This is a genomic window from Caballeronia fortuita (genome assembly GCF_001544835.2).
Lineage (GTDB): Bacteria > Pseudomonadota > Gammaproteobacteria > Burkholderiales > Burkholderiaceae > Caballeronia > Caballeronia fortuita.
In genome coordinates this window covers 283,375-366,041 of sequence record NZ_FCNX02000008.1, presented here as the reverse complement: position 1 = coordinate 366,041, position 82,667 = coordinate 283,375, and the positions used below count along the sequence as shown (strand labels likewise).

The 82,667-nt window shown below is 64.6% G+C and carries 76 protein-coding genes; 36 read left to right on the top strand and 40 right to left on the bottom strand.

What is annotated here, in order from left to right; translation table 11 throughout:
• Nucleotides 1–187 precede the first annotated feature (187 nt).
• The 4 genes from kdpE to AWB77_RS17870 are packed head-to-tail and all read right to left on the bottom strand — an operon-like array spanning nt 188 to nt 3,099.
• Entirely contained in the window at nt 188–886 is a 699-nt protein-coding gene (gene kdpE / locus AWB77_RS17885; protein WP_061135756.1) for a two-component system response regulator KdpE, read from the bottom strand.
• A gap of 31 nt (nt 887–917) precedes the next feature.
• Nucleotides 918–1,892, bottom strand: coding sequence for a quinone oxidoreductase family protein (locus AWB77_RS17880; protein WP_061135755.1), 975 nt, complete (start codon nt 1,890–1,892; stop codon nt 918–920).
• Nucleotides 1,893–1,916: 24 nt separating this feature from the next.
• Entirely contained in the window at nt 1,917–2,306 is a 390-nt protein-coding gene (locus tag AWB77_RS17875; protein ID WP_061135754.1) for a methylglyoxal synthase, read from the bottom strand.
• 13 nt (nt 2,307–2,319) lie between these two features.
• Entirely contained in the window at nt 2,320–3,099 is a 780-nt protein-coding gene (locus tag AWB77_RS17870) for an SDR family oxidoreductase (RefSeq protein WP_061135753.1), read from the bottom strand.
• Nucleotides 3,100–3,308: 209 nt separating this feature from the next.
• Between AWB77_RS17870 and upp the strand changes: the two genes are divergently transcribed.
• The 9 genes from upp (at nt 3,309) to rng (ending at nt 11,417) form a co-directional block, all read left to right on the top strand.
• Complete coding sequence (gene upp / locus AWB77_RS17865) at nt 3,309–3,962, top strand: uracil phosphoribosyltransferase (RefSeq protein ID WP_061135752.1); 654 nt, start codon at nt 3,309–3,311, stop codon at nt 3,960–3,962.
• Between the two features lie 320 nt (nt 3,963–4,282).
• The gene (locus AWB77_RS17860; RefSeq protein ID WP_061135751.1) at nt 4,283–5,011 is read left to right on the top strand and encodes a YebC/PmpR family DNA-binding transcriptional regulator; all 729 of its coding nucleotides are present in this window, start codon (nt 4,283–4,285) and stop codon (nt 5,009–5,011) included.
• Between the two features lie 257 nt (nt 5,012–5,268).
• Nucleotides 5,269–6,570: a phosphoribosylamine--glycine ligase gene (gene purD / locus AWB77_RS17855; RefSeq protein WP_061135750.1), complete on the top strand. Its 1,302-nt coding sequence runs from the start codon at nt 5,269–5,271 to the stop codon at nt 6,568–6,570.
• A 133-nt stretch (nt 6,571–6,703) separates the two neighbouring features.
• Entirely contained in the window at nt 6,704–7,663 is a 960-nt protein-coding gene (hemF, locus tag AWB77_RS17850) for an oxygen-dependent coproporphyrinogen oxidase (protein WP_061135749.1), read from the top strand.
• Nucleotides 7,654–8,331, top strand: a complete 678-nt coding sequence (locus AWB77_RS17845) for a nicotinate-nucleotide adenylyltransferase (protein ID WP_061135748.1) — start codon at nt 7,654–7,656, stop codon at nt 8,329–8,331. The genes hemF and AWB77_RS17845 overlap by 10 nt, the downstream gene beginning before the upstream one ends.
• A 2-nt stretch (nt 8,332–8,333) precedes the next feature.
• Nucleotides 8,334–8,786: a ribosome silencing factor gene (rsfS, locus tag AWB77_RS17840; RefSeq protein ID WP_061135747.1), complete on the top strand. Its 453-nt coding sequence runs from the start codon at nt 8,334–8,336 to the stop codon at nt 8,784–8,786.
• Between the two features lie 14 nt (nt 8,787–8,800).
• Complete coding sequence (gene rlmH / locus AWB77_RS17835; protein WP_061135746.1) at nt 8,801–9,271, top strand: 23S rRNA (pseudouridine(1915)-N(3))-methyltransferase RlmH; 471 nt, start codon at nt 8,801–8,803, stop codon at nt 9,269–9,271.
• 54 nt (nt 9,272–9,325) lie between these two features.
• A complete protein-coding gene (locus AWB77_RS17830) occupies nt 9,326–9,940 on the top strand; it encodes a Maf family protein (RefSeq protein WP_061135794.1) in 615 nt (204 codons plus the stop codon).
• A gap of 7 nt (nt 9,941–9,947) precedes the next feature.
• Nucleotides 9,948–11,417, top strand: a complete 1,470-nt coding sequence (rng, locus tag AWB77_RS17825) for a ribonuclease G (RefSeq protein ID WP_061135745.1) — start codon at nt 9,948–9,950, stop codon at nt 11,415–11,417.
• A gap of 40 nt (nt 11,418–11,457) precedes the next feature.
• Here the strand turns inward: rng and AWB77_RS17820 are convergent, their stop codons facing one another.
• The 4 genes from AWB77_RS17820 to AWB77_RS17805 form a co-directional block, all read right to left on the bottom strand.
• A complete protein-coding gene (locus AWB77_RS17820; RefSeq protein WP_061135744.1) occupies nt 11,458–12,762 on the bottom strand; it encodes a CotH kinase family protein in 1,305 nt (434 codons plus the stop codon).
• Nucleotides 12,763–12,860: 98 nt separating this feature from the next.
• Nucleotides 12,861–14,579, bottom strand: coding sequence for a lipid A export permease/ATP-binding protein MsbA (gene msbA / locus AWB77_RS17815; protein WP_374728700.1), 1,719 nt, complete (start codon nt 14,577–14,579; stop codon nt 12,861–12,863).
• 190 nt (nt 14,580–14,769) lie between these two features.
• Nucleotides 14,770–16,116, bottom strand: coding sequence for an O-antigen ligase family protein (locus tag AWB77_RS17810; RefSeq protein ID WP_063936515.1), 1,347 nt, complete (start codon nt 16,114–16,116; stop codon nt 14,770–14,772).
• Nucleotides 16,113–17,249 (bottom strand): glycosyltransferase family 9 protein, encoded by a 1,137-nt coding sequence (locus AWB77_RS17805; protein WP_061135742.1) that lies wholly within the window; start codon nt 17,247–17,249, stop codon nt 16,113–16,115. Before AWB77_RS17805 ends, AWB77_RS17810 begins: the two co-directional genes overlap by 4 nt.
• Before the next feature lie 345 nt (nt 17,250–17,594).
• Between AWB77_RS17805 and AWB77_RS17800 the strand changes: the two genes are divergently transcribed.
• Nucleotides 17,595–18,356 carry a glycosyltransferase family 2 protein gene (locus AWB77_RS17800; protein ID WP_061135741.1) on the top strand — a complete coding sequence of 254 codons (762 nt, stop codon included), beginning with the start codon at nt 17,595–17,597 and terminating at the stop codon, nt 18,354–18,356.
• Nucleotides 18,357–18,363: 7 nt separating this feature from the next.
• On the opposite strand, the gene AWB77_RS17795 is transcribed toward AWB77_RS17800, so the two are convergent.
• Together AWB77_RS17795 and dnaE are read right to left on the bottom strand one after the other, a co-directional pair.
• Nucleotides 18,364–19,428: a glycosyltransferase family 4 protein gene (locus tag AWB77_RS17795; RefSeq protein WP_061135740.1), complete on the bottom strand. Its 1,065-nt coding sequence runs from the start codon at nt 19,426–19,428 to the stop codon at nt 18,364–18,366.
• Nucleotides 19,428–22,955 carry a DNA polymerase III subunit alpha gene (dnaE, locus tag AWB77_RS17790; RefSeq protein WP_061135739.1) on the bottom strand — a complete coding sequence of 1,176 codons (3,528 nt, stop codon included), beginning with the start codon at nt 22,953–22,955 and terminating at the stop codon, nt 19,428–19,430. Before dnaE ends, AWB77_RS17795 begins: the two co-directional genes overlap by 1 nt.
• Nucleotides 22,956–23,167: 212 nt before the next feature.
• Here dnaE and AWB77_RS17785 point away from each other — a divergent pair, with 212 nt between their 5' ends.
• A complete protein-coding gene (locus tag AWB77_RS17785) occupies nt 23,168–24,031 on the top strand; it encodes a sulfurtransferase (RefSeq protein WP_061135793.1) in 864 nt (287 codons plus the stop codon).
• Nucleotides 24,031–24,912: a tRNA glutamyl-Q(34) synthetase GluQRS gene (gene gluQRS, locus AWB77_RS17780; RefSeq protein ID WP_061135738.1), complete on the top strand. Its 882-nt coding sequence runs from the start codon at nt 24,031–24,033 to the stop codon at nt 24,910–24,912. The genes AWB77_RS17785 and gluQRS overlap by 1 nt, the downstream gene beginning before the upstream one ends.
• A 39-nt stretch (nt 24,913–24,951) precedes the next feature.
• Here the strand turns inward: gluQRS and AWB77_RS17775 are convergent, their stop codons facing one another.
• The 4 genes from AWB77_RS17775 to purT all read right to left on the bottom strand — a co-directional run bounded on the left by AWB77_RS17775 (nt 24,952) and on the right by purT (nt 28,713).
• Entirely contained in the window at nt 24,952–26,445 is a 1,494-nt protein-coding gene (locus AWB77_RS17775) for a DEAD/DEAH box helicase (protein ID WP_061135737.1), read from the bottom strand.
• A 440-nt stretch (nt 26,446–26,885) separates the two neighbouring features.
• A complete protein-coding gene (locus tag AWB77_RS17765) occupies nt 26,886–27,242 on the bottom strand; it encodes an MliC family protein (protein WP_061135735.1) in 357 nt (118 codons plus the stop codon).
• Nucleotides 27,243–27,279: 37 nt separating this feature from the next.
• Entirely contained in the window at nt 27,280–27,435 is a 156-nt protein-coding gene (locus AWB77_RS35845) for a DUF6726 family protein (protein ID WP_341844981.1), read from the bottom strand.
• A gap of 45 nt (nt 27,436–27,480) precedes the next feature.
• Complete coding sequence (gene purT, locus AWB77_RS17760) at nt 27,481–28,713, bottom strand: formate-dependent phosphoribosylglycinamide formyltransferase (protein ID WP_061135734.1); 1,233 nt, start codon at nt 28,711–28,713, stop codon at nt 27,481–27,483.
• A gap of 264 nt (nt 28,714–28,977) precedes the next feature.
• Here purT and AWB77_RS17755 point away from each other — a divergent pair, with 264 nt between their 5' ends.
• Both AWB77_RS17755 and AWB77_RS37560 read left to right on the top strand, forming a co-directional pair.
• Complete coding sequence (locus AWB77_RS17755; protein ID WP_061135733.1) at nt 28,978–29,562, top strand: META domain-containing protein; 585 nt, start codon at nt 28,978–28,980, stop codon at nt 29,560–29,562.
• A 150-nt stretch (nt 29,563–29,712) separates the two neighbouring features.
• Nucleotides 29,713–33,231 (top strand): DNA translocase FtsK, encoded by a 3,519-nt coding sequence (locus AWB77_RS37560; protein WP_445343885.1) that lies wholly within the window; start codon nt 29,713–29,715, stop codon nt 33,229–33,231.
• Nucleotides 33,232–33,270: 39 nt separating this feature from the next.
• Here the strand turns inward: AWB77_RS37560 and AWB77_RS17745 are convergent, their stop codons facing one another.
• From AWB77_RS17745 to AWB77_RS17735, 3 genes are all read right to left on the bottom strand, one after another.
• Nucleotides 33,271–34,314 (bottom strand): CorA family divalent cation transporter, encoded by a 1,044-nt coding sequence (locus tag AWB77_RS17745; RefSeq protein ID WP_244158564.1) that lies wholly within the window; start codon nt 34,312–34,314, stop codon nt 33,271–33,273.
• Between the two features lie 85 nt (nt 34,315–34,399).
• Nucleotides 34,400–34,963, bottom strand: a complete 564-nt coding sequence (locus tag AWB77_RS17740) for an antimicrobial peptide resistance and lipid A acylation PagP (protein ID WP_061135730.1) — start codon at nt 34,961–34,963, stop codon at nt 34,400–34,402.
• A gap of 68 nt (nt 34,964–35,031) precedes the next feature.
• A complete protein-coding gene (locus AWB77_RS17735) occupies nt 35,032–36,357 on the bottom strand; it encodes a lactonase family protein (protein ID WP_061135729.1) in 1,326 nt (441 codons plus the stop codon).
• Between the two features lie 190 nt (nt 36,358–36,547).
• On the opposite strand from AWB77_RS17735, the gene AWB77_RS34455 reads away from it, so the two are divergent.
• A complete protein-coding gene (locus AWB77_RS34455) occupies nt 36,548–36,700 on the top strand; it encodes a DUF3096 domain-containing protein (protein ID WP_074168899.1) in 153 nt (50 codons plus the stop codon).
• Nucleotides 36,701–36,835: 135 nt separating this feature from the next.
• Here AWB77_RS34455 and AWB77_RS17730 read toward each other — a convergent pair whose 3' ends face one another.
• A complete protein-coding gene (locus AWB77_RS17730) occupies nt 36,836–37,084 on the bottom strand; it encodes a hypothetical protein (RefSeq protein ID WP_061135728.1) in 249 nt (82 codons plus the stop codon).
• A 395-nt stretch (nt 37,085–37,479) separates the two neighbouring features.
• Here AWB77_RS17730 and AWB77_RS17725 point away from each other — a divergent pair, with 395 nt between their 5' ends.
• Together AWB77_RS17725 and AWB77_RS17720 are read left to right on the top strand one after the other, a co-directional pair.
• Nucleotides 37,480–39,354 carry a glycoside hydrolase family 15 protein gene (locus AWB77_RS17725; protein ID WP_061135727.1) on the top strand — a complete coding sequence of 625 codons (1,875 nt, stop codon included), beginning with the start codon at nt 37,480–37,482 and terminating at the stop codon, nt 39,352–39,354.
• Nucleotides 39,355–39,699: 345 nt separating this feature from the next.
• The gene (locus tag AWB77_RS17720) at nt 39,700–40,971 is read left to right on the top strand and encodes a polyhydroxyalkanoate depolymerase (RefSeq protein WP_061135726.1); all 1,272 of its coding nucleotides are present in this window, start codon (nt 39,700–39,702) and stop codon (nt 40,969–40,971) included.
• 111 nt (nt 40,972–41,082) lie between these two features.
• On the opposite strand, the gene AWB77_RS17715 is transcribed toward AWB77_RS17720, so the two are convergent.
• Nucleotides 41,083–41,715, bottom strand: coding sequence for a TetR/AcrR family transcriptional regulator (locus AWB77_RS17715; RefSeq protein ID WP_061135725.1), 633 nt, complete (start codon nt 41,713–41,715; stop codon nt 41,083–41,085).
• A gap of 367 nt (nt 41,716–42,082) precedes the next feature.
• Here AWB77_RS17715 and rsxB point away from each other — a divergent pair, with 367 nt between their 5' ends.
• The 3 genes from rsxB (at nt 42,083) to AWB77_RS17700 (ending at nt 44,066) form a co-directional block, all read left to right on the top strand.
• Entirely contained in the window at nt 42,083–42,919 is an 837-nt protein-coding gene (gene rsxB / locus AWB77_RS17710; protein ID WP_061135724.1) for an electron transport complex subunit RsxB, read from the top strand.
• On the top strand, nt 42,916–43,560 hold the full coding sequence (gene nth / locus AWB77_RS17705; protein WP_061135723.1) for an endonuclease III: 645 nt from the start codon (nt 42,916–42,918) through the stop codon (nt 43,558–43,560). The genes rsxB and nth overlap by 4 nt, the downstream gene beginning before the upstream one ends.
• 74 nt (nt 43,561–43,634) lie before the next feature.
• Nucleotides 43,635–44,066, top strand: a complete 432-nt coding sequence (locus AWB77_RS17700) for a DUF1841 family protein (RefSeq protein WP_061135722.1) — start codon at nt 43,635–43,637, stop codon at nt 44,064–44,066.
• An 89-nt stretch (nt 44,067–44,155) separates the two neighbouring features.
• Here the strand turns inward: AWB77_RS17700 and AWB77_RS17695 are convergent, their stop codons facing one another.
• Nucleotides 44,156–44,536: a c-type cytochrome gene (locus tag AWB77_RS17695; RefSeq protein ID WP_061135721.1), complete on the bottom strand. Its 381-nt coding sequence runs from the start codon at nt 44,534–44,536 to the stop codon at nt 44,156–44,158.
• Nucleotides 44,537–44,578: 42 nt separating this feature from the next.
• Nucleotides 44,579–44,944: a c-type cytochrome gene (locus AWB77_RS17690; RefSeq protein WP_008350687.1), complete on the bottom strand. Its 366-nt coding sequence runs from the start codon at nt 44,942–44,944 to the stop codon at nt 44,579–44,581.
• Nucleotides 44,945–45,341: 397 nt separating this feature from the next.
• On the opposite strand from AWB77_RS17690, the gene AWB77_RS17685 reads away from it, so the two are divergent.
• The 7 genes from AWB77_RS17685 to AWB77_RS17655 all read left to right on the top strand — a co-directional run bounded on the left by AWB77_RS17685 (nt 45,342) and on the right by AWB77_RS17655 (nt 51,277).
• Nucleotides 45,342–46,184: an AAA family ATPase gene (locus AWB77_RS17685; protein ID WP_061135720.1), complete on the top strand. Its 843-nt coding sequence runs from the start codon at nt 45,342–45,344 to the stop codon at nt 46,182–46,184.
• A 4-nt stretch (nt 46,185–46,188) separates the two neighbouring features.
• Nucleotides 46,189–46,779, top strand: coding sequence for a GNAT family N-acetyltransferase (locus tag AWB77_RS17680; protein ID WP_061135719.1), 591 nt, complete (start codon nt 46,189–46,191; stop codon nt 46,777–46,779).
• Between the two features lie 20 nt (nt 46,780–46,799).
• Nucleotides 46,800–47,975, top strand: coding sequence for a vWA domain-containing protein (locus tag AWB77_RS17675; RefSeq protein ID WP_061135718.1), 1,176 nt, complete (start codon nt 46,800–46,802; stop codon nt 47,973–47,975).
• Nucleotides 47,976–47,990: 15 nt separating this feature from the next.
• Nucleotides 47,991–49,187, top strand: a complete 1,197-nt coding sequence (locus AWB77_RS17670; protein WP_061135717.1) for a benzoate/H(+) symporter BenE family transporter — start codon at nt 47,991–47,993, stop codon at nt 49,185–49,187.
• 70 nt (nt 49,188–49,257) lie between these two features.
• Nucleotides 49,258–49,506 (top strand): energy transducer TonB, encoded by a 249-nt coding sequence (locus tag AWB77_RS17665; protein WP_061135792.1) that lies wholly within the window; start codon nt 49,258–49,260, stop codon nt 49,504–49,506.
• Nucleotides 49,507–49,718: 212 nt separating this feature from the next.
• On the top strand, nt 49,719–50,672 hold the full coding sequence (tal, locus tag AWB77_RS17660; RefSeq protein WP_061135716.1) for a transaldolase: 954 nt from the start codon (nt 49,719–49,721) through the stop codon (nt 50,670–50,672).
• Between the two features lie 176 nt (nt 50,673–50,848).
• On the top strand, nt 50,849–51,277 hold the full coding sequence (locus AWB77_RS17655) for a VOC family protein (RefSeq protein ID WP_061135715.1): 429 nt from the start codon (nt 50,849–50,851) through the stop codon (nt 51,275–51,277).
• A gap of 27 nt (nt 51,278–51,304) precedes the next feature.
• Here AWB77_RS17655 and AWB77_RS17650 read toward each other — a convergent pair whose 3' ends face one another.
• The 6 genes from AWB77_RS17650 to AWB77_RS17625 form a co-directional block, all read right to left on the bottom strand.
• On the bottom strand, nt 51,305–52,405 hold the full coding sequence (locus tag AWB77_RS17650) for an FUSC family protein (RefSeq protein ID WP_061135714.1): 1,101 nt from the start codon (nt 52,403–52,405) through the stop codon (nt 51,305–51,307).
• A 140-nt stretch (nt 52,406–52,545) separates the two neighbouring features.
• Nucleotides 52,546–54,096, bottom strand: a complete 1,551-nt coding sequence (mctP, locus tag AWB77_RS17645; RefSeq protein WP_061135791.1) for a monocarboxylate uptake permease MctP — start codon at nt 54,094–54,096, stop codon at nt 52,546–52,548.
• Nucleotides 54,096–54,344, bottom strand: a complete 249-nt coding sequence (locus AWB77_RS17640) for a DUF3311 domain-containing protein (protein WP_061135713.1) — start codon at nt 54,342–54,344, stop codon at nt 54,096–54,098. Before AWB77_RS17640 ends, mctP begins: the two co-directional genes overlap by 1 nt.
• 223 nt (nt 54,345–54,567) lie before the next feature.
• Nucleotides 54,568–55,461: a class I SAM-dependent methyltransferase gene (locus AWB77_RS17635; protein WP_061135712.1), complete on the bottom strand. Its 894-nt coding sequence runs from the start codon at nt 55,459–55,461 to the stop codon at nt 54,568–54,570.
• Nucleotides 55,458–55,940, bottom strand: a complete 483-nt coding sequence (locus AWB77_RS17630; protein ID WP_061135711.1) for a DNA-deoxyinosine glycosylase — start codon at nt 55,938–55,940, stop codon at nt 55,458–55,460. Before AWB77_RS17630 ends, AWB77_RS17635 begins: the two co-directional genes overlap by 4 nt.
• Entirely contained in the window at nt 55,937–56,581 is a 645-nt protein-coding gene (locus AWB77_RS17625; RefSeq protein WP_061135710.1) for a chorismate--pyruvate lyase family protein, read from the bottom strand. Before AWB77_RS17625 ends, AWB77_RS17630 begins: the two co-directional genes overlap by 4 nt.
• A gap of 136 nt (nt 56,582–56,717) precedes the next feature.
• On the opposite strand from AWB77_RS17625, the gene AWB77_RS17620 reads away from it, so the two are divergent.
• Nucleotides 56,718–56,975 carry a hypothetical protein gene (locus AWB77_RS17620; protein WP_061135709.1) on the top strand — a complete coding sequence of 86 codons (258 nt, stop codon included), beginning with the start codon at nt 56,718–56,720 and terminating at the stop codon, nt 56,973–56,975.
• Between the two features lie 55 nt (nt 56,976–57,030).
• On the opposite strand, the gene htpG is transcribed toward AWB77_RS17620, so the two are convergent.
• On the bottom strand, nt 57,031–58,935 hold the full coding sequence (gene htpG / locus AWB77_RS17615; protein ID WP_061135708.1) for a molecular chaperone HtpG: 1,905 nt from the start codon (nt 58,933–58,935) through the stop codon (nt 57,031–57,033).
• Nucleotides 58,936–59,071: 136 nt separating this feature from the next.
• On the opposite strand from htpG, the gene AWB77_RS17610 reads away from it, so the two are divergent.
• Complete coding sequence (locus tag AWB77_RS17610) at nt 59,072–59,608, top strand: hypothetical protein (RefSeq protein ID WP_061135707.1); 537 nt, start codon at nt 59,072–59,074, stop codon at nt 59,606–59,608.
• On the opposite strand, the gene AWB77_RS17605 is transcribed toward AWB77_RS17610, so the two are convergent.
• A complete protein-coding gene (locus tag AWB77_RS17605) occupies nt 59,605–61,071 on the bottom strand; it encodes an aminotransferase-like domain-containing protein (RefSeq protein WP_061135706.1) in 1,467 nt (488 codons plus the stop codon). The genes AWB77_RS17610 and AWB77_RS17605 overlap by 4 nt on opposite strands.
• 180 nt (nt 61,072–61,251) lie before the next feature.
• Between AWB77_RS17605 and AWB77_RS17600 the strand changes: the two genes are divergently transcribed.
• The 6 genes from AWB77_RS17600 (at nt 61,252) to AWB77_RS17575 (ending at nt 68,570) form a co-directional block, all read left to right on the top strand.
• Nucleotides 61,252–62,052: a VOC family protein gene (locus tag AWB77_RS17600; RefSeq protein ID WP_061135705.1), complete on the top strand. Its 801-nt coding sequence runs from the start codon at nt 61,252–61,254 to the stop codon at nt 62,050–62,052.
• A 13-nt stretch (nt 62,053–62,065) separates the two neighbouring features.
• Nucleotides 62,066–63,007, top strand: coding sequence for a DMT family transporter (locus tag AWB77_RS17595; protein ID WP_061135704.1), 942 nt, complete (start codon nt 62,066–62,068; stop codon nt 63,005–63,007).
• A 73-nt stretch (nt 63,008–63,080) separates the two neighbouring features.
• Entirely contained in the window at nt 63,081–64,277 is a 1,197-nt protein-coding gene (locus AWB77_RS17590; protein WP_061135703.1) for an aminotransferase-like domain-containing protein, read from the top strand.
• Between the two features lie 33 nt (nt 64,278–64,310).
• Entirely contained in the window at nt 64,311–64,772 is a 462-nt protein-coding gene (locus AWB77_RS17585) for a RidA family protein (RefSeq protein WP_061135702.1), read from the top strand.
• 31 nt (nt 64,773–64,803) lie between these two features.
• Nucleotides 64,804–65,703, top strand: a complete 900-nt coding sequence (locus tag AWB77_RS17580) for a PhzF family protein (protein WP_061135701.1) — start codon at nt 64,804–64,806, stop codon at nt 65,701–65,703.
• A gap of 422 nt (nt 65,704–66,125) precedes the next feature.
• On the top strand, nt 66,126–68,570 hold the full coding sequence (locus AWB77_RS17575; RefSeq protein ID WP_061135700.1) for a bifunctional diguanylate cyclase/phosphodiesterase: 2,445 nt from the start codon (nt 66,126–66,128) through the stop codon (nt 68,568–68,570).
• A gap of 49 nt (nt 68,571–68,619) precedes the next feature.
• Here AWB77_RS17575 and AWB77_RS17570 read toward each other — a convergent pair whose 3' ends face one another.
• The 7 genes from AWB77_RS17570 to AWB77_RS17540 all read right to left on the bottom strand — a co-directional run bounded on the left by AWB77_RS17570 (nt 68,620) and on the right by AWB77_RS17540 (nt 77,317).
• Nucleotides 68,620–69,078: a CopD family protein gene (locus tag AWB77_RS17570; RefSeq protein ID WP_061135699.1), complete on the bottom strand. Its 459-nt coding sequence runs from the start codon at nt 69,076–69,078 to the stop codon at nt 68,620–68,622.
• Between the two features lie 212 nt (nt 69,079–69,290).
• Entirely contained in the window at nt 69,291–69,614 is a 324-nt protein-coding gene (locus tag AWB77_RS17565; protein ID WP_061135698.1) for a helix-turn-helix domain-containing protein, read from the bottom strand.
• Nucleotides 69,601–69,975 (bottom strand): type II toxin-antitoxin system RelE/ParE family toxin, encoded by a 375-nt coding sequence (locus AWB77_RS17560; RefSeq protein WP_061135697.1) that lies wholly within the window; start codon nt 69,973–69,975, stop codon nt 69,601–69,603. Before AWB77_RS17560 ends, AWB77_RS17565 begins: the two co-directional genes overlap by 14 nt.
• A gap of 236 nt (nt 69,976–70,211) precedes the next feature.
• Complete coding sequence (gene parC / locus AWB77_RS17555) at nt 70,212–72,530, bottom strand: DNA topoisomerase IV subunit A (RefSeq protein ID WP_061135696.1); 2,319 nt, start codon at nt 72,528–72,530, stop codon at nt 70,212–70,214.
• 26 nt (nt 72,531–72,556) lie between these two features.
• Nucleotides 72,557–74,536, bottom strand: coding sequence for a DNA topoisomerase IV subunit B (locus AWB77_RS17550; RefSeq protein ID WP_061135790.1), 1,980 nt, complete (start codon nt 74,534–74,536; stop codon nt 72,557–72,559).
• Nucleotides 74,537–74,819: 283 nt separating this feature from the next.
• Entirely contained in the window at nt 74,820–76,754 is a 1,935-nt protein-coding gene (locus AWB77_RS17545; RefSeq protein ID WP_061135695.1) for an ATP-binding cassette domain-containing protein, read from the bottom strand.
• 152 nt (nt 76,755–76,906) lie between these two features.
• Nucleotides 76,907–77,317 carry a DUF4399 domain-containing protein gene (locus tag AWB77_RS17540; RefSeq protein ID WP_061135789.1) on the bottom strand — a complete coding sequence of 137 codons (411 nt, stop codon included), beginning with the start codon at nt 77,315–77,317 and terminating at the stop codon, nt 76,907–76,909.
• A gap of 216 nt (nt 77,318–77,533) precedes the next feature.
• Between AWB77_RS17540 and AWB77_RS17535 the strand changes: the two genes are divergently transcribed.
• Nucleotides 77,534–77,716 (top strand): rubredoxin, encoded by a 183-nt coding sequence (locus tag AWB77_RS17535; protein ID WP_061135788.1) that lies wholly within the window; start codon nt 77,534–77,536, stop codon nt 77,714–77,716.
• A 43-nt stretch (nt 77,717–77,759) separates the two neighbouring features.
• Here the strand turns inward: AWB77_RS17535 and AWB77_RS17530 are convergent, their stop codons facing one another.
• The 4 genes from AWB77_RS17530 to AWB77_RS17515 form a co-directional block, all read right to left on the bottom strand.
• Nucleotides 77,760–78,506 (bottom strand): class I SAM-dependent methyltransferase, encoded by a 747-nt coding sequence (locus tag AWB77_RS17530; RefSeq protein WP_061135694.1) that lies wholly within the window; start codon nt 78,504–78,506, stop codon nt 77,760–77,762.
• Nucleotides 78,506–79,303 (bottom strand): bestrophin-like domain, encoded by a 798-nt coding sequence (locus AWB77_RS17525; RefSeq protein ID WP_061135693.1) that lies wholly within the window; start codon nt 79,301–79,303, stop codon nt 78,506–78,508. The genes AWB77_RS17530 and AWB77_RS17525 overlap by 1 nt, the downstream gene beginning before the upstream one ends.
• A 142-nt stretch (nt 79,304–79,445) precedes the next feature.
• Entirely contained in the window at nt 79,446–80,843 is a 1,398-nt protein-coding gene (locus AWB77_RS17520) for an NAD(P)(+) transhydrogenase (Re/Si-specific) subunit beta (protein WP_061135692.1), read from the bottom strand.
• 10 nt (nt 80,844–80,853) lie between these two features.
• A complete protein-coding gene (locus AWB77_RS17515; RefSeq protein WP_061135787.1) occupies nt 80,854–82,413 on the bottom strand; it encodes a Re/Si-specific NAD(P)(+) transhydrogenase subunit alpha in 1,560 nt (519 codons plus the stop codon).
• Nucleotides 82,414–82,667: the final 254 nt, after the last annotated feature.

The window sequence follows — 82,667 nt, the reverse complement described above, 5'->3', positions numbered from 1 at the left end:
CGGGCCTGAAAAGCTGCTTTCTTTGCCTACTTTCTTTGCAGCAGCAAAGAAAGTAGGTGCCGCCCCGCACAGGGGCAGTGCTAGTAGACCAACACGAATACGGGATCCGGCGAAAGCCGCCGCGGACAACAAAGGCATACCCGAAAAACGCGCCATCGACAAACGATCACAAGCCCGACGCCATCCGTCACGCCGCACCGACGAGCCTGTAACCGACGCCCGTCTCCGTCACGATATGCTCCGGCTGCGCGGGATCGCGCTCCAGCTTCTGCCGCAGATGCGCCATGTAGATGCGCAGATAATGCGGGCTTTCGACATGCGACGGTCCCCACACTTCCACGAGCAATTGCCGATGCGTAAGCACGCGCCCCGCATGCCGCACGAGCGTCGATAGCAGCCGGTACTCGATCGGCGTCAGATGCACGCCCTCGCCGCGCTTCGCGACTCGGCGCAGCGCGAGATCGACGGTCACGTCGCCGAACGTCACGACCGGCGTCTCGCTCGCGGATGCCTGATTGCGACGCCGCAGATGCGCGCGAATCCGCGCCATCAGTTCGGACACGCCGAAGGGCTTCGTGAGGTAGTCGTCGGCGCCGGCATCGAGCGCGGCCACCTTCTCGTCCTCCTGCGTGCGCGCCGACAGCACGATGATCGGCAGTTCGGTCCAGCCGCGCAGTTCACGGATCACGTCGATGCCGTCGGTATCGGGCAAGCCGAGATCCACGATCACGAGATCGGGCTTGCGCGTCGCGGCTTCGACCAGCCCCTTCTGCCCCGTTTCCGCTTCGTGCACCGTCATGCCCTGCGCCTCGAGCGACACGCGCACAAAACGGCGAATCTGCTTGTCGTCCTCGATCAGGACGACGCTGAAGGACGGCTCGTTCATAGGGTCGCCGTCCGTGCGGGTTGTCGTCGTTTCAAGGTAGGAGAATGGTCGATCCAGTGGTCTTGCGCGCTTCGAGCTCTTCGTGCGCGCGGGCCGCATCGGCGAGCGGATGACGCTGGCGCACGTTCGTCTTCACCTTGCCGGATGAAACGACATCGAACAATTCCGCCGCCATCGTGTCGAGATCGCTGCGTTTGGCGATGTAGCTGAAGAGCGTCGGCCGCGTGAAGTAGAGCGAACCGCGTCCGGCAAGCTCGGACGAATCGAGCGGCGGCAACGGGCCCGACGAATTGCCGAAGCTCACGAAAAGCCCGAGCGGCGCAAGGCAATCGAGCGACGCGATATACGTGTCCCGGCCGATCGAATCGTAGACGACCGGCACGCCCGCGCCGTTCGTGATCTCGCGCACGCGCTGCGTGAAGTTCTCGCGCGTGTACACGATCGGGTAGTCGCAGCCGTGCGCCTTCGCGAGCTCGGCTTTCTCGTCCGATCCGACCGTGCCGATGACCGTCGCGCCGAGCGCCTTCGCCCACTGGCACGCGAGCATGCCGACGCCGCCCGCCGCCGCGTGGATCAGCACCGTGTCGCCCGCCTTCACGCGATAAGTCCGGCGCAAGAGGTATTGCGCGGTCAGTCCTTGCAGCATGATCGACGCGGCGTCTTCGTAGCCGATCGCATCGGGCAGCTTCACGACGTATTCCGCCGACATCACGCGCTCCTGCGCATAGGCGCCCGGCGGCCGCGACGCATACGCGACGCGATCGCCCGGCTTGAACTGCGCGACGCCCTCGCCCACCGCCGTCACTTCGCCGGCGGCCTCCATGCCGAGTCCGCCCGGCAGCGGCATCGGATAAAGACCGGTGCGGAAGTACACGTCGATAAAATTCAGCCCCACCGCATGATGCTTCACGCGTATCTCGCCCTTGCCCGGCGCGCCCACGTCCACGTCGACCCACTTCATGACTTCGGGGCCGCCTGTCTTGTCGAATCGGATTGCCTTGGTCATCGCTCGTCTGTCTCCTTTCGTGCCTCAGGATGCCCGCGAAAAGCACAGGCGCAAGTCGTCGAGAATCATGCGCGCCGTCGCGATGTTGGTCGCGCACGGCACGTTGTGCACGTCGCAGGCGCGCACCAGCGCGTTGATGTCGGGCTCGTGCGGCTGCGGCGTCATCGGATCGCGCAGGAAGATCACGATATTCACGCGCCCTTCCGCCAGTTCCGCGCCGATCTGCAAATCGCCGCCATGCGGGCCGGAGAGCTTACGCTCGACTTCCAGCCCGTGCGCCGCCGCGATGCGTCCGCCGGTCGTACCCGTCGCGACGAGACTGCATTGCGCGAGCGTATCGACGAATTCGCCCGTCAGCGTGACGATGTCGTCCTTCTTCATGTCGTGCGCGATCAGCGCGACGCGTGTGGTCATCAGACGCTCCGTCTCAGTAAGTGCCGGGATAAGCGCCGCCATCGATCAGCATGTTCTGACCGGTGATGTAGCCCGCGTGCACGCTGCACAGGAACGCGCACGCCTTACCGAACTCTTCCGCCGTGCCGAAACGCCCGGCGGGCAGGCTTTGCGCGCGGCGCGCACGCATTTCGTCGATGGAGATGTTCTGCGCCTTCGCCTGCGCTTCCATCGTCACCGCGATGCGGTCGGTGTCGAACGTGCCGGGCAGCAGATTGTTGATCGTGACGCCCGTCGACGCGACCTTGCGCGCGACGCCCGCGACGAATCCCGTCAACCCCGAACGCGCGCCGTTGGAAAGACCCAGCACGTCGATGGGCGCCTTCACCGACGAGCTCGTGATGTTCACGATGCGCCCGAAACCGCGCTCGATCATCCCGTCGATGGTCGCCTTGATGAGCTCGATCGGCGTCAGCATGTTGCCTTCGAGCGCCTTGATCCACATGTCGTGCGTGAAGGTGCGGAAGTCGCCCGGCGGCGGGCCGCCCGCGTTGTTCACCAGAATATCGGGCGCCGGGCACGCGACGAGCGCGGCGGCGTGGCCTTCGGGCGTCGTGATGTCGCCCGCGACCGTTTTCACGTCGACGCCGTAGGTCGAGCGGATGTGCGCCGCCGTCGCTTCGAGCGTTTCCGCCGTGCGCGCGGTGATCACCAGATTCACGCCTTCGGCGGCGAGCGCTTCGGCGCAGCCGCGCCCGAGTCCTTTGCTCGCCGCGCAGACGAGCGCGGTGCGCCCTGCGATTCCCATATCCATCGTCGTTCCTCCGTCGTCGTTGTCACAGATCGTGATGTCTCCGCGCAATTCTAGAAGAATCGGGGCGGCAACGTGGCGGGCACTGCGGAATCGGGCTTGCGATTGTTCTTAGGCACGGGCGGGCTTTTGGGTAAACTGTCGCCACTGTGCGCTTCCCGAGCGTCAGAGGCAGAACATCACCCGAGCAGGACGCGCCGCGCGCGAGACCCATGAAACAAGACAGCCGCTTCCCCAATCTCTTCATCACCGATCACCCGCTGATCCAGCACAAGCTCACGCACATGCGCGACAAGGACACGTCGACGCGCACGTTCCGCGAGCTTCTGCGCGAAATCACGCTGCTGATGGGCTACGAAATCACGCGTAATCTGCCGCTCACGACCAAGCGCGTGGAAACGCCGCTCGTCGAGATCGACGCGCCCGTGATCGCCGGCAAGAAGCTCGCGATCGTGCCGGTGCTGCGCGCGGGCATCGGCATGTCGGACGGCCTGCTCGATCTCGTGCCGTCGGCGCGGGTCGGGCATATCGGCGTGTACCGGGCGGAGGATCATCGGCCGGTCGAGTATCTCGTGCGCCTGCCGCCCGATCTCGAGGAGCGCGTCTTCATCCTGTGCGATCCGATGGTCGCGACGGGCTACTCGGCGGTGCACGCCGTCGATGTGATGAAGCGGCGCAACGTGCAGAGCGAGAACATCATCTTCGTCGCGCTGGTCGCCGCGCCCGAAGGTGTGAAGGTATTCCAGGACGCGCATCCGGACGTGAAGCTCTATGTCGCGTCGCTCGATTCGCATCTGAACGATCATGCGTATATCGTTCCGGGGCTCGGCGACGCGGGCGATCGTCTGTTCGGCACGAAGAATTAAGCGTCCGCCCGACTCGCTTCGACCGCCGCGCCCTTCGCGCGGCGGTTTGCGTTTACGGCCGTTTTGCCTCCGCTTTGCCCGCGATTCGGCCGAATTCCCCACGGTTCGCGCCTGTTTCCGCGCAACGGCGCGCGCGCCGCGGTACTGGGAGCGCATGCCGCCATGCTAAAATTTCGGTCTGTTCTGATTCGGGTCGCGACGGATCGACGTATCCGGGAAACACGCCCGGACACCGCCCGAAAACGCGCGGCCGACAGACACAATTCAGCACGACAGCACACTAGGCGCCCGGCTCGAAGCCCGCGCGATGGAGAAAGGTAATGGCGGGTCATTCGAAATGGGCCAACATCAAGCATAAGAAGGCCGCGGCCGACGCGAAGAAAGGCAAGGTCTGGACGCGCCTCATCAAGGAAATCCAGGTCGCGGCGCGCATGGGCGGCGGCGAGATCGATTCGAATCCGCGCCTGCGCCTGGCCGTCGACAAGGCCTACGACGCCAACATGCCGAAGGACAACATCAACCGCGCGATCCAGCGCGGCACGGGCGGCGTCGATGGCGCGAACTACGAGGAAATCCGCTACGAAGGCTATGGCATCGGCGGCGCGGCGATCATCGTCGACACGATGACGGACAACCGCACGCGCACCGTCGCGGAAGTGCGCCACGCGTTCTCGAAGTTCGGCGGCAACATGGGCACGGACGGCTCGGTGTCGTTCATGTTCGATCACGTCGGCCAGTTCCTGTTCGCGCCCGGCACGCCGGAAGACAAGCTGATGGACGCCGCGCTCGAATCCGGCGCGGACGACGTCGTGACAAACGAAGACGGCAGCATCGAGGTGATCTGCCCGCCGAACGATTTCCAGAAAGTGAAGGACGCGCTCGAAGCCGCGGGCTTCAAGGCGGAACTCGCCGAAGTGACGATGAAACCGCAGACGGAAGTCGAATTCAGCGGCGACGATGCGGTGAAAATGCAAAAACTGCTCGACGCGCTCGAAAATCTCGACGACGTGCAGGAAGTCCATACAAACGCCGCGATCAACGAAGACTGAGCTTCGGATCGCGCGGGGCGCGGCGCGGACGGACGCCGCCGCGGCCTCGCATGGAACGTCTTTCGCTTCGGCTCGAATGCCGCAGCGGCGCCGCGACAGCATCGCGGCGCGGCATCGCCCCCGAAGGCGCGTGACGCAGCTTATGTCAGCGCGAGCCGCCTTCGCGACGCTATGACGAGTGTCATAAGCGCGCTTTACGGTCGATGCACCCGCCGCTTTTTCTCAAGCCGCTTTTTGTCAGGATTTCGGGGATTCACATGAAGTTACTCGTCGTCGGTTCCGGCGGCCGCGAACACGCGCTGGCCTGGAAGCTCGCGCAATCGCCGCGCGTGCAGATCGTCTATGTCGCGCCGGGCAACGGCGGCACGGCGCAGGACGAGCGTCTGCGCAACGTCGACATCACGGACCCGGCAGAACTCGCCGATCTCGCCGAGAAGGAACATGTCGCGTTCACGCTCGTCGGCCCCGAGCAGCCGCTCGCGGCGGGCATCGTCAATCTGTTCCGCTCGCGCGGCCTGAAGATCTTCGGCCCGAGCAAGGAAGCCGCGCAGCTCGAAAGCTCGAAAGACTTCGCGAAGGCGTTCATGAAGCGCCACAACATTCCGACCGCCGAATACGAAACTTTCTCCGATCTCGCCGCCGCGCACGCCTACATCGATGCAAAAGGCGCGCCGATCGTCATCAAGGCGGACGGACTCGCCGCCGGCAAGGGCGTCGTCGTCGCGATGACGCTGGAAGAAGCGCACGCCGCCGTCGATTCGATGCTCGCCGACAACAAGCTCGGCGACGCGGGCGCGCGCGTCGTGATCGAGGAATTTCTCGCCGGCGAGGAAGCGAGCTTCATCGTGATGGTGGACGGCAAGCACGTGCTGCCGCTCGCCTCCAGCCAGGACCACAAGCGCCTGCTCGACGCCGACCGCGGCCCGAACACCGGCGGCATGGGCGCGTATTCGCCGGCGCCGATCGTCACGCCGCAACTGCACGCGCGCGTGATGCGCGAAATCATTCAGCCGACGGTGCGCGGCATGGAAAACGAAGGCATCCGCTATACGGGCTTTCTGTACGCCGGCCTGATGATCGACGCGAACGGCAATCCGAAGACGCTTGAATTTAACTGCCGGATGGGCGACCCCGAAACGCAGCCGATCATGGCGCGCGTGAAGGGCGACTTCTCGAAAGTCGTGGAAATGGCGATCGACGGCAAGCTCGATACCGTCGATATCGACTGGGACCGCCGCACGGCGCTCGGCGTCGTGCTCGCGGCGCACAACTATCCGGACACGCCGCGCAAGGGCGACCGCATCAGCGGCATTCCCGCGGAAACCGAGAATTCCGTCACTTTCCACGCGGGCACGACGCTCGCCGACGGCAAGCTCACGACCTCGGGCGGGCGCGTGCTGTGTGTCGTCGGACTCGCGGATTCCGTGCGCGGCGCGCAATCCGTGGTCTACGATACAGTCAACCAGATTTCGTTCGACGGCATGCAGTATCGGCGGGATATCGGCTATCGGGCGGTGAACCGCAAGCAGTCGACCGAGAAACTTGGCGACAAGCACTGAATCGGCGGCTTGCGCCGCATGAGCACACGCGCTGCCGGACCTCGTGTCCGGCAGCGCGCTTTTGAGAGTTTAAGGACGAAGGGTTAACCCCGCGTCCATTCCAGATTGCCCCACCGGGCGCACGCAGCAATCGATGAGTGAACCGAACCGCAGCGCGGAACAACGCACAGAACACGACGCAGCCCACGATATCGGAGCCGTCCGCGACTATCTGACGGGCCTGCAGACGCGCATCGCCGATACGCTCGGCGCCTTCGACGGCACGGCCTTCGCCACCGACGCCTGGACGCGGGAGCCCGGCGCGCATCTGCGCGGCGGCGGCGTGACGCGCATTCTGGAAGGCGGCGAATTTTTCGAGCGCGGCGGCATCGGCTTTTCGGATGTGCAGGGCGACGCGCTGCCGCCATCCGCGAGCGCGGCGCGCCCGCAACTCGCCGGACGCGGTTTCGAGGCGCTCGGCGTATCGCTCGTCATGCATCCGCGCAATCCGCACTGCCCGACCGTGCACATGAACGTGCGCATGCTCACGGCGACGAAAGAAGGCGAAGCGCCGATTTTCTGGTTCGGCGGCGGCATGGATCTGACGCCGATCTACGGCTACGAGGACGACGCGCGCCACTTTCACCGCGTGTGCCGCGACGCGCTCGATCCGTTCGGCGCGGAGTTGTATCCGCGCTTCAAGACGTGGTGCGACGAGTACTTTTATCTCAAGCACCGCAACGAACAGCGCGGCATCGGCGGAATTTTCTTCGACGATGTCTCGGAGCCCGGTTTCGAGCACTCGTTCGCGATGATGCAAAGCGTCGGGGATGCGTTTTTGAACGCGTATCTGCCGGTCATCGAGCGCCGCCGCGACACGCCGTATACGGAGCGCGAGCGCGAATTTCAGGCGTATCGCCGCGGTCGTTACGTCGAATTCAATCTGGTGTTCGATCGCGGCACGCATTTCGGTCTGCAAAGCGGCGGACGCACCGAATCGATCCTGATGTCGATGCCGCCCGCCGCGAACTGGCGCTACGACTGGAAGCCGGAGCCGGGCACGCCCGAAGCGCGGCTGTACGACGACTTTCTGGTGCGCCGCGAATGGCTGTGACGCCCTGCGCCAAGCGCGTCGGCCTTTTCGGCGGCACGTTCGATCCGATTCACAACGGGCATCTCCTGCTTGCGCGGCGCTTCGTCGAGTTGCTGCAACTCACCGAACTCGTGCTGCTGCCCGCCGGTCAGCCGTGGCAGAAGGCGGGCGTGTCGGCGCCGGAACATCGGCTGGCGATGACGCGCGCGGCGGCCGCATCGCTCGAACTGGACGGCGTGACGTTCACCGTCGCCACCGACGAGATCGACCGCCACGGCGACACGTATACGGTCGACACGCTCGCGCGCTGGCGCGAACGCGAAGGCGCGGATGCGTCGATCTCGCTGCTGATGGGCGCGGATCAACTCGTCAAGCTCGATTCGTGGCATCAATGGCGGCGGCTTTTCGACTACGCGCACGTCTGCGTGGAAACGCGCGCGGGCTTCGACGTAGCGACCCTGCCCGCCGCCGTCGCGGCCGAGCTCGAAGCGCGCCGCGCCGCCCCCGAGGTTTTGCGCGCGAGCGCGCACGGTCACATGCACATCGACGAAATGCTGCTTCTCGACGTATCCGCCACGGCGATCCGCGACGCAGCGCGCACGATGAACGGCACGGACGGCGCACGCGCCCAGGTCCCTGCGGCTGTATGGGACTATATTGTTCAACATCATCTGTACCAGACACGGTAACCATGGAACTTCAGAAGCTTCAACGCGCGATCATCGACGGTCTCGAAGACGTCAAGGCGCAGGACATCAAGGTGTTCAACACGACCCACCTGACGTCGCTTTTCGACCGCGTGGTCGTGGCGAGCGGCACGTCGAACCGGCAGACCAAGGCGCTCGCCAACAGTGTGCGCGAGAAGGTCAAGGAAGCGGGCGGCGACATCATCTCCACGGAAGGCGAGGAGATCGGCGAATGGGTGCTGGTCGATTGCGGCGACGCGGTCGTGCACATCCTTCAGCCCGCGCTGCGCCAGTACTACAACCTCGAGGAAGTCTGGGGCGACAAGCCCGTGCGCGTGAAGCTGCAGAAGCCGAACATGTTCGGCGGCGCGAGCGTCACGGCCGATGACGACGAGGACGACGAAGACGACGCGCCCGCCGTCAAACGTCCCGCACGCAAGACCTCGCGCAAGCACTGAAGCCGCTTCGTTCGATGAAGCTGGTCATCCTCGCCGTCGGACACAAGATGCCCGACTGGATCACGAATGGCTTCGACGAATATGCGAAGCGCATGCCGCCCGAACTGCGCATCGAGCTAAAGGAAATCAAGCCCGAGCAGCGCTCGTCGGGACGCAACGCCGAGAGCGTGATGGCTGCCGAAAAGCAGCGCATCGAAGCTGCCTTGCCGAAGAACGCGCGCGTCGTCGCGCTCGACGAACGCGGCCGCGACTGGACCACGATGCAGTTGGCGAATGCCCTGCCCGGCTGGCAGCAGGACGGGCGCGATGTCGCGTTCGTGATCGGCGGCGCGGACGGACTTCATCCCGATGTGAAGGCCCGCGCCGAACTGATGCTGCGCATTTCCAGCCTGACGCTGCCGCACGGCATGGTGCGCGTGCTGCTTGCCGAACAGCTTTACCGCGCGTGGAGCATCACGCAGAATCATCCCTACCATCGCGCGTGAGGCTTTTCGATGTCGGAATCGAATGCCCGCGCGTCATTCGATTCCGACTTCAAGATGCCGACTCATCCCTTCGTTTATCTCGCTTCACAAAGCCCGCGCCGCCAGGAGTTGCTTCGCCAGCTCGGCGTGCAGTTCGAACTACTGCTTCCCCGTGCCGATGAAGACGCCGAGGCGCTCGAAGCCGAGTTGCCGGGCGAAGCCGCCGATGCGTATGTCGTGCGCGTGTGCGCGTTGAAGGCGCGGGCGGCGCGCGACCGGCTCGTCGCCGGCGGTCATGCGAGCGCGCCCATTCTCGTCGCCGACACGACCGTCACAATCGACGGACTGATTCTCGGTAAGCCGCTGCACGAAGAAGACGCCCTCGCGATGCTCGAACGTCTCGCTGGGCGCGAGCACGAAGTGCTGACGGCGCTCGCCGTCGTCGATGCAGACGGTGCGTTGCTCGAACCCGCGCTATCGCGCTCGACGGTGTGTTTCGCGCGCGCCGATCGTGCTGCGCTGCAACGCTACGCGGCATCGGGCGAGCCGCTCGGCAAGGCGGGCGCGTACGGGATTCAGGGCCGCGCGGCCGAGTTCATCGAGCGAATCGACGGTTCCTATTCGGGTATCATGGGTCTGCCCCTTTTCGAAACCGCTGCTCTCTTGCGCGTGGCGCGCGTCGCATTCTAAACAGGCCATGAACGAAGAAATCCTGATCAACGTCACACCGCAGGAAACCCGCGTCGCACTGGTTCAGCAAGGCGCCGTTCAGGAACTTCACGTCGAGCGCACGCTGTCTCGCGGGCGCGTCGGCAATGTGTATCTCGGCAAGGTCGTACGCGTGCTGCCGGGCATGCAGTCCGCGTTCATCGACATCGGTCTCGAGCGCGCCGCGTTTCTTCATGTCGCGGATATCTGGCATCCGCGCATCGCGGGCGAGCCGCATAACGCGCAGCCGCATACGCCGATCGAAAAGATCGTCTTCGAAGGTCAGTCGCTGATGGTGCAGGTCGTGAAGGATCCGATCGGCACGAAGGGTGCGCGCCTGTCGACGCAAGTGAGCATCGCGGGGCGCACGCTCGTCTATCTGCCGCAGGAGCCGCACATCGGCATCTCGCAAAAGATCGAGAGCGAGGCGGAGCGCGAAGCCGTGCGCGCGCGTCTGACCGCCGTCTTGCCCGCCGACGAAAAAGGCGGCTATATCGTGCGGACCATCGCGGAAGACGCGACGAGCGAAGAACTCGCCGCCGATGTCGCGTATCTGCGCAAGACGTGGGCGACGATCGTGATGCAGGCGCAGCGCGTGCCGCCCACCACGCTTCTCTACCAGGACCTGAATCTGGCGCAACGCGTGCTGCGCGATTTCGTCAACGACGAGACCACGCGTATCCAGGTGGATTCGCGCGAAACGTATCAGATGCTCGCGGATTTCGCAGCGGAATTCACGCCCGCGGTTGCGTCACGTCTGCATCATTACACCGGCGAGCGGCCGCTCTTCGATCTGTACAACATCGAGGCGGAGATTTTGCGGGCGCTGTCGCGGCGCGTCGATCTGAAGTCGGGCGGCTATCTGATGATCGACCAGACCGAAGCGATGACGACCATCGACGTCAATACGGGCGGTTATGTCGGCGCGCGCAACTTCGACGACACCATCTTCAAGACCAATCTCGAAGCGGCGCATACGATCGCGCGGCAACTGCGCCTGAGGAATCTGGGCGGGATCATCATCATCGATTTCATCGACATGGAGAATGTCGAGCATCGCGATCAGGTGCTGGGCGAGCTGAAGAAGGCGCTATCGCGCGATCGCACGCGCGTGACCGTGAACGGGTTCTCGCAGCTCGGTCTCGTCGAGATGACGCGCAAGCGCACGCGCGAGTCGCTCGCGCATGTGCTGTGCGAGCCGTGTCCGACGTGTCAGGGCAAGGGTCAGGTGAAGACGCCGCGTACCGTGTGCTACGACGTGCTGCGCGAAATCATGCGCGAATCGCGACAGTTCAATCCGCGCGAGTTTCGGGTGGTGGCTTCGCAGCAGGTCATCGATCTGTTCCTCGAAGAAGAGTCGCAGCATCTGGCGATGCTGATGGACTTCATCGGAAAGCCGGTTTCGTTGCAGGTGGAGAGTAACTTGAGTCAGGAGCAGTATGACATTGTGTTGATGTAGGCGCGCGCCGCGCCTCTTCGGTCACGGCGCGCGCGGTGCATCACAAGTTGGCGTCCAGCCACGCAATGCGCCTGGTCAGCCAGGTCTTCAAATAATCCACCTCGCCGCGATACGAACCCGTCACGACGGGATTTGGCCAGAGCCGCTTGTCGAGCACCGGCCAGCGGCGGAAGTTTCGCTGCGCGGCGCCGCTTGCCTCGAGCGCCTGAGCGTTCTCTTCGATATAGGCCGTCAGCGTATCGATGTGCGCGGCCTTCAACTCATCCCATCGCGCCCGCACGCGTGTCTCGAACGTCGGATCGATCTGCTTCATGCGCGCGATCCACGGTCCTTCCGCCACCCAGAAGCCTTCCGGATACTGCGCGTCCGAATAATTCACGTTGCCCGCGCCGAGATCGAAGTCCCACAGCGGGCCGAACTTCAGCTTGCCATTCGCGTCCTTGTAGAGATAGATGCTCGCAAAGTCCCTCGCGTCCTGATTCTTGAAGATCTCGTTGACGAGAAACCAGTCGATCAGCGAGGCGACATCGAAGTACTGCTCGTAACCCGTTGCCGGATCGGTCGCGTGGTCGGAGAAGAGCGCATCTTCCGCCTGCTGGATGTAATCGCGGATATACGCGGCTTGCGCGTCCGATGCCGGGTCCGGCGTATCGATGCATATCGGCAGGTTGTGCGTCGTACGCCAGCAGACCGCCTCGTCCATGCGCCCGTTGATTTCGACGATGAAGCCGGTCTTGCTCGGCGCCGTCGTCTCGTCGCTATCGGCGATATTGACGCGATTCTTGTCGACACGCACCGATTCGACCAGGTCGTACACGCCTTTGTATTCACCATTGAGCGCCAGTTCGAACGCGACGGCACGCGGCGTCCATGCCATGCCGAAGCGCCGGCCGAGTTCGAACGCGGCGCGGTTGCGCAGCAGCGTCTTGTCGAAGAAATTCGCAAGCAGGATCCAGTTCTTGTCCTTCGGCAATCCGAAGGGACTCGCCTTGCTATCGAGCTTCAGCCGATACGGCTTCTTCTCCTGCGACCACGTGCTGTTGCCGTGGCCCTTGATCGTGGCCCGGCTCGCCAACGATTCGGTGCCGTCGGCGTCCGTGGTGCCGATTTGTACGCCAAGGTACTTGTCTTTCTGGACGACAGGCGCGCCGTCGTCGGTCGCGATGGACATCGCCGCGAATGTGCCGGCGGCCGGCGGCACTTTAGCGGCGGGATCGACCTGGTTCGAGATGCTGTCATCCGAACCGCCGCCGCACGCCACGAGACATACTGCAAGAAAGACCGCGCCCGCGGCGCGCAGGACATCGCGCCTGCTTTTTACTGCATCGACTCTGAACTGCATCATGCTTCGCTTACTCTTCAATGATTCTTCCCCGGAATTGGGGAGGCGAATCATAGCGAAGCGCACAGGCCGCTAATTGCTGCTATCTCACAATCAATTGATTACGCCGCCTGCTGCTGATACTGAATCCGATGCAGATGCGCATACAGGCCGTCCTTGCGCAACAATTCCGCATGACTGCCCTGCTCCGCGATCTTCCCCGACTCCATCACGAGAATGCGATCCGCGCGCTCGATCGTCGATAGCCTGTGAGCGATCACCAACGTCGTGCGCCCTTTCATCAACGTCTCCAGCGCCGACTGCACGTGCCGCTCGGACTCTGAATCCAGCGCCGACGTGGCTTCGTCGAGAATCAAAATCGGCGCGTTCTTGTAGATCGCGCGCGCAATCGCCAGACGCTGCCGCTGTCCGCCCGACAGACGCATCCCATTACCGCCGACCAGCGTATTGATGCCATCCGGCAACGACGCGACGACTTCCGACAGATTCGCCGCAGCCAGCGCCGACATCACGCGCTCGCGATCCGGCGTCTGACCGTAAGCGACATTCGCGGCAATCGTATCGTTGAAGAGCACGACGTCCTGGCTGACCATCGCGAGCTGGCCGCGCAGATCGTGCAGGTCGTACTCGGTGATCGGCACGCCGTCAACCAGCACCTGACCGCCGCGCGGATCGAAAAAGCGCGGCAGCAGATTCACGAGCGTCGTCTTGCCGCTGCCCGACGGACCCGCGAGCGCGACCATCTCGCCCGGTGCGACCTTGAACGACACGCGATCGAGCGTCGGCCGGTCGACGGAACCGTAGCTGAACGACACATCGCGGAATTCGACTTCGCCGCGCGCCCGTTCGAGACGGCGCCCGCCGCCTTCCGGCTCGGCCGGTTCGTCGATCAACCCGAAGATCAGCTCCGCCGCCGTCATGCCGCGCTGCAAGGGCTGGTTGATGTCGATCAGATGCTTGAGCGGCGAAATGACGAGCAGCATCGACGTGACGAACGCAACGAAGCCGCCGACGGTGGTCTGATCGTTCGCCGACTGCACGACCGCGATCGTGATGACGATTGCGAGCGCGATCGACGCCAGAAACTGCGTGAGCGGCTGCGCAAGGCCGCCCGAAACCTGCATGCGCATGGAGTAGCCGCGCAGCCGATGGCTCATCTCCGTGAAACGCCCGGTCTCGTACGGTTCGCCGTTGTGCACCTTCACGACCTTGTAGCCGCCGACGGTTTCCTCGACGATATACGACAGCTCGTTCGTGAGTGTCTGATGCTCGCGATTGAGACGCCGCAGCCGCCGGTTGATCTTGCTGACGAGCCAGCCGATGGCCGGCAGGATCACCGCGACGATCAGCGTGAGCCGCCAGTTGAGGATGAACAGATAGCCGAGCAGAAACACGACCGTGAGCGAGTCGCGCACGAGCGTCACGACCACGCTCGACAGCACGCTCAGAATCTGATTGACCTCGAACACGATCGCGTTGATGACCGTGCTCGCGGTCTCGCGCTGGAAAAAGCCCGCGCTCGTGTGGATCATGCGCTGGAACATTTCGAGCCGCAGTTGCAGCAGGATCTTGTTCGTCACGTACGAAAGGAAGTAGCCCGATGCGTACTGCGCGCCGCCGCGCACGAGCGCAAGTCCGATGACGGCGGCCGGCACGAGCCATTTGGCGTGATCGCTGCTTTTCGAGCCGAAGCCGTGGTCGAGCAGCGGCTTGAGCAGCATCGGAATGCCGGCCTCGGTCGCCGCGACGATGCCCATCGTCAGCAGCCCGAGAAACACCATGCCGAGCAGCGGACGGATATACGGCCATAGCCGCTTCATGACGGCCGTCGGCGAGCTGCTTTCGCCCGCGCCGATGGTCTTGCGCAATGTCTGCTTCTCGCTCAAATCTTTCCTCGGTGTTCGGTTTGCATGGAAATGCGCCGGTTCGATTCGCCGTGCGGATCAGCACGCGAGAATCCGCCATTCTAATCCTGTGAAAGGCGCCGTCGCAGGAACGTCGACGCGGGGCTCAATCCTGCGCTCGTGGAGCCGTATCGCGTGATGTCTCGGGTGACTTGTCGGGTAACTCATCTTGTGACTTGGCGCGCGGCGGCGGCAGCCGGTTCGTCAGGCGCTCGCCACGGCCGAGCATCAGCCCGGCGAAGCACCAGAAAGCGAGCGCGGTCGTCTGCCACATGAAGTCGTCGGTGGAATTCTTCGCGATCATGCCGCCCACCAGTGCGATGCCGCCTGCCGCGAGCCACGGCAATTCGCGCCGCAAGCGCCAGAAGCGGACGACGAGCGCGACCAGCAGCAGCGCTTCGAGCACGACACCGACGACGCCCGTTTCGAGCCACGTGTTCAGAAACAGGTTGTGGGCGTGCGTCAACGCCTGCGGCTCGGCGGCGAGCAGGCGCGGCGGCATTTCCTGCTTGTACACCTCGCCAGGCAAAGGCTTGCCGAAACCGATTCCTATCCACGAATGCGGCTCTCCCGCCTTGCCGTAGAACGCCCAAAGGCGCGGACGGGTGTCGGCGGCGAGCGTATCGCGGATGCCCGGCAGGAACGACGGCACCGGAATGCGATCGCCCTCGATCGTCACGCCATGCGCAGGCAGCGCCGGCGGATTGACCGCGAGACGACTGCGCGAACTGAATTCGAGCGCGCCGATCACCGCGACGCCGACGACCAGAAGCGCCACGATCGCGAGAACCATGTGACGCCGATAGAGCGGATACACCGCGATCAGCAGCGTGACGAACGCAGCGAGCCCGAAAAAGCGGTTGAGCGTCGCGATGCCGACGAACACACTCAGCAGCACGCCCGACACGCCGATCGCGCGCCAACGGCCGCCGAGCATCATGCCCGTGAAGAGCGCGATCGCGAAGAGCGCGACGGTGCTCGTGTGACCGACGCGGTTGTAGTAATGCAGCATGAACGTGTCGGCCGTGGGCGGCTGCAGTTGCCCCCAATAGACGACGCTGATGATCGCGACGAGCACGCAGCCGAGCCAGTGCATGAACACGAAACGTTCGGGATGAGCCGTGCGGGCGCCGAGCAGCCAGAAGCCGAAGAACGCGAAGAGCGGATAGAACACCTCGTCGAGCCAGGCGTGCATGCTCTCGGACGGATAAGGCGACCACGACACCGACGCGAGCGACCACGCCGACCAGAGCGCAGCCGGCACGAGCAGCGGCCAGCGCAGCGGCGAAGGCGCGCCGCGCGTCGCGGCAAGCGCGACGGTGCCGACGCCGATGAACCCCAGCGCGATATTCTCGAGCGCCGTCATGTGCGCAAAGGCCACGACGAAGAGAATGACAGGCGCGCCGATCCAGAGAAACGAATCAGCCTGAAAACGATACTTTCTTGTTGTCATAGACCTTCCGCCAGCATCTCCTCGAGTGCGCCGCTCACCGCATCGAGCGAGATGAGGCCCATGCATTGGGCATGATCACCGCGCCACGCGACACACGTCGTTTCGTTGCGATCGCAGCGGCGGGCCCACGAAACATGCCGCCGGAAGATGTCCGGCTCGTCCCGGCACGGCATATCGACGATGGTAACCGGCCTGAAGCGCGCATCGCGCCAAAATTCGCCAGCGCCGTGGATCATCGCGTTGCCGGGTCCGAAGAGCGTCACCGTCGGCACGCCCACCATGCGTCCCAGGTGCGCGACGCCCGTGTCCGGGCATACCACCGCACGAGCGCGCGCGAACAGATGCCACAACTCGCCCAGTCCGACCCGGCCCGCGAAGCTCGGATACCGCGCTTCGGGATCGATCGCGCGGATCAAGTCGGCTTCGTCCGGGCCGCCGCTCCATACCGGCGTGAGGCCCCGCGCCTCGATGCGACCGGCGAGCGCGCGCCAGCGATCGTGCGGCCAGCGCTTGACCGACGTGCTCGCGCCCGGATGCAGCACCACGTACGGCCGCGCGAGCGACACGGCGTCGGCCTGCGCGAGCGGCCTGGCGGCCGGCGCCGGCCAGTCGCCCGGCCGATAGCGCGCGGGCGGCGGCCCGTCGATCAGTGTCGCGGCGATATCGGCCCAGGCGGCGGGTTCTTGCGGATACGGATGCGATTCGTCGAGCGGCCAGTTCTTCCAGGCGGGCGTGTCGTCGCCATGACCGACGATCCAGCGGCACTTCGCCGCGATTGCGAGCCACGCATGCCGGTTATCGCCGACGACGATGCCGAGATCGTACGGCCCTGACTTCAGGACGGCCGAGACGCTCGCCGCATCGCGCGGATCGAACGGCAGCGCCTCTGCGCCGTACGGCCGGCCGGCATAAAGCGGCACGATGGCCTTCGGGCACGTGAGCACGATGCGCGCGTCCGGGTAGCGCAGACGCAGCTTCGCGACGAGCGGCGTCAGCAGCAAGGTGTCGCCGAGCAGCAGATGATGCGCGATCAGGATGCTCGACACGCCGGTCGGCCTGTGGCGAAACGCCTTGAACGCAAGCTTGGGTATCGCGCGGGCAATGATGCGTATGCGCCCGGAGAGTCGGCTCATAGAATCGAAACGGGATTACTCGCGGTGCCCCTTGGACGAAGCAGGTGCATTGCGTGCCCTGCCTGGCGGATGGAGTTCGTCAGGCCGCGTTGTTTTCATGGACGTCGATGCGGCTCGCGAAGCGAAAACCGGCCATCGACGAGGAATGCTGGAACCAGACCCGTCTCGAACGATCTTTTGCTACGCGCTTCCGTCAGGCACACTATCGCCTCACTCTACCCTGACAACAAAAAGAGGCCCGCGGCCTCTTTGCGCCCGGTCCGGCACGGCGGAATTTTCTGCATCACGCCACGCCCGGCCAGCAGTCAATAATTATACCAACACGCACGCCGCACCAACGCTTCCATGTCCCGCCCAACGCTCGGCATCGCCATCATCACCCACAACGCGGCCGCGCGGCTCGCGCAATGCCTGCAGGCCGTTTCTTTCGCCGATGAAATCGTCGTCGTCGATGGCGGCAGCACCGACGCGACCGTGGGCATCGCCGAGGCGCATTCCGCGCGCGTGATCGTGGCGCGCGACTGGCCGGGCTTCGGCCCGCAGAAGAACCGCGCGCTCGACGCGCTCTCGACCGACTGGGTGCTCTCCGTCGACGCCGACGAAGTCGTGTCGCCCGAACTGGCTGCGTCGATCCGCGCCGCGATCACCGATCCGCAGGCGGACGTGTACGCGATCGACCGTCTGTCGAGCTTCTGCGGCGTGTGGGTTAAGCACAGCGGCTGGTATCCGGACTGGATACCGCGACTCTTCAGACGCGGCACTGCGCGCTTCTCGCCCGATCTCGTGCACGAACGGCTCGTGCTTTCGACGGCGCAGCCCGTCGTGCGCCTGTCCGGAAAATTGATGCACTACTCCTACGAAGATTTCGAGGCGGTGCTGCGCAAGCTCGACGCGTACTCCACGGCGGGCGCGCGTCAACGGCACGCGGCCGGCAAGCGCGGCAGCTTCGGCGTTGCGCTCACACGCGGCGCGTGGGCGTTCGCGCGCACTTACGTGCTGCGGCGCGGCTTTCTCGACGGCAAGGCCGGCTTCATGATCGCGGTCTTCAACGCGCAGACGGTCTACTACCGGTTCCTGAAACTGGCGCACATGAACGAAGTGCGCTGAACGCGGCTCAGCGCTTTGCGTCGATGGCGCGCGCAAGTTCGATCAGCGCGCGCACGTGCGAGTCGACGCTCGCGTCGTAACGCACCGCGCCGTCCGATACGCGCGCCGCGCCGCGCCGCGTTTCGATGGCGTCGAGCACGGTGCGGCGCAGATCGGCGGCGTCGCCTGATTTGAAGACATGCTTCGCGTGATCCGCGATCGCATCGCAGCAGCCGATGCACGCAGGAAAGATCACCGGCGTGCCGCACATCACCGATTCGATGCCGACGAGCCCGAACGGCTCGTAGCTCGACGCAAGAATCGTGAAGTCCGCCGCGCGGTACGCATCCTCGATGTTCTTCGCGTAGCCGAGATAGCGCACGTTGGCCGCCGGCTTTCCCGGCGCGCGGCCCGCCACCGCGATCACCACGTTCATCCCGGCGAGCCCCTTCTCGATCAGCGGCAAGCCCTTGCGTTCATGACTGCTCGACGGAAACAGCAGCACGGTTTCATCGGGCTTGAAACCGAAGCGTTCGCGCAGACGCGCGCGCTCGTGGTCATCGACAGGCGAAAAGCGCGCGCCGTCCACGGGCGGATGAAGCACGCGAATCTTGCTGGCATCCACGCCGTATAACGCGCGCAATTCGTGGCTCATCATGTCCGAATGCGCGACGACGACCTTCGCCTGCGCATACTGACGGCGTTCGAGCGCGATCTGCCGCGTGTCCGAGCGCTTCTCTCGCCGCCCGGTCGCGCGCAGAAAACCGATATGCGTGCCGCCGCAAATGGCGATCTCGGAACCTTCCACGCGATTGCAGCCGATGAGCACATCGACCCTGGCTTTCCTGCGCGCGCGCTTGAGCGCCCAAGAGAAATACGCGTCGCGCAGCTTGCCCGGCAGAAACGATACCTTGATGCGATGCGGCTCGATCAAACGGCTTTCGGGCAGCGACGTATCGATCTTGCGCGCGAAGAACGCGGGCTTCTTCTTGCCCTCGAAGCCCGCGGCGGCGAGGCCGCGCACGAGATCCATCGCGTAGCGTTCGAGTCCGCCGGAATGCTTGAGCGCATTCGCCGAGATGCCGATGCGCATCAGTAGACGATTTCGATTGCGCTGCCCGCGAATTCGCCGCGCAGCGCCGTGATGAGGTCGTCCGTCGGCTTGACGCGCCATGCGTCGCCGAGACGCACTTCGCCTTCGGCATGCTCGCTGCGATAGACGATGCTCACGTTCAGGCCGTTGGGAATCGGCGCGGACTGACGCTGGCGGCCGTTGTCCTTCACCGGCATCGGCGGCGGCGCGGCCTGTTCGCCCGCCGCATGCGCTTCGAGCACGCGGCGCAGGCGCAAGGCGTCGGCGTTGCCGTTCATCTCGACCTTCACCGACTGCGCGTAACGGCTGCGCGCGCGTTCGAGGTCCATCGCGGTATCGACGGTGAAGCGGATGCCGCCCGTGAACGCGTCGTTGCGCGCCATGCCCTGCACGACGAGCAGTTCGTCTTCCTTGAAGAGCGCCTTGTTCGCTTCGAACTGTTCGTTGAAGACGGTGACTTCGCACTGGCCGCTGCCGTCGTCGAGATTGACGATCAGCATCTTTCCGCGCTGGGTCATCTGCGTGCGCATCGCGGAAATGACGCCCGCGACGAGCTTGTCGCGCCCTTCCTTCAGTTCGCCGATCTTCTGGCGCACGAAGCGGCGCACTTCGCCCTTGTACGCGTCGAACAGATGGCCGGACAGATAGAAACCGAGCGCGGTCTTCTCTTCCTGCAGACGCTTCTTGTCGGACCACTCGGGTTCGTCGACATATTCGTGCTTCGCGAGCGGCGCGTCGCCCATGTCGAAGAGGCCGGCCTGCATCGCGTGGGCGGCGGCCTGATCGGCGGCTTCCATCGCCATCGGCACCGAGGCGAGCAATTGAGCGCGATTCGCATGAACCGTGTCGAACGCGCCCGCGCGGATGAGGGCTTCCACCGTGCGGCGATTCACGACGCGCCGGTCGATGCGCTCGCAGAAATCGAAGAGATCGACGAACGGGCCGTCTTCGCGCGCACGCAGAATCTCTTCGATGGCGTTCTGGCCGCTGCCTTTCACCGCGCCCAGACCGTAGCGGATGGTCTTCGAGCGCTTGCCATCGGCTTCCGCGACCGGTTCGAAGCGATACGCCGACTGGTTGATGTCCGGCGGCAGCACCGCCATGCCGTTCGTCAGGCAGTCTTCGAACAGAATCTTGACCTTGTCGGTGTCGTCCATGGCGAGCGACATATTGGCCGCCATGAATTCCGCCGGATGATGCGCCTTCAGCCACGCCGTGTGATAGGCGAGCAGCGCATACGCCGCCGCGTGCGACTTGTTGAAGCCGTAGCCCGCGAACTTCTCCATCAGGTCGAAGGTTTCGTCCGCCTTCGCGCGCGTGAGACCGTTCTTCGCCGCGCCTTCCGCGAAAATCTCGCGATGCTTGGCCATTTCCTCGGGCTTCTTCTTGCCCATCGCGCGGCGCAGCAAGTCCGCGCCGCCGAGCGAGTAGCCGCCGATGATCTGCGCCATCTGCATCACCTGCTCCTGGTAGACCATGATGCCGTAGGTCTCTTTCAGAACGGGTTCGACGCGCGGATCCGGATATTCGACGATCTCGCGTCCGTGCTTACGCGCGCAGAAGCTCGGTATCAGGTCCATCGGGCCCGGTCGATACAACGCCACGAGCGCGATGATGTCCTCGAAACGGTCCGGCTGCGCGTCTTTCAGCATGCCCTGCATGCCGCGGCTTTCCAGCTGGAACACGGCGACGGTGTTCGCCTTCTTCAATATCTGGAACGATGCCGGATCGTCGAGCGGCACCTGCGCGAGACTCCAGTCCTTCTTCGACGGATCGAGCCGGCGGATATAGCGCTCGGCCCAGTCGAGAATCGTGAGCGTGGTCAGACCCAGAAAGTCGAACTTCACGAGGCCGACGGCTTCGACGTCGTCCTTATCGTACTGACTGACGACGCCGCCGTCCTCGCCCTGCGTATAGAGCGGACAAAAATCCGTGAGCTTGCCGGGCGCGATCAGCACGCCGCCCGCGTGCATGCCGACGTTACGCGTCAACCCTTCCACGCGCTGCGCGAGTTCGAGCAACTGATGCACTTCGTCTTCGGAGTCGAAGCGTTCTTGAAGCGTGGGCTCTTCCTTCATCGCATCCGCGATGGTCACGTGCTTGCCCGGCTTGAACGGAATCAGCTTGGCGACGCCGTCGGTGAACATGTAGCCGAGATCAAGCACGCGGCCGATGTCGCGCACCGCCGCCTTCGCCGCCATCGTGCCGAAGGTCGCAATCTGCGACACGGCATCCGCGCCGTACTTTCCCTTCACATACTGGATGACGCGGTCGCGCCCTTCCTGACAGAAGTCGATGTCGAAGTCGGGCATCGACACGCGCTCCGGATTCAGGAAGCGCTCGAACAGCAGGTTGTAGCGCAGCGGATCGAGATCGGTAATGCCGAGCGCATACGCGACGAGCGAACCCGCGCCCGAGCCGCGTCCCGGACCGACCGGCACGCCATTGTTCTTCGCCCACATGATGAAGTCGGCGACGATCAGGAAGTAGCCCGGAAAGCCCATCTTGATGATCGTGCCGCATTCGAAATTGAGGCGCGCGTAGTAGGTTTCGCGCTGCGCCTCGCGCGCGGCTTCATCGGGATAGAGTTGCTGCAGCCGGACTTCGAGGCCTTCTTTCGACAACTGCACGAGGTAGTCGTCGAGCGACATGCCGTCCGGTGTCGGGAAAAGCGGCAGCTTCGGCTTGCCGAGTTCGAGCGTCAGATTGCAGCGCTTCGCGATCTCGACGGTGTTCGCGAGCGCCGACGGCACGTCCGCGAAAAGCGCGCACATCTCGTCCTGCGTGCGGAAATATTGATCTTGCGTGAAGCGCTTCTGCCGACGCGGATTCGCGAGAATATCGCCTTCCGAAATGCACACACGCGCTTCGTGCGCGGTGAAGTCGTCGGGCGTCATGAACTGCATCGGATGCGTTGCGACGACCGGCAGCTTCAGCTTCGCCGCGAGCTTGACCGCTTCCTGCACGTAAGCCTGCTCACCCGGCTGGCCCGCGCGCTGCAATTCGATATAGAACGCGTCCGGAAAGAGCTTCGCCCAGCGCTCGGCGTTGCGCTGCGCGGCTTGCGCGTTGCCTGCGGCGAACGCCATGCCGATGTCGCCCGTCTGCGCGCCGGAAAGCGCGAGCAATCCGGTCGCGAGACCTTCCTCGAGCCACTCGACCATGACCTCGGCGCGGCCGCGATACTGGTTCGTGAGCCACGCGCGGCTCAGCAGTTCGCACAGGTTGAGATAGCCTTCCTTGTCGCGCACGAGGAGAAGCAGGCGCGAGGGCTTGTCGCGATCGGCGGGATTGGTGATCCAGACATCGCAGCCGGCGATGGGTTTCAAGCCCATGCCGCGCGCTTCCTTGTAAAAGCGCACGAGACCGAACGCGTTGCCGAGATCGGTCAGCGCGAGCGCGCCTTGTCCGTCTTTCGCGGCAGCCTTGACGACGTCGTCCAGCCGCACGATGCCGTCGGCGATCGAGAATTCGGAGTGGACGCGGAGATGAACGAAGCGGGGATCTGACATGGCGGTATTGTACATGCGGGTCATCGGCTGAACCCGCGTGAAAACGTGCGTTGGCCGAACGGATAAGGCCCTCGCGACACGTCCGGAATTGCGCGTGCGCAAGGCTTGGCGACGCGCCCGCAGCAATCCGGCGAAGATGCGCGCCGTTTGCGGGATAATACGTGTTTCGCGCGCGTCTTTCGTCCGCACTTTTTACCCGTTACAGCCGTTTTGCGCAGCATCCGATCATGAGCATCCTGAATCTCTCCGCCTACAAATTCGTCACCATCGAGGACGGCCCCGCGTGGCGGCCGCTCGTCACCGAACGCTGCAACGCGCTCGGTCTCAAGGGCACGATTCTGCTCGCGCCGGAGGGCATCAATCTGTTCATCGCCGGGCCGGTCGCAGAAGTGCGCGAATTCATCGATTACATGCGCACGGACGCGCTCTTCGGCGGCCGTTTCGCCGACTTGCAGTTCAAGGAAAGCCTGTCCGCGAAGCAGCCGTTTCGCCGCATGCTGGTGAAGCTCAAGCGCGAAATCATCACGATGAAAAAGCCCGCGATCAGGCCGGAACTCGGCCGCGCGCCGTCCGTCGACGCGCCCACGCTGAAAGCCTGGCTCGACCGCGGCCACGACGACGAAGGCCGCCCCGTCGTCATGCTCGACACGCGCAACGCGTTCGAAGTCGATGTCGGCACGTTCGATAACGCGCTCGATTACCGCATCACGAAATTCAGCGAGTTTCCGGAAGTGATCGAACAGAATCGCGCGGATCTGGACGGCAAGACGATCGTGTCGTTCTGCACCGGCGGCATTCGCTGCGAAAAGGCCGCGATTCACATGAAGGAAGTGGGCATCGAGCATGTCTATCAGCTCGAAGGCGGCATCCTGAAGTATTTCGAGGAAGTGGGCGGCGCGCATTACAACGGCGAATGTTTCGTGTTCGATTACCGCACCGCGCTCGATCCGAACCTGCAGCCGACCGCGACGGCGCAATGTTTCGGCTGCCGCGCGGTGGTGCCGGTCGAAGATCAGCAGTCGCCGTTCTACAAGCCGGGCGAGACATGCCCGGCCTGCCATCCCGACGCGAAGGCCGGCGCCGCCGCCTAATGACTCATCGGGCGACTTATCGGGGACGATTCGCGCCCTCGCCCACCGGCCCGCTGCATGCGGGCTCGCTCGTCAGCGCGCTCGCGAGTTTTCTGGATGCGCGCGCGCATCGCGGACGCTGGATCGTGCGTATCGAAGATATCGACGCGCCGCGCACCGTTCCCGGCGCCGCCGACGACATTCTCGCGACGCTCGCGCACTTCGGCATGCATTCCGATGAGCCGCCGGTGTGGCAAAGCGAGCGTGGCGACGCTTATCAGGCCGCGTTCGAACGTCTTCAGGCGACGAGCCTCATCTATCCGTGCGGCTGCACGCGGCGCGAAATCGCGGATTCGCTCGTCGACGCGCACGCGCGCCACGCGACGCTCGCCTATCCGGGCACGTGCCGCAACGGCCTGCACGGCAAGCCCGCGCGCGCGTGGCGGCTGCGCGTGCCGGACGGCGCGGCGGCGGTCGTCGCGTTCGACGATCGCTGGCAAGGCACGCAATCGCAGAATCTCGCCACGGAAGTCGGCGATTTCGCGCTGAAGCGCGCGGACGGCCTATGGGCCTACCAACTCGCGGTCGTCGTCGACGATGCCGACGCCGGCATCACGCACGTCGTGCGCGGCGCCGACCTGCTCGATTCGACCGCGCGGCAGATCTATCTTCAGCAATGCCTCGACGCGCCGACGCCGGCTTATTTGCACGTGCCCGTCGTAAATAACGGCATCGGCGAAAAGCTGAGCAAGCAGACGGGTGCCGCGCCGCTCGACCGGAACGCGCCGCTCGGCGCGCTCATCGAAGCTGCGCGTCATCTTGACATCGAAGTCGCTGCCAATGATCTCGACGCGTTCTACAGCATTGCGACGGCCGAATGGGCCAGACGCTTCGCGCGCTAGACGCAAAAAAGGCAGCCCGATGAGCTGCCTTTTTTTTCTTCAGGACGACTTGCGCGGCATTCCCAAACCGCCGAGCAAGGCCGCGAGCGGCTGCTTCGGCGCGCTCTTGCGCTCGGGTTCGACCGTTTCCTCCTGACGCTTCATCGCCGAGGGAGACGGCTCGTACGGTTTCAGGAAAAACTCGTCGACAGGCTGCTGGCGGCCGCGCGGACGATCATGCGTGCCCGTCGTGCGGCGGCGCGAACCGGATTCGTCGCGCGAGGCATGGCGATGCTCGCCGCGCTCCGGTCTGCCGAAACGCTCGTCGCGGCGCGGCGCGGAACCGCTGGAACCGTCGCGGCGTGCGCGCGTCGTCACTTCGAGCGGCTCGACATCGAGCGGACGCTTGATGAGCTTCTCGATATCGGCGAGTTGCTTGCGCTCGTTCGCGCTGCACAGCGACAGCGCATCGCCCGACGCGCCCGCACGCCCCGTCCGGCCGATACGGTGCACGTAGTCTTCGGCGTTGAACGGCAGATCGAAGTTGATGACCGCCGGCAGTTCGGCGATATCGAGACCGCGCGCCGCGACGTCGGTGGCGACGAGCGCTTCGATCTCGCCGCGCTTGAACGCGTCGAGCGCCTGCATGCGCTCGCTTTGCGAACGGTCGCCGTGAATCGCCGTTGCGACGATGCCGTCCTTCTCCAGCACGCGCGCGAGGCGGCTCGCGCCGATCTTGCTGTTGCAGAACACGATGACCTGCTTCAGTTCGCGCTCGCGGATGATCTGCGCGACCGCGCCGGATTTGTCGCTCTCATGCACTTCGTAGACGATCTGGCGCACGTTGGCGTTGGTCGAATTGCTGCGCGCGACTTCGATCGTCTGCGGATTGCGCAGATAAGTGGCCGCGAGCTTCTTGATTTCCGGCGAAAACGTCGCCGAAAAAAGCAGCGTCTGGCGCTCCTTCGGCAGTAGATTCAGGATGCGTTGCAGATCGGGCAGAAAGCCCATGTCCAGCATGCGGTCGGCTTCGTCGAGCACGAGCATCTGCACCTGGCCGAGGTTCACGGTTTTCTGCTGCACGTGATCGAGCAGACGGCCCGGCGTCGCGATCAGGATTTCGACGCCGCGGCGCAGCGCGTCGGACTGCGGGTTCATGTCGACGCCGCCGAACACGACGGTGCTGCGCAGCGGCGTGTGCTTCGAATAGGTCTGTACGTTGGCGGCGACCTGATCGGCGAGTTCGCGCGTCGGCGTAAGCATCAGCGCACGCACCGGATGGCGTGCGGGCGAGGCGCTCGTGTTCGCGTTCGGCAACAGGCGCTGGATGATCGGCAGCGAGAAGCTGGCGGTCTTGCCGGTGCCGGTCTGCGCGGCCCCCATGACGTCGCGGCCCGCGAGGACGACGGGAATCGCCTGCGCCTGGATCGGCGTGGGCGTGGTGTAGCCGGACTCGCGCACCGCTTTCAGGATGTCGGCGGACAAACCGAACTGGTCGAACGTCGGCGCAGCGGCCTGTGCGGTGGACGTGTTCGTGGCGGCGGAATCGGACATGGTGACTATATTGGCTTTCGCTAAAGTGCCGCGGGAGGCGGCGCGCGTAAAAAATCGGTCGGGTCGTTCGGTCGATCGTCGCGACCGGTTGCTTACGCGGATGGTTTCGTTGGCGCACGCGGCGCATCGGTCAGGCGCACAGTGCGCGCTTGACAGGGCGGCCGGTCGATCGGTCGACGGGCATCGCCCGCCCGCGCCCTGATGGAACACGGCTTCGATGACGCCTTCAAGGCACGCGGCATCGCCTGGTCTGCCGAAGCGGCGGCGCAATTCGGCGCGGCCTGCCGTTCGACCCGGCATCGGACGGCGATGCCGCAAAATTCGGGATCCGGTCCGGCCGCGATTCTCACAGCCGGAAAGCCGCACATTGTAGCACCGCACGCCGAAGCGCCCCGGCGACACGAAAGCGCGCCCGGACGACTTTCCAGCATGCCGCGCGCCTACTTCTTGCGGGCCGCGCAATCCGCGAGCAGCGGCGGCGCCTCCTTCGCGGCCATCTCGTCGTACAGATTGGCCTGCGGACCCTTGGTCCACCAGGTGTATTGATCGGCAACGTACTTCGCGCCCGAGCCGGCGATCACGTTGACGAACAGCAGCTTGCGCCCGTCGACGGTCAGCGCCGCGAAGCTCTGATGGTTGCGCGTATTCGTGTACTGCACGGACACGCTCTTGCCGTCCTTGCAGTCGTAACGGGTCGTCTGCGTCGACGCGGTCTGGATTTGCGGCACCGTGAGCGGCATCGCGTGAGCGGCCTCGGCGGCGAAAGCCGCGAGCATGAGTGCGAGCAGTTTCTTCATGGTTCGTTTCACGTGTGTTCGATGCGCGATGCGGCGTTCAGGGATCGATGACGTCCGCGCATGCGTCAGTCGGCGCAGCCGCGACGTGGCCGACCACCGGCACGATCTTCAGACCCGCCGACGCGATCCGGCACGGCGCCGCCGCAAGTCCGCAGCCGAACAGTCCCAGCGACATCGCGACGAGCACAGCCATCAGTTTCCAGTTCACTGCGTTGCTCCTTCGGCTACGCGACGCCGGTCATCTGGCCGAAACCGGCCTGACTTTCGACGCCGCGAGCTTCGCGCGCTCGCGTGCTTCGTCCGTATCGGCGCCCGTCGCGAGCGCGACGCCCATGCGGCGCTTCACGAAACTCTCGGGCTTGCCGAACAGCCGCAAATCGGCGCCGGGCACAGCGAGCGCCTCGGCGACGCCTTCGAACGCGATACCGGCCTCATCCAGCCCGCCGTAGATCACAGCCGACGCGCCGGGCGCGCGCAAGGCGGTATCGACAGGCAAGCCGAGAATCGCGCGCGCGTGCAGCTCGAATTCGGAGAAGCGCTGCGTCGCGAGCGTGACGAGGCCGGTGTCGTGCGGACGCGGGCTCACTTCGGAGAACCAGACGTCGTTGCCGCGCACGAACAGCTCGACACCGAAGAGGCCGCGGCCGCCGAGCGCCGTCACGACCTTCGCGGCGACATCGCGCGATTTCGCGAGCGCGGCGGGGCTCATCGCCTGCGGCTGCCACGATTCGACGTAGTCGCCCGCGACCTGCACATGGCCGATCGGATCGCAGAAATAGGTCTGCGTTGCGCCGCTTGCCGGGTCCGCCGCGCGCACGGTGAGTTGCGTAATTTCGTATTCGAAGTCGATGAAGCCCTCGACGATGACGCGCCCGTGGTTCACGCGCCCGCCCGCCATCGCGTGATTCCATGCCGGCTCGATGTCGGTGTCGCGCTTGAGCACCGACTGCCCTTTGCCCGACGACGACATCACCGGCTTCACGACGCACGGAAAACCGATCGCCGCGATCGCCGCCTTCATCTCGTCGAGCGACTGCGCGAACGCGTAAGGCGAAGTCGGCAAGCCCAGTTCCTCGGCGGCGAGGCGCCGGATGCCTTCGCGATTCATCGTGAGTTGCGTGGCGCGCGCCGTCGGAATGACGGTCGAAACGCCGGCCGCTTCGATATCGGCGAGGGCATCGGTCGCGATCGCCTCGATTTCCGGCACGATCAGATGCGGCGCTTCCTTCTCGACGAGCGCGCGCAGCGCGGCGGCGTCCGTCATGTCGATCACGTGCGCGCGATGCGCGACCTGATGACCGGGCGCATTCGCATAGCGGTCGACCGCAGTCACTTCGACGCCCAGCCGCTGCAACGCGATGATCACTTCCTTGCCGAGTTCGCCCGCGCCGAGCAGCATCACGCGCGTGGCGTCGGGGGAAAGCGGCGTGCCGATGCGCGTCGCGCCAGCGCGGAGTGGGTCGGTCTGCATGAGTGCTCCAGAATCGATTCGGATGACGAGGCCAATGAAGTTCAAAGCAAGCGCAAAGCAAACGCAAAGCGGCTGAATTGGGCGGGATGCTAACACGCAGCGCCGGGCGCAACACTTTGCCATCCGGTCTATTGACAGCGTCGTCGCGAGCGGCATCCGCACGCGAATTCGCGCCCGCGCCGATCATTTTGTTGCATACGGGTGCTAGACAAAGTGTAGGACGCGTGCGATACCCTTACGGTTTCGCCAGCTTCAGGATCATCGATGCCCACGCCCTTTCATCGCGCGCCCGCGTCTCGTGCGCCGCGCTCATCGTCAAATCTCCTGTCGCGAAACAAAGCGCGTTCGCTGGCCTGGTGCGCGTGCGCGCTCGTGGTCGCAAGCGTCGTCGCGGGCTGCGCGATGCCCAGGCACACCGATGCGAGCGCCCCGCCCACCAATCCGTACAATCCCGCCGCCACGCAACTGCTCGACGACACGCGCTGGGAGCTTTCGAGCTGGACCGATGCGAGCGGCCAGCCGCGCGCCGTGCCGCACGCGGGCGAGAACAACGCGCAACCGCTCACGCTCGATTTATCGACCGCGAGCGGACGTCGGCAGGCGAGCGGCTTCTCGGGCTGCAACCGCTTCTCCGGCGCATACGACCTGAAGGACGGCAAGCTCACGCTCGGCCCGCTCGCCGGCACGCGCATGGCGTGTACGTCAGGCGCGGGCGCGGCGCTCGAGCGGCCTTATCTCGACGCGCTCGCGCACATTGCGAAGAGCGGCGTCCAGATGAATCCGCCGCAAGCGCTGCAACTGACGCTCGACGACGGTCAGGTGCTTACCTTCGCGCCGCGCACGAAGTGATGTGTTGCGTAGTTGCGGCATGCGCGTCGTCGGCACGCGCCAGCCGTTAAACTGCTCGATCGAACGGTCCGGCCAGCACGCACGATCGCGCGCGGCCGGGCAGCGGTCTCATCCGTTTCACCCAACATTGATTCAATCTCAAGCATGCACATGGTAGTTCTCGGCTGGTTCGGTGCATCGGTCGTCTGGTTCCTTCCGCTCGCCTGGCGCATCGTCAGGCAGGCGCTTCCAGGTAGCGCAGGCGTGCGCGGCCCCGGCACGATCCGCCTCTGGCTCGGCTTCATCGCCGTGCTGATCGCGAGCAGCACGCTCGAGGGCGCGCTCGTCAACGCGCTCGAAACGCAGTTGAACATCAATCGCTGCGGACGCGCGCTCGCCGCGCTCCTGAGCGGGCCGGCGCATCTGGCCGGCGCGGGCGCGATCGCGGCGGTCGTCCTCGCGATCTTTCTGCCCTGGCTCATCGAGTTCAGCTGGCGTTCGGTGCTCGCCTGGGCCGACGACGCCTTCGGCTTCGGCCTGCCGCAAAGCTGGGTCACGCCGCGCGAGCGCGACAGCGAACCGCGCCAAAGCTCGCCCCGCCGCGACATTGCGCACGACAAGTCCAGCAACTGGTTCGGACGCCGCGCCCGCGAGCGAGCCGCGCGCGATACGCAGGAACGCGCGCATCGCAACGACCGTTTCGATGCGCCGCAGCCGCGCACGTCGAGCGACGAGCCGACGCTCGGCCTGCCGGCCGCGCCGCGCAGCACGCGCTATCAGCGGCCGACGCCGTGGCGTCCGCCAGCGACGGGCAGGAGCGCCGCGAGCCGCACCGTGGCGGCCGCCGCGAGCGCCGTCGCCACCGCCGAAGCGTATGCAAAACGTCCCGCGTTCGAGGCAGCGGGCGTCGCGCGTCCGGTGACGCAGAGCGAGCCGGTCGCGCCTTCGGGCTGGCTGAAGTCACCGGCGTCGTCGGGCCATCGGGAGGCGCGCGCGCCGTTCGCGCCGCGTGAGCCGTCCGCGTTCGAGCCGTCGGGATCGGGTTTGCGCGCGTCCGTCGCCGCCGACAAGCCGCGCGCGCCTGCGCCCGCGCCGCGCATGGACCGTCCGCGCGCCCCGGTGACGTCGATGCCCGCACAGCGATCGTCGGTCACGGCGAGCATGTCGACGTCCGTGGCGGCGCGCACGCCGCCGTCATCGCCGGCACTGCACGCGCCGCAGGGTTTCCGGCGCGCGCCCGCGCGTCCGGCGCCGGCCGCCGCGACGCGCAACTTCGCCTCCGCGCCGCTCGCCGCGCCCGCGTTTTCGCGTCCGTCCGCGCCGCCGGGACCGCCGCCCGCGCCCGAAGCGATTCAGGCGACGCTGCGCTCCATCGAGGAAAAAACTGCGATGTGGACGTCGCTGGCCGGCGCGAGTCTCGCTCGCGGCCATGTCGCGATGACGCGCGCTGTGCAACCCGAAGTTCTGCCGAAGGCGGAAACAACGGAAACCACGGAAACACTGGAGCGCGCGACGAGCGTCGAGCGCATCGTCGAAACGACGCCTGACGTGACGTCAGCCGTGAAAGCGCAGGAAACCAGCACTCGCATCGACGCGCATGTGATCGCGGCCGCGCCCATCGAGCCGCCGCCGCTCCTTGATCCGCGTGCGGTCGAACCGCCGGTCGCGGAGATTGCAGAGATCGCGGAGATCGAACCGGAGCCGCAGAAGCAAGACGAAGTCGAAGAGATCGCCGTGCCGGGAACGCCGCGGATCGAATTGCCGTCCGAGCCGCCGCTGCCGCGTGCGAACGTTCCGGCCGAACGCGCGCCCGTGGCCCGAACGCCGGAGCCGGAGCTCGAGCCGGAACCCGAGGACGACCTGCGCGATCTGGCGCAGACGCCCCCATGGCTCGACGCCCCCGATTCCGCCGATGTCCACGGCGAGCCCCCTGCCCCATCGCTGCTGCGCGTGGCCGACGAGCCCGACGAAATGCCGGCGGAGGACGAAGAACCGCCGAGCATCGAACGCCAGGTCGCGGGCGACGAATTCGCGTCGCCGTCGAACATCGTGCGCTTTCCCGGCGTCGCGCTCGCGCCGTCAGCCCCGCTAGCACCGCCCGCGTCGTCCGCTCCCTCCGCGCCGCCGCCCTCCCCGCCCGAACCGCGCCCGCCCGTGCGCGGCTCCACGCCGACGGAATTCGAATTCCACGCGCCGCACGCATCGTCGGTGGAATTGCCGACGCTCGATCTGCTCGAACCGGCCTCCGGCGAAGTCGAGCCTGTATCGGAAGAGCGTCTGAACGAAACTGGCCAGTTGATCGAGCAGCGTCTTCAGGAATTCAAGGTACCGGTGACGGTCGTCGGCGCGTCGGCGGGTCCGGTCATCACGCGTTTCGAGGTCGAGCCGGCGCTCGGCGTGCGCGGCAGCCAGATCGTCGGGCTGATGAAGGATCTGTCGCGCGGACTCGGCCTCACGTCGATCCGCGTCGTCGAGACGATTCCCGGCAAGACCTGCATGGGCCTCGAATTGCCGAATACGAAGCGCCAGATGATCCGCCTGTCCGAGATTCTCGAAGACGACGTGTACAGCGCGTCGAAGTCGAATCTGACCATCGCGATGGGCAAGGATATCGTCGGCAATCCGGTCGTCACCGATCTCGCAAAGGCGCCGCACATGCTCGTCGCGGGCACGACCGGTTCGGGCAAGTCGGTCGCGATCAACGCGATGATCCTCTCGCTGCTTTACAAGGCCAAGCCCGAGGACGTGCGTCTCATCATGATCGATCCGAAGATGCTGGAGCTTTCGGTCTACGAAGGCATTCCGCATCTGCTCGCGCCGGTCGTCACGGACATGAAGCTCGCGTCGAACGCGCTCAACTGGTGCGTCGGCGAGATGGAAAAGCGCTACCGTTTGATGTCGGCGGTCGGCGTGCGCAATCTGCAAGGCTTCAACCAGAAGATCCGCAACACCGAAGCCGCGGGCAAGAAGCTGACGAACCCGTTCTCGCTCACGCCCGACGCGCCCGAGCCGCTGTCGACGCTGCCGCTGATCGTCGTCGTCATCGACGAACTGGCGGATCTGATGATGGTCGCCGGCAAGCAGATCGAGCAGTTGATCGCGCGTCTCGCGCAGAAGGCGCGCGCGGCCGGCATCCATCTGATTCTCGCGACGCAGCGACCTTCGGTGGACGTCATCACCGGCCTCATCAAGGCGAACATTCCGACGCGCGTGGCGTTCCAGGTATCGTCGAAGATCGATTCGCGCACGATTCTGGATCAGATGGGCGCGGAATCGCTGCTCGGCGCGGGCGACATGTTGTTCCTGCCGCCCGGCACCGGTTATCCGCAGCGAGTGCACGGCGCGTTCGTCGCGGACGACGAAGTGCATCGCGTCGTCGAGCATCTGAAGCAGTTCGGCGAGCCGGAATACGAAGAAGGCATTCTCTCCGGTCCGACCGGCGAGAGCGGCGGCACGCAGGACATGTTCGGCGACACGCCCGATGCCGAAGCCGATCCGCTCTACGACGAAGCCGTCGCGTTCGTCGTGCGCACGCGGCGCGCGTCGATTTCGTCGGTGCAGCGGCAATTGCGCATCGGCTATAACCGCGCGGCGCGGCTCGTCGAGCAGATGGAAGCGGCCGGCCTCGTCTCCGCGATGAGCAACAACGGCAACCGCGAAGTGCTCGCGCCGCCGGGTCCGGCGGAATAAGCGGCGGAGTAAGCGGCGGAGTACGTCGCGCAGTGCGCGCTACCAGAGCCGCAGGCGGCGCAGCAGAAAGATGGTGATGGCGGCGCAGCCTGTCATCACGCCGACGACGATCCAGAACGATGCCGGATCCTTCGTGCCCGGCAATCCCGCGACGTTCATGCCGAAGATGCCCGTGACGAGCGTCGCGGGCAGCAGCAACGCGGACATGATCGCGAGCCACAGCAGCTTGCGGTTGATGTCCTCCGAAAGCGCCGCGGCAATCTCGTCCTGCAACAGCTTCGCGCGCTCGTAGAGTCCTTCCAGGCCGCCGCCCAGCCCGTTCAACACCTGAATCGCCTGCACGAGCGCTTCCATCGAGCGCGGCTCGGCCCATTCGAGGCGGCGCAGGACGAGCTGCGTCAACGCGTTGCGCTCGGGATCGATGAAACGCCGCACTTCCACCAGACGCCGCCGCACGTCGCCTAGCACGGCGCGGCACCGCACGTGGCCGCCTTCGAGCACGCTTTCCTCGACATCGTCGAGACAATCGCCAATTTCATCGATACGGTCCGCGAACGTGTCGTTCAGCGCGCGGATCAGGCCCGCGAAGAGATCGACGGTATCGCGGAAGGTCGTGCCTTCGAGCACGGCGTGGCGCAGCCGGTCGGTCGATTGCAGCGGCCGCGCGCGCACCGTGATCATGCGATGCCGGTCGACGTAGAAGCGCAGCGCGCCGGTTGCGCGATTCGCCTCGCGCGCGCCGGGCGCGGCGGCATCGGGCGTCTTGGCGACGAGTTCAAGGTCCGCGACGACGCCGTACATGAAGTTCGATCCGATGTGCACGCGCGGCCGCTTGTCCTCGCCGTTCAGGAACTCGCGCGCGACATCGGGCATCGACGTGACGCCTTCGAGCCAGCCTTCGACGGTGTCGTCGTTCGCGGATAGATGCAGCCACGTCGGGCCGTCGCCCGCGACGGACGCGCGCGCTTCGTCCCAGCCGAGCCGCAGCGCTTCGCCACCCGCGAAGCTAAACGCGGTGATGAATCCCGGCGGCGCCGGTTCGCTGCGGCTGGCAGGCCGTTCGGATGTTTGAGTCGTGTTCAAGCTTGCATTCCCCGCCATTACCTTTCGTTTTCCTCAGTAAACCTTTCAGTTCGATGCGAAAACGCACGCATCGCAAATCATGCTACTAGAACTCGTAGCGGCCCCAGAAGAACGCGACATCGCCGTCGTTCAGACCGGGAATGCGCGGGATGATCGTCGCCATGATCGATGCGCGCCGGTAGCGAATCGAGCCGATCGGCAGCGCGAGCGGCAACGGCAGATAATGCGCGACGTCGCTGCGCGCCGTGAAGCCGACGAAGAATCCGCCGCCCGCCTGCAGGCCGCCTAGCACGGACTTTGTGTACCACTGGCGCGCGTAGCCGCCGATCGGCTCGAAGTTGTGATGCGAATCGGAGAAGGCGAACGCAAACAGGATGTCCTCGTTGCCGTTCGCATCGGTCCAGTGCTTGCCCGCGCCGCCGCCATACGACCACGGGTTCAGTTCGCTGCGATTGTCGAAGCCGTCGATATGCCAGCCGTAGCCGGTCACGTAGAGATCCCACGTGCCGTCGTGCGCGACGCGCATCACGCGCTCGCACGCCGACGACATCCAGTCGCGCTTGTAATCGCACGTCTTGCCGTCCGCGTGCGCCGCGAACGGCGCGCACAACATCGAAACCGTGACCGCGTTGACCAGTGTTTTTTTCATCGTCGTCGGACCGTGCCGCCTTGTGGGTCGCGGCGCGCGGGCCGCGCTCGGTCGCGCCGGCCGCCGCGTCAGGAAGGCGACACGAACTTGAAGTCGACCGGCGAGCCGATCGACAGCCGCTTCGGATCGGACGCGAGTTCGCCCGTCTGCGGATCGCGGCGGAAGAAGTATGCGCTGTCGCTTTCCTGATTGCCGACGATGAGCCATCGCCCAGTCGGATCGATCGCGAATTCGCGCGGCGTCTTGCCAAGCGTCGGATAGCGTTTGACGTACTTCAGATGGCCGTTCGCCGGATCGACGGAAAACTGGACAATCTCGTTCGCGTCGCCGCGATTGGTGGCGTAGAGGAAGCGTCCGTCCGGCGACAGATGGATCGCGCCGCCGCCGATCTTGCCGCGAAAGCCGGGCGCGATCATCGACGCGACCTGCGCTTGCGTGAGATTGCCGTCGCGGTAATCGAACACGAATACCGATGCGTTCAGTTCGGTCGTCAGATACGCGTGCTTGCCGCTCGCGTCGAAGATCAGATGGCGCGGCCCGGAGCCGGGCTTGATCGACGTGTAGCGCGCTTCGGTCGGACCGAAGAGGCCGCGGCTGGACGCGGCAGGATCTGGCGTGTATCGATAGGCGAATACCTTGTCGACGCCGAGGTCCTGCGCGAAGAGATATTTGCCATCGGGCGAGAACACGGTCGAGTGGACGTGCGAATTGTCCTGCCGGCCCTTCACCGGCCCGCCGCCTTCGTGGTGCACGGTCAGCACCGAGCCGCCGATATGGCCGTCGGATGAAAGCGGAAAGACAGCGAAGCTGCCGCCCGGATTCGACGCGACCGAATAATTGGCGGTGAGCAGGTACTTGCCATCGGGCGAGATCGCGAGATAGCACGGATCGTTGCCCTCCGACGAAACGCGGTTGAGAAAGCTCAACTGGCCGCTCGCGCGATCGAAGCGAAAGGCGCTCACGCCGCCGCGCTGTGTCGCGGGGCCGTTGTCGCCGGGCAATTCGTTCACCGCATACACGTAATTCCGGTCGCGGCTCACGACGAGATACGACGGATTGACCGTCTGCGCCGACGCGATGCGCGAGAGTTCGCCGCTGCCCGTATCGAAGCGATAAACGTAGATGCCTTCGCTTTTGCCGCCGCCCGTGTAGGTGCCGATGAGCAGATCGTAGACATCGCCGCTCGTGTTGCCCGTCGTCATCGGGCCGCTCGCGGCGGCCGGCGTGTCGGGCGTACCGGACGTCGTGGCGGTCTGCGCAAAGCTCTGCGCCGCCGCCAGCGACAGCATCAGCGCGATGCCCTTCGCCCACGCGATGCGCCGCATGCGCAGCGGGCGCGCGTCTTGCAATATGGACACGAGCGAATTCGCGCCGCGGGGATGGCTCGGGTGCATGAAACCTCCTCTTCGTTTCTTCGATGCGTGCTGACGTTGTCGATGTTTGTTATCGGGAGCGACGCGCGAATTCGCCGACATCGCAAGGCCCAAGGATGTGCGGGAGCAAATTCCGCTCCAAAGGAACAACGCGCCCCGCGCCACGCAAGGCCTGCCGACACGATTCGAACCAACAACAGGAGTTGCCGCGATGACCATTCACTTAAGCCTCGGCCCGCTCGTCTCCCTGATCGCCGGGATCCTCATTCTCATCATGCCGCGCCTGCTGAACTTCATCGTCGCGATCTATCTGATCGTGATCGGGCTGATCGGCCTGTTCGGGATGGGATCGGCCCATTTCTGACGGGCGCGCGAGCGCCGCGCGACTGTCGGTTGTGACGCCGATTCGCTTCGCGGGTTCCGTGGATCATCGGATATGAAAACGCACGCGCAACGGGCCGTTCCGTGCGCGTGCGCAAAGTGTCACGGCCGGATCGTGTCAGCCGTTCGCAAGTTGATCGAGACGCAGGCGCCCCTGCAAGGACAGCGCGCCGACGCAAACGCCGCCCGCGCCGAAGGTGTAGCGGTTGAAGCAGCCGCGTTCCGTGAGGAAGGCGGCGGCGGTTTCCATCGCGTTGCGCGACAGGCCGAGGTGTTTGTGATCGAGCGCGAGCAGCATTTCCTCGTCCGAGACGCGGCTCGCGGCGGAGAGTACTGCAATGCAGTCGGCTTTCGACGGATAGAGCATGGGCTTCCGGTTCCTCGTAAACACTGCGTTGGAGGCCGGACGGCACATCACGCGAAATGTCTGCAAGACCCGCGCGCCGCGCCACCGGGAACAGACTGAAAGACAAGTGAAAGAAAACGAAGTTCAACGTGTGAAACGTCATTCTAAACATCAGTCGAATCGTTTTTCAACGGCGGTTAGCCCTTAACCTTGGGTCGTTCGTCAGGGAAAACGGCCCGGTTTTCTGCTTGCTGCGAACGATTGCGGCAGAATGCGGCCAGAAAGCATGCGTGGCGTCCCATTGCGTTTTGTCGATGACGCCGCGCTTCGCTCGGGGCGCGCGGCGTCCCGATACTTTGCTCAACCCGCGGCGCGCATCGATCCGGACCGCGCCGCCAGCAGGAAGATGTTCGCTTATGCCAGCACTGATCGAAGACTATGCGATGGTCGGCGACGGCCACACCGCGGCGCTCATTTCCCGCGACGGATCCGTCGACTGGCTCTGTTGGCCGCGCTTCGACTCCGGCGCGTGCTTTGCCGCGCTGCTCGGCACGCCCGAGCACGGCCGATGGCTCATTGCGCCGGACATGCCCGACGGCCAATCGCCCATCGTCACGCGCCGTTATCGCGACGACACACTGGTCCTCGAAACGGATTTCGAAACGCCGCACGGCGCGGTGACCATCGTCGATTTCATGCCGCTGCGCAATGGGCATTCGGAACTGGTTCGCATCGTGATCGGACGTCGCGGGACGGTGCGCATGAAGATGGAACTCGTGCTGCGCTTCGATTACGGCTCGGCCGTGCCGTGGGTCAGCCGCCTTCCCGACGACAGCGGCATCCGCGCGATCGCCGGGCCGGATCTCGCGGTGCTGCGCACGCCTGTCGATCTCGTGGGTGAGAACATGCACACGACGGCCAGCTTCGATATCAGCGCGGGCGAGCGCGTGCCCTTCTCGCTGTGCTATTCGCAGTCGCATCTGCGCCTGCCGCACGCATCCGATCCGCACACGCAACTCGCGCGCACCGAAAACCACTGGCGCGAATGGTCCGGGCAAAGCGAGCTGAAGGGCCGCTATGCGAGCGCGATACGCCGCTCGCTCATCACGCTCAAGGCGCTCGCATACGAACCGACGGGCGGCATCGTCGCGGCGCCGACTACGTCGCTGCCGGAGCAGCTCGGCGGCACGCGCAACTGGGACTATCGATACTGCTGGCTGCGCGACGCCACCATCACCCTGCTCGCGATGATGCGCGGCGGCTACTACGACGAAGCGCGCGCGTGGCGCGCATGGCTCGGCCGCGTGATGGCCGGGTCGCCCGCGCAGATCCAGATCATGTACGGCATCGCGGGCGAGCGGCGTCTCCCCGAATGGGAGATTCCGTGGCTGCCGGGCTACGAAGGCGCGGCGCCGGTGCGTATCGGCAATGGCGCGGTCGACCAGTTGCAGCTCGACGTCTACGGCGAAGTGATGAACGCGCTGCACCTCGCGCGCGTCGGCGGCCTGCAGAGCGACGAGACCGCGTGGTCGATCCAGTGCGCCATGCTGCAGCACCTCGACACGATCTGGGAGGAACCCGACGAAGGCATCTGGGAAGTGCGTGGCGGCAAGCAGCATTTCACCTTCTCGAAGGTGATGGCGTGGGTCGCGTACGACCGCGCGATCAAGTCGGCGGAGAAGTTCGAACTGCCTGGCCCGATCGACCATTGGCGCGCAATGCGCTCGCGCATCCGCGCAGAAGTGCTGAAGAAGAGCTGGAACCCGGCGCTGAACTCGTTCACGCAGGCCTATGGCAGCGACGCGCTCGATGCGAGCCTGCTGCTCATTCCGTTGCTCGGTTTTTTGCCGCCAAACGATCCGCGAGTGACCGGAACCGTACATGCGATCGAGACCACTTTGACGCACGATGGCCTGGTCAAGCGCTATCACACCGCCGAGGTTGCGGATGGCCTGCCGCCCGGGGAAGGCACGTTTCTGGCTTGTAGCTTCTGGCTGGTCGACAATCTGGCGCTGCAGGGCCGGATCGACGAAGCCCATTCGATGTTCGAGCGCCTGGTCGGCCTCGCCAACGACGTTGGGCTGCTGGCCGAGGAGTACGACACGGTGGCGAAGCGCATGGTCGGGAATTTTCCGCAAGCGTTCACGCACGTGGCGCTCGTGCACACCGGGATGAACCTGATGCGTCACGAGGAAGAAATGGCAAAGGCGACCGGACAGCCTGGCGGCGGTGAAGATCATGCGGACGCCGGCGCGCAGGCCGAGGTCGATGCCGCGACTGGAAAGTCTTAAATCGCTGTTTCGTTTGGCTAAAACGGTGTTTGTACCGTAATATTGGTGCAACGCACAAAACGCAAAATGGGAGAATGTGTTGTTTTCAGGCAGGCAATTTCGACCGATCGGTTGAATTGAATGTTTAATGCGCGGAAAATCTTGCGCTGACTCGAACCCGAGTGTTCGTGAGTCGATAACGTGCAGGAAAGACGCGCTGGCAGCATCGCAGGAAAGACAGTGCCCGGCAGCATGGCGACAGCCCGTCGTGCCGCCGGGGTCATCGAATGCCGTTGACGCTCATCTCCGGATCAGTTGCCGGAATCAACGGGCACACCGGTTTCCACCGGAGTTACTGGGGCAACCATGCTCTATCAAATTCACGAATTCCAGCGAGCTTTGCTGTCTCCCCTCACAGCATGGGCCCAGGCCGCGTCCAAGTCGTTCGTCAACCCGGCCAGTCCGCTCGCCTACGTGCCCGGTTCGAGCCGTCTCGCCGCGGGTTACGAACTGCTCTATCGGCTCGGCAAGGATTATGAAAAACCCGAGTTCGATCTCCATCAGATCGTCAAGGACGGTCACAACATCCCGATCGTCGAGCAGACGGTGCTCGAAAAGCCGTTCTGCCGCCTGCTGCGCTTCAAGCGCTTCGCCGACGACAGCGCGACCGTCACCAAGCTCAAGAACGAGCCGATCGTGCTCGTGTGCGCGCCGCTCTCCGGCCACCATTCCACGCTGCTGCGCGACACCGTCAAGACGCTGTTGCAGGATCACAAGGTGTACATCACCGACTGGATCGACGCGCGCATGGTGCCGATCGAGAACGGCCCGTTCCATCTGGACGATTACGTCGAATACATCCAGGAATTCATCCGTCATATCGGCGCGAAGGATCTTCATGTGATCTCCGTGTGCCAGCCGACGGTGCCGGTGCTTGCCGCCATTTCGCTGATGGCGAGCCGGGGCGAAGACACACCGCGCACGATGACCATGATGGGCGGCCCGATCGACGCGCGCCGCAGTCCCACGTCCGTCAATTCGCTCGCGAACGAGCACTCGTACGAATGGTTCGAGAACAACGTCATCTATACGGTGCCGGCGAACTATCCGGGCGTCGGACGCAAGGTGTATCCGGGCTTCCTGCAGCATGCGGGCTTCGTCGCGATGAACCCGGAGCGCCATCTCACGGCCCATTGGGACTTCTATCAAAATCTGCTGCGCGGCGACGATGAAGACGCCGAGCAACATCGCCGTTTCTACGACGAATACAACGCCGTGCTCGATATGGCCGCCGAGTACTACCTCGAAACGATCCGCGTCGTGTTCCAGGAGTTCCGCCTCGCCGAAGGCACGTGGGAAGTGAACGACGAACTCGTGCGTCCGCAGGACATCGAGCACACCGCGCTCTTCACGATCGAAGGCGAACTCGACGACATCTCCGGCAGCGGCCAGACGCGCGCCGCGCACGACCTGTGCACCGGCATTCCGGCGAAGCACAAGCGGCACTTCACGGCGGAGAAAGCCGGCCACTACGGCATCTTCTCGGGCCGCCGCTGGCGCACGATGGTGTATCCGCAGTTGCGCGAGTTCATCCTCGAGCACGACAAGACGCCGAAGACCGAAGCGGTGCCTGCCTGAGCGTTTGCGCGCCGGGACCGATTCCATCGCGGCAAACAAAAACGTCGCGCCTTGCAAAAGGCGCGACGTTTTTTTATGACGACGCAAGCTGCGGGTTCGAACCCGCAAGCATCAGCGCCGCGTCAGATAGGCAAGCAGCAATTCGGTATTCATCCGCACGATCTGCTCACGCTGCATCTGCTCGCTGAAATCGAGCCCGAAAGTGGCTTCCAGTGTGAAGCGATTCGACACGATGTAATAGCCGAGTCCCGAGAGAACGATGTAGAACTTCAGCGGGTCGACGTCGGTGCGAAACAATCCGGCTTTCTGGCCACGATCGAGGATCGCCGTGAGCGTCGTGACGATCGGCGAGATCAGTTCGCGGATCCGGTTCGATCCTTTGATATATCTCGCCTCATGCAGATTTTCGTTGTTGATGAGGCGCAGCAATTCCGGATGATCCCGGTAGTAATCCCAGACGAAATGCGCGAGACGCGTCATTGCTTCGATGGGCGCAATGCCGTCGAGTTCGAGCGTGCGCTCGGCATCGACGAGTGCGGCGAGCGCATGTTCGAGCACGGCGGTGAATAACTGCTCCTTGCTACCGAAGTAGTAGTAGAGCATGCGTTCGTTGGTCTCTGCCCGGCGCGCAATCTGATCGACGCGGGCGCCGAACAAGCCTCCCGCCGCAAACTCTTCAGCGGCGGCAAGCAAGATACGGCGCCGGGTGCCTTCAGGATCTCTTTTGATTTTCGGCTGATTCATGGTGGCATGACTCGGGAGCCGCGTTGCCGGATTAGCGTCACGCGGCCCGCGTTGGGGTACATGACGTGAACGGGCGCTGCCCAGGGTTATTGGGAAACACCGTCCTGCGGTCAAACGGAAAAGCGCTTCGATTATGCGCACATCGAACGACCTTGGCAATTGGGATTGCAAGCCATCCGGCACGACTGTTGACGACTTCGGCGATAATGTCGAATAAAGCCGAGCGCGCCCGCAAAGCGGTACGCGCGCCCAACAGGCAGCGTGCGGTCGTCGTGGACGCCGAAGCGTTTTCTTCGCGTCGGACGTATTTCCATCGACGATCTGCGTACCCGCTGCGCCAGTCCCCAAGGCATCATCGCAACTCCCCGTGACCGCAACCGTTCCCAAGACGCTCGCCGAGCGCATCGAAGACCTGCTGCCGCAGACGCAATGCACCAAGTGCGGCTATCCCGCGTGCCGGCCGTACGCCGACGCCATCGCCGCGGGCGAGGCGAGCTACAACCAGTGCCCGCCCGGCGGCGCTGAAGGCGTCGCGCGGCTCGCTGCGCTGCTCGGCAAGCCCGATATCCCGCTCGATACGACGCATGGCGTGGAACGCGCGCGGCCCGTCGCCGTCATCGACGAGAACGTGTGCATCGGCTGCACGCTATGTATGCAGGCGTGCCCGGTCGATGCGATCGTCGGCGCGGCGAAGCAGATGCACACGGTCATCGCCGAATTGTGCACGGGCTGCGATCTCTGCGTGCCGCCCTGCCCGGTCGACTGCATCGCGATGGTGCCCGTGACGGGCGAGCGCACCGGCTGGGATGCGTGGAGCCAGGAAGCAGCCGATGCGGCGCGCGCGCGGCATGATCGCCGCGTCGCGCGGCTCGAACGCGAACGCGCCGAAGCGCAGGCGCGGGCGAACGCGCGCCAGAAGGCGCGCGAGACACAGCGGGCGCCTGACCTGGCGCCCGCAGCGCACGACACACCGCCCGCGAGCGACGATCCCGAAGCGAAGAAACGCGCGATCATCCAGGCCGCGCTGGAACGCGCGCGCAAGAAGAAGGAAGAAATGGCGAAGCTCGGCGCGGGTCCGAAAAACACCGAGCACGTGAGCCCGGCGGTGCAGGCGCAAATCGATGAAGCCGACGCGCGCCGCCGCCGTCTCGGCCTTTCGGACGGCGCGAACGCGTCCCATCCAGACGAAAGCGACGAGCCATGAACGCCACGAAGCGCCGCGCGATCTACGAGACCTTGCAAAGCCTGAATCCGCATCCGAAGACCGAGCTCGAATACACGACGCCGTTCGAACTGCTGATCGCCGTGATGCTGTCCGCGCAGGCCACCGACGTCTCCGTCAACAAGGCGATGCGCAAGATGTTTCCCGTCGCCAATACGCCAGCGGCGGTGCTCGCGCTCGGCGAGGAAGGCGTCTCGGAATACATCCGCACGATAGGGCTTTATCGCACCAAGGCGAAGAATGTGATCGCGACGTGCCGCATCCTCGCTGATCAATACGGCGGCGAAGTGCCCGACAGCCGCGAGGCGCTCGAAGCGTTGCCGGGCGTCGGACGCAAGACGGCGAACGTCGTGCTGAACACCGCGTTCGGACAACCGACGATCGCAGTCGACACGCATATCTTCCGCGTCGCGAATCGCACCGGGCTCGCGCCGGGCAAGGACGTGCGCGCCGTCGAAACCGCGCTCGAGAAATTCACGCCGAAGGAATTTCTGCACGACGCACATCACTGGCTGATCCTGCACGGACGCTACGTCTGCAAGGCGCGCGTGCCCGAATGCTGGCATTGCGCGATCGAACCGCTCTGCGAATTCCGGCCAAAGACGCCCGCGCCGGTCGAATGACGGCGGTCCGGGCAGGCGGGGCGCGTCGCGGTTTAAAATAGCGGGCTCGGAACCCGCAATCGAATCAACACGTTATGTTCAACCCCAGCCGCGACGAAGTTCGCCAGTTCTTCACCGAAACGTGCCGCAAGGAGCGCGCCGGCGAGATTCTGACGCCGCTCGAAAGCATCGCCGCCGACTGGATCGGCGAGCATCCGGAATATCACGACGCGCTCGTGAACCCCGAATCGCGCGAGGCCGATTACTCGCCCGATCGCGGCCAGACCAATCCGTTCCTGCATCTGTCGATGCATCTCGCGATCAGCGAGCAATTGTCGATCGATCAGCCGCCGGGCATCCGCCGCGCGCACGACAGGCTCGTCGCGCGCCTCGGCTCGCCGCACGACGCGCAGCATGCGATCATGGACTGCCTCGGACAGGTGATCTGGGAAGCGCAGCGCTCCGGCACGCCGCCCGACACCGACGCGTATCTCGCACTCATCGAGCGCCGCGCGTCGCGTGATTGAGCGATCCTGGCGATTGATCCCGCCGAAATGAAAACACCCCGCTTGCGAAGCGGGGTGTTGCTCGATGCAAGACCGCGAACGCCGCGCGCTTACTTCTTCAGCACGAGACTGCCGTCGAGCGATTCGATATACGCGGCGAGATCCTTCAGATCGCTTTGCGACAGGCTTTGCACCTGCGCCGCCATGATGGCGTTGTTGCGGCCGAAGTTCGGATTGTTGCCGCCGATCTGATACTGGCGCAGCGCCCAGTAGATGTACGTCGCATGCTGACCCGCGAGACGCGGATACTCGCCGCTCACCGGCTTGTTGAGGCCGGGGCCGTGACAGGCCGCGCAGTTGTGGCTGTCGGAAAGTGCCTTGCCGTTGCTCACGTCTGCCGCGTGCGCACTGCCGAACGCCGTCATGCCGATGAGCGCCGCTGCTGCGCCCGCTGCCTTGAAGCTTGAATGAAGTGCCTTGGACGGCTTCATGAATTCTCCTACCCGTTGTCGCTTTGCGTTCTCACGCGCGGATCACTTGTCGGGATTGTTCTTCGATTGGGGAGTCTGCGCGGCGTAATACGCAGCGATATCGGCGATGTCCTGATCCGACAGCGTCGTCGCGATGGCGCGCATCGTGTCGAAATGACGGTCGCCCTTCTTGTAGGCGTGCAGCGCATTGGCGATGTACTGTGCGTTCTGGCCGCCCAGCATCGGCACTTCGTAGACTTCGGGGTACGCGGTGCGATAGCCGGGGATGCCGTGGCAGCCGATACACATCGCGACCTTGCCCTCCGCGGCCTTCGCGTTGCCGACGACGTCGGCCGACGCCTCACTCGCGAAGCCGGCGAGACCGGACAGCGCTGCAATCACGGCACATTTGCCGACGAAATTGTTCATAGCTCTTCTAACCTGGCTTGAGGGGAAATCCGGCGCTCACAAGGCCGCGGCCCGCGCCGAGCGCAATACAAGCTTCTCGGGACTGTTCGCTGCTGCAGGGTCTGTCGCCGCGCAGGCCAAAAAAATCGCGCTAATTGTACCGCGCGACCTACCCTCCGTCCACACGCGAACCGCGCCGAAGCCTTGCTGGCAAGGGGAATCGGCTGAAAAGCAGCGGTCCGGCCTGCGACAATTCGTCCCTGTACAAGCGATGAGCCCGCTTGCGCGCGCGCTTCACGCGCGTCCGGGAAGGCTCGCGCGCCCGCCGATAAAGCGGCTCAAACGATACCCGGCGCGCCTCAATGCCGAAAGGTCTTCTGACTTATACTGGGATTTTTTTGCCAACCGGATCTTCGTCATGCGTTTCGAAGGCTCATCGCAATACGTCGCAACCGACGATCTCAAGCTCGCGGTGAACGCCGCGGTGACGCTGCAACGGCCGCTGCTCATCAAGGGCGAGCCCGGCACCGGCAAGACCATGCTCGCGGAAGAAGTTGCGGCAGCACTCGGCATGCCACTGCTGCAATGGCACATCAAGTCGACCACGAAAGCGCAGCAAGGTCTCTACGAATACGACGCGGTCTCGCGCCTGCGCGATTCGCAACTCGGCGACGAGCGCGTGAAGGACATCCGCAACTACATCGTCAAGGGCGTGCTGTGGCAGGCGTTCGAGTCGGACGAGCAAAGCGTGCTGCTCATCGACGAGATCGACAAGGCGGACATCGAATTTCCGAACGATCTGCTGCGCGAACTCGACCGCATGGAGTTCTACGTCTACGAGACGCGCGAGCTCGTGAAGGCGAAGCATCGGCCGCTCGTCATCATCACGTCGAACAACGAGAAGGAGTTGCCCGACGCGTTCCTGCGCCGCTGCTTCTTCCACTACATCAAGTTCCCCGATGCCGAGACGATGAAGGCCATCGTCGAAGTGCATTTCCCCAACATCAAGCAGGACCTGCTGGCGGCGGCGATGCAAAGTTTTTTCGAACTGCGCAACGTGTCGGGGCTGAAGAAGAAGCCGTCGACGTCCGAGCTGCTCGACTGGCTCAAGCTGCTGCTCGCCGAGGACATCGCACCCGAAGCGCTGCGCTCGCCGGATCAGAAGCAGATCGTGCCGCCGCTGCACGGCGCGCTGCTCAAGAACGAACAGGACGTCGCGCTCTTCGAGCGGCTGCTCTTCATGAACCGCAATCATCGATAAGACCATGAGCCGCTGGATCGAACCCGTCACGCTGCAAGGCGAACACGTCAGGCTCGTGCCGCTCACGGCCGAGCACGAAGCGGCGCTCGCGGCCGCCGCGCGCGACGGCGAACTGTGGAAGCTCTGGTACACCTTCGTGCCCTCGCCCGACAAGACGCGCGCGTATATCGACACCGCGCTCGACATGCGCGATCGCCTGGGCGCGCATCCGTTCGCCGTGATCGATGCGAAGACCGGCGACATCGTCGGCTCGACGCGCTATTTCAATGTCGACGAAGCGAACCGGCGGCTCGAGATCGGCCATACGTGGTATGCGAAACGCGTGCAGAAGACCGCGCTCAACACGGAAGCCAAACTGCTGCTGCTCGCGCACGCGTTCGACAAGCTCGATGCCATCGCCGTCGAGTTCCGCACGCATTTCATGAACCACGCGTCGCGCACGGCGATCGCGCGGCTCGGCGCGAAGCAGGACGGCATTCTGCGCAATCATCAGGTCGGGCGCGACGGCGTGTTGCGCGATACCGTCGTGTTCTCGATCATCCGCTCCGAATGGCCGGCGGTGCGCGCGAACCTGAACTACCGCCTCGACCGCTAAAGCACGATGGAGAGCGCGCCATGCTGATCGACTTCTTCTACTCGCTGCGCGACGCGAAGCTGCCCGTCTCGGTGAAGGAATATCTGACCTTGCTCGAAGGGCTGAAGGCGCAAGTCATTTCGCCGTCGCTCGACGAGTTCTACTTCCTCGCGCGCATGACGCTCGTGAAGGACGAGAAGTACTTCGACAAGTTCGATCGCGCGTTCGGCGCGTATTTCCACGGCCTGACGCAGCTGCCCGACGAAGCCTTCGACATTCCGCTCGACTGGCTCAGGAAGCGGCTCGAACGCGAATTCACGGCGGAAGAAAAGAAGCGCATCGAGGCGCTCGGCGGCCTCGACAAGCTGATGGAACGCCTGAAGGAACTGATGGACGAGCAGAAGGAGCGTCACGAAGGCGGCAACAAGTGGATCGGCACGGGCGGCACGTCGCCATTCGGGCATGGCGGCTACAACCCGGAAGGCATTCGTATCGGCGGGGAATCGTCGGGTAATCGCACGGCAGTGAAAGTGTGGGACGAGCGCGCGTACAAAGACTACGACGATCAGGTCGAGATCGGCACGCGCAACATCAAGGTCGCGCTGCGGCGCCTGCGGCGTTTCGCGCGCGAAGGCGCGAACGAAGAACTCGATCTGCCCGACACGATCCGCAGCACCGCCGCGAATGCGGGCTGGCTCGATCTCAAGATGGTGCCCGAGCGGCACAACAACGTGAAAGTGCTGATGCTGCTCGACGTCGGCGGTTCGATGGACGATCACATCAAGCGCGTCGAAGAGCTGTTTTCGGCGGCGAAGGCCGAGTTCAAGCATCTCGAGTTCTATTACTTCCACAACTGCGTGTACGACTATCTGTGGAAGAACAATCGCCGCCGTCACACGGAACGCACGCCGACCTTCGACGTGCTGCACAAATTTACGCCGGACTACAAGCTGATCTTCGTCGGCGACGCCACGATGAGCCCGTACGAAGTGCTGCAGCCGGGCGGCTCCGTCGAATACAACAACGCCGAGGCGGGCGCGGTGTGGCTGCGCCGCCTCGCCGATCAATTCCCGCATCACGCGTGGCTCAATCCCGAGCCCGAGCGGCTATGGGAATATCGCCAGTCGATCTCCGCGATCCGCAACGTGCTCGGCAATCGCATGTATCCGCTGACGATGGCCGGCCTCGAAACCGCCATGCGCGCCCTGTCGAAGTAACCGGTAACCACACGAATGAAAGCTTCCGCTCCGGCGCCTGCCGCGCCGCGTTTCTTCTTTGACACGTCGCTGTCCACCATCGTCGCCGGCTTCGTCGCGATGATGACCGGCTACACGAGTTCGCTCGTGCTGATGTTCCAGGCGGGCCAGGCCGCGCATCTTTCCGACGCGCAGATTTCCTCGTGGATCTGGGCGCTCTCGATGGGCATGGCCGTCTGCACGATCGGGCTGTCGCTGCGCTTTCGCGCGCCGGTCGTCGTCGCGTGGTCGACGCCGGGCGCGGCGCTGCTCGTCTCGTCGCTGCCGAACGTCGCCTATGCCGATGCGATCGGCGCGTTCATCGTCTGCGCAGTGCTGCTGACGGCCGTCGGCCTGACCGGCTGGTTCGACACCTTGATGAAGCGCATCCCGTCCGGCATCGCCGCCGCGCTGCTCGCGGGCATCCTGTTCGAGATCGGCATCGAGATTTTTCGCGCGGCCGAGCATCGCACGGCGCTCGTCATCGCGATGTTCTTCACGTATCTCGCCGGCAAGCGCTTCGTGCCGCGCTACGCGATTCCGGCGACGCTCGTCGTCGGCATTGCGCTCGCGGGCGGGCTCGGGCTGCTCGACTTCACGCGCTTTCACGTCGCGTTCGCGCATCCCGTCTTCACGATGCCCGCGTTCTCCATCGCTTCGGCGATCAGCATCGGCATTCCGCTTTTCGTCGTCGCGATGGCGTCGCAGAACGTGCCGGGCATCGCCGTGCTGCGCGCCGACGGCTACACGACGCCCTCCGCCCCGCTCATCTCGACCACCGGCCTAGCCTCGCTCGTGCTCGCGCCCTTCGGCTCGCACGGCGTGAATCTCGCCGCGATCACGGCGGCGATCTGCACCGGACCCGAAGCGCACGAAGATCGCAGCAAGCGCTATACGGCGGCCGTCTGGTGCGGCATCTTCTATCTGATCGCGGGAACGTTCGGCGCGACCATCGCGGCGCTGTTCGCGGCGTTGCCGAAGGAACTCGTCGTGTCGGTCGCCGCGCTCGCGCTGTTTGGCTCGATCATGAGCGGCCTCGCCAATGCGATGCAGGATGCACGCCAGCGCGAGCCCGCGCTCGTCACGTTCATGGTGACGGCCTCAGGGCTTACGTTGCTGTCGATCGGCTCCGCGTTCTGGGGATTGATCGCAGGCGTCGCGACACATTTCGTGCTGAACGCCCGCCGCGCGTGACGCGGCCTACAATGACGGAATCGGCCCCTTTCGGCCGATGCTTTTCGCAACCGTTTTTGGCAATTCCGTCATGGCTTTGATCGATAAACTACTGGCGCGCTCCGCGCCGCCCGGCGCCGCCGTAAAACGCAAGACGATCGTGCGCGTGCTGCTCGACGACGCCGGGCACGTACAGGACGTCGTCCTGAAGATGAGCTGCGGCGATCCCGCAAAAGACGCTCATGCGCTCGACGAGGTCCGCAAGATGCGCTTCGCGCGCGGGCAGCTCGGCTCGGGCACGGTGCGGCGCTGGCACGAACTCGCGTACGCGGCGGATTGAACGCGCGTTTCCCCGTTCTGTCGAAGTTGCGCTCGCCGCAGCATCCGGACGCGCACGGTATCAGCGCGTTCGCCGCGCTCGGGACTAGAATGGGAGATTGATATTCAAGGGGCGCGCCGCGCGAACGAAGTCGCCGCGCGGCGTCGCAATCATGGGCAATCCGCGGGTTGGTTACCGCAATTTGACAAGACGCCACGCGTCTGAGACTCGACATGACATCCGCTCTCGACCAGCTCAAGCAATACACGACCGTCGTCGCCGACACGGGCGACTTCCAGCAATTCATCGCATACAAGCCGCAGGACGCGACCACGAATCCGTCGCTGATCCTGAAGGCCGTCCAGAAGGACGATTACAAGCCGCTGCTCGAAAAGACCGTCAAGGAGCACGCGGGCAAGCCGATGCCGCAGATCATCGACAATCTGCTCGTCGCGTTCGGCACCGAAATCCTGAAGATCGTGCCGGGGCGCGTGTCGACCGAAGTCGATGCGCGCCTGTCATTCGACACGAAGGCGTCGATCGACAAGGGCCGCGAGATCATCAAGCTCTACGAGAACGCCGGTATCGACCGCAAGCGCGTGCTCATCAAGCTGGCGTCGACGTGGGAAGGCATCCGCGCGGCCGAAGTGCTGCAGAAGGAAGGCATCCACTGCAACATGACGCTGCTCTTTTCGCTCGCGCAGGCCGTCGCGTGCGCCGAAGCGGGCGCGCAACTGATCTCGCCGTTCGTCGGCCGCATCTACGACTGGTACAAGAAGTCCGCCGGCGCGGAATGGGACGAAGTGAAAAACGGCGGCGCGAACGATCCGGGCGTGCAGTCGGTGCGCCGCATCTACGCGTACTACAAGAAGTTTGGCTACAAGACCGAGGTCATGGGCGCGAGCTTCCGCACCGTGAGCCAGATCACCGAACTCGCGGGCTGCGATCTGCTCACGATCAGCCCCGATCTCCTGAAGAAACTCGCCGACAGCAACGACACGGTCGAGCGCAAGCTGTCGCCGGAGAACGTGAAGAACGAGAACGTGGAGAAGATCGCCGTCGACGAACCGACCTTCCGCTTCCTCGTCAACGACGACGCCATGGCGACGGAAAAGCTCGCGGAAGGCATCCGCGCCTTCGCCGCCGATGCGATCAAGCTCGAGAAGCTGATTACCGCGCTGCAGTAACCTGCGCCCACGACGAACCGCACGTCGCACGCGAAGATTGCTGCGATTTGCGGTTTTTTCTATTTCGCGCCTTCTTGACTCAATTTGACTCTTTCCGAGTCAACGCAGGACTCGGTTGCAATAGACTTTCGTGCTTCGGCGGCATGTCCGCTTTATCTGCACGGAGTCATTCGGTCATGCAACTGGACACCTACATCTTTTACAACGGCGATTGCGCCGCCGCGCTCGAACTCTATCAGGCAGCCTTTGGCGCGCAAATTGCCACGCTGGTGCGCTTTCGCGACGCGCCCGACGGCGGTAACGCGCCGCCCGACTGGCAGGACAAGGTCATGCACGCGGTATTCGCAGTCGGTCAAAGCATGATCATGGTGTCCGACGGCCGCTACGGTCAGCCGCGCAAGGATTACTCGGGCTTCACGCTGTCGATCACGGCGGCCGACGCGCAATCGGGCGAGCGCATCTTCAACATGCTCGCCGAGGGCGGCAACGTCCTCACGCCGTGGCAATCCACGTTCTGGACGCAAGGGTTCGGCATGCTGACCGATCGCTTCGGCGTGCCCTGGCTCATCAACGTGGTGCATGAAAGCGAGGCGCAGGCCGCCTGAACGCCCTCCCGTCATTGCATCGGAGCATCATGGATTGAGCGGCCGCGCGCCTTCGATATTCCACTGACGCTCGATTTCCGACAGACGCAGCCGCAAACATTCCACCTGCTCGACGAGGCGCATCGCGAGCCAGTGCATGCCCTGCGTCGTCGCACTGGTTTCGTCGTCCGCGCAGGGCCGCGGCGCAGGCGACGCATCCATCGCGCGATGCAGCAGGCCGACGCGCCCGAAACGCAACGCGCGCGCCATCTGCAAAAGCTGCTGGCGCACCGCGTACTCCTCCGGCGAGCACGCGATCGCGAAGCGGCCAGCGCCCGCACCTTCCGGCATCGACATCACCAGCATCTCCAGTGCCGCCAGAATCGAGCGGTGCAGCCGCTGGATTTCCTCCAGCCGCGCCGTCGGCACCTGTGTTTCCTTCGCGACCGATTCCATCAGCGCGCGCGCCTGAACGAGCCGCTGGCTCATCGCGTACATGCGGCGCGCAGTGTCCTCCGCAACGAACTGCGTGCCGTCGAGCAGCGCGCCGTAGATCTTCGCGCATTCGCGCAGATTGTCGGCGAGGCGGTAGCGCCACGAATACGTCGCGTATTGCGGCAGCACGAACGAGAATGCGAGCGCGATCACTACTCCGATCAGCACGTTCGCCGTGCGCCACAAGCCGGTGGAAAGCGGCAAGTCGCCGTGTCCGGAGACGATGACCATCGTGATCGCCGTGAGCAACGCAACGTAGCCCGGTTTGCCGATCGCGTAATAGGCGCAACCGCCCGCGATCAGGCACATCAGCAGAAAGAACACCATCACCGATCCGGTCAGCGTCTGGGCGAGGATCAGCACGAGCCCGAAAGCCGCGCCGAGCATCGTGCCGATCGCGCGTTCGCCCGCTTTCTTGCGGATATTGCCGTAATGCTGCAACCCGCCGACCACGACGAGCACCGAGACCGTCGCCCAGATGCCGTGCGGCATGTCGATGCCCGTCGTGACGGCGATCGACATCGCCACGGCAAGGCCGACGCGCATCCCGTGGATGAGATTGGCGTGCCGATAGCGAAAGTACGGCGACGTGAGCCCGTGAACGAGCCGCGAGAGTCGGCCGCGCCTGAGTGACGCCGATGTCGGAGAAAGCATGATTTGCTCACGTCGATGAACAACACGTCGATGGCACGAAGGCTGCCGCAAAACAAAACGCCCGAAACGGCGCGGAGCCTGTTACGGGCGTTTTACCAGCTTTTCGCGCGCCGCGTCTAACGCGTGCGCGCGCTTGCGAATCAGCCTTCCACGATGTCGAGATAATCTTCCGGACGCGTGCGGTCGTCCGAGCGTTTGAGGCCCAGCACGCGCACGAGCAGGCTCACGACGATCGACACGATCAGATTCGCGATCAGCGCCCACACCGCCGCGTAGCCCGGCACGACATAGCCGAACAGATGCAGCGGATAGATCGAGCCCTTCAGTTGCAGCGACACGGCCATCCACGTACCGACGCCGATGCCCACCGCCCAGCCGATCAACAGACCGCGATGATCGAGCACGCGCGTGTAGAGGCCGAGCACGAGCGCGGGCAGGGTCTGAATGATCCAGATGCCGCCGAGCAGTTGAAGCTGGATTGCGTACGTCAGCGGCAGCGCGAGAATGAAGACCACCGCGCCCACTTTCACGATCAGCGACACGAGCTTGGCGACGTTGGTTTCCTGCTCCGGCGTCATCTTCGTGTTGACGAACTCGCGATGCACGTTGCGCGTGTACAGGTTCGCCGCCGCGATCGACATGATCGCCGCCGGCACCAGCGCGCCGATGCCGATCGCCGCGAACGCGACGCCCACGAACCACGACGGGAAGTAGTGCAGAAACAGCGCCGGCACGGCGAAGTTCGCGCCGTAGGCCTTGAAGTACTGGGCGTATTCCGGCATGTCCTTCACGCCCGAGGCGAGCGCCATGTAGCCGAGCAGCGCGAGCAGGCCGAGCACGAGCGAATACGCCGGCAGCAGCGACATGTTGCGGCGGATCGTGTTGCCCGAGTTCGACGAGAGAATCGCCGTCACCGAGTGCGGATACAGGAACAGCGCGAGCGCCGATCCCACCGCGAGCGTCGCGTACGCGCTGTAGCCGTTCAGGCTCGCGGCATCGGGCGCCTTGAGCAGCAGCTTCGCGGGCGGCACGGTGCTGAAGATATGACCGAAGCCGCCGAGCTGCGCCGGAATCACGATCATCGCGGCGATGATCGTGATGTAGATCAGCACGTCCTTGACCACGGCGATCATCGCCGGCGCGCGCAGGCCCGACGTGTACGTGTACGCGGCGAGAATCGCGAACGCGATGATGAGCGGCAGATCGCCGACGAAGCCTTGCGTGCTGAAGCCGAGCGCGCCGATCACCACCTCGATGCCGACCAGTTGCAGCGCGATATACGGCATCGTCGCGACGATGCCCGTCAGCGCGACGGCGAGCGCGAGCATCCGGCTGTTGTAGCGCGCGTGCACGAAGTCGGCGGCGGTCACGTAACCGTGACGCTTCGCGATGCTCCACAGCTTTGGAAACACGACGAACGCGAACGGATAGATGAGGATGGTGTACGGCAGCGCGAAGAAACCCGTCGCGCCCGCGCCGAACACGAGCGCCGGAACCGCGACGAACGTGTAGGCCGTATAGAGATCGCCGCCGAGCAGGAACCAGGTGACGATGGTGCCGAAGCGCCGGCCGCCGAGACCCCATTCGTCGAGCTGGGCGAGATCGCCCTTGCGCCAGTGCGCGGCGATGAAGCCGAGAATCGTGACGCCGACGAAGAAGAGAACGAAGACGAAAGTTGCAGTGCCGTTCATCATCGCGCACCTCCGTTCTTTCGTCCCGAGGGCAGCGCCTTGGTTTTCTTATAGACGACGGCGGTGATGACTGCGCTGATCAGCACCCACAGAAGCTGATACCAGTAAAAGTACGGAAAGCCCCACAGAACGGGCTCGATCTTGTTGTAAAACGGCACCCATACCACACCGATCCAAGGAAGGATCAGAAGCCAAAGCCAGTGCTTGTTGCGCGGTTGTCCGGTGCCGGTCGCAGCTTCGTGAGCCATGAACGGTCTCCTCTTGTTTTGTCGTTATTGCGAGCCCGGCGGGATGCCGGTCGTCGGGTAGACATGCGCTGAAAGCACCCCGAAATAACAGAGGGAGTATATGGACCGATAAAAAGCGCTCAAATCAGGGACAATCCCGACTATTCAGATGTCTCTGCTTTTCTTGTCTTTCTGCTTGACGCCAAAGGGCCGGAACGCGCCTCCCGGCCCGGCGCGTGCGCGATCAGATCGAGAACGAGCCGCCCACTGCGACGCCCGCACTCTGCGCGAGCCCCTTCACCCACTTGCGCGCGGGCAGATCGAGTTGCGCTTCGATCAGCTTCGCGCGTGTTTCCAGCGCGGCGAACGGCACGTCGAGCGCGGGACCGGCGAAGGCGAGCGCGACGCGATTGCCGTCGTGCACTTCGGGCAGCGCGATCACGCGACGATCGAACGCTTCGTTCAGATGCCGCATGTTGCGCACGAAGCTCGGATGATCGCCGAACAGGTTGATGGTGACGACGCCGGCCTCGGGCGTCAGACAGGCGCGGCACGCGCGATAGAACGACACGCTATCGAGCACGGGGCCGCGCGCGGTGGCGTCGTATATATCGATCTGCAATGCGCCGATCGTCCCGTGGTTCGCGCGATCGTTGACGAACTCCCACGCGTCGCGCTCGGTGACGGTCAGGCGCGCGTCGTCGTAAGGCAGTTCGAACATCGCGCGCGCGGCGATCACGACGGCCGGATTCAGCTCGACCGCTTCCACTTTCGCGCGCTTCAGAAAGCGATAGCAGAACTTCGTGAGCGCGGCCGCGCCGAGCCCGAGTTGCACGATGCGCTCGGGTGTCTCGACGAACAGCAGCCATGCCATCATCTGCTGCGCGTATTCGAGTTCGATGTGATCGGGCTTCTTGAGACGCATCGCGCCCTGCACCCATTCGGTGCCGAAATGCAGAAAGCGCACGCCGCCTTCTTCGGAGAACGTCACGGGCGCGAAGCGCGGCTTGCGCGGCGCGTCGATGCGCGGCGCGTTCGCGAGATCGTCGTCGTCGCGATCGCGTTTGGATTTGGCGTGGTCTTTCTTGCGGCCGAACGCGCGTGCTTCCGCCGACGCGCGCTTGATGAGATTCGTCATTGTGTGGTGAGGATGTCGCGCCAGATGCGCAGTTTCTGATCGAACGAGAGGATAGCATTGGCCGCGCTCGACGACGGCAGCACGAGCGTCGCGTAACCCGCCGCAGCGAGGACGGGCGCGAACTTGCCGGAAGTCTTGCCGTTGAAGCAGACCTTGCGCAGCGCGGGGAAGCGTGTGTGGAACACGGCGAAGTCGTTGGGCGAAGCGTTGCGGATCGCCGCGTCGAGACTGCCCTCGCGCTCGCACGCGGCGAGCACGTCCCATAAACCGATGCCATGCTTCATCAAGCGCGTGAGGCGCTCGTCGTAGCGCAGTTCGTGCAGCGATTCGCCGATCGCCGCGCCCACGAGCCGCCAGAACTGATTACGTGGATGCGCATAATACTGCGTCGCCGCCAGCGACGCGACGCCGGGAAAACTGCCGAGGATGAGCGTATGCGTCGCGGCATCGCCGACGGGTTCGAATCCCGCGAGTTTCATTTCGCCTCGCCACGCACGACGCGCTTCGCATGCGAGCGCAGGTGATCGTACGAACGCACATGTTCCCGATGATGCCGCTTGCCATCCGATACGGCGAGCCGCGACCACAGCGCATCGAGCATGCATTCGGTAACCATCAGCGGCGCACCGTGCCGCTCGAACACCGAACGGCGTGCGACAAGCGCGTGCGGTCGTTCATCCGTTTGCATGCGTGCCAGCCGATACAGCGGATGCCGCGCGCCAATCCTTCGGCTGACGAGCACCGAGCGCGACACGCTGCTGTCGCTATAAAGCAGTTCCGCGAGCGGACGCGTGCGCAGACGGCGCATCGATTGCCAGATGCCCGCGCTGTCGGAAAGCGGCACGATGCTATGCGCGACGACGAACGGCACGTCATCGACCTTGAGCGTGACTTCGCGCGTCCAGACCGGCGTGCGCGGCGTGACATCGAGCGCGTTCGATTCGTCGCGCCACGGGATATCGACGGCTTCGCGCGTCACATCGACCGTCACCGCGCCGAGCGTGCGCAGATGCGCGGTCAGGGAGCCGCCGCGTGTGAGCCAGTCTTTTTGTGCGTCGGAAAGAGAAGGAAGCGGGACGACGCGCCAGTGTGCGTCGATGGGATCGTTGGGCGTGGGCATCGGCCGATTATAGAGGCACCCGACATTCGGACGTTTCGGCTGGAATCGCTCGCCATCGACGGATATAAGGAGATTTGCCGCGAACACTGCATCACCGAGGCGCGGCGTCCAGACGCACAATCAACGAAACAAGACTATGACAATCAACAAGAAACAGTCGTCGAAAGCAGTCACCGAGATCGCCGAAAAGACATTGCATGATCCGCACGCATCGAAGATCGCGAAGAGCTTCGCGGGATCGGTTCTCGCGCAGCGCCACACGAGCAAACAGACCGGCGCGGCAATGGAACATAAGGCATCGGAAGCATTGAGAAGCCCGAAGTATTCGGAAGAAACGCGAAAGATGGCGGCATCGCTCGTCGCTCAGTCGAATAAGGAACGCAAGAGCAAATAAAAAAACGCGCCGCCAGTATCCCGGCGGCGCGTCCATCCAAAACACTGCAAAAAAACTATCGCGCGAGCAACAGCGCATTCGTCCTCTTCACGAAGCTCGCCGGATCTTCCAGCGCACCGCCTTCGGCGAGCAATGCCTGATCGAACAGCAGGTGGCACCAATCGACGAAATTGGCGTTATCCGCATTCAGCGCCTTCACGAGCGGATGCTCCGGATTCACTTCGAGAATCGGCTCCGCTTGCGGCGCGTTCTGCCCCGCCGCCTTCAGCATGCGCTGCAGATAGCCGCTCATGTCACCTTCATCGGCGACGAGGCAGCTCGGCGAATCGGTGAGGCGGAACGTGAGGCGCACGTCCTTCGCCTTGCCTTCGAGCGCTTCCTTCATCTTTTCGACGAGCGGCTTCATTTCCTCGCCGACCTTCTCCTGTTGCTGCTTTTCCTCGTCGTCGAGCGCGCCGAGATCGAGGTCGCCGCGCGCGACGCTTTGCAGCGGCTTGCCATCGAACTCGTTGAGGAACGACAGCATCCATTCGTCGACGCGATCCGTCAGCAGCAGTACTTCGACGCCCTTCTTGCGGAACACTTCGAGATGCGGGCTGTTCTTCGCGGCCTGCCAGCTATCGGCGGTGACGTAGTAGATCTTCGTCTGCTCGGGCTTCATGCGCGCGACGTAATCCGCGAGCGACACGTTCTGCTCGTCGGTGTCGTTTTGCGTCGACGCGAAACGCACCAGCTTCGCGATGCGCTCGCGATTGCTGAAGTCCTCGCCGATGCCTTCCTTCAGCACTTGTCCGAACTCTTTCCAGAACGTCTGATACTTCTGCTTGCCGGCGTCTTCGGTGGCTTCCGCCGACGACGTCGCGATCTCTTCCAGCATCGACAGCACGCGCTTGGTCACGCCTTCGCGGATCGCCTTCACGTCGCGGCTTTCCTGCAGGATTTCACGCGATACGTTGAGCGGCAGATCCGCGGAATCGACGACGCCCTTCACGAAGCGCAGATACGCGGGCAGCAACTGCTCGGCGTCGTCCATGATGAACACGCGCTTCACGTACAGCTTCAAGCCGCCGCGATGCTCGCGGTTCCACAGATCGAATGGCGCGTGCTTCGGCACGTACAGCAGTTGCGTGTACTCGCTGCGGCCTTCGACGCGGTTATGCGTCCACGCGAGCGGATCGTCGTGATCGTGCGAGATGTGCTGATAGAACTGCTTGTACTGCTCGTCCGTGATGTCGTTCTTCGGACGCGTCCAGAGCGCGCTCGCCTGGTTGACGGTCTCGTCCTCGTCCTTCGTGACCATCTCGCTCTTTTCCGCGTCCCATTCTTCCTTCTTCATCAGGATGGGCAGCGCGACGTGATCCGAATACTTCTGGATGATCGACTTCAGCCGATGCGTCGACAGGAATTCGTCCTCGTCCGCGCGCAGATGCAGCGTGATGGTCGTGCCGCGTTGCGCGCGCTCGATGTCCTCGACCTCGAAATCGCCCTCGCCCGCGCTCGTCCAGCGCACGCCCTGATTCGCCGGCAATCCGGCGCGGCGCGTTTCGACCGTGATCTTGTCCGCGACGATAAAGCCCGAGTAAAAGCCGACGCCGAACTGGCCGATCAGCGCCGCGTCCTTCTGCTGGTCGCCGGAGAGCTTCGAGAAGAATTCCTTGGTGCCCGAGCGCGCGATCGTGCCGAGATGCGAGATGGCTTCGTCGCGGCTCATGCCGATGCCGTTGTCGTCGATGGTGACGGTGCGCGCGGCCTTGTCGAACGACACGCGGATACGCAGATCCGGATCGCTCTCGTAGAGCGCGCTGTTCTCGATGGCTTCGAAGCGCAGCTTGTCCGCGGCGTCGGATGCGTTGGAGATCAGTTCGCGAAGAAAGATTTCCTTGTTGCTGTAGAGCGAATGGATCATCAGATGCAGAAGCTGCTTTACTTCTGCCTGAAAGCTCATGGTTTCTTGCGCCATGTCGGTTCCTCTTTGATTTCGTTGATGCGGATGCGTTGGCCTGTGGTTGGCCCTTTGGCCTGCTGGCCGAATTTGTCCGATATAAGGGCACATCGGCGGATTTCAAGAGGGCGATTCGCCCCGTTATGATGCGTGCATGAACCGGACCGCCCGCCCGCTCACCCGCGGCGAGAGAGCCATCGCCCGTTGCGTCTTCGAAGACGCCATCGATTACGCGCGTGTGCGCGTCCATGCGCGCGCCTATCTCCCGTTCGGCCTGCAGCCGCGCCGCACGGCGATGGCCCCCAACGGCCACCTCTATTTTCCGCACGGCTGTTTTCAGGACGACTTCTCCGCCTGCGACATCGCCGATCGCATGTGGTTCATTCACGAGATGACGCACGTCTGGCAGTTTCAACTCGGCTATCCGGTGCGGCTGCGCGGCGCGTTTCGCATCGGCTTGACGTATGCGTACATCCTCGCCGACGACAAGCGCCTCTGCGATTACAACATGGAAGCGCAAGGCAACCTGCTCGCGGACTATTTCGCGCTGAAGTTCTGCGATGGGCAAGGCCGCCTCTACGAACATCGCTATCGGCACAGGCCCGGCGCGCTCGCGTTGTATGAAACCGTGCTCGCGGATTTTCTGCGCGCGCCGGCAGAACGCCGTAATCTCCCGGGCCGCCGCCGCTAGGCGCTGCGCCGCGCGGCCTTGTCCAGATAGCTCGAAAGGAACGCGGACAACGCCGGATCGCCGCAATTGGCAATGTTGAAGCGCATCCACGTTGTCGGCGACTGATGCGGCGAAAAGAGACTGCCGGGCGTCAGCAGAAAACCGGCTTCGTGTCCGGCTGCCGCGAGGCCATCGGAATCGACGCCCGCGTCGGCCCACAGGAACATGCCTGCCGACGCCGGTGCCGCAAAGAGCCGCAGGCCCGTTTTTTCCAGCATGCGCGCGGTCTTCTCGCGCACGCCGTCGAGCCGCGTGCGCAACCGTTCGACGTGACGCCGGTAGTGCCCTTCCGTCAACACCTTGTAGACGACGCGCTCGTTGAGCTCGGGACTCGTCATGCCGACGAGCATCTTCTGGTCGGCGAGCGCCTTCGCGACTTCCGGCGCCGCCGCGATATAGCCGACGCGCAGATTCGCCGCGAGCGTCTTCGAGAAGCTGCCGAGGAAGATCACGCGCTTCAACTGATCGAGCGATGCGAGGCGCGTCGCGGGAAAGCCTGCGGGACAGAGATCGCCGTAGACATCGTCCTCGACGACGATGAAGTCGTACTCCTGCGCGAGTTGCAGGATCCGGTACGCCTGCGCGGCCGTCAGCGACGTGCCGGTCGGATTCTGCAGCACCGAATTGACGATCAGCATCTTCGGACGCCAGGTTGCGACGAGCGCCTCGAGCGCGTCGAGGTCGGGGCCGTCGGGCGTGTACGGCATGCCGACGAGCCGCGCGCCCTGCGACGCAAAGCGGCCGAACATCTGGAACCACGCCGGATCGCCGACGATCACCGCATCGCCCGGCTTGACGTAGAGGCGCGCGATCAGGTCGATCGCCTGCGTGATGCCCGACACGAGCACGATCTGACGCGCCGCCGACGCGCCGATCTCCAGTTCTTCCAGCCGCGTCTGCAATTGCTGGCGCAGCGGCAAAAACCCTTGCGGCGTGCCGAAGCCGAGCATTTGCGCGCCGCTTTGCCGCGACAGCGAGCGCAGCGCGTTGGTGATCAGCTCGCCGTCGAGCCAGCGCGCCGGCAGGTAACCGAGCCCCGGCCCTTTCTCCGGACTGGACGTATGCAGCATGTTGCGCAGCAGCCAGACCACGTCGATGGCGTTTTGCACCGGCTCGCGCTCCGCCGCAACGGCTGGCGTTTCGCCTTTCGCGACGAGCGCCGGCGCGACGCGCTCGCGCACGTAAAAACCAGAGCCGCGCCGCGAATCGAGATAACCGTGCGCGACGAGCCGCTCGTATGCCTCGACCACGGTAAAGCGCGACACGCCCTTGTCCAGCGCGAGCTTGCGGATCGACGGCATGCGCATGCCCGGACGGAATACGCGCTCGTCGATACGGCGCCGGCCCCATTGCACCAGTTGATCGACGAGCGTGAGTTGCGCGGCGTCGTGCGGGGCGGGAATCTGATCGAGCGGAACGGACATGCGGACCTCCGGTGCGGCAAGCGTAGCGTAGCGTGGCGTCGGAAAAACTGTACCGAATAGTAATGGGCCGATTGTACCGTTACTGTTACGGTGATAGCGGCTACATTTTGCCTTCGGGCCAGCCGGTGCGCGAGCCTGAAAGCGTTATGCTGTCGGCCTTTGTTCATCGCCCTGCCTGTCATGACCGATCATCGACTCAAACTCGATCACCTCGTGATCGCCGCACGCACGCTCGACGAAGGCGCGCAGTTCGTCGCCGCGAGATTCGGCGTCGAAACGGCGCCCGGCGGCGCGCATCCGTCAATGCGCACGCACAACCGGCTGCTGAATCTGTGGGGCGGCGCGTATCTGGAAGTGATCGCGGCCGATCCATCGGCGGCGCAGGCCGAAGCGCCGCGCCCGCGCCTTTTCGCACTCGACGATCCGTCGATGCAGCGTCGGCTCGACGAGCACGGCCCGCAACTCGTGCACTGGGTCGCGCGCGTGGACCGGCCGAAGTCGCTCGCGCGCTGGCGTGAGCAGTATCCGGCGCGCATCCCGCCGGTCGCGGCGATGTCGCGCGGCGGCAATACGTGGGGGCTCACCGTCCCCGACGACGGCGCGTTTCCCGCGTGGCAAGACGCGGGCGATGGCGTGCTGCCGTCGCTGATCCAGTGGGACACGCCGCGTCATCCGAGCGCCGCGCTGCCGGAAACGGGCATCGCGCTGCGCTCGCTGACGGGCTTTCATCCGCATGCGCAGGCGGTTTCCGAACAGCTTGCATGGCTCGGCGCGGCGCATCTGATGCGCGTCGAGCCGACGGCGGGCGCGCCCGTGCTCGTCGCGCAGTTCGAGCTGCCCGACGGCTCGACGCTCACGCTCGGCGAAGCGGCCGAACAGGCGCAGGCGCGCGACGAAGCGGCGCGGCAGGCCGCGAAGCCGCGTCGCGCAAAGAAGACTGAAACATCCGCATCACCCGAATCACCCGCCGCCACCGACTGAGGAGCACCGCACGATGAAGACCCGCGAAACCGAAGGCATGCTGCTCGGCCTGATCGGCGTCGTCATTTTCAGCCTTACGCTGCCGATGACGCGCATCGTCGTCGCGGAGGTCAATCCGGTTCTGAACGGCCTCGGGCGCGCGCTCGTCGCCGCCGTGCCCGCCGCCGCGCTGCTCTTGTGGCGTCGCGAGAAGCTGCCGACGTGGCCGCAGGTCAAAAGTCTCGCGGTCGTCGCGCTGGGCGTCATCATCGCGTTTCCGGTGTTTTCCGCCTGGGCGATGAAAACCGTGCCCGCCTCGCACGGCGCGGTCGTCAACGGCTTGCAGCCGCTGTGCGTCGCCATTTACGCCGCGTGGCTTTCGCACGAGCGGCCGTCGAAGGCGTTCTGGGCGAGCGCGGTCGCGGGCAGCGCGATCGTCGTCGCGTTCGCGTTGCAGGCGGGCGGCGGCGGGCTGCAGGCGGGCGATTCCCTGATGCTCGTCGCGGTCGGCATCGGCGCGCTCGGCTATGCGGAAGGCGCGCGGCTCGCGCGTCAGATGGGCGGCTGGCAGGTGATCTGCTGGGCGCTCGTGCTGTCCGCGCCGTTCCTCGCGCTGCCGGTCGGCTGGCTCGCGTGGGCGCAACTGTTCGGCAGCCACGCGACGCATCCCGAACCGCTCGCGCTCAAGACCTGGCTCGCGTTCGGCTACGTGACGCTGTTCTCGCAGTTCATCGGCTTCTTCGCGTGGTACGCCGGGCTCGCGATGGGCGGCATCGCGCGCGTCGGGCAAGTGCAACTGCTGCAGATCTTCTTCACGATGGCGTTCTCCGCGCTCTTCTTCGGGGAGCACGTGAGCGCGTCGACGTGGCTGTATGCGGCCGCCGTCATCGTGACGGTCGTGCTCGGCCGCAAGGCCACCGTCCGCGCCGCGCCGCAGCCGGTCGTGGCCGCGCCCGCCACGACGCACGCAAGATGACGCCGTCGCGCGATAATCGAGGTTTGCGGCCCGTTCCGCGATAAAAATCACCCAGAGACAACCGAGGCATTTCATGAATCAAGCCGATCTCCGCGCCACGCCGTGGCAACTCTCCGAACGCGCACGCAAGCTCACCAGTTCGGCGATTCGCGAAATCCTGAAGGTCACGGAGCGGCCGGAAGTCATTTCCTTCGCAGGCGGCCTGCCCTCGCCCGCGACGTTCCCCGTCGAGGAAATGCGCCACGCATCGGAACGCATCCTGCACGATCAGCCCGCCGCCGCGCTCCAGTACAGCGCGACCGAAGGCTACATGCCGCTGCGCGAGTGGATTGCGGCGCGCTACTCGGTGAACGGCGTGCAGATCCGTCCGACGCAGGTGCTGGTCACGACGGGCTCGCAGCAGGCGCTCGATCTGCTCGGCAAGACGCTCGTCGATCCGGGCAGCCGCGTGCTCGTCGAAACACCGACTTATCTCGGCGCGCTGCAGTCGTTCTCGCTGTTCGAGCCGCACTACGTGCAGGTGCCGACGGATGACTCCGGTTTGATTCCCGACGCGCTCGACGCCGCGCTGACCGCGAACGCGCGCCTCCTGTACGCACAGCCGAACTTTCAAAATCCGACGGGCCGCCGCCTGCCGCTCGAACGCCGCCGCGCGCTTGCCGCATTCGCGAAAAGCGCCGCGTTTCCGGTTATCGAGGACGACCCCTATGGCGCGCTCGATTACGCGGGCGCGCCGCTGCCGACGCTGCTCTCGATGGCGCCCGATCACATCGTCCATCTCGGCTCGTTCTCGAAGGTGCTGGCGCCGGGCCTGCGCGTCGGCTACATCATCGCGCCCGAGGAATTGCACTTCAAACTGGTGCAGGCGAAACAGGCGACCGACCTGCACACGCCGAGTCTCACGCAGCGCATCGTGTACGAAGTCGTCAAGGACGGTTTTCTCGATACGCACGTGCCGAAGATCCGCGCGCTCTATCGCGATCAATGCAACGCGATGCTCGACGCGCTCGAACGTCACATGCCCGCCGGCGTCGAATGGAACCGGCCGGAAGGCGGCATGTTCGTGTGGGTGAAGCTGCCGCAACAGATCGATTCGATGAAGCTGCTCGAGCAGGCGATCGCGCAGAACGTGGCCTTCGTGCCGGGCGGCCCGTTCTTCGCGAACGAAGCCGCGCACAACACGATGCGCCTCTCGTTCGTGACCGTGCCGCCCGCGACGATCGACGCAGGCGTGGCGAAGCTCGGCGCGCTGATTCGCGCAAGCATCTGACTTTCAACGTTTAAAAGTTTAGAGGAGCAACCGATGGCATCGAACGTCTACGACAAACTCAAGGAACTCGGCATCGAACTGCCCAACGCGGGCGCGCCCGCCGCCGCGTACGTGATGAGCGCGCAAGGCGGCAACACGGTGTATCTCTCGGGACATATCGCGAAGAAGGAAGGCAAGGTGCACGCCGGCAAGCTCGGCGCCGACATCACGACTGAAGAAGGCAAGGCCGCCGCGCGCAATGTCGCCATCGACCTGATCGCGACGCTGCACGCGCACGTCGGCGATCTGAACCGCGTGAAGCGCATCGTCAAGGTGATGAGCCTCGTGAACTCGACGTTCGAATTCACCGAGCAGCATCTCGTCACGAACGGCGCGTCCGAACTGATTGCCGACGTTTTCGGCGATGCCGGCAAGCACGCGCGCTCGGCGTTCGGCGTCGCGCAGATTCCGCTCGGCGCCTGCGTCGAGATCGAACTGATCGCGGAAGTCGCCTGACGCGCGTCTCGGCGTTTTCAAAAAAAAGCCCATGTCCTTACGTACTGTCCAGTTCAAACAGGTCGATGTCTTCACGTCGGTCCCGTTCAAGGGCAATCCGCTCGCCGTGGTCTTCGACGCCGAAGGTCTGTCGAGCGCGCGCATGCAGGAAATCGCGCGCTGGACCAACTTGTCGGAGACGGCGTTCCTGCTGCCGCCGACCGATCCGCGCGCCGACTATCGCGTGCGCATCTTCACGACGGCGCTCGAGCTGCCGTTCGCCGGACACCCGACGCTCGGCAGCGCGCATGCGCTCATCGACGCCGGCTACACGCCGAAGACGCCCGGCCGGCTCGTGCAGGAATGCGGCGTGGGGCTCGTGATGCTCGCCGAACGCGGCGATTCCGATGCGGGCGCATGGGCGTTCGCTGCGCCGCGCGCGACCATCGCCCCTTTGACCGATGCGCAGAACGAGCGGCTCGCCGCAGCGCTCGCGCCCGCGAAAATCGATTTCAGCGCGCCGCCCGCGGCGGTCGACAACGGCGCGCCGTGGCTCGTCGTGCGCGTGGCCGACGCGGCGCAATGTCTCGCGCTGTCGCTGCACGGCGGCGCGCGTGAGACGCTCGCGGCGCTCGTCGCGGAAGTGCGCACGCACGGCATCGCCGTGTACGGTCCGCACGGTGCCGGCGGCCCGGCGACCTTCGAACTGCGCGTGATTCTGCTCGGCGCGGAGAATATCGAGGATCCGGTGACGGGCAGCGCCAATGCCGCGCTCGCGACGCTGCTTACGCAACAGGGCAAGCGCCCCGGCCCGCGCTACACCGTTCGGCAAGGCACCGCGCTCGGGCGCGACGGCCGCGTGAGCATCGAATACGACGATACGGCCGACGGCGGGCCGGTCTGGATCGGCGGCTCGTCGGTAACTGTGATCGACGGCACCTGCCGCATCTGAAACAATGCCCCGGATGCGGCTCCAGCCCGCGCGTATACCCCCAAGCGAGGCCCCTTTCACAATCCTGGTGGCTTCGTTAATATCTGAACAATCGGGGATAAGAACGCAAACGCGGTGCATATTGGCGGACGCGTAAGCGTCGTAAGGACGAAGCGCGCGCGCCGCAGCGCAAACGTATGCTCGAGTCAGGCCGGTGCGCCGCCGCAGCAAACGGCGCATCGAACCGCCGTGGCGCAATCTTCTGACGTGGATCGGGACGTGGATCGGGTCTCGGACAAACCATCCGCCGGTCATCCGCTGCGCGCCGCGCACGGTATATTCACTCGTTTCGGCCGAACGCCACACAACATGCACCGCTTGATCCATCTCGCGCAGTTCGCAGCACGCCACGCGCTACGCGACAGAACGCCGCTGGACGCGTCATGAAGCGCACGCGCTCGCACGCCTTCTCCGAAACCATCCTCGGCGCGCCTTCGGTGCGGCGCAGGCGCGCGCTCCTCGCGATTCCCGTACTCGGCACCTTCGTGCTCGTGCTGCTATGGGCGGTGATCTTTGCCCGGCTGTCCGTCGAGCGCGAAGCCACCACGCACGAATCGATGGCGTCCGCCGCGATTCTCTCGTCGGCGCTCGAACAGCACACCATCAAGGCGATCCATCAGGTCGACCAGATCACGCGCTTCGTCAAATACGAGTACGAGAAGTCGCCCGACAACTTCGATCTGATCGCCACCGTCGAGAAAGGCGTCGTGCAGAGCGACACGCTCGTGCAGGTATCGCTGATCGACGAATACGGCACGCTGATCGCCAATACGTCCGATCCGCATCCGAAACCGATCGACCTCTCCGACCGCGAGCACTACAAGGTCCACGCGCATTCGAACGACGATCTGCTCTATATCAGCCGTCCGGTGCGCGGGCGCGTGTCCGGGCTCTGGACGTTGCAGATCACGCGGCGGCTCAATCATCCGGACGGTTCGTTCGCGGGCGTCGTGGTCGTGTCGGAAGATCCGGCCTATTTCACCAACGATTTCTACAACGTCGCGTCGATCGGGCGCGAAGGCGTGATCGCCGTCGTGTCGGACAACGGCTCCGTGCTTGCGCGCAGCACGGGCGGCAGCCTCGCGGAAAGCGCCGCCGCCAATGGCGCGAGCAGCGTCGCCGTGAAAAGCAGCGGACGCGGCGCGCCGGCCGACCACGCTCACGGCGAATTCAGCGCGAGCGGCGTCTATCCGACGACCGATCATGCGTCGGGCATCTACGTCGATCCGATCGACAACGTGAAGCGCATCGTCTCGTACCGGCATATCGACGGCTATCCGCTCGGCGTGCTCGTCGGCCTTTCCGAGCGCGAGGAGATGATCGACTACAACCACACGCGCAACGTCTATCTGCTGATGGCGAGCTTCATCTCGCTCGCGATGCTCGGTTTCTTCGCGGTCGCGACGGGTCTCATCGGCAAGCTGCTCGGACGCGAGCGCGAGATGACGCATCTCGTCGAATACGACCTGCTCACCGGCCTGCGCAACCGCTATTCGACGCTGCGCGCGCTCCGGCACGACGTGGCGCAGCCGGAGAATATCGGGCGGCTCGCGCTGCTCTTCATCGACCTCGACAACTTCAAGACGGTCAACGACACGCTCGGCCACAACGCGGGCGACATCGTCCTGCAGATGACCGCGTCGCGGCTCGCGGAAACGGTCGGGCAAAGCGGCACGCTCTCGCGCATCGGCGGCGACGAGTTCGTGGTCGTCGTGAAGGGCGATGATGTCGAACAGCGCGCCGTCACGCTCGCCGACGATATCGCGACGATGTTCGCCACGCCCTTCGACGTGCGCGGCAGTGCGTTCGTGCTGCATGCGAGCATCGGCATCGCGCTCTTTTCTGTGTCGAACGAGAGCGAAATCGATCTGCTCAAGAAGGCCGATCTCGCGATGTACAGCGCGAAGGACGCCGGCCGCAACTGCTATCAGTTCTATTCGCCGCAGTTGTCGCATCGCGCCGATCATCTGATGAAGTGGGAGCAGCAACTGCGCGTCGCGTTGACCGAAGAGCAGCTCTTTCTCGTCTATCAGCCGAAGATCGATCTCACGCGACGCTGCATCACCGGGTTCGAAGCGCTCGTGCGCTGGAACCATCCGCAGCACGGGCTGATTCCGGCGAACGAATTCATTCCGGTGGCGGAATCGACGGGGCTCATCGTGGCCGTCGGCGATTTCGTGATTCACACCGCGTGCATGCAGCTCGCGCAATGGCAGCGCGACGGTTATACGGGACTGTCGCTCGCCGTGAACATATCGGCGGTGCAGTTCTGGCGCGGCGATCTGCTGGAGACGGTCGCGCGCGCGATCGAGGCGAGCGGTATTCCGTCGGACAAGCTGGAACTCGAAATCACCGAGACGGTGATGGTCGAGTATCCGGAACTCGTGCAGGAGAAGATCGTCGCGCTAAAGCGGCTGGGCGTGCGCATCGCGCTCGACGATTTCGGCACGGGGTATTCGTCGCTGTCGTATCTGAACCGCTTCTCGGTGGACACGCTGAAGGTGGATCGCTCGTTCATTCAGGCGATTCCCGAAGACCGCAGCGTCTGCGTGATGGTATCGGCAATCGTCAATCTGGCGCGCTCGCTCGGTCTGACGGTGGTCGTCGAAGGCACGGAGCGCGAGGAACAGATCGCATGGCTCGCCGCGCTCGGGCCGGTGGAAGCGCAAGGTTTCCTGTTCTCGCGCCCGGTGCCGGCCGACGGCGTGCAGGCGCTGCTCGATCGTTTCGGCGTGTGCGGATGGCCGCGCGGACAGTCGCCGCGATCGCGCAAGGGCGAAGGATCGGAGGCGCCGAGCACCGCGCTCAGCGACGAGCGCGGCGCTTGAATCAGCGATTGGATCAGCGGGTGGATCAGCGGGTGGATCAGCGAGTGAATCAGAAGCCGCGCGACAGCACCGCGGTGCCGATCGTCACGACGCCGAGGACGAGATTGATCACGACGAGCCTTCTCACAGTGCCGACCGCCCTCGCGCCATCGGGCCAGTTCTGAGCCTGCACCGCACGGCGGATGCGCGGAAAGACGGCGAAGCGGATATGACCGTAGATCAGCATCATCACGATGCCGAGACCGGCCATCGCGTGGAGCGGCCACGCCGCGTGACCGCCGCCGAATTCCATGAGCAGAAAGCCGCCGGTGAGCAGAATCACGATCACCGAGACGCCGACCCAGTTGAAAAAGCGCGCGAAGACCGACTCCCAGAGCGGCAAGCGAAGTTGCGGCGTGAGGTCGCCGAGCGCGGGGCGCAGGCAGAAGTGCGCGAAGATCATTCCGCCGATCCAGACGGCGACGCCGAGCAGGTGCAGGAAGAGGGCCGCTTCGATGGCTTTGTTCATGGGGTTTCCGAGGTGATTCGCATGATTGGTCGGCTGACGGCGCCGCGAGGATCGGCGGCAGCCACGAGCACCAACCGGGGCAAAACCGCGCTCGACCGTCGAACATAAAGAACTAGGAATGTATCAAGCCGACGGAGTTCCCCTTCGCGGTGCATTTTCATGACGCCGCTTGCGGTTGTTTCGAAACCCTAAGTGTGGGCTTGCCGAACCTTCTATGCGGCGAACACGACTTCAACGCGTCCTGCTTTGGCCGAGCGCCGCGGCGGCCCCACGACGATCTGTACGTTTCGCCCAAGCCGCGCGAGCAATTCGAGCATCTTGGCTTCGCTGATGCCTCGAAACTGTCCGCGCAACAACTGAGAGAGCTTCGGCTGGCTGATGCCGAGCACGTCCGATGCGTGCTGCTGCGTCCAGCGCCGCGCCTTGATGATTTCGCCGATCTTGCCCGCAAGTTGTGCCTTGACGTGCATTTCATCGGCATCGGCGGTGCCGAGGTCGGCGTAGACGTTGCCGCTTCCTTTCTCAATGTCGATCATCGCTTTCTCCCGAGGCATGAGCCAGGGCTGCTTTCAGGCGCGCCCGAATGATTTCGATGTCCTGCCTGGGCGTGGCGACGCCATGCATCGATTTTTTCTGGAAGCAGTGCAGTACGTACACCGCATCTACGAACTTCACCGTGTAGACAGCGCGAAAAGCGCCATCCTGCGTCGACTCCACCACTTCCAGCACGCCCGCCGATCCGAAGCCCTTCAACGGCTTCGCGTGATCGTGCTTCCGGCCCGTTTGCGCCTGATGCAGCGCGAAGCCGAACATATCCTGTATGTCTGTCGGCATCGCTTTGAGATCCCGTTTCGCAAAGGCGACCCAGTAGAGCGGCTTGACTTCTCGTTCTTCCATGACTCATTGGCAGATTATACCCATTTGGTAATATCGCCACGAGGCCTCTTCAAAGCGGGCGCGGGGTGCGCTGCCGATTCAGGAGCCTGCGTGACGTCCAACGCAAGAGTCTGTGCGCTGCCCGCGAACGAAGAAATGATTAATGTCCGAATGTCGATTTACGATCGACCGACGCAAAAAAGCCCGCCTGAAGCGGGCTTCACGTCGATGAAGCGTGGCAAGCGCTCCATGAACCATCACCCTTCAAAAACTGGCCGCAGTTCCATCACCTTCAACGACGAATCCGGCGCCCTTCCCTTCCTCGATCGCTTGCCCATATGCAGTTGCAGTTGCGATCCGCTGAGCTTCTCGTCTTTCACCTTCCCGCCTCGCCCGGTGCCGATCATCATCACGCCGCGCGCATCGATCGCAAGCGCCTGACGCAGCGTTTCCTTCGCATCGAGGCCCATCAGGATGACGCCGCGTCCGCCGCCCGACAACGTCTTCATCTCGTCCATGCCGAAGACGAGCAGCTTGCCCGCGCTCGACAGGCACGCGACATGATTCGCGCCGGGAATCACCGGCATCGGCGCGAGCGGCACCGCGCCTTCGTCGATCGTCATGAACGCCTTGCCGGCCTTCTGACGGCTCACCATGTCGCCGAGCTTCGCGATGAAGCCGAAGCCATTGCTCGATGCCAGCAGCAGTTGCTGCTCCGCGTTCGCCGCGTAGTAATGCAGCAGATGCGTGCCCGATTCGAGCTCGATCAGCGATGTCACCGGCACGCCGTCACCACGCCCGCCCGGCAGCGCGGACACCGGCACCGAGTACACGCGCCCCTTGCTGCCCCACGCGACGAGCGCATCCGGCGTGCGCGCCTGAAACGCCGCGTACAGCCCATCGCCCTGCTTGAACGTGAAGCTCGCCGGATCGAGCCCATGCCCCTTCAGCGCACGCACCCAGCCCTTCTGCGATACGACCACCGTCACCGGTTCGTCGACGACACGCGCCTCGAATGTCGCGCGCTTTTCCTGCTGGATCAGCGTGCGGCGATCGTCGCCGTATTGCTTCGCGTCCGCTTCGATTTCCTTGATCAGCACGCGCTTCATCGCGGCGTCGCTGTTGAGCAGCTCTTCGAGCTTCGTCTTCTCGTCGCGCAAGTCGGAGAGTTCCTGTTCGATCTTGATCGCTTCCAGCCGAGCCAACTGACGCAGACGAACTTCGAGGATGTCCTCGGCCTGCCGGTCGGAGAGATTGAAGCGCGCGATCAGCGCCTGCTTCGGCTCCTCCGATTCGCGGATGATGCGAATGACTTCATCGATATTCAGAAAGACGATCATCCGCCCTTCGAGAATATGGATGCGATCGTTGACCTTGCCCAGACGATGCTGCGTGCGCCGCGTCACCGTCACGAAGCGGAAGCCGATCCACTCGTGCAATATTTCGACGATGCCCTTCTGACGCGGCCGGCCGTCCGCGCCGATCATCACGAGGTTGATCGACGCGTTCGATTCGAGACTCGTGTACGCGAGCAGCGTGTTGACGAACTCGGTCTGATCGATACGGCTCGATTTCGGTTCGAACACGAGCCGCACGGGCGCGTCCTTGCCCGACTCGTCGCGCACGGCGTCGAGCAGCGCGAGCATCGACTGCTTGGTCTGGACCTGTTCCGGCGTGAGCGTCTTCTTGCCGAGCTTGATCTTCGGATTGGTGAGTTCCTCGATTTCCTCGAGCACCTTCTGGCTCGACACGCCCGGCGGTAATTCCGTGATGACGACCTGCCATTGGCCGCGCGCGAGTTCCTCGATCTTCCAGCGCGCGCGCACCTTCAGGCTGCCGCGTCCGGTCTCGTAAGCCGTCGATATCTCCGTGGGCGACGAAATGATCTGCCCGCCTCCGGGGAAATCCGGTCCGGGCAGCTTTTCCATCAAACCCGCATGGCCGATCTTCGGATCGCGGATCATCGCAACCGCGGCGGTGGCGACTTCGCGCAGATTGTGCGACGGGATCTCCGTCGCCAGCCCGACCGCGATGCCCGACGCGCCGTTCAGCAACAGGAACGGCAAGCGCGCGGGCAAGAGCTTCGGCTCTTCGAACGAGCCGTCGTAGTTGGGCATGAAATCGACGGTGCCCTGATCGATTTCATCGAGCAGCAAACGCGCGATAGGCGTGAGGCGCGCTTCGGTGTAACGCATGGCCGCCGCGCCGTCGCCGTCGCGGGAGCCGAAATTGCCCTGACCGTCGATGAGCGGATAGCGCATCGAAAAGTCCTGCGCGAGACGCACGAGCGCGTCATACGCCGATTGATCGCCGTGCGGGTGATACTTGCCGAGCACGTCGCCGACCACGCGCGCCGACTTCACCGGCTTCGCGTTGGACGCAAGCCCCATTTCGCTCATCGCGTAGAGAATGCGGCGCTGAACGGGCTTCTGTCCGTCGCACACGTCGGGCAGCGCGCGGCCCTTCACCACGCTCACCGCGTAGTCGAGATAAGCACGTTCGGCGTAGTCGCCGAGCGTCAGTTGTTCGCCGTCCGGTGCGGTCTGTTCGGCGAAGAGATCGTCTGTGATTCCCATCGATATTCCGTGTTAATGCGTTCGCGTCAGATGTCCGCTTCGACTTCGTTGCCCTTCTCTTCGAGCCAGCTCCGGCGCGATGCCGCTTCGCCCTTGCCCATCAGCATCGTCATGCGCGACACCGTCAGGTCGAAGCCGAGATCGCCGAGCGCGACCGGCAGAAGGCGGCGCGTGTCGGGGTTCATCGTCGTGTCCCAGAGCTGCTCCGCGCTCATTTCGCCGAGACCCTTGAAGCGGCTGATGGTCCACGCCGTTTCGCGCACGCCGTCCTTGCGCAGCTTGTCGAGGATCGCTTCGAGTTCGCCTTCGTCGAGCGCGTAGAGCTTCTGCGCGGGCTTCTTGCCGCGCGCGGGCGCATCGACGCGAAAGAGCGGCGGACGCGCGACGCACACATGGCCGCGCTCGATCAGTTGCGGGAAATGCTTGAAGAAAAGCGTGAGCAGCAGAACCTGGATATGCGCGCCGTCGACGTCCGCGTCCGACAGAATGCAGATCTTGCCGTAGCGCAGATTGGCGAGGTCGATCTGATCGTCGGGACCATGCGGATCGACGCCGATCGCCACCGCGATGTCGTGCACTTCGTTGTTCGCGAAGAGCCGGTCGCGTTCCGTTTCCCACGTGTTCAGCACCTTGCCGCGCAACGGCAGAATGGCCTGAAACTCCTTGTCGCGGCCCATCTTCGCGGAGCCGCCTGCCGAATCGCCCTCGACGAGAAAGAGTTCGTTGCGGGTGATGTCCGTCGATTCGCAATCGGTTAGCTTGCCCGGCAGCACGGCGACGCCCGAACTCTTCTTCTTCTCGATCTTCTGGCCCGCGCGCGTGCGCGCCTGCGCCTGGCGGATCACGAGTTCCGCGAGCTTCTTGCCGTACTCGACGTGCTGATTGAGCCACAGCTCCAGCGCCGGCCGCGAGAACGACGACACGAGCTTCACCGCATCGCGGCTGTTGAGTCGTTCCTTGATCTGCCCCTGGAACTGCGGATCGAGCACCTTCGCCGACAGCACGAACGACACGCGCGCGAACACGTCTTCCGCGAGCAGCTTCACGCCCTTCGGCTGCAGGTTGTGAATTTCGACGAAGTTCTTCACCGCCTGAAAGAGACCGTCGCGCAGGCCGGATTCGTGCGTGCCGCCCGCGGGCGTCGGAATGAGGTTGACGTACGATTCCCGCAGCAGCGGCCCTTCCTCGCTCCACGCGACGACCCACGACGCGCCCTCGCCCTCCGCGAACGTTTCCTCGGTGGTCTTCGAACTCTCGGCGTAGCGTTCGCCTTCGAACAAGGGAATCAGCAGTTCGCTGCCGCCCATGCCTTCGAGCAGATAGCCGCGCAGACCGTCTTCGTATTTCCACGTCTGACGCTCGCCCGTCTTTTCGACGACGAGCACCACTTCGACGCCCGGCAGCAGCACGGCCTTCGAACGCAGGAGACGCTGCAATTCGCCGAGCGGCAGATTGGCGGAATCGAAATATTTCGGATTCGGCCAGGCGCGCACGCGCGTGCCGCTTTTCTTCGCGCCGCGTTCGGCTGCGCGCGTCGTCAGTTCCTCGATGACATCGCCATTGGAGAACGCAAGCTGCGCGACCTTGTTGTCGCGCCAGACGGTCACTTCGAGACGCGTCGCGAGCGCGTTCGTCACCGAGACGCCGACGCCGTGCAGACCGCCCGAAAACGTATAGGCGCCGCCGGCGGCTTTATCGAACTTGCCGCCAGCATGAAGGCGCGTGAACACGATCTCGACGACCGGCACGCCCTCTTCCGGATGCATGCCGAACGGAATGCCGCGGCCGTCGTCCTCGACGGACACGGAGTTGTCATTGTGCAGCGTGACCGTGATCTGCTTGCCGAAGCCGCCGAGCGCTTCGTCGGAGGCGTTGTCGATCACTTCCTGGATGATGTGCAGCGGATTCTCGGTCCGCGTGTACATGCCGGGCCGCTGCTTGACCGGCTCGAGGCCCTTGAGCACCTTGATCGATGCTTCGCTGTAGCCGGCTGCCTTGGCGTTCATGACGAGGCGCTTGCCGCGTTTCGTGTCTGTCGCCATTGCGCTGGATTTTTTCGTGGACATAGTTGAACGTTGATCCGGCTTTCGGACGTGTTCACGCAGGATATGCCACGACGTGACGCCCGAACTGCCGGCGAATGCTTGATGTTGTGCCTGGCCGGATGCGTTGAAAACGCGGCGGAAAACCGCCTGCCTAGCCGAGCCGCGCTAGGAGAATAGCGGTTTTCGCTCGCCGCGCCCACCTCGGCGCGCTAAAACGCGCTCCGCCCGCGGCCGTCGATACCGCCTATTTTCGCTTCGCTTCGAGCTCTTCCCAGCGCTCCAGCGCAACGAGCAGTTCCTCTTCGATCGCCGCGTGACGCTCGGAAAGACGCGCGCCTTCCTTCGCATCCTTCGCGAAGATCGATCCGTCTTCGAGCTGCGCGCCGATCGTCTTCTGTTCCTCTTCCAGTTCCGCGATGCGCCCCGGCAGCGCTTCCAGTTCACGCTGTTCCTTGAACGAGAGCTTCACCGTGCGCTGGGCGTTGCGGCCCGCGGCGCTTTCCTTCGGCGCGTCTTCTTTCGGCGCGTCCTTCGCGCTCTGGCGCGCCGCTTCTTCCGCGATGCGCTCCGAACGTTCGCGCTGAATCTGCCAGTCGGAGAAACCGCCGACATACTCGCGCCACTTGCCGCCGCCTTCCGCCGCGAACACCGATGTCACGACGTTGTCGAGAAACGCGCGGTCGTGGCTCACGAGCAGCACGGTGCCGTCGTAATCGGCCAGCAGTTCTTCGAGCAGTTCGAGCGTCGGGATGTCGAGGTCGTTGGTCGGCTCGTCCAGGACGAGCACGTTCGCCGGCCGTGCGAACAGACGCGCGAGCAGCAGCCGGTTGCGCTCGCCGCCGGACAGCGACTGCACCGGCGAGCGCGCGCGTTCGGGCGCGAACAGGAAGTCGCCGAGATAGCTCATCACGTGCTTCTTCACGCCGTTGACTTCGACCCATTCGCTGCCGGGACTGATGGTGTCGGCGAGCGATTTGTCGAGATCGAGCTGCGCGCGCATCTGATCGAAATACGCGACCTGAATGTTCGTGCCGGTGCGCACGCGGCCTTCGTCGGGCTGCAGTTCGCCGAGAATGAGCTTGAGCAGCGTCGTCTTGCCCGCGCCGTTCGGACCGACGAGGCCGATCTTGTCGCCGCGCATCACGGTCGCCGTGAAGCGGTCGACGATGGTGCGCTCGCCGTAGCGCTTCGTCACGTCGGTCAGTTCGGCGACGATCTTGCCGGACTTCTCGCCCTGCCCGACATCGAGCCTGACATTGCCCTGCACGTTGCGGCGCTCGGCGCGTTCGTTGCGCATCTCGACGAGCCGCGCGATACGCCCGACGCTGCGCGTGCGCCGCGCCTCGACGCCCTTGCGAATCCACACTTCTTCCTGCGCGAGCAGCTTGTCGAACTTCGCCTGTTCGATCTGCTCGACTTCGAGCTGTTGCGCCTTTCTCGTCTGATACGCGCTGAAATTGCCGGGATACGACAAGAGCCGCCCGCGATCCAGCTCGACGATGCGCGTCGCCACGCGATCCAGAAACGCGCGATCGTGCGTGATGAAAAGCAGGCCCGTGCGCAACGTGACGAGCAGCTCTTCCAGCCAGCGGATGCCGTCGAAGTCGAGATGGTTGGTCGGTTCGTCGAGCAGCAGCACGTCGGGCTGCACGACGAGGGCGCGTGCCAGCGCCACGCGCTTTTTCATGCCGCCGGAGAGTTCGCCCGCGCGCGCGTCGCCGTCGAGGCCGATCTGCGCGAGCGTCGTCGCCACGCGCGTGCGCCAGTTCCAGGCGTCGCGCGTATCGAGCGCCGATTGCAGCGCGTTCATGCGCGCGAGCAGTTCGTCGTGCTTCGCGCCTTCGGGCGTGTCGGCGAGCGCGTGCGCGACGGCGTCGTATTCGTCGAGCAACGCGCGCGCTTCGATGAGGCCGGAGGCGACGACATCGAATACGGACGCGTCGAGATCGAACTCGGGTTCCTGCGGCACGTAGACCGTCGTGAGCTCGCTCTGGCGCGTGACGAGGCCGTCGTCGGGCGCGGCAAGGCCGGCTACGATCTTGAGCAGCGACGACTTGCCGGCGCCGTTGCGGCCGATCAGCCCGACGCGTTCGCCCGCTTCGAGCGAGAAGTCGGCGTGGTCGAGCAATGCGACATGGCCAAACGCGAGCTGCGCGTCCGAAATGGAATAAAGCGACATGGGAAAACCGGATGAATGGCGAAGAGTCGGCGGCGAAAGCGGCAGCCGATGCAAGCGGCCATTGTACCGGGCGCGGCGCGCGGCGCTCTATCGTCCGGACGGGATAGAGCGAACGGCATGGCGGCGCGCGGGCCGCCATGCGCAACGTCGTATCACTGTTTGACGTGAACCTTGATCGTCTGGCTCATTTCCGGCCCGTACGAGCGATGCGCGCCGTCGCCGAACTGCATCGTCAGCGTGTGATCGCCGGGCGGCAGTTTCACGTCGGCTTCGGTCTGGCCCTTGCCGAAGTGCAGCGACGTGCCGTTCGCCGGAATGACGGTGTCCTTGGGCAGCGGCTTGCCGTCGATCAGCAGATGATGATGGCCGGTGCCGTCGGTCATCGTGCCCGCCGGCGCGATCGACATGCCGTCGACGCCGAATTTCACGTGCACGGGGCTCGTCACGGTCGCGCCGTCCTTCGGCTCGACAAAATAGACCCGCGCCTGCGCGTGCGCCGCGCCGGCGTACTGCGCGAGCAAAACCGCGCTCGTCAGCATCGCACCCAAGAGCTTTTTGTTCATCGTTTTCTCCATGTTGTGAAACCGGTCGATGGCGCGCAGGCAGCGCCGCGGCCCGAAAAGCATACACCGCGCTTTCGCGGCGCCGGAATCGGGACCATCCTGCGGAGCCGGCTTCGGGGAACGATCGCGCCGATTCCTGTAAGATGCCGGGTCGCCGCGCCGCCCGCCGTCTTCGCGCGTGCGGTCCGTTTATTTCTTTCGAATCAAGAGTCTGTCGTGAGCGAAGTGATCGAATACAAAAGCTGGGTCTGCCTGATTTGCGGCTGGATCTATAACGAGGAAGAAGGCCTGCCCGACGAAGGCATCGCGGCGGGCACCCGTTTCGAGGACATCCCCGCCGACTGGCGCTGCCCGCTGTGCGACGTGGGCAAGGCCGATTTCGTCGCCGTCGAGTTCTGAAGCCTTACGCCGCGCTTGCCAAGCGCGGCCTGTCGTTTCCCTTTCAGCGCGCCACCGCGATCAGCTCGCGGCTCGTTTCTTCGACCGGCGCGCGGTTCCAGTCTCCATACCACTCGATCTGCCCGAACCCCGCGTCGGTCAACAGGCGCGCGAGTTCGTCGCGCGTGCGAAAGCGCAGTTCGCTCGTGGCGCTCACGGTCTGCTCTGGTGCTTCCGGCGCCGTCAGGAAGCGGAAATGCGTCGTGAACGCCGCGCGCCCGGTCGACAGCGGATCGGGTTGCGCGTGCCCTTCGTGCCACACCTGCACCGTCTTTCCGTCCGGCGCATCGACGCATTTCGATGAACGCTCGCGCGTCCAGTGATCCCATGCGCGCGCCGCCGGATTGCGGCTATCGAACGCGATCGCGCCGCCCGGGCGTATCGCGCGGCGCGCGGCCCTGAGCGTCGCGAGGAACGATGCATCGTCGAGAAAGACCTGCGCGACGTGGCCCGTCATCACGAGCAGATCCGCCGCGCCGACGAACGGCAGCGCGCTCGCATCGCCTTCGATCCACGTCACCTCGCCGCCGTGCTCACGCGCGCGCGCCACGCGCAACATCTGCGGCGACGGATCGATGCCCGTCACGCGATGTCCGCGCTTCGCGAGTTCAGTGGCGAAGAGACCGGTGCCGCAGCCCAGATCGACGACATGCGCGGCCGATTCCGCCAGCGCGAGATAAAACGCCGTATCGGCCGCGAACGGATTGAGAACGTCGTAGAGCGCGACGAGGCGCGGATCGTCATAGAGCATCAGCGGCCTTGATAAGTGAGTGCGTCGCGCATCGGCTGGCTGCCGACCATGATCGGGCCGGTGAACGGCGTGTCGAGATCGAGGATGACGAGCACCGCCGATGCAATCGACAGCGCGCCGAGCATGATCGTCACGAGCGAGAGCGCATTGCGCGGCGCGATCAGCCCGAAGCACAGAAAAATGATGAGCAGCCAGCCGACGAGAATGCGGTCGAACGGATAGGAAATCGATCCGTGCGCCTCCTCGATCAGCTTCCAGCGCAGCGCGATCAGCTGCTCGAAACGCGCGGCGGCTTCGGCGGCGAGCTGGCGATGATAGTCATCGCGCGGAACGAGCAGGCGCACTTCGCGCTGCGCCTCGCTCAGGATCGCGCCGAGCGCGCTGCTCGCGAGGTTGTCGCTGTTTTTGGACGGCTCGATCTCCGGATACTCGCCCGGCGGGCGCGGCTCGTTCGGCCACGTGCTCGCGACCGCCGCGGCCGTGTATTTGCGCAGCAACGCGCGCGCGTGTTCGAGGCCTGCGCCGTAGTCGCGCATCGTGCGGTCCAGCTCGATGATCGAAGCCGCGTAGCCGCGCATGTCGTTGTTGGTCGTATCGAAGATCGTTTTCGCCGATGCCGTCAGGAGCCCGAGCACGAGCGCCGCGAACGTGACCAGCATGCCGACGAGCAGTTGAACCAGTTGCACCGTTTCCCGTGCCTTGTGCTCTTCGGGCAAGAGCGGCCGCACGATCGCGCCAATGCCCGTGCTGGCGAGCAGGAGCATGAAGACGAGGACCGCGGTTTCGATTTCCGTCATGAGCGCGCGAGCCGTGATGGCGTGACCGGAGTGGACGCATTATCGACGGGAAATCGCGCGCGGCGCAACGAGAGCGACGGGCCGTGCGTGCTCGAAAACCCGCAGGCCCGCCTATTTCGCGTTCGGAGCAAGTACGGTCGTCTCAGGCGCCCAGATGACCGAGCAGCGCATCGACACTGCCCTTCGCATCGCCGAAGAGCATCCGCGTGTTCTCCTTGTAGAAGAGCGGATTGTCGACGCCGGCATAGCCCGCCGCCATGCTTCGCTTCGACACGACCACGGTCCGGGCCTTCCACACTTCGAGCACCGGCATGCCCGCGATCGGACTGCCGGGATCCTCGAGCGCGCCCGGATTCACGATGTCGTTCGCGCCGATCACGAGCACGACATCCGTGTTGGAAAAGTCGTCGTTGATCTCGTCCATTTCCAGCACGATGTCGTAAGGCACCTTCGCCTCGGCGAGCAGCACGTTCATGTGGCCCGGCAAGCGGCCCGCCACCGGATGAATACCGAAGCGCACGTTCACGCCCTTGCTGCGCAGCTTCTTCGTGATCTCGCTGATGGTCGCCTGAGCCTGCGCGACCGCCATGCCGTAGCCGGGCACGATCACGACTTCCGATGCATCGCGCAGCAGCGAGCCGACTTCGTCGACGGTGACCGGCGCGATCTCTCCCTCGATCGCCTTCGACGCGGTCGACGTCGCCGTGCCGAATCCGCCGAGAATCACGGCGAGGAACTTGCGGTTCATCGCGCGGCACATGATGTAGCTCAGGATCGCGCCGCTCGATCCGACCAGCGCGCCGGTCACGATCAGCAGATCGTTGTTGAGCATGAAGCCTGTCGCGGCGGCGGCCCAGCCCGAGTAGCTGTTGAGCATCGATACGACCACCGGCATGTCCGCGCCGCCGATCGCCATCACCAGATGCACACCGATCAGCGCGGCGATCGCGGTCATCGTGAGCAGCGAGCTGATGCCGACATCGGCGTCGGGCGCCGTCAGGAACACGTAGCCAAGCGCGACGCACGCGAACACGCCCACGAGATTCAGCGTGTGCCGCATCGGCAGCAGCAACGGCTTGCCGCCGATCACGCCTTGCAGCTTAAGGAACGCCGCGATGGATCCCGTGAACGTCACCGCGCCGATGAACACGCCGAGATAAATCTCGACGTTGTGGACCGACTGAGCGACGCCCTCCGCTTCCGCCCCCGCCGCCGGCGACAGATAGCTCGCGATGGCAACGAGCACGGCCGCGAGCCCGACGAAGCTGTGCAGCGCGGCGACGAGCTGCGGCATCTGCGTCATCTCGACGCGCCGTGCAAGTATCGCGCCGCCCGCGATGCCGATCGCCATCAGCACGGCGACGACCGGCAGCGCGGCTCCGCCGTTCAGCCACAGCGTCGTGACGATCGCGATGGCCATGCCCGCGACGCCATAAAGATTGCCGCGCCGCGCCGTCGATGGATGACTGAGCCCGCGCAGGCTCAGGATGAACAGCACGCTCGCCGCCAGATAGGCGATGCTTCCGATTCCAGTTTGCATGTCGATCTCCTTAGCGCTGGAACATGTTCAGCATGCGTTGAGTGACGAGAAATCCGCCGGCGATATTGATCGTCGCGACGAGGATCGCAAGGCCGGCGAGAATCGCGACCAGATGATCCGGCGTGCCGACCTGAAGCAACGCGCCGGTCACGATGATTCCGCTGATCGCGTTCGTCACGCTCATCAGCGGCGTGTGCAAAGCGGGCGTTACGTTCCACACGACCTGAAAGCCCACGAAGATCGCCAGCACGAACACCGTGAAGTGCGCGACGAAGGCAGGCGGCGCGACGGCGCCGAGCGCCGCAAGCAGTACAGCCGCGACGACGAGCCCCGCGACACCGATCCATCCCGCGCGACGTTTCTGTTCGACGGTCACGGCGATTGTCTCGGCGGGCTTTGCGGCGGCGGCCGGCGCAACGGCGGGCTCGGGTCTTTTCGGCGGCGGCCACTTGACTGCGCCGCGCAGCACGACGGTCACGCCGCGCATGACTTCGTCGCCGGAATCGAGCGCGATCTCGCCGTTCTTCTGCGGCGTCAGATCGGTCAGAAGATGGCGCAGATTTGTGCCGTACAACTGGCTCGATTGCGTCGCCATGCGCGAGGGCAAGTCCGTATAACCGACGATCGTCACGCCTTCCACCGATGCCGCCTCGCCCGGCTGCGTCAGTTCGCAGTTGCCGCCCTGCTCCGCGGCCATGTCGACGATCACGCTGCCCTGGCGCATGCTGCGCACCATGTCGGCGGTGATGAGTTTCGGCGCGGGCTTGCCCGGAATCAGCGCCGTCGTCACGATGATGTCGACATCCTTCGCCTGCGCGGCGAACAGCGCCATTTCCGCGGCGATGAATTCCGCGCTCATCTCTTTAGCGTAACCGCCGCTGCCGCTGCCGTCCTCCACATAGTCGAGTTCGAGAAACTCCGCGCCCATGCTCTCGACCTGCTGGCGCACTTCGGGCCGCGTATCGAAAGCACGGACGATCGCGCCGAGACTGCGCGCCGCGCCGATCGCCGCCAGTCCCGCGACGCCCGCGCCGATCACGAGCACCTTCGCCGGCGCGATCTTGCCCGCCGCGGTGATCTGGCCCATGAAGCCGCGGCCGAACTGGTGCGCGGCCTCGATGATCGCGCGATAGCCCGCCATATTGGCCATCGAGCTCAACGCATCGAGCTTTTGCGCGCGCGAGATGCGCGGCACGCAGTCCATCGCGAGCGCGGTGACGTTGCGCTCGCTCAAGCGCGTGAGCAACGCCGCGTTCTGCGCCGGCCAGATGAAACTGATCAGCGTCGATCCTTCGCGCAGCCATTCGACTTCGTCGCCCACGGGCGCGATGGAAGGCGCACGCACTTTCACGACGATATCCGCATCCGCATACAGCGACGGCGCGTTCTGCACGATACGCGCGCCCGCCGTGCGATACGCATCGTCGGTGAATGCGGCGAGCTCGCCCGCGCCCCCCTCGACGCTCACCTCGAAGCCGAGCTTCAGCAGATGCCCGACCACCTCCGGCGTCAACGCGACGCGACGCTCCCCGGGAAAGCGCTCCCGTGGCACAGCAATCATCATTGGCATGACTAAGTTCCCGATCGACAGTTTGAATGCTTCTAGCGTGGCGCGCGCCTCGCTGCGGCGGGCGCGCATGCCTGACCTCGCATCGGCGCGATGCCGGTGCGAAGTGCGAATAGGGGTGAGTTTCCGGTCGGTCAGCCGCGCATGCGGGCATCGGGTGAAGCGGCCGTGGGATGAGTGGCCGCTTCCTTGCTGGGCTGTCGTCCATGCGCCTTTTTGTTGCGCGGACGTGAGCCGCTGTCTCCCTGGTGGTTTCT

What these genes read in the sequence shown, in the direction of transcription:
- kdpE (WP_061135756.1), bottom strand. Translation starts at nt 886, where the DNA reads ATGAACGAGCCGTCCTTCAGCGTCGTCCTGATCGAGGACGACAAGCAG.
- AWB77_RS17880 (WP_061135755.1), bottom strand. Translation starts at nt 1,892, where the DNA reads ATGACCAAGGCAATCCGATTCGACAAGACAGGCGGCCCCGAAGTCATG.
- AWB77_RS17875 (WP_061135754.1), bottom strand. Translation starts at nt 2,306, where the DNA reads ATGACCACACGCGTCGCGCTGATCGCGCACGACATGAAGAAGGACGAC.
- AWB77_RS17870 (WP_061135753.1), bottom strand. Translation starts at nt 3,099, where the DNA reads ATGGATATGGGAATCGCAGGGCGCACCGCGCTCGTCTGCGCGGCGAGC.
- upp (WP_061135752.1), top strand. Translation starts at nt 3,309, where the DNA reads ATGAAACAAGACAGCCGCTTCCCCAATCTCTTCATCACCGATCACCCG.
- AWB77_RS17860 (WP_061135751.1), top strand. Translation starts at nt 4,283, where the DNA reads ATGGCGGGTCATTCGAAATGGGCCAACATCAAGCATAAGAAGGCCGCG.
- purD (WP_061135750.1), top strand. Translation starts at nt 5,269, where the DNA reads ATGAAGTTACTCGTCGTCGGTTCCGGCGGCCGCGAACACGCGCTGGCC.
- hemF (WP_061135749.1), top strand. Translation starts at nt 6,704, where the DNA reads ATGAGTGAACCGAACCGCAGCGCGGAACAACGCACAGAACACGACGCA.
- AWB77_RS17845 (WP_061135748.1), top strand. Translation starts at nt 7,654, where the DNA reads ATGGCTGTGACGCCCTGCGCCAAGCGCGTCGGCCTTTTCGGCGGCACG.
- rsfS (WP_061135747.1), top strand. Translation starts at nt 8,334, where the DNA reads ATGGAACTTCAGAAGCTTCAACGCGCGATCATCGACGGTCTCGAAGAC.
- rlmH (WP_061135746.1), top strand. Translation starts at nt 8,801, where the DNA reads ATGAAGCTGGTCATCCTCGCCGTCGGACACAAGATGCCCGACTGGATC.
- AWB77_RS17830 (WP_061135794.1), top strand. Translation starts at nt 9,326, where the DNA reads ATGCCGACTCATCCCTTCGTTTATCTCGCTTCACAAAGCCCGCGCCGC.
- rng (WP_061135745.1), top strand. Translation starts at nt 9,948, where the DNA reads ATGAACGAAGAAATCCTGATCAACGTCACACCGCAGGAAACCCGCGTC.
- AWB77_RS17820 (WP_061135744.1), bottom strand. Translation starts at nt 12,762, where the DNA reads ATGATGCAGTTCAGAGTCGATGCAGTAAAAAGCAGGCGCGATGTCCTG.
- msbA (WP_374728700.1), bottom strand. Translation starts at nt 14,579, where the DNA reads ATGAAGCGGCTATGGCCGTATATCCGTCCGCTGCTCGGCATGGTGTTT.
- AWB77_RS17810 (WP_063936515.1), bottom strand. Translation starts at nt 16,116, where the DNA reads ATGACAACAAGAAAGTATCGTTTTCAGGCTGATTCGTTTCTCTGGATC.
- AWB77_RS17805 (WP_061135742.1), bottom strand. Translation starts at nt 17,249, where the DNA reads ATGAGCCGACTCTCCGGGCGCATACGCATCATTGCCCGCGCGATACCC.
- AWB77_RS17800 (WP_061135741.1), top strand. Translation starts at nt 17,595, where the DNA reads ATGTCCCGCCCAACGCTCGGCATCGCCATCATCACCCACAACGCGGCC.
- AWB77_RS17795 (WP_061135740.1), bottom strand. Translation starts at nt 19,428, where the DNA reads ATGCGCATCGGCATCTCGGCGAATGCGCTCAAGCATTCCGGCGGACTC.
- dnaE (WP_061135739.1), bottom strand. Translation starts at nt 22,955, where the DNA reads ATGTACAATACCGCCATGTCAGATCCCCGCTTCGTTCATCTCCGCGTC.
- AWB77_RS17785 (WP_061135793.1), top strand. Translation starts at nt 23,168, where the DNA reads ATGAGCATCCTGAATCTCTCCGCCTACAAATTCGTCACCATCGAGGAC.
- gluQRS (WP_061135738.1), top strand. Translation starts at nt 24,031, where the DNA reads ATGACTCATCGGGCGACTTATCGGGGACGATTCGCGCCCTCGCCCACC.
- AWB77_RS17775 (WP_061135737.1), bottom strand. Translation starts at nt 26,445, where the DNA reads ATGTCCGATTCCGCCGCCACGAACACGTCCACCGCACAGGCCGCTGCG.
- AWB77_RS17765 (WP_061135735.1), bottom strand. Translation starts at nt 27,242, where the DNA reads ATGAAGAAACTGCTCGCACTCATGCTCGCGGCTTTCGCCGCCGAGGCC.
- AWB77_RS35845 (WP_341844981.1), bottom strand. Translation starts at nt 27,435, where the DNA reads ATGGCTGTGCTCGTCGCGATGTCGCTGGGACTGTTCGGCTGCGGACTT.
- purT (WP_061135734.1), bottom strand. Translation starts at nt 28,713, where the DNA reads ATGCAGACCGACCCACTCCGCGCTGGCGCGACGCGCATCGGCACGCCG.
- AWB77_RS17755 (WP_061135733.1), top strand. Translation starts at nt 28,978, where the DNA reads ATGCCCACGCCCTTTCATCGCGCGCCCGCGTCTCGTGCGCCGCGCTCA.
- AWB77_RS37560 (WP_445343885.1), top strand. Translation starts at nt 29,713, where the DNA reads ATGGTAGTTCTCGGCTGGTTCGGTGCATCGGTCGTCTGGTTCCTTCCG.
- AWB77_RS17740 (WP_061135730.1), bottom strand. Translation starts at nt 34,963, where the DNA reads ATGAAAAAAACACTGGTCAACGCGGTCACGGTTTCGATGTTGTGCGCG.
- AWB77_RS17735 (WP_061135729.1), bottom strand. Translation starts at nt 36,357, where the DNA reads ATGCACCCGAGCCATCCCCGCGGCGCGAATTCGCTCGTGTCCATATTG.
- AWB77_RS34455 (WP_074168899.1), top strand. Translation starts at nt 36,548, where the DNA reads ATGACCATTCACTTAAGCCTCGGCCCGCTCGTCTCCCTGATCGCCGGG.
- AWB77_RS17730 (WP_061135728.1), bottom strand. Translation starts at nt 37,084, where the DNA reads ATGCTCTATCCGTCGAAAGCCGACTGCATTGCAGTACTCTCCGCCGCG.
- AWB77_RS17725 (WP_061135727.1), top strand. Translation starts at nt 37,480, where the DNA reads ATGCCAGCACTGATCGAAGACTATGCGATGGTCGGCGACGGCCACACC.
- AWB77_RS17720 (WP_061135726.1), top strand. Translation starts at nt 39,700, where the DNA reads ATGCTCTATCAAATTCACGAATTCCAGCGAGCTTTGCTGTCTCCCCTC.
- AWB77_RS17715 (WP_061135725.1), bottom strand. Translation starts at nt 41,715, where the DNA reads ATGAATCAGCCGAAAATCAAAAGAGATCCTGAAGGCACCCGGCGCCGT.
- nth (WP_061135723.1), top strand. Translation starts at nt 42,916, where the DNA reads ATGAACGCCACGAAGCGCCGCGCGATCTACGAGACCTTGCAAAGCCTG.
- AWB77_RS17700 (WP_061135722.1), top strand. Translation starts at nt 43,635, where the DNA reads ATGTTCAACCCCAGCCGCGACGAAGTTCGCCAGTTCTTCACCGAAACG.
- AWB77_RS17695 (WP_061135721.1), bottom strand. Translation starts at nt 44,536, where the DNA reads ATGAAGCCGTCCAAGGCACTTCATTCAAGCTTCAAGGCAGCGGGCGCA.
- AWB77_RS17690 (WP_008350687.1), bottom strand. Translation starts at nt 44,944, where the DNA reads ATGAACAATTTCGTCGGCAAATGTGCCGTGATTGCAGCGCTGTCCGGT.
- AWB77_RS17685 (WP_061135720.1), top strand. Translation starts at nt 45,342, where the DNA reads ATGCGTTTCGAAGGCTCATCGCAATACGTCGCAACCGACGATCTCAAG.
- AWB77_RS17680 (WP_061135719.1), top strand. Translation starts at nt 46,189, where the DNA reads ATGAGCCGCTGGATCGAACCCGTCACGCTGCAAGGCGAACACGTCAGG.
- AWB77_RS17675 (WP_061135718.1), top strand. Translation starts at nt 46,800, where the DNA reads ATGCTGATCGACTTCTTCTACTCGCTGCGCGACGCGAAGCTGCCCGTC.
- AWB77_RS17670 (WP_061135717.1), top strand. Translation starts at nt 47,991, where the DNA reads ATGAAAGCTTCCGCTCCGGCGCCTGCCGCGCCGCGTTTCTTCTTTGAC.
- AWB77_RS17665 (WP_061135792.1), top strand. Translation starts at nt 49,258, where the DNA reads ATGGCTTTGATCGATAAACTACTGGCGCGCTCCGCGCCGCCCGGCGCC.
- tal (WP_061135716.1), top strand. Translation starts at nt 49,719, where the DNA reads ATGACATCCGCTCTCGACCAGCTCAAGCAATACACGACCGTCGTCGCC.
- AWB77_RS17655 (WP_061135715.1), top strand. Translation starts at nt 50,849, where the DNA reads ATGCAACTGGACACCTACATCTTTTACAACGGCGATTGCGCCGCCGCG.
- AWB77_RS17650 (WP_061135714.1), bottom strand. Translation starts at nt 52,405, where the DNA reads ATGCTTTCTCCGACATCGGCGTCACTCAGGCGCGGCCGACTCTCGCGG.
- mctP (WP_061135791.1), bottom strand. Translation starts at nt 54,096, where the DNA reads ATGAACGGCACTGCAACTTTCGTCTTCGTTCTCTTCTTCGTCGGCGTC.
- AWB77_RS17640 (WP_061135713.1), bottom strand. Translation starts at nt 54,344, where the DNA reads ATGGCTCACGAAGCTGCGACCGGCACCGGACAACCGCGCAACAAGCAC.
- AWB77_RS17635 (WP_061135712.1), bottom strand. Translation starts at nt 55,461, where the DNA reads ATGACGAATCTCATCAAGCGCGCGTCGGCGGAAGCACGCGCGTTCGGC.
- AWB77_RS17630 (WP_061135711.1), bottom strand. Translation starts at nt 55,940, where the DNA reads ATGAAACTCGCGGGATTCGAACCCGTCGGCGATGCCGCGACGCATACG.
- AWB77_RS17625 (WP_061135710.1), bottom strand. Translation starts at nt 56,581, where the DNA reads ATGCCCACGCCCAACGATCCCATCGACGCACACTGGCGCGTCGTCCCG.
- AWB77_RS17620 (WP_061135709.1), top strand. Translation starts at nt 56,718, where the DNA reads ATGACAATCAACAAGAAACAGTCGTCGAAAGCAGTCACCGAGATCGCC.
- htpG (WP_061135708.1), bottom strand. Translation starts at nt 58,935, where the DNA reads ATGGCGCAAGAAACCATGAGCTTTCAGGCAGAAGTAAAGCAGCTTCTG.
- AWB77_RS17610 (WP_061135707.1), top strand. Translation starts at nt 59,072, where the DNA reads ATGAACCGGACCGCCCGCCCGCTCACCCGCGGCGAGAGAGCCATCGCC.
- AWB77_RS17605 (WP_061135706.1), bottom strand. Translation starts at nt 61,071, where the DNA reads ATGTCCGTTCCGCTCGATCAGATTCCCGCCCCGCACGACGCCGCGCAA.
- AWB77_RS17600 (WP_061135705.1), top strand. Translation starts at nt 61,252, where the DNA reads ATGACCGATCATCGACTCAAACTCGATCACCTCGTGATCGCCGCACGC.
- AWB77_RS17595 (WP_061135704.1), top strand. Translation starts at nt 62,066, where the DNA reads ATGAAGACCCGCGAAACCGAAGGCATGCTGCTCGGCCTGATCGGCGTC.
- AWB77_RS17590 (WP_061135703.1), top strand. Translation starts at nt 63,081, where the DNA reads ATGAATCAAGCCGATCTCCGCGCCACGCCGTGGCAACTCTCCGAACGC.
- AWB77_RS17585 (WP_061135702.1), top strand. Translation starts at nt 64,311, where the DNA reads ATGGCATCGAACGTCTACGACAAACTCAAGGAACTCGGCATCGAACTG.
- AWB77_RS17580 (WP_061135701.1), top strand. Translation starts at nt 64,804, where the DNA reads ATGTCCTTACGTACTGTCCAGTTCAAACAGGTCGATGTCTTCACGTCG.
- AWB77_RS17575 (WP_061135700.1), top strand. Translation starts at nt 66,126, where the DNA reads ATGAAGCGCACGCGCTCGCACGCCTTCTCCGAAACCATCCTCGGCGCG.
- AWB77_RS17570 (WP_061135699.1), bottom strand. Translation starts at nt 69,078, where the DNA reads ATGAACAAAGCCATCGAAGCGGCCCTCTTCCTGCACCTGCTCGGCGTC.
- AWB77_RS17565 (WP_061135698.1), bottom strand. Translation starts at nt 69,614, where the DNA reads ATGATCGACATTGAGAAAGGAAGCGGCAACGTCTACGCCGACCTCGGC.
- AWB77_RS17560 (WP_061135697.1), bottom strand. Translation starts at nt 69,975, where the DNA reads ATGGAAGAACGAGAAGTCAAGCCGCTCTACTGGGTCGCCTTTGCGAAA.
- parC (WP_061135696.1), bottom strand. Translation starts at nt 72,530, where the DNA reads ATGGGAATCACAGACGATCTCTTCGCCGAACAGACCGCACCGGACGGC.
- AWB77_RS17550 (WP_061135790.1), bottom strand. Translation starts at nt 74,536, where the DNA reads ATGAACGCCAAGGCAGCCGGCTACAGCGAAGCATCGATCAAGGTGCTC.
- AWB77_RS17545 (WP_061135695.1), bottom strand. Translation starts at nt 76,754, where the DNA reads ATGTCGCTTTATTCCATTTCGGACGCGCAGCTCGCGTTTGGCCATGTC.
- AWB77_RS17540 (WP_061135789.1), bottom strand. Translation starts at nt 77,317, where the DNA reads ATGAACAAAAAGCTCTTGGGTGCGATGCTGACGAGCGCGGTTTTGCTC.
- AWB77_RS17530 (WP_061135694.1), bottom strand. Translation starts at nt 78,506, where the DNA reads ATGCTCTATGACGATCCGCGCCTCGTCGCGCTCTACGACGTTCTCAAT.
- AWB77_RS17525 (WP_061135693.1), bottom strand. Translation starts at nt 79,303, where the DNA reads ATGACGGAAATCGAAACCGCGGTCCTCGTCTTCATGCTCCTGCTCGCC.
- AWB77_RS17520 (WP_061135692.1), bottom strand. Translation starts at nt 80,843, where the DNA reads ATGCAAACTGGAATCGGAAGCATCGCCTATCTGGCGGCGAGCGTGCTG.
- AWB77_RS17515 (WP_061135787.1), bottom strand. Translation starts at nt 82,413, where the DNA reads ATGCCAATGATGATTGCTGTGCCACGGGAGCGCTTTCCCGGGGAGCGT.